General features: G+C 72.9%; 108 protein-coding genes, 1 pseudogene and 1 riboswitch (2 of these 110 running past the window's edge). Of the genes and pseudogenes, 48 read left to right on the top strand and 61 right to left on the bottom strand.

Annotated features, from left to right (window positions below; genetic code table 11):
- The 8 genes from ACF09C_RS04260 to ACF09C_RS04225 form a co-directional block, all read left to right on the top strand.
- Positions 1 to 394: the final stretch of a heavy metal translocating P-type ATPase gene (locus ACF09C_RS04260; protein WP_392088461.1), read on the top strand. Its footprint begins 1,793 nt before the window's first position; 394 of the gene's 2,187 nt are visible here — the last part of the coding sequence; its start codon lies beyond the left edge, outside the window; the stop codon is at positions 392 to 394.
- Between the two features lie 306 nt (positions 395 to 700).
- Positions 701 to 1,543 (top strand): HipA family kinase, encoded by an 843-nt coding sequence (locus ACF09C_RS04255; protein ID WP_392088459.1) that lies wholly within the window; start codon positions 701 to 703, stop codon positions 1,541 to 1,543.
- On the top strand, positions 1,540 to 1,923 hold the full coding sequence (locus ACF09C_RS04250) for a DUF3037 domain-containing protein (RefSeq protein WP_392088458.1): 384 nt from the start codon (positions 1,540 to 1,542) through the stop codon (positions 1,921 to 1,923). Before ACF09C_RS04255 ends, ACF09C_RS04250 begins: the two co-directional genes overlap by 4 nt.
- Before the next feature lie 148 nt (positions 1,924 to 2,071).
- Complete coding sequence (gene fabG / locus ACF09C_RS04245; RefSeq protein ID WP_392088456.1) at positions 2,072 to 2,833, top strand: 3-oxoacyl-ACP reductase FabG; 762 nt, start codon at positions 2,072 to 2,074, stop codon at positions 2,831 to 2,833.
- 26 nt (positions 2,834 to 2,859) lie between these two features.
- A complete protein-coding gene (locus tag ACF09C_RS04240; protein WP_392088454.1) occupies positions 2,860 to 3,627 on the top strand; it encodes an SDR family oxidoreductase in 768 nt (255 codons plus the stop codon).
- A gap of 150 nt (positions 3,628 to 3,777) precedes the next feature.
- A complete protein-coding gene (locus ACF09C_RS04235) occupies positions 3,778 to 5,355 on the top strand; it encodes an ABC transporter substrate-binding protein (protein ID WP_392088452.1) in 1,578 nt (525 codons plus the stop codon).
- A gap of 69 nt (positions 5,356 to 5,424) precedes the next feature.
- Complete coding sequence (ung, locus tag ACF09C_RS04230) at positions 5,425 to 6,108, top strand: uracil-DNA glycosylase (RefSeq protein ID WP_392088449.1); 684 nt, start codon at positions 5,425 to 5,427, stop codon at positions 6,106 to 6,108.
- Between the two features lie 95 nt (positions 6,109 to 6,203).
- Positions 6,204 to 6,677: a hypothetical protein gene (locus ACF09C_RS04225; RefSeq protein ID WP_392088447.1), complete on the top strand. Its 474-nt coding sequence runs from the start codon at positions 6,204 to 6,206 to the stop codon at positions 6,675 to 6,677.
- Between the two features lie 62 nt (positions 6,678 to 6,739).
- Here the strand turns inward: ACF09C_RS04225 and ACF09C_RS04220 are convergent, their stop codons facing one another.
- A complete protein-coding gene (locus tag ACF09C_RS04220; protein ID WP_392088445.1) occupies positions 6,740 to 7,261 on the bottom strand; it encodes a DinB family protein in 522 nt (173 codons plus the stop codon).
- Positions 7,262 to 7,314: 53 nt separating this feature from the next.
- Positions 7,315 to 7,953: a TetR/AcrR family transcriptional regulator gene (locus ACF09C_RS04215; protein ID WP_392088443.1), complete on the bottom strand. Its 639-nt coding sequence runs from the start codon at positions 7,951 to 7,953 to the stop codon at positions 7,315 to 7,317.
- Between the two features lie 111 nt (positions 7,954 to 8,064).
- Here ACF09C_RS04215 and ACF09C_RS04210 point away from each other — a divergent pair, with 111 nt between their 5' ends.
- Both ACF09C_RS04210 and ACF09C_RS04205 read left to right on the top strand, forming a co-directional pair.
- On the top strand, positions 8,065 to 9,252 hold the full coding sequence (locus tag ACF09C_RS04210) for an FAD-dependent monooxygenase (protein ID WP_392088441.1): 1,188 nt from the start codon (positions 8,065 to 8,067) through the stop codon (positions 9,250 to 9,252).
- A 41-nt stretch (positions 9,253 to 9,293) separates the two neighbouring features.
- Positions 9,294 to 10,199, top strand: coding sequence for a Gfo/Idh/MocA family protein (locus tag ACF09C_RS04205; protein WP_392088438.1), 906 nt, complete (start codon positions 9,294 to 9,296; stop codon positions 10,197 to 10,199).
- On the opposite strand, the gene lnt is transcribed toward ACF09C_RS04205, so the two are convergent.
- The 5 genes from lnt to ACF09C_RS04180 all read right to left on the bottom strand — a co-directional run bounded on the left by lnt (position 10,123) and on the right by ACF09C_RS04180 (position 14,186).
- A complete protein-coding gene (lnt, locus tag ACF09C_RS04200; RefSeq protein ID WP_392088436.1) occupies positions 10,123 to 11,784 on the bottom strand; it encodes an apolipoprotein N-acyltransferase in 1,662 nt (553 codons plus the stop codon). The genes ACF09C_RS04205 and lnt overlap by 77 nt on opposite strands.
- A 79-nt stretch (positions 11,785 to 11,863) precedes the next feature.
- Positions 11,864 to 12,301, bottom strand: coding sequence for a nuclear transport factor 2 family protein (locus tag ACF09C_RS04195; protein ID WP_392088433.1), 438 nt, complete (start codon positions 12,299 to 12,301; stop codon positions 11,864 to 11,866).
- 85 nt (positions 12,302 to 12,386) lie between these two features.
- Positions 12,387 to 12,602, bottom strand: a complete 216-nt coding sequence (locus ACF09C_RS04190; RefSeq protein WP_137990668.1) for a hypothetical protein — start codon at positions 12,600 to 12,602, stop codon at positions 12,387 to 12,389.
- Between the two features lie 77 nt (positions 12,603 to 12,679).
- Entirely contained in the window at positions 12,680 to 13,555 is an 876-nt protein-coding gene (locus ACF09C_RS04185) for an undecaprenyl-diphosphate phosphatase (RefSeq protein ID WP_392088430.1), read from the bottom strand.
- Positions 13,556 to 13,685: 130 nt separating this feature from the next.
- On the bottom strand, positions 13,686 to 14,186 hold the full coding sequence (locus tag ACF09C_RS04180) for a winged helix-turn-helix transcriptional regulator (protein WP_392088428.1): 501 nt from the start codon (positions 14,184 to 14,186) through the stop codon (positions 13,686 to 13,688).
- Between the two features lie 118 nt (positions 14,187 to 14,304).
- On the opposite strand from ACF09C_RS04180, the gene ACF09C_RS04175 reads away from it, so the two are divergent.
- Entirely contained in the window at positions 14,305 to 15,474 is a 1,170-nt protein-coding gene (locus ACF09C_RS04175; RefSeq protein ID WP_392088426.1) for a thiolase family protein, read from the top strand.
- Positions 15,475 to 15,495: 21 nt separating this feature from the next.
- On the opposite strand, the gene ACF09C_RS04170 is transcribed toward ACF09C_RS04175, so the two are convergent.
- Positions 15,496 to 16,281 carry a TVP38/TMEM64 family protein gene (locus ACF09C_RS04170; RefSeq protein ID WP_392088423.1) on the bottom strand — a complete coding sequence of 262 codons (786 nt, stop codon included), beginning with the start codon at positions 16,279 to 16,281 and terminating at the stop codon, positions 15,496 to 15,498.
- Positions 16,282 to 16,349: 68 nt separating this feature from the next.
- Between ACF09C_RS04170 and ACF09C_RS04165 the strand changes: the two genes are divergently transcribed.
- From ACF09C_RS04165 to ACF09C_RS04155, 3 genes are all read left to right on the top strand, one after another.
- On the top strand, positions 16,350 to 17,057 hold the full coding sequence (locus ACF09C_RS04165; RefSeq protein WP_392088420.1) for a DNA alkylation repair protein: 708 nt from the start codon (positions 16,350 to 16,352) through the stop codon (positions 17,055 to 17,057).
- Positions 17,058 to 17,362: 305 nt separating this feature from the next.
- Entirely contained in the window at positions 17,363 to 18,532 is a 1,170-nt protein-coding gene (gene tuf / locus ACF09C_RS04160; protein WP_392088418.1) for an elongation factor Tu, read from the top strand.
- 148 nt (positions 18,533 to 18,680) lie between these two features.
- Positions 18,681 to 19,475, top strand: a complete 795-nt coding sequence (locus tag ACF09C_RS04155; RefSeq protein WP_392088698.1) for a spermidine synthase — start codon at positions 18,681 to 18,683, stop codon at positions 19,473 to 19,475.
- On the opposite strand, the gene ACF09C_RS04150 is transcribed toward ACF09C_RS04155, so the two are convergent.
- Complete coding sequence (locus ACF09C_RS04150; protein ID WP_392088416.1) at positions 19,462 to 20,793, bottom strand: MFS transporter; 1,332 nt, start codon at positions 20,791 to 20,793, stop codon at positions 19,462 to 19,464. The genes ACF09C_RS04155 and ACF09C_RS04150 overlap by 14 nt on opposite strands.
- 47 nt (positions 20,794 to 20,840) lie before the next feature.
- A complete protein-coding gene (locus ACF09C_RS04145; RefSeq protein ID WP_392088414.1) occupies positions 20,841 to 21,935 on the bottom strand; it encodes a hypothetical protein in 1,095 nt (364 codons plus the stop codon).
- Positions 21,936 to 22,041: 106 nt separating this feature from the next.
- On the opposite strand from ACF09C_RS04145, the gene ACF09C_RS04140 reads away from it, so the two are divergent.
- A complete protein-coding gene (locus ACF09C_RS04140; protein ID WP_362417516.1) occupies positions 22,042 to 22,503 on the top strand; it encodes a DUF4442 domain-containing protein in 462 nt (153 codons plus the stop codon).
- 49 nt (positions 22,504 to 22,552) lie between these two features.
- Here ACF09C_RS04140 and ACF09C_RS04135 read toward each other — a convergent pair whose 3' ends face one another.
- The 3 genes from ACF09C_RS04135 to ACF09C_RS04125 all read right to left on the bottom strand — a co-directional run bounded on the left by ACF09C_RS04135 (position 22,553) and on the right by ACF09C_RS04125 (position 26,572).
- Positions 22,553 to 23,821, bottom strand: coding sequence for a VWA-like domain-containing protein (locus tag ACF09C_RS04135; protein ID WP_392088412.1), 1,269 nt, complete (start codon positions 23,819 to 23,821; stop codon positions 22,553 to 22,555).
- A complete protein-coding gene (locus tag ACF09C_RS04130) occupies positions 23,818 to 25,083 on the bottom strand; it encodes an AAA family ATPase (protein ID WP_392088410.1) in 1,266 nt (421 codons plus the stop codon). Before ACF09C_RS04130 ends, ACF09C_RS04135 begins: the two co-directional genes overlap by 4 nt.
- A gap of 106 nt (positions 25,084 to 25,189) precedes the next feature.
- The gene (locus ACF09C_RS04125; protein ID WP_392088407.1) at positions 25,190 to 26,572 is read right to left on the bottom strand and encodes a hypothetical protein; all 1,383 of its coding nucleotides are present in this window, start codon (positions 26,570 to 26,572) and stop codon (positions 25,190 to 25,192) included.
- A gap of 196 nt (positions 26,573 to 26,768) precedes the next feature.
- Between ACF09C_RS04125 and ACF09C_RS04120 the strand changes: the two genes are divergently transcribed.
- Complete coding sequence (locus ACF09C_RS04120; RefSeq protein ID WP_392088405.1) at positions 26,769 to 27,434, top strand: DedA family protein; 666 nt, start codon at positions 26,769 to 26,771, stop codon at positions 27,432 to 27,434.
- An 84-nt stretch (positions 27,435 to 27,518) separates the two neighbouring features.
- Here ACF09C_RS04120 and ACF09C_RS04115 read toward each other — a convergent pair whose 3' ends face one another.
- Positions 27,519 to 28,046, bottom strand: a complete 528-nt coding sequence (locus tag ACF09C_RS04115; protein WP_392088402.1) for a gamma carbonic anhydrase family protein — start codon at positions 28,044 to 28,046, stop codon at positions 27,519 to 27,521.
- Positions 28,047 to 28,166: 120 nt separating this feature from the next.
- On the opposite strand from ACF09C_RS04115, the gene ACF09C_RS04110 reads away from it, so the two are divergent.
- Positions 28,167 to 28,910, top strand: a complete 744-nt coding sequence (locus tag ACF09C_RS04110) for an acyltransferase (protein WP_392088399.1) — start codon at positions 28,167 to 28,169, stop codon at positions 28,908 to 28,910.
- Between the two features lie 222 nt (positions 28,911 to 29,132).
- Here ACF09C_RS04110 and ACF09C_RS04105 read toward each other — a convergent pair whose 3' ends face one another.
- Positions 29,133 to 30,002: an EamA family transporter gene (locus ACF09C_RS04105; RefSeq protein WP_392088397.1), complete on the bottom strand. Its 870-nt coding sequence runs from the start codon at positions 30,000 to 30,002 to the stop codon at positions 29,133 to 29,135.
- A gap of 115 nt (positions 30,003 to 30,117) precedes the next feature.
- Between ACF09C_RS04105 and ACF09C_RS04100 the strand changes: the two genes are divergently transcribed.
- Positions 30,118 to 30,690, top strand: coding sequence for a helix-turn-helix domain-containing protein (locus ACF09C_RS04100; RefSeq protein ID WP_392088395.1), 573 nt, complete (start codon positions 30,118 to 30,120; stop codon positions 30,688 to 30,690).
- Between the two features lie 44 nt (positions 30,691 to 30,734).
- Positions 30,735 to 31,292, top strand: coding sequence for a YbaK/EbsC family protein (locus tag ACF09C_RS04095; RefSeq protein ID WP_392088392.1), 558 nt, complete (start codon positions 30,735 to 30,737; stop codon positions 31,290 to 31,292).
- 55 nt (positions 31,293 to 31,347) lie between these two features.
- Here ACF09C_RS04095 and ACF09C_RS04090 read toward each other — a convergent pair whose 3' ends face one another.
- Together ACF09C_RS04090 and ACF09C_RS04085 are read right to left on the bottom strand one after the other, a co-directional pair.
- Positions 31,348 to 31,755, bottom strand: coding sequence for a CoA-binding protein (locus ACF09C_RS04090; protein ID WP_392088390.1), 408 nt, complete (start codon positions 31,753 to 31,755; stop codon positions 31,348 to 31,350).
- Positions 31,756 to 31,947: 192 nt separating this feature from the next.
- The gene (locus ACF09C_RS04085) at positions 31,948 to 32,205 is read right to left on the bottom strand and encodes a hypothetical protein (protein ID WP_392088388.1); all 258 of its coding nucleotides are present in this window, start codon (positions 32,203 to 32,205) and stop codon (positions 31,948 to 31,950) included.
- A 127-nt stretch (positions 32,206 to 32,332) separates the two neighbouring features.
- Here ACF09C_RS04085 and ACF09C_RS04080 point away from each other — a divergent pair, with 127 nt between their 5' ends.
- Complete coding sequence (locus ACF09C_RS04080) at positions 32,333 to 33,514, top strand: AI-2E family transporter (protein ID WP_392088386.1); 1,182 nt, start codon at positions 32,333 to 32,335, stop codon at positions 33,512 to 33,514.
- Between the two features lie 23 nt (positions 33,515 to 33,537).
- On the opposite strand, the gene ACF09C_RS04075 is transcribed toward ACF09C_RS04080, so the two are convergent.
- Positions 33,538 to 35,058: a carboxylesterase/lipase family protein gene (locus ACF09C_RS04075; protein WP_392088383.1), complete on the bottom strand. Its 1,521-nt coding sequence runs from the start codon at positions 35,056 to 35,058 to the stop codon at positions 33,538 to 33,540.
- Positions 35,055 to 36,578, bottom strand: coding sequence for a long-chain fatty acid--CoA ligase (locus ACF09C_RS04070; protein WP_392088380.1), 1,524 nt, complete (start codon positions 36,576 to 36,578; stop codon positions 35,055 to 35,057). Before ACF09C_RS04070 ends, ACF09C_RS04075 begins: the two co-directional genes overlap by 4 nt.
- Positions 36,579 to 36,751: 173 nt before the next feature.
- Here ACF09C_RS04070 and ACF09C_RS04065 point away from each other — a divergent pair, with 173 nt between their 5' ends.
- The 5 genes from ACF09C_RS04065 (at position 36,752) to ACF09C_RS04045 (ending at position 43,809) form a co-directional block, all read left to right on the top strand.
- The gene (locus ACF09C_RS04065) at positions 36,752 to 38,107 is read left to right on the top strand and encodes a PucR family transcriptional regulator (RefSeq protein ID WP_392088378.1); all 1,356 of its coding nucleotides are present in this window, start codon (positions 36,752 to 36,754) and stop codon (positions 38,105 to 38,107) included.
- Between the two features lie 9 nt (positions 38,108 to 38,116).
- The gene (locus ACF09C_RS04060; RefSeq protein WP_392088375.1) at positions 38,117 to 38,743 is read left to right on the top strand and encodes a YigZ family protein; all 627 of its coding nucleotides are present in this window, start codon (positions 38,117 to 38,119) and stop codon (positions 38,741 to 38,743) included.
- A 102-nt stretch (positions 38,744 to 38,845) separates the two neighbouring features.
- On the top strand, positions 38,846 to 40,024 hold the full coding sequence (locus ACF09C_RS04055; RefSeq protein ID WP_392088373.1) for an exonuclease SbcCD subunit D: 1,179 nt from the start codon (positions 38,846 to 38,848) through the stop codon (positions 40,022 to 40,024).
- A complete protein-coding gene (locus ACF09C_RS04050; RefSeq protein ID WP_392088370.1) occupies positions 40,021 to 43,029 on the top strand; it encodes an AAA family ATPase in 3,009 nt (1,002 codons plus the stop codon). Before ACF09C_RS04055 ends, ACF09C_RS04050 begins: the two co-directional genes overlap by 4 nt.
- A gap of 42 nt (positions 43,030 to 43,071) precedes the next feature.
- Entirely contained in the window at positions 43,072 to 43,809 is a 738-nt protein-coding gene (locus ACF09C_RS04045; protein ID WP_392088368.1) for a hypothetical protein, read from the top strand.
- Positions 43,810 to 43,840: 31 nt separating this feature from the next.
- Here the strand turns inward: ACF09C_RS04045 and ACF09C_RS04040 are convergent, their stop codons facing one another.
- From ACF09C_RS04040 to ACF09C_RS04010, 7 genes are all read right to left on the bottom strand, one after another.
- On the bottom strand, positions 43,841 to 44,287 hold the full coding sequence (locus ACF09C_RS04040; protein WP_392088696.1) for an Lrp/AsnC family transcriptional regulator: 447 nt from the start codon (positions 44,285 to 44,287) through the stop codon (positions 43,841 to 43,843).
- Positions 44,288 to 44,391: 104 nt separating this feature from the next.
- Positions 44,392 to 46,098 (bottom strand): DUF885 domain-containing protein, encoded by a 1,707-nt coding sequence (locus ACF09C_RS04035; protein ID WP_392088366.1) that lies wholly within the window; start codon positions 46,096 to 46,098, stop codon positions 44,392 to 44,394.
- Between the two features lie 339 nt (positions 46,099 to 46,437).
- Positions 46,438 to 47,847, bottom strand: a complete 1,410-nt coding sequence (locus ACF09C_RS04030; RefSeq protein WP_392088363.1) for a GNAT family N-acetyltransferase — start codon at positions 47,845 to 47,847, stop codon at positions 46,438 to 46,440.
- Positions 47,848 to 47,923: 76 nt separating this feature from the next.
- Complete coding sequence (locus tag ACF09C_RS04025) at positions 47,924 to 50,668, bottom strand: DUF6493 family protein (protein WP_392088360.1); 2,745 nt, start codon at positions 50,666 to 50,668, stop codon at positions 47,924 to 47,926.
- Complete coding sequence (locus tag ACF09C_RS04020; RefSeq protein WP_392088357.1) at positions 50,665 to 52,086, bottom strand: SWIM zinc finger family protein; 1,422 nt, start codon at positions 52,084 to 52,086, stop codon at positions 50,665 to 50,667. Before ACF09C_RS04020 ends, ACF09C_RS04025 begins: the two co-directional genes overlap by 4 nt.
- A 71-nt stretch (positions 52,087 to 52,157) precedes the next feature.
- Positions 52,158 to 53,771 (bottom strand): alkaline phosphatase D family protein, encoded by a 1,614-nt coding sequence (locus tag ACF09C_RS04015; protein ID WP_392088355.1) that lies wholly within the window; start codon positions 53,769 to 53,771, stop codon positions 52,158 to 52,160.
- 111 nt (positions 53,772 to 53,882) lie between these two features.
- Positions 53,883 to 55,430: a PLP-dependent aminotransferase family protein gene (locus ACF09C_RS04010; RefSeq protein WP_392088353.1), complete on the bottom strand. Its 1,548-nt coding sequence runs from the start codon at positions 55,428 to 55,430 to the stop codon at positions 53,883 to 53,885.
- Between the two features lie 47 nt (positions 55,431 to 55,477).
- Between ACF09C_RS04010 and ACF09C_RS04005 the strand changes: the two are divergent.
- Positions 55,478 to 56,314, top strand: a pseudogene (locus ACF09C_RS04005) (EamA family transporter); the annotation flags it as partial.
- A 45-nt stretch (positions 56,315 to 56,359) separates the two neighbouring features.
- Here ACF09C_RS04005 and ACF09C_RS04000 read toward each other — a convergent pair.
- Positions 56,360 to 57,190, bottom strand: coding sequence for an alpha/beta fold hydrolase (locus ACF09C_RS04000; protein WP_392088351.1), 831 nt, complete (start codon positions 57,188 to 57,190; stop codon positions 56,360 to 56,362).
- A gap of 115 nt (positions 57,191 to 57,305) precedes the next feature.
- Here ACF09C_RS04000 and ACF09C_RS03995 point away from each other — a divergent pair, with 115 nt between their 5' ends.
- Both ACF09C_RS03995 and ACF09C_RS03990 read left to right on the top strand, forming a co-directional pair.
- The gene (locus ACF09C_RS03995; RefSeq protein ID WP_392088349.1) at positions 57,306 to 58,190 is read left to right on the top strand and encodes an RNA polymerase sigma-70 factor; all 885 of its coding nucleotides are present in this window, start codon (positions 57,306 to 57,308) and stop codon (positions 58,188 to 58,190) included.
- Between the two features lie 258 nt (positions 58,191 to 58,448).
- Positions 58,449 to 59,189 (top strand): GntR family transcriptional regulator, encoded by a 741-nt coding sequence (locus ACF09C_RS03990; RefSeq protein ID WP_392088346.1) that lies wholly within the window; start codon positions 58,449 to 58,451, stop codon positions 59,187 to 59,189.
- Positions 59,190 to 59,304: 115 nt separating this feature from the next.
- Here the strand turns inward: ACF09C_RS03990 and ACF09C_RS03985 are convergent, their stop codons facing one another.
- The 8 genes from ACF09C_RS03985 to katG all read right to left on the bottom strand — a co-directional run bounded on the left by ACF09C_RS03985 (position 59,305) and on the right by katG (position 68,890).
- On the bottom strand, positions 59,305 to 60,462 hold the full coding sequence (locus ACF09C_RS03985) for an ROK family transcriptional regulator (RefSeq protein ID WP_392088344.1): 1,158 nt from the start codon (positions 60,460 to 60,462) through the stop codon (positions 59,305 to 59,307).
- 86 nt (positions 60,463 to 60,548) lie between these two features.
- Positions 60,549 to 61,115, bottom strand: a complete 567-nt coding sequence (gene mug / locus ACF09C_RS03980) for a G/U mismatch-specific DNA glycosylase (RefSeq protein WP_392088694.1) — start codon at positions 61,113 to 61,115, stop codon at positions 60,549 to 60,551.
- Positions 61,112 to 62,554 (bottom strand): adenylosuccinate lyase, encoded by a 1,443-nt coding sequence (gene purB, locus ACF09C_RS03975; protein WP_392088342.1) that lies wholly within the window; start codon positions 62,552 to 62,554, stop codon positions 61,112 to 61,114. The genes mug and purB overlap by 4 nt, the downstream gene beginning before the upstream one ends.
- Before the next feature lie 109 nt (positions 62,555 to 62,663).
- Complete coding sequence (locus ACF09C_RS03970; protein WP_392088340.1) at positions 62,664 to 63,443, bottom strand: SGNH/GDSL hydrolase family protein; 780 nt, start codon at positions 63,441 to 63,443, stop codon at positions 62,664 to 62,666.
- A gap of 142 nt (positions 63,444 to 63,585) precedes the next feature.
- The gene (locus tag ACF09C_RS03965; protein ID WP_392088338.1) at positions 63,586 to 64,602 is read right to left on the bottom strand and encodes a hemolysin family protein; all 1,017 of its coding nucleotides are present in this window, start codon (positions 64,600 to 64,602) and stop codon (positions 63,586 to 63,588) included.
- Positions 64,599 to 65,948, bottom strand: a complete 1,350-nt coding sequence (locus tag ACF09C_RS03960; protein ID WP_392088335.1) for a hemolysin family protein — start codon at positions 65,946 to 65,948, stop codon at positions 64,599 to 64,601. Before ACF09C_RS03960 ends, ACF09C_RS03965 begins: the two co-directional genes overlap by 4 nt.
- A 146-nt stretch (positions 65,949 to 66,094) precedes the next feature.
- On the bottom strand, positions 66,095 to 66,532 hold the full coding sequence (locus ACF09C_RS03955) for a GNAT family N-acetyltransferase (protein WP_392088333.1): 438 nt from the start codon (positions 66,530 to 66,532) through the stop codon (positions 66,095 to 66,097).
- 138 nt (positions 66,533 to 66,670) lie between these two features.
- Positions 66,671 to 68,890 carry a catalase/peroxidase HPI gene (gene katG, locus ACF09C_RS03950; RefSeq protein ID WP_392088331.1) on the bottom strand — a complete coding sequence of 740 codons (2,220 nt, stop codon included), beginning with the start codon at positions 68,888 to 68,890 and terminating at the stop codon, positions 66,671 to 66,673.
- A 236-nt stretch (positions 68,891 to 69,126) separates the two neighbouring features.
- On the opposite strand from katG, the gene ACF09C_RS03945 reads away from it, so the two are divergent.
- The 3 genes from ACF09C_RS03945 (at position 69,127) to ACF09C_RS03935 (ending at position 70,227) form a co-directional block, all read left to right on the top strand.
- Positions 69,127 to 69,537 (top strand): Fur family transcriptional regulator, encoded by a 411-nt coding sequence (locus tag ACF09C_RS03945; protein WP_362417411.1) that lies wholly within the window; start codon positions 69,127 to 69,129, stop codon positions 69,535 to 69,537.
- Between the two features lie 94 nt (positions 69,538 to 69,631).
- Complete coding sequence (locus ACF09C_RS03940; RefSeq protein WP_392088328.1) at positions 69,632 to 69,859, top strand: antitoxin; 228 nt, start codon at positions 69,632 to 69,634, stop codon at positions 69,857 to 69,859.
- Positions 69,856 to 70,227: a fic family toxin-antitoxin system, toxin component gene (locus ACF09C_RS03935; protein ID WP_392088325.1), complete on the top strand. Its 372-nt coding sequence runs from the start codon at positions 69,856 to 69,858 to the stop codon at positions 70,225 to 70,227. Before ACF09C_RS03940 ends, ACF09C_RS03935 begins: the two co-directional genes overlap by 4 nt.
- 33 nt (positions 70,228 to 70,260) lie before the next feature.
- On the opposite strand, the gene ACF09C_RS03930 is transcribed toward ACF09C_RS03935, so the two are convergent.
- The 5 genes from ACF09C_RS03930 to bioB form a co-directional block, all read right to left on the bottom strand.
- Entirely contained in the window at positions 70,261 to 70,929 is a 669-nt protein-coding gene (locus ACF09C_RS03930; protein WP_392088323.1) for a class I SAM-dependent methyltransferase, read from the bottom strand.
- A 53-nt stretch (positions 70,930 to 70,982) separates the two neighbouring features.
- Positions 70,983 to 71,327, bottom strand: a complete 345-nt coding sequence (locus tag ACF09C_RS03925; RefSeq protein ID WP_392088321.1) for a VOC family protein — start codon at positions 71,325 to 71,327, stop codon at positions 70,983 to 70,985.
- A gap of 74 nt (positions 71,328 to 71,401) precedes the next feature.
- On the bottom strand, positions 71,402 to 72,100 hold the full coding sequence (bioD, locus tag ACF09C_RS03920) for a dethiobiotin synthase (RefSeq protein WP_392088318.1): 699 nt from the start codon (positions 72,098 to 72,100) through the stop codon (positions 71,402 to 71,404).
- A gap of 53 nt (positions 72,101 to 72,153) precedes the next feature.
- Entirely contained in the window at positions 72,154 to 73,434 is a 1,281-nt protein-coding gene (locus ACF09C_RS03915; RefSeq protein WP_392088316.1) for an adenosylmethionine--8-amino-7-oxononanoate transaminase, read from the bottom strand.
- Complete coding sequence (gene bioB, locus ACF09C_RS03910) at positions 73,427 to 74,737, bottom strand: biotin synthase BioB (protein ID WP_392088313.1); 1,311 nt, start codon at positions 74,735 to 74,737, stop codon at positions 73,427 to 73,429. Before bioB ends, ACF09C_RS03915 begins: the two co-directional genes overlap by 8 nt.
- Before the next feature lie 144 nt (positions 74,738 to 74,881).
- Between bioB and ACF09C_RS03905 the strand changes: the two genes are divergently transcribed.
- Both ACF09C_RS03905 and ACF09C_RS03900 read left to right on the top strand, forming a co-directional pair.
- On the top strand, positions 74,882 to 76,051 hold the full coding sequence (locus ACF09C_RS03905) for an 8-amino-7-oxononanoate synthase (RefSeq protein ID WP_392088310.1): 1,170 nt from the start codon (positions 74,882 to 74,884) through the stop codon (positions 76,049 to 76,051).
- A 157-nt stretch (positions 76,052 to 76,208) separates the two neighbouring features.
- Complete coding sequence (locus ACF09C_RS03900; protein ID WP_392088308.1) at positions 76,209 to 76,649, top strand: ATP-binding protein; 441 nt, start codon at positions 76,209 to 76,211, stop codon at positions 76,647 to 76,649.
- A gap of 178 nt (positions 76,650 to 76,827) precedes the next feature.
- Here ACF09C_RS03900 and ACF09C_RS03895 read toward each other — a convergent pair whose 3' ends face one another.
- The 3 genes from ACF09C_RS03895 to ACF09C_RS03885 all read right to left on the bottom strand — a co-directional run bounded on the left by ACF09C_RS03895 (position 76,828) and on the right by ACF09C_RS03885 (position 78,757).
- On the bottom strand, positions 76,828 to 77,304 hold the full coding sequence (locus ACF09C_RS03895) for a C40 family peptidase (protein WP_392088306.1): 477 nt from the start codon (positions 77,302 to 77,304) through the stop codon (positions 76,828 to 76,830).
- Between the two features lie 3 nt (positions 77,305 to 77,307).
- A riboswitch (cyclic di-AMP (ydaO/yuaA leader) is annotated at positions 77,308 to 77,506 on the bottom strand.
- Positions 77,507 to 77,821: 315 nt separating this feature from the next.
- Complete coding sequence (locus tag ACF09C_RS03890; protein ID WP_392088304.1) at positions 77,822 to 78,127, bottom strand: hypothetical protein; 306 nt, start codon at positions 78,125 to 78,127, stop codon at positions 77,822 to 77,824.
- Positions 78,128 to 78,133: 6 nt separating this feature from the next.
- Positions 78,134 to 78,757, bottom strand: a complete 624-nt coding sequence (locus ACF09C_RS03885) for an ATP-dependent Clp protease proteolytic subunit (RefSeq protein WP_392088302.1) — start codon at positions 78,755 to 78,757, stop codon at positions 78,134 to 78,136.
- A 55-nt stretch (positions 78,758 to 78,812) separates the two neighbouring features.
- Here ACF09C_RS03885 and ACF09C_RS03880 point away from each other — a divergent pair, with 55 nt between their 5' ends.
- Entirely contained in the window at positions 78,813 to 79,088 is a 276-nt protein-coding gene (locus ACF09C_RS03880) for a type II toxin-antitoxin system Phd/YefM family antitoxin (RefSeq protein ID WP_392088300.1), read from the top strand.
- An 83-nt stretch (positions 79,089 to 79,171) separates the two neighbouring features.
- Here the strand turns inward: ACF09C_RS03880 and ACF09C_RS03875 are convergent, their stop codons facing one another.
- A complete protein-coding gene (locus ACF09C_RS03875) occupies positions 79,172 to 80,161 on the bottom strand; it encodes an ABC transporter permease (protein WP_392088298.1) in 990 nt (329 codons plus the stop codon).
- Between the two features lie 105 nt (positions 80,162 to 80,266).
- Between ACF09C_RS03875 and ACF09C_RS03870 the strand changes: the two genes are divergently transcribed.
- From ACF09C_RS03870 to ACF09C_RS03835, 8 genes are all read left to right on the top strand, one after another.
- The gene (locus tag ACF09C_RS03870; protein WP_392088296.1) at positions 80,267 to 80,887 is read left to right on the top strand and encodes a TetR/AcrR family transcriptional regulator; all 621 of its coding nucleotides are present in this window, start codon (positions 80,267 to 80,269) and stop codon (positions 80,885 to 80,887) included.
- 137 nt (positions 80,888 to 81,024) lie between these two features.
- Positions 81,025 to 81,327: an urease subunit gamma gene (locus tag ACF09C_RS03865; protein ID WP_362357112.1), complete on the top strand. Its 303-nt coding sequence runs from the start codon at positions 81,025 to 81,027 to the stop codon at positions 81,325 to 81,327.
- Positions 81,328 to 81,343: 16 nt separating this feature from the next.
- On the top strand, positions 81,344 to 81,709 hold the full coding sequence (locus ACF09C_RS03860) for an urease subunit beta (RefSeq protein WP_392088294.1): 366 nt from the start codon (positions 81,344 to 81,346) through the stop codon (positions 81,707 to 81,709).
- Positions 81,702 to 83,423, top strand: a complete 1,722-nt coding sequence (locus ACF09C_RS03855; protein ID WP_392088292.1) for an urease subunit alpha — start codon at positions 81,702 to 81,704, stop codon at positions 83,421 to 83,423. Before ACF09C_RS03860 ends, ACF09C_RS03855 begins: the two co-directional genes overlap by 8 nt.
- A complete protein-coding gene (locus ACF09C_RS03850; protein WP_392088289.1) occupies positions 83,423 to 84,121 on the top strand; it encodes an urease accessory protein UreF in 699 nt (232 codons plus the stop codon). Before ACF09C_RS03855 ends, ACF09C_RS03850 begins: the two co-directional genes overlap by 1 nt.
- Positions 84,122 to 84,188: 67 nt before the next feature.
- On the top strand, positions 84,189 to 84,866 hold the full coding sequence (gene ureG, locus ACF09C_RS03845; protein ID WP_392088287.1) for an urease accessory protein UreG: 678 nt from the start codon (positions 84,189 to 84,191) through the stop codon (positions 84,864 to 84,866).
- Complete coding sequence (locus ACF09C_RS03840) at positions 84,863 to 85,606, top strand: urease accessory protein UreD (protein ID WP_392088284.1); 744 nt, start codon at positions 84,863 to 84,865, stop codon at positions 85,604 to 85,606. The genes ureG and ACF09C_RS03840 overlap by 4 nt, the downstream gene beginning before the upstream one ends.
- A 131-nt stretch (positions 85,607 to 85,737) precedes the next feature.
- Entirely contained in the window at positions 85,738 to 87,315 is a 1,578-nt protein-coding gene (locus tag ACF09C_RS03835; RefSeq protein WP_392088282.1) for an alpha/beta hydrolase, read from the top strand.
- Between the two features lie 53 nt (positions 87,316 to 87,368).
- On the opposite strand, the gene ACF09C_RS03830 is transcribed toward ACF09C_RS03835, so the two are convergent.
- Both ACF09C_RS03830 and ACF09C_RS03825 read right to left on the bottom strand, forming a co-directional pair.
- The gene (locus tag ACF09C_RS03830) at positions 87,369 to 88,400 is read right to left on the bottom strand and encodes an NAD-dependent epimerase/dehydratase family protein (RefSeq protein ID WP_392088280.1); all 1,032 of its coding nucleotides are present in this window, start codon (positions 88,398 to 88,400) and stop codon (positions 87,369 to 87,371) included.
- A gap of 64 nt (positions 88,401 to 88,464) precedes the next feature.
- Positions 88,465 to 89,196, bottom strand: a complete 732-nt coding sequence (locus ACF09C_RS03825) for a lysophospholipid acyltransferase family protein (RefSeq protein ID WP_392088277.1) — start codon at positions 89,194 to 89,196, stop codon at positions 88,465 to 88,467.
- An 86-nt stretch (positions 89,197 to 89,282) separates the two neighbouring features.
- Here ACF09C_RS03825 and ACF09C_RS03820 point away from each other — a divergent pair, with 86 nt between their 5' ends.
- A complete protein-coding gene (locus ACF09C_RS03820; RefSeq protein ID WP_392088274.1) occupies positions 89,283 to 90,314 on the top strand; it encodes a DUF3048 domain-containing protein in 1,032 nt (343 codons plus the stop codon).
- Between the two features lie 6 nt (positions 90,315 to 90,320).
- Here the strand turns inward: ACF09C_RS03820 and ACF09C_RS03815 are convergent, their stop codons facing one another.
- The 5 genes from ACF09C_RS03815 to ACF09C_RS03795 form a co-directional block, all read right to left on the bottom strand.
- Positions 90,321 to 90,530: a hypothetical protein gene (locus ACF09C_RS03815; protein WP_392088709.1), complete on the bottom strand. Its 210-nt coding sequence runs from the start codon at positions 90,528 to 90,530 to the stop codon at positions 90,321 to 90,323.
- An 81-nt stretch (positions 90,531 to 90,611) separates the two neighbouring features.
- Positions 90,612 to 91,562: a cytochrome c oxidase assembly protein gene (locus ACF09C_RS03810; protein WP_392088271.1), complete on the bottom strand. Its 951-nt coding sequence runs from the start codon at positions 91,560 to 91,562 to the stop codon at positions 90,612 to 90,614.
- Between the two features lie 114 nt (positions 91,563 to 91,676).
- Positions 91,677 to 92,702, bottom strand: a complete 1,026-nt coding sequence (locus ACF09C_RS03805) for a 6-phosphofructokinase (RefSeq protein ID WP_362425660.1) — start codon at positions 92,700 to 92,702, stop codon at positions 91,677 to 91,679.
- A gap of 167 nt (positions 92,703 to 92,869) precedes the next feature.
- Positions 92,870 to 93,598 (bottom strand): type 1 glutamine amidotransferase, encoded by a 729-nt coding sequence (locus ACF09C_RS03800; protein WP_392088268.1) that lies wholly within the window; start codon positions 93,596 to 93,598, stop codon positions 92,870 to 92,872.
- A 19-nt stretch (positions 93,599 to 93,617) separates the two neighbouring features.
- Entirely contained in the window at positions 93,618 to 94,865 is a 1,248-nt protein-coding gene (locus ACF09C_RS03795) for a MurT ligase domain-containing protein (protein ID WP_362425653.1), read from the bottom strand.
- Between the two features lie 126 nt (positions 94,866 to 94,991).
- On the opposite strand from ACF09C_RS03795, the gene def reads away from it, so the two are divergent.
- Positions 94,992 to 95,555, top strand: coding sequence for a peptide deformylase (def, locus tag ACF09C_RS03790; protein ID WP_392088265.1), 564 nt, complete (start codon positions 94,992 to 94,994; stop codon positions 95,553 to 95,555).
- 151 nt (positions 95,556 to 95,706) lie between these two features.
- On the opposite strand, the gene ACF09C_RS03785 is transcribed toward def, so the two are convergent.
- A complete protein-coding gene (locus ACF09C_RS03785; RefSeq protein ID WP_392088262.1) occupies positions 95,707 to 96,354 on the bottom strand; it encodes a TetR family transcriptional regulator in 648 nt (215 codons plus the stop codon).
- A 163-nt stretch (positions 96,355 to 96,517) separates the two neighbouring features.
- On the opposite strand from ACF09C_RS03785, the gene ACF09C_RS03780 reads away from it, so the two are divergent.
- A complete protein-coding gene (locus ACF09C_RS03780; protein WP_392088260.1) occupies positions 96,518 to 97,774 on the top strand; it encodes an acyl-CoA dehydrogenase family protein in 1,257 nt (418 codons plus the stop codon).
- 70 nt (positions 97,775 to 97,844) lie between these two features.
- Here the strand turns inward: ACF09C_RS03780 and ACF09C_RS03775 are convergent, their stop codons facing one another.
- From ACF09C_RS03775 to ACF09C_RS03765, 3 genes are all read right to left on the bottom strand, one after another.
- Entirely contained in the window at positions 97,845 to 98,138 is a 294-nt protein-coding gene (locus ACF09C_RS03775) for an SHOCT domain-containing protein (RefSeq protein WP_392088257.1), read from the bottom strand.
- A gap of 66 nt (positions 98,139 to 98,204) precedes the next feature.
- Positions 98,205 to 98,657, bottom strand: a complete 453-nt coding sequence (locus ACF09C_RS03770; RefSeq protein ID WP_392088255.1) for a DUF6325 family protein — start codon at positions 98,655 to 98,657, stop codon at positions 98,205 to 98,207.
- Positions 98,658 to 98,808: 151 nt separating this feature from the next.
- Entirely contained in the window at positions 98,809 to 99,276 is a 468-nt protein-coding gene (locus tag ACF09C_RS03765) for a VOC family protein (protein ID WP_392088252.1), read from the bottom strand.
- 133 nt (positions 99,277 to 99,409) lie between these two features.
- On the opposite strand from ACF09C_RS03765, the gene ACF09C_RS03760 reads away from it, so the two are divergent.
- Positions 99,410 to 100,789 (top strand): cytochrome P450, encoded by a 1,380-nt coding sequence (locus ACF09C_RS03760; RefSeq protein ID WP_392088250.1) that lies wholly within the window; start codon positions 99,410 to 99,412, stop codon positions 100,787 to 100,789.
- 18 nt (positions 100,790 to 100,807) lie between these two features.
- Here ACF09C_RS03760 and ACF09C_RS03755 read toward each other — a convergent pair whose 3' ends face one another.
- From ACF09C_RS03755 to ACF09C_RS03740, 4 genes are all read right to left on the bottom strand, one after another.
- The gene (locus tag ACF09C_RS03755; protein WP_392088247.1) at positions 100,808 to 101,596 is read right to left on the bottom strand and encodes a putative protein N(5)-glutamine methyltransferase; all 789 of its coding nucleotides are present in this window, start codon (positions 101,594 to 101,596) and stop codon (positions 100,808 to 100,810) included.
- 187 nt (positions 101,597 to 101,783) lie between these two features.
- Positions 101,784 to 102,269 carry a glutathione peroxidase gene (locus tag ACF09C_RS03750; RefSeq protein WP_392088245.1) on the bottom strand — a complete coding sequence of 162 codons (486 nt, stop codon included), beginning with the start codon at positions 102,267 to 102,269 and terminating at the stop codon, positions 101,784 to 101,786.
- Positions 102,270 to 102,339: 70 nt separating this feature from the next.
- On the bottom strand, positions 102,340 to 103,203 hold the full coding sequence (locus ACF09C_RS03745; protein WP_392088242.1) for an acyl-CoA thioesterase: 864 nt from the start codon (positions 103,201 to 103,203) through the stop codon (positions 102,340 to 102,342).
- 16 nt (positions 103,204 to 103,219) lie between these two features.
- Positions 103,220 to 105,793, bottom strand: coding sequence for a DEAD/DEAH box helicase (locus tag ACF09C_RS03740; protein WP_392088240.1), 2,574 nt, complete (start codon positions 105,791 to 105,793; stop codon positions 103,220 to 103,222).
- Between the two features lie 71 nt (positions 105,794 to 105,864).
- Here ACF09C_RS03740 and ACF09C_RS03735 point away from each other — a divergent pair, with 71 nt between their 5' ends.
- On the top strand, positions 105,865 to 106,656 hold the full coding sequence (locus tag ACF09C_RS03735) for a metal-dependent hydrolase (protein WP_392088238.1): 792 nt from the start codon (positions 105,865 to 105,867) through the stop codon (positions 106,654 to 106,656).
- A 57-nt stretch (positions 106,657 to 106,713) separates the two neighbouring features.
- Here the strand turns inward: ACF09C_RS03735 and ACF09C_RS03730 are convergent, their stop codons facing one another.
- A complete protein-coding gene (locus tag ACF09C_RS03730) occupies positions 106,714 to 108,495 on the bottom strand; it encodes an ABC transporter ATP-binding protein (RefSeq protein ID WP_392088235.1) in 1,782 nt (593 codons plus the stop codon).
- A complete protein-coding gene (locus ACF09C_RS03725; protein WP_392088233.1) occupies positions 108,492 to 110,306 on the bottom strand; it encodes an ABC transporter transmembrane domain-containing protein in 1,815 nt (604 codons plus the stop codon). The genes ACF09C_RS03730 and ACF09C_RS03725 overlap by 4 nt, the downstream gene beginning before the upstream one ends.
- Before the next feature lie 302 nt (positions 110,307 to 110,608).
- On the opposite strand from ACF09C_RS03725, the gene ACF09C_RS03720 reads away from it, so the two are divergent.
- Positions 110,609 to 111,250, top strand: partial view of a S1 family peptidase gene (locus ACF09C_RS03720; protein ID WP_392088230.1) — the 5' portion only. Its footprint extends 525 nt past the window's final position; the window shows 642 of its 1,167 coding nt (coding positions 1-642); the start codon lies at positions 110,609 to 110,611; the stop codon falls past the right edge of the window.

The following is a 111,250-nucleotide window of genomic DNA, read 5'->3' as shown; positions in this document are numbered from 1 at the left end:
GGTCGGCGACGGCACCAACGACGCCCCGGCCCTCGCCCTCGCCGACGTCGGCATCACGATGGGCGAACACTCCTCCCATGTGGCCCTGGAGACCGCCGACATCGCCCTCGCGGGCAACGACCTGCGCCAGGTCCCCGCGGTTGTCGAACTCAGCCGCCACACCTTGCGCGTCGTACGGCAGAACTACGGCCTCGCCATCGGCGTCAACCTGCTCGGCCTCGTCGCCGGCGCCGGCGGCTCCATGAACCCCGTGCTGGCCGCCCTCCTCCACAACACCAGCAGCATCGCGGTCGTCGGGAACTCCGCCCGCCTGGTCAACCACACCCCGCACCTCCCGCACGTGAGCGAAGAGGTCCTGCACGCGGCACCCCTGGAGGAGCGCCGAGTCCGCTGACTACCACTCCACAGGGGGTCCGCCAGTGCGAGTCCGCGATGCCATCAACGAACGGAACGGGCCCCTGGCTCGGTGGCTCGAACACTCCTCGCCGGCGATCACCCTCGTTCCTGTGCTCTCTTCATGCCGGAAGCCGGCAGCAAGGGGCGCGGCACCATTGAGGGTCTGCTTGGGAGCGGGGAGACCGGCTCGCCGGCCGAAACTCCCCAGATTCTCCCCAGGGCTCACCACGTATGGTCCGCCCGGTCGTAGACCGCAGAGTCCTTCCGTTGATTTCCAGGGGACTGAGGCGTATAGCCTGAGGAAATGCTTACAGAGGTGACAGCGACCCGCTACGTCACGCCCCTGCGCGAGGGCGGCTCGCTCCCCGGGATCGTCGAGGCCGACGATTACGGAACGTACGTCATGAAGTTCACCGGTGCCGGGCAGGGGCGGAAGACGCTGGTCGCCGAGGTCGTCTGCGGGCAGCTCGCGCGGCGGCTCGGGCTGCGGGTGCCCGAGTTGGTCGGGATCCAGCTCGATCCCGTGATCGGGCTCTCCGAGCCCGATCAGGAGGTGCAGGAGCTGCTCAAGGCGAGCGGGGGGCTCAACCTCGGGATGGACTACCTGCCCGGGTCCCTCGGGTTCGATCCGCTCGCCTACGAGGTGGATCCGAAGGAGGCCGGCAAGGTCGTCTGGTTCGACGCCGTCATCAACAACGTCGATCGGTCCTGGCGCAATCCGAACATGCTCGTCTGGCACGGCGACCTCTGGCTCATCGACCACGGCGCCACCATGATCTGGCACCACAACTGGCCCGGCGCCCAGGCCTCCGCCGCGAAGCCGTACGACGCCTCCGACCATGCCCTCGCGCCGTTCTCGCCGGACATCGCCGCCGCCGCTGCCGAGCTGGCGCCGCTGGTCACCCGGGAGCTCCTGGAGGAGGTCGCCGCCGACGTGCCCGACGAGTGGCTCGTCGACGAGCCCGGCTTCGACACGACCGACGCGCTCCGGCAGGCCTACGTCGAGGCGCTGCTGCCGCGCGCCGCGACCATCCACGAGCGCATCACCCTCGGCCCGCGCGTCGAGCGTGGGCCCGCGCAGCCGCCCGGCTGGCTCGCCGAGCGTCTCGCCCCCCGGCACTCCACCCAGAAGGACCGCACCACGTGACCGACCGCGATGTCTTCGAGTACGCGCTGCTGCGCGTCGTGCCACGCGTCGAGCGCGGTGAGTGTTTCAACGCCGGTGTGGTGGTCTACTGCCGCGCCAAGTCCTTCGTCGCCGCCCGGACCCACCTCGACGAGGGCAAGCTTCGCGCACTCGACCCCGGTGCCGACGTCGTCGGCGTACGGGCCGCCCTGCACGCCGTCGAGGGGGTCTGCCTCGGCGGCGAGGACGCGGGGCAGGCGTCAGGTGACGACGCGGGACGGCGCTTCCGGTGGCTCATCGCGCCCCGGTCCACGGTCGTCCAGCCGGGCCCGGTGCACACCGGTCTCACGGCCGATCCCGAGGGTGAGGTCGACCGGCTGCTCGACCTGCTGGTGCGCTGAGTGAGCCGGTGCACCCGGTGGGCCGTTGACACCGGGTGCCAGGGCTTCTAGCGTCTCGTCTGCGAAGGTACTAAGCGGTCGCTCATGTGCATGAGGGACGCACCGTGCGGCCGCCACCAGGGATGATCCAAGGGCGAGGAGAATCAGCATGTCGACCACCGAGCAGCGCGTAGCCGTCGTCACCGGCGCGGCGCGGGGCATTGGAGCGGCGACCGCCGTACGGCTGGCCGCCGAGGGCCGTGCCGTCGCCGTACTCGACCTCGACGAGGCGGCCTGCAAGGACACCGTCGAGAAGATCACCGCCGCCGGTGGCACCGCCATCGCCGTCGGCTGCGACGTCTCCGACAGCGCGCAGGTCGAGGCCGCCGTCGCCCGCGTGGCCACCGAGCTCGGCGCGCCGACGATCCTCGTCAACAACGCGGGCGTGCTCCGCGACAACCTGCTCTTCAAGATGTCCGAGTCCGACTGGGACCTGGTCATGAACGTCCACCTCAAGGGCGCCTTCCTGATGGCCAAGGCCTGCCAGAAGCACATGGTGGACGCGGGCTTCGGCCGGATCGTCTCGCTCTCCTCGTCCTCCGCGCTCGGCAACCGCGGCCAGGCGAACTACGCGGCGGTCAAGGCCGGTCTCCAGGGCTTCACCAAGACCCTCGCCAAGGAGCTGGGCAAGTTCGGCATCACGGCCAACGCCGTCGCCCCGGGCTTCATCGTCACCGAGATGACCGCGCAGACCGCCGAGCGCGTCGGCATGGGCTTCGAGGACTTCCAGGCCGCGGCCGCCTCCATGATCCCGGTGCAGCGCGTCGGCCGGCCCGAGGACGTCGCCAACGCCATCGCCTTCTTCGCGGGCGACGACGCCGGCTTCGTCTCCGGCCAGGTCATGTACGTGGCCGGCGGCCCGCTCAACTGACGCCCGCGCGAGAAGAGGAGACGTACATGAGCAGCAAGGAACTGCCCGAGCTGTCCGGCAAGGTCGCCCTCGTCACCGGCGCGAGCCGGGGCATCGGCTACGGCGTCGCCGAGGCCCTCGTCGCCCGCGGCGACCGGGTCTGCATCACCGGCCGCGGCGAGGAGGCCCTCAAGGAGGCCGTCGAGCAGCTCGGCTCCGACCGGGTGATCGCCGTACCCGGAAAGGCCCACGACGAGGCGCACCAGGCCGCCGCCGTAGCGGCGACCATGGAGGCCTTCGGGCGGGTCGACTTCCTGGTGAACAACGCCGGGACGAACCCGGTGTTCGGGCCGATGGCCGATCTCGACCTGAATGTGGCCCGCAAGGTCTACGAGACGAATGTGATCTCCGCGCTCGGATTCGCCCAGAAAACCTGGCACGCCTGGCAGAAGGAGCACGGCGGCGCGATCGTGAACATCGCGTCGGTCGCCGGAGTCTCCCCCTCGCCGTTCATCGGCGCGTACGGCATGAGCAAGGCCGCGATGATCAATCTGACCCTTCAGCTGGCGCACGAATTCGCGCCAGTCGTCCGCGTCAACGCGATCGCCCCGGCCGTGGTGAAGACCAAGTTCGCGCAGGCTCTCTACGAAGGCCGCGAGGCGGAGGCGGCCGCGGCCTACCCGCTCGGCCGTCTCGGCGTCCCGGAGGACATCGGCGGCGCCGCGGCGTTCCTCACCTCCGACCAGTCGGACTGGATCACGGGCCAGACTCTCGTGGTCGACGGCGGGATTTTCCTCAACGCCGGTGTCGGGTGACCGATATCCGGACACTCGCTTGAATTTCTGACCGGTTTGACCCCGGTTAATCGTTGAATGCCTCAAGTGCCCCGTCAGGGTCGAACATTGATCTGGCGGGGCACTGCGGTATGGTCGGCCGACCCAAGGCTGAACGAGGAGCGTGCGCACGTGTTCAACCGGACCAGTCTGCAGGTCGCTGCAGCCCTTGCGTCCATATCCCTGGTGTCCGGATGCGGCATGTTTTCGGACAGTGAGTCCGCGGCGGACCAGAGAATCGTGGTCGGCACGACGAGTTCTCCCACCACGCTCGATCCGGCGGCCTCTTGGGACAATTCCTGGGAGCTGTTCCGTAATGTCTTCCAGACGCTGGTGAGTTTCCCGACGGGCAGCACGTCCCCGCAGTCCGACGCGGCCGACTGCAAATTCACCGACACCTCCAGCCGGATCTTCGAGTGCACGCTCGAGGACGGGCTGAAGTTCTCGAACGGCAACCCGCTCGACGCCGAGGCCGTACAGCATTCGATCGAGCGCATCCGGAAGATCAACGCCGACGGCGGCCCGAACGGGATGCTGGCCTCGCTCGACAAGATCGAGACGGTCAACGACCGCACGATCGTCTTCAAGCTGAACAAGCCCGACGCGACCTTCCCCTTCATCCTGGCGACCCCCGCCATGTCGCTGGTGGACCCGGCCGAGTACCCGGCGGACAAGCTCCGCGAGGACGGCAAGCTCACCGGCTCCGGCCCGTACGTCCTCGACGAGTACACCGAGGGCGAGTCGGCCGAGCTGACCAAGAACCCCACCTACAAGGGGTTCGCGGACCGGAAGAACGCCGGCGTGACCATCCGGTACTTCAAGGAGTCCGAGCCGATGGTCCAGGCGCTGAAGAAGAAGGAGATCGACGCCACCTACCGCGGTCTCACCGCCGAGGAGGTCGTCGACCTCCAGGACGCCAGCGACGCCAACGAGCACCTCCAGCTGATCGAGTCGACCGGCGCGGACATCCGCTACCTCGTCTTCAACGCCCAGGACACCACCGTCGCCAAGGAGCCCGTCCGCCGGGCGATCGCCCAGCTCGTCGACCGCGAGGAGCTCGTCAACAAGGCGTACAAGGGCACGGCCGAGCCGCTGTACTCCATGGTCCCGAAGGGCATCGTCGGCCACACGACCGAGTTCTTCGACCGCTTCGGCGAGCCGAGCGTCTCCAAGGCGCGGGACATCCTGCGCGACGCCGGGATCAAGAAGCCCGTCGACCTGACGTTCTGGTTCACCACCGACCGGTACGGTTCCGGCACCGCGCTGGAGTTCGCCGAGCTCAAGCGGCAGCTGGACTCCTCGGGGCTCTTCCAGGTGACCCTGAAGAGCAAGCCGTGGAAGGAGTTCGCCGCCGACTACCAGAAGGGGCAGTACCCGATCTTCGGCCGAGGCTGGTTCCCCGACTTCCCGGACGCCGACAACTTCATCTCCCCGTTCGTCGGCAAGCAGAACGCCCTCGGGACGCCGTACGTGAGCCCCGAGATCACCGACGAGATCCTGCCGAAGTCGCGGCGCGAGACCGACCGCGGGGCGGCCGTGACCCAGTTCCGCAAGGCGCAGGAGATCATGGTCGAGGACGTCCGGTTGCTCCCGCTGTGGCAGGGCAAGCTCTACATCGCGGCGAGCGAGGACATCGGCGGCGCCGAGCGCGCGCTCGACCCGCAGACCGTCATGCAGATGTGGGAGCTCAGCCGCCGGGCCAGCTGGTAGTCGGTCGTTGTCAGTGGCCCCCGGTAGGTTCTGAGGCGTAGAAGAGATCGCCTACCGGAGGTTGTTGACGTGACCGACACCGACATTGTGCCCGCGTCCTGGCGCGGCGTCCTCGGGGACGAGCTGCAGAAGCCGTACTTCAAGCAGCTGACCGAGTTCGTCGAGGAGGAACGGGCCAACGGGCCGGTCTACCCGCCGCGCGAGGAGGTCTTCGCCGCGCTCGAGGCGACGCCGTACGACAAGGTGAAGGTCCTGATCCTCGGTCAGGACCCGTATCACGGGGAGGGGCAGGGGCACGGCCTCTGCTTCTCCGTCCGGCCGGGCGTCAAGACCCCGCCCTCCCTGCGGAACATCTACAAGGAGATGCAGGAGGAGCTGGGCCACCCCGTGCCGGACAACGGCTATCTGATGCCGTGGGCCGAGCAGGGCGTGCTGCTGCTCAACGCGGTCCTCACCGTCCGGGCCGGCGAGGCGAACTCGCACAAGGGCCAGGGCTGGGAGAAGTTCACCGACGCCGTGATCCGCGCCGTGGCCTCGCGGCCGGACCCGGCGGTCTTCGTGCTCTGGGGGAACTACGCGCAGAAGAAGCTCCCGCTGATCGATGAGGAGCGGCACGTCGTCGTCAAGGGCGCCCACCCCTCCCCGCTGTCGGCGAAGAAGTTCTTCGGGTCCCGTCCCTTCACGCAGATCGACGCGGCGATCGCCGCCCAGGGCCACGAGCCGATCGACTGGCGCGTCCCCAACCTCGGCTGAGCCGTCCGGCGGGCCGCCACCCGAGCCTGTGCCGGATCGGGGGCCTCGGCGGTTAGCGTCGGAGCCCCCGGACGGTGAGCGCGTGGAGGCCCGCAGTGACCGAGCAGCAGCAGGTGGCGGACGACGGCGTCCTGACCCGGATCGGGCAGGCGACGATGCTGCTCCACGGCGGGGACCGGGAGGAGGCGCGCAACCGGTTCGGCGAGCTGTGGGCGCAGATCGGCCCGGACGGCGACCGCCTGCACCGCTGCACGCTGGCGCACTACATGGCCGACGCCCAGGACGACCCCGACGCCGAGCTGGCCTGGGACCTGCGGGCCCTCCTCGCGGCCGAGGAGTCGGCCGAGGAGCGGCCGGCCGCCCATGAGGCGGCCGTCGCGCTCAGGGCTCTGTACCCCTCGCTCCACCTCAACCTGGCCGCCGACTATCTGAAGCTTCAGCGCCGCGACGCGGCCCGGATCCATCTCGACCGGGCCCGTGCCGCCTCGGACGCCCTGGACGACGACGGTTACGGCGACGGGGTCAGGGCCGCGATCGAGCGCCTGGAGGCGCGGCTGCGGGAGCGGTAGCGGCCCTCGCCCCCGCCCGCCCCAGGTCGATCACCCGACAGGGTTGCCGACCGCGTCGCCCGTCACTCGCCCGTCGCCCCGTCGATGCGTTCGCGCAGCAGGTCCGCGTGGCCGTTGTGGCGGGCGTACTCCTCGATCATGTGGACGTAGATCCAGCGTAGGTTGAACACCTCGCCGCTCGGGTGCTTGCCCGCGCCCACGTCGTCGAGCCCATGGGCCGCCGCGGCGGCGCGCGCCGCCTCGATCTCCCGCTGCCAGGTGGCGTGGGCCTCCTCCCAGCCGTCCGCCTCGCCGACCCGGAACGAGCGGTCCCGGTCCTGGTCCGTGTTGTAGATCCGCTCGGCGCTCTCCCCGGCCAGGATCCGCCGGAACCAGCCGCGCTCCACGTCGGCCATGTGGCGGACCAGGCCGAGCAGGGTGAGGTCGGACGGGGGAGCGGAGGCCGTGCGCAGCTGGGCCTCGTCGAGGCCGCGGCACTTCAGGGCGAGGGTCTGCCGGTGGTAGTCGAGCCGGCCTTCGAGCATCTCGCGCTCGCCGGCGAGGGTGGACGGTTCGGTACGCGCGCTGTCGTCGACGGAGGTCATCCGGGCATCCTGGCCCACAGCCGGGGCCGGCGCCAGTGGAAACGAGGGGGCGTTCACCCGCCGAGCATGCCCCGCAGCAACTCCTGGAATCCGGTGCGCAGTTCCGCGCGGCTGGGTACGGCCTCGTGGAACGAACCCGCCGCGCAGGAGAACATCAGCCCCTCGGACCAGGCGATCAGGGAGAGGGCGTGCCGCTCCGGGGCGGTCGAGCCCGCGGCCGCCATCATCGCGATCAGCGGTCCGTGGAACGCCGCCGAACCCGCCGCGTCGAAGAAGGCACGGAGTTCGGGACGCCGGGTGGCCTCCAGGGCGAGCTCGTACCGCGAGACGAGCAGGGCGCGGTGGTCGGTGAGGTACCGGTGCAGGGCCAGGGAGAGGGCGTCCACGAGGGCGTCGGGACCGTCCCCGGGTCCGGGCATCTCGTCCAGGGTGAGGACGCGCGCCTCCCGCTCGACCTGCCTGCGGACCGCCGTTTCGAGCAGCGCCTGCCGGGTCCGGGCGTGGTTGGACGTCGACCCCTGCGGCAGTCCGGCGCGCTCGTCGACGGCGCGGTGGGTCAGCCCGCGCATCCCGCGCTCGACGAGCAGGTCGAGCGCTGCGTCGCCGATCAGGGTGGGGCGGGAGGGGGCCGGGGCGGGGGAGTCCGGATCGGAGGGTTCCGGATGGGTGGGTTCCGGGGTGCGGGCGGTCATGGGGACAACCTATCGACCATCGTATCGCCTGCGTGACTACAGCTGTAGTACCGTCTTCTCGTAGCGGCACTACAGCTGTAGTTGCCGAGAGTGTCCGTCGAAGGAGAAGCCATGGAACAGCACCGTGCCGTCGTGATCGGAGCCGGCATCGGCGGGCTCACGGCCGCCGTCGCTCTCCACCGGCGCGGCTGGGACGTCACCGTCCTGGAGCGGGCGACAGCGCTGACCCCGGTCGGGGCGGGCATCGGCCTCGCCCCCAACGCCCAGCGCGCCCTGGACGTCATCGCCCTCGGCGACCGGGTCCGCGCGCTCTCCGCCTGGCAGGGCGACGGCGGCATGCGCGCGCCCGACGGCCGCTGGCTCGCCCGGACCAGCGCCCGCGCCGCCGCCGACCGCTTCGGCGGACCGCTCGTCCTGCTGCACCGCGCGACCCTCGTCGAGATCCTCACCGCCGCCCTTCCCGAGGGCGTCGTGCGGACAGATGCGCCCGCCTCCGTCACCGACCCCGGCGACGACGAACGGCCCGCCGTCGTCCGCACCCCGCACGGCGACCTCCACGCCGAACTGGTCGTCGCCGCCGACGGCATCCACTCGGCGGTCCGCAGCCGCCTGTTCCCCGACCACCCAGGACTCCGCTACTCCGGATTCACCACGTGGCGCGTCGTCATCCCCGCCCCCGACCGCCCCTTCGCCCCGCACGAGACCTGGGGCCGCGGCCGCCTCTGGGGCACCCAGCCCCTCAAGGACGGCCGTGTGTACGCCTACGCCATGGCCGCCGCCCCCGAAGGTGCCCACGCCCCCGACGACGAACGGGCCGCGCTCCAGCGGCTCTTCGGCGACTGGCACCACCCGGTCCCCGAGATCCTGGCCGCCGTCGCCCCCGACGCCGTCCTGCGCCACGACGTCCACCACCTGCCGGACCCCCTGCCCGCCTTCCACCACGGCCGCGTGGCCCTGCTCGGTGATGCCGCCCACGCCATGCAGCCCACCCTCGGCCAGGGCGGCAACCAGGCCATCGAGGACGCCGTCGTCCTGGCCCACCACGCGGGCCCCGGCCTCCCGCCGAGCCGCGCGCTCGCCGCGTACACGGCCGACCGGCTCCCGCGCACCACCGCCATCGTGCGCAAGGCCGCCCGCACCGGCCGGCTCACCCTGCTCTCCGCCCGGCCCGCCGTCGCCGCCCGCGACGCGCTCATCACGGCCGTCTCGCGCTTCGGCCCCGGCCTCGTCCTGCGCGGCTTCGACGGCATCGCCGACTGGCGGCCGCCGCTCCGCGACGATCTGCCCCGCGTAAGCTGACCGGCGCGAACAGCACCTCGAACAAGCGCTAGGGAGAACCCGTGAAGGTCGGCTGCATCGGACTCGGCGACATCGCGCAGAAGGCATATCTCCCCGTCCTGGCCGCCCTTCCCGGGGTCGAACTCCACCTGCAGACACGGACGAAGGCGACCCTGGACCGGGTCGCCGAGGCCCACCACGTGCCGGCCGACCGGCGCCACCAGGATCTCGACTCACTGCTCTCCGCCGGACTCGACGCCGCCTTCGTGCACGCGCCGACCGCCGTGCACCCCGAGATCACCACCCGGCTCCTCCAGGCCGGCGTCCCGACGTACGTCGACAAGCCGCTGGCGTACGAGTACGCCGACTCCGAGCGGCTCGTCGAGCTCGCCGAGGCTCGCGGGGTGAGTCTGGCCGTCGGCTTCAACCGCAGGCTCGCCCCCGGGTACGCCCAGTGTCTCGACCACCCGCGCGAGCTGATCCTCATGCAGAAGAACCGGGTCGGGCTGCCCGAGGACCCGCGCACCCTGGTCCTCGACGACTTCATCCACGTCGTCGACACCCTGCGCTTCCTGCTGCCCGGCGAGATCGAGCACACCGACGTACGGGCCCGGATCCGCGACGGGCTCATGCACCACGTCGTGCTCCAGCTCTCCGGCGACGGCTTCACCGCCATCGGCATGATGAACCGGAGGAACGGTTCCACCGAGGAGATCCTCGAGGTCTCGGGCCAGGACACGAAGCGTCAGATCCTCAACCTGGCGGACATCGTCGACCACAAGGGCCAGCCGACGGTCCGCCGGCGTGGCGACTGGGTGCCCGTGGCCCGCCAGCGCGGCATCGAACAGGCCGTCCTCGCCTTCCTCGACGCGGTGAAGGACGGCCGCACGCTCAGCGCCCGCGACGCTCTCCGGACCCACGAGCTGTGCGAGCGCGTGGTGCGCGAAGCGTCGACGCAGGCGTCCTGAGCGCGCCCATGCCCTCGGCGGCGCAGAGCGCGGCCAGGGCGGTCAGGGCGAGGTACAACGGCCAGTCCCCGTACCGGACGTAACCCGTGGTCGTCCGCGAGAGCGGTACGTCGTAGACGGCCGCCGCGCTCCGGTCGGTGCCCAACGGCGTGCCGATCCGGCGCCCGTCGGGGCCGTACGCGGCGCTGATGCCGGTCAGCGTCGCGTGCACCATCGGGCGGCCGGTCTCCGCCGCGCGCAGGGCGGCGAGCGAGGCGTGCTGCGCGGGCGCCCAGCTGTCCTGGAAGGTGGAGGTCGCCGACTGGGCGATCAGCACGGCGGCGCCGTCGCGGGTGAGCCGGCGGCTCATGTCGGGGAACGCGGACTCGAAGCAGACCAGCGGACCGATACGGAGCTGCGGACGGCCGCCCTCGGCGGGCACCGTCATCACCACCGGCTCCGTGCCGCGCCGCCGGTCCTCGTCGGCCGCCTTGCCCATGGAGGTCACCCAGCCGAGGACCGGGCGCGCCGGGATGTACTCGCCGAACGGCACGAGCCGCATCTTGTCGTACCGGTCGCCCGTCGGCCCCTCGGGCCCGATCAGGACGCTGCTCTTGAAGATGCCCGGCCGGTCGGAGCGCCGGGCGTCCACGTTGACGAGGATCGGCGCGTCCACGGTCCGGGAGAGGGCGGTCAGCCGCTTCGCGTAGTCGGGGCGGGCGCTGAGATCGGAGCCGACGCTGCTCTCGCCCCACACGACCAGGTCGAGGTCCTGGCCCGCGAGTTCCCGGGTGAGCTCCTCGCCACGGGCGAACCTCCGCTCGGCGCCGCCCGGACCGTCGTACAGCCCGGGCTGGACGACGGCGATCCGCGCCGTGCCCTGCTCGCGCGGTGGGCCGACACCCCACCAGACCGTGCCCACGACCAGGGCGCACACCACGAGGCCGACGAGCGCCGTCATCCGCACGGCGGCCGTCGACACCACGAGGAGGGCGACTGCGGTGTTCACCGCGACCACCAGGAGGGACACCAGCCAGACGCCGCCGACGGAGGCGAGCCGCAACGCCGGGGCCACCTGCCACTGACTGGCGCCGAGCAGACCCCACGGGCCGCCCAGGCCCTCCCAGGAGCGGACGAGTTCGATGAGCAGCCAGCCCGAGGGGACGACGACCAGCGCGGCCGCCGCGCGCGTTCCTGACGCCCCGTCGCTCAGCATCGCCCGCACCAGCCAGCCCCACGGCAGCCACAACAGACCGAGCAGGGCGGCGACGACGAGGATGAACACGTGCAGGCTCGGCATGAGCCAATGGTGCACGGCCAGCATGAAGCCGACCCCGCCCAGCCAGCCCTCGAGGCCCGCGCGGCGCGCGGTCGGCGCGGTGCGGAGCAGCAGCAGCCAGGGGACGAGCGCGACGTACGCGAACCACCAGAGGGCGGGCGCGGGGAAGGCGAGCGCGGGCAGCGCGCCGGACACGACCGCGGCCACGGCGCGTGCGCCCCGGTGGGGCGTCTGCGCGGGGGCGTGCGGGGCCCGGTGGGGCGTCGTCGCGGCGGGGGGCGCGGCGTCGGTACCGCGACCACCGCGACGGCCGAACGGATTCCGCATGCCGCGTCGCCTCCAGGTGTCGCCTCCAGTGTGCGCCGTACGACGGCCCCCGGCTGTGCCCGCCACGAGTGCGACAGGGCTACAAGCGGCGCCACTTCTCCTCGACGACCACCGAGCGCAGCCGCCAGCCGGCGTCCGTCCGCGCCAGGGCGAAGGCGTAGCGGCCGCCGCAGACGAAGTCCTCGCCCGACTCGAACCGCATCGGGTTCACGTAGTCGGCGCGCACGTCCGCGCTGTCGCCGGGATAGCCGCCGAGGTCCTGGATCCGGACGCGCCGGTTCACGATGAGGTGCTGGCGCACCGGGAACAGCCGCATCGTCTCGGCGAGCCAGTCGGCGACCTCGGCGACGGGCCCCTCGACCCCACCGGAGCCGCGGTAGTCGGCGCGGCCGTCGCGGGTGAACAGCGCCCGGTAGCCCGCCCAGTCGGAGTCGTCCACGGCCACCGCGTATCCGGTGACGAGGTCGTCGATGGCCATCCGGTCCATCACGGTCGCGAGATCCACGCGCTGCGTCATCGCTTCAGTGTCGGGCAGCGGGACGCGCGGGCCAAGAGCCGTGCGTGCGCCGCGGGATCTTTTGCCGCCCGGCTCCAGCGGGTGTCTATGCCGCCTCCCAGCGGTGGGGGCGGCCGCCGCGCCATTCCACCAGGTGGGGGTCGTCGAGGATCATGTCGGCGTCTTCGAGGCCCGCTCTGCGCAGGAACTCGACGAGGTCGGTGTCGTTGTGCGCCAGGCCCACGATCTGTCCGCGGACGGTGACGCGCCGCCCGCCGCCGGGGGACGGGCGGTGCACGACGATGGGTGCTTGCCAGGCCATGGTTCCAGGGTGCGGTGCGCACCCGAAGATCGCCCGGCGGTGGGCGGCGCGGAGAGTGGTGCGGGGAGCGGTGCGGGTCAGCTGCCGGACTCGCCCGCGTGGGGGCTCAGGACGTCCGTGCCGACCAGGACGAAGAGCAGGATGCCGAGCAGGATCCGGTAGATCACGAAGGGCATGAAGCTCTTGGTGGTGATGAACTTCATGAACCACGCGATGACGGCGTAGCCGACGCCGAACGCGATGATCGTGGCGAAGACCGTGGGGCCCCACGACACATGGCCGCCCTCGGCCGCGTCCTTCAGCTCGAAGAGCCCCGAGGCCAGAACGGCCGGGATGGCGAGCAGGAAGGAGTAGCGGGCCGCCGCCTCGCGGGTGTACCCCATCAGCAGACCGCCGGAGATCGTCGCGCCCGACCGGGAGACGCCGGGGACCAGAGCCATCGCCTGGCACAGGCCGAAGATCAGGCCGTCCTTCACACTGAGTTCCTTGAGCGTCTTGCGCTCGCGGATGGCGCGGTGTCTGCCGCCGACCTCGTCCCGTGCGGCCAGCCGGTCCGCGACACCGAGGACGATGCCCATGACGATCAGGGTGGTGGCCGTGAGCCGCAGGTCGCGGAAGGGGCCCTCGATCTGGTCCTTCAGCGTCACGCCGAGGACACCGATCGGGATCGAGCCGACGATGACGAGCCAGCCCATCTGGGCGTCGTGGTCGCTCCGCATCGACTTGTCCCGCAGCGAGCGGAACCAGGCCGAGACGATCCGCGCGATGTCCTTGCGGAAGTAGATGAGGACGGCCGCCTCCGTACCGATCTGGGTGATCGCGGTGAAGGCCGCGCCCGGGTCCTCCCAGCCGGCGAAGGCGGCGGTGAGGCGGAGGTGCGCGCTGGAGGAGATGGGAAGGAACTCCGTCAGCCCCTGGACGAGTCCGAGGATGAATGATTCGAACCAACTCATGGGGCTAGGGCCGTCCCGAATGTGCTCGTGCCGTCAGAAAAGGCGGTCGCGTCTCGGATCGGAGATCAACCGCCGGTCGTTGCGCAGCGTACCGTCCTCGGATGAAGGCCCAGCCCCAGGGGCCGGGGTCTCAGCGGTCCGCGGGAGCCGTCGGCTCCACCGGGCCCGCTGCCGGTCCCACGGGGCCCGCTGTGGTCCAGCCGGCCGAGCGCACATGGTGCGTGAGGCTCTCGCCGTCCGCCTCGCCGCCGCAGCAGGCGCAGACCACGCGCGGGCTGAGCACCTCCCCGCACGCGTGTTCCAGGACCACGGGGCGGTCCTCGGCGTTCAGATGGCGGTCGCCCCAGGCCATCAGCGTCAGGAGGACGGGCTGCAGCTCCCGCCCGGCGGCCGTGGCCCGGTACTCGTAGCGCATCGGACGCTCGCTGTACGGCACCTTCTCCAGGATCCCGGCCTCCACCAGGCGCTTCAGGCGCGCGGTGAGGATGTCGCGCGGGGCTCCGGTGTTCCGGGCGATCCGGTCGAAGCGGCGCACGCCGAGGGAGATCTCGCGCAGCACCAGCAGGGAGTACTTCTCGCCGACGAGGGCGAGGGTGTCGGCGATCGAGCAGGGGCGGGGAGCGGCCTTCATGAGCCCCAGCCTAAGGCAGCGGACAGGTATGGGTTTGAAAGTCCAACTCGCTGGGCTATGTTACTGGCAGGTGTTAGTCCAGAAATCCAACTCACCAGGTGATCGAGGAGCCGTCATCATGCGCGACGCCGTCATCGTCGAAGCGGTCCGCACACCCATCGGCAGGGGGAAGACGGGCGGCGCCCTGTCCGACGTGCACCCCGTCGCCCTGCTCTCCCACACCCTGCGCGCCCTCGTCGAGCGCAGCGGCATCGACCCGGCGCTCGTCGACGACGTCATCGGCGGCACCGTCGACCAGGTCGGCGAGCAGGCCATGAACACCACGCGGTACGCCTGGCTCGGCGCCGGCTTCCCCGAGTCGGTGCCCGCCACCACCGTCGACCGGCAGTGCGGCTCGTCCCAGCAGGCCGTGCACTTCGCGGCGCAGGGGGTGCTCTCGGGGGCGTACGACATCGCGATCGCCTGCGGGGTCGAGTCGATGAGCCGGGTCCCGATGTGGTCGAACGTGCCGCCCGGCGCGGACCCCTTCGGACCCGGCGTCGCCGAGCGGTACCCGGAGGGCCTCGTCCCGCAGGGGATCAGCGCGGAGCTCATCGCCGCGAAGTGGTCGATCGGGCGCGAGACCATGGACGCCTTCGCCGCCTCCTCGCACGCCAGGGCCGCGCGGAGCTGGGAGGCCGGGCTCTTCGACGCCGAGGTCGTCCCGTACGGAGACGTCCGGCGCGACGAGTCCGTACGGCCCACGACCACGCCGGAGATCCTCGCCGGGCTGCGGCCCGCCTTCGAGGACCCCGGCTTCGCCGAGCGCTTCCCGCAGATCGAGTGGTCGGTGACGGCGGGCAACAGCAGCCCGACCAACGACGGCGCCTCGGCCGTCCTCGTCATGGCCGCCGAGACCGCGGAACGGCTCGGGCTGCGCCCGCTCGCCCGGCTGCACAGCTTCGCGGTGACCGGCTCCGATCCGCTGCTCATGCTGACCGGCGTGATCCCGGCGACGGAGAAGGTGCTGCGGCGGGCCGGGCTCGGCCTCGCCGACGTCGATCTCTTCGAGATCAACGAGGCGTTCGCCAGTGTGGTGCTCGCCTGGCAGCAGGAGACCGGCGCGGACCCGGCCAAGGTCAACGTCCACGGCGGCGCGATCGCGCTCGGCCACCCGCTCGGCGCGAGCGGCACCCGTCTCACCACCACCCTGGTCCACGCCCTGCGCGCCCGGGGCGCCCGCTACGGCCTCCAGGCGATGTGCGAGGCGGGCGGCCTGGCCAACGCGATGATCGTCGAGGCGCTCTGAGGCCTCCGCGTCTCGCTGCGGCTAGCGCGGCTCCCCGGCCCCCGTCGTCTCCAGGGGGCGGGCCCGGAACGGTTCCGGCGCCGACGTGGGGGCCGCGGCCGTCGCCCGGGCGCGCAGGCCGTGCCGCTTGCGCCAGGCCACGACCGCCGCGGCGAGGCCGGAGAGAACGATGAAGCCCGTCGAGATCAGGAACGCGGGCGAGGTCGGCGACGCGGCCTCGCTCCCCGCCACCACGTACGCCGCCGTGTTCGGGATCGAGCCGAGCCCGGTCGCGAGCAGGAACGGCGCGTACCCCATGCGGGAGACGGCGGCGCAGTAGTTGGCCGCCGCGAACGGGACCCCGGGGAAGAGCCGGATCGCCAGCATGGAGCGGAAGCCGTGCCGGCTCAACTGCCCGTCCGCCGCCGTCAGCCAGCGGCCCCGGAGGAGCGGCCGCAGCGCGTCCTGCCCGAGCAGCCGCCCCAGGGTGAACGAGATGCCCGCGCCCAGGACCGTCCCCGACACCGCTGCCACGAGGCCCACCTGCGTACCGAAGAGCGCGCCCGCGGCCAGGTTCAGGATCGGCCGCGGCACGAAGGCCGCCGTGCACACCCCGTACGCGAGACCGAACAGGACCACCGCGCCCGCACCGCTCGACTGGGCCGGCCAGCCCTCGGCGAGCAGTCGCTGTGGCTCGTAGAGCAGGACGGTCGTCGCCGCGGTGACGAGGAGCGCGGCGAGCAGGGAGAGGCGCGACCAGGGCGACAGCAGGGCCCGGGAGCAGCGGAGCGCGGGGGAGCCCGGCGGCCGGGTGACGGGGTCGAGCATCCGGGGAGAGTAACCGACGCACCCGTGTGATCGCCGTAATGTCCGTCATCCGCCGTACTGTGACGCGTATGACGTCCGCGCCGCCCGCCGTCCCCGCCAGCGCCCTCGCCGACACCCTGCTCGGGCGGCTCACCGAGGTCTACCCGGCCGCGGGGGACCCGTTCCGGGCCCAGGAGATGGTCGCGTACATGAAGGGCGTCGCGCCCTTCCTCGGCATCCGCACCCCCGAGCGGCGCGCCCTGTCCCGTACGGTCCTGGACGGCACCCCGCGCCCCGACGAGGCCGACTGCGCGGCCGTCGCCCTGCGCTGCTTCGCTCTGCCCGAGCGCGAGTACCACTACTTCGCCGTCGACTACCTCCGGCGCCACGTCCGGCGCTGCTCCTCCGACTTCCTGCCCGTCGCCCGCAGGCTGATCACCACCGACTCCTGGTGGGACACCGTCGACCACCTCGCCGCCCATGTGGTCGGCGGGCTCGTCGCCGCCGATCCGGCGCTCGCCGCGCGCATGGACGAGTGGATCGAGGACGACGACCTCTGGATCGCGCGGACCGCGCTCCTGCACCAACTGCGCTTCAAGGACGCCACCGAGGCGGACCGTCTCTTCGCCTACTGCCTGCGCCGCGCGGCGGACACCGACTTCTTCCTCCGCAAGGCCATCGGCTGGGCCCTGCGCGAGTACGCCAAGACCGCCCCCGGCGAGGTCCGCGCCTTCGTCGAGGCGCACCGGACCCGGCTGGCCCCGCTCTCGGTGCGCGAGGCGCTCAAGCACCTCTGAGGGCCGAGGGGGTGTCTTGGACGCCCTCAACGCCCCCTCCGCGGAAAATCGTTCGACGCCGGGCGCTCGCCCCGCGATGATCGGGGGCATGTTCCGGTACGCCTTCCTCGCAGCACGGCCCGCAGTCGCGGCCGCGCCGAAGGCTGCCGTCGTGGATTCCACGTTCCTCGCCGCTGTCGCAGTCGTCGCATTCGACGGCGTCCGAAGCTGACCCTCCCCGGATCGTCCGGCGGACCCCGTAGGGGGAGGGTCGGTTCGGTCCCGGGGTCCCCTCTCACGCTTCGAGCTCAAGGAACGAGCGAACCATGCCCAAGACGGCATACGTGCGCACCAAGCCGCACCTGAACATCGGCACCATGGGGCACGTCGACCACGGCAAGACCACCCTCACCGCCGCCATCACCAAGGTCCTCAGCGAGCGCGGGACCGGCACGTTCGTGCCGTTCGACCGCATCGACCGCGCGCCCGAGGAGGCCCAGCGCGGCATCACCATCAACATCGCGCACGTCGAGTACGAGACCGACACCCGGCACTACGCCCATGTCGACATGCCCGGCCACGCCGACTACGTCAAGAACATGGTCACCGGCGCCGCCCAGCTCGACGGCGCGATCCTCGTCGTCTCGGCCCTCGACGGGATCATGCCGCAGACCGCCGAGCACGTGCTCCTGGCCCGGCAGGTCGGCGTCGACCACGTCGTCGTCGCGCTCAACAAGGCCGACGCGGGGGACGACGAGCTGACCGACCTGGTCGAGCTGGAGGTGCGGGAGCTGCTGACCTCGCACGGCTACCCCGGTGAGAGCGTGCCGGTCGTCCGCGTCTCCGGTCTCAAGGCCCTGGAGGGGGACGCGCGGTGGTCCGGCGCGATCGAGGCGCTCCTCGACGCCGTGGACACCTACGTGCCGATGCCGGTGCGCTATGTGGACGCGCCGTTCCTGATGTCCGTCGAGAACGTGCTCACCATCACCGGCCGCGGCACGGTCGTCACGGGCGCGATCGAGCGGGGCTCGGTCCGGGTCGGCGACCGGGTCGAGGTCCTGGGCGCGGAGACGGAGACGGTCGTGACCGGCGTCGAGACCTTCGGCAAGCCGATGGAGTCCGCCGAGGCGGGCGACAACGTGGCGCTGCTGCTGCGCGGTGTCCCACGCGACGCGGTCCGCCGCGGGCACGTCGTCGCCGCGCCGGGGAGCGTCGTGCCGCGACGGCGGTTCACGGCGCGGGTGTACGTCCTGTCGGGTGCGGAGGGCGGTCGTACGACCCCGGTCTCCACCGGCTACCGGCCGCAGTTCTACATCAGGACCGCGGACGTCGTCGGCGACGTCGACCTCGGCGGGACGGCGGTCGCGCGGCCCGGCGACACGGTCACCATGACCGTCGAACTGGGCCGTGACGTGCCGTTGGAGCCGGGTCTCGGCTTCGCGATCCGCGAGGGCGGCCGCACGGTCGGCGCCGGCACGGTCACGACCGTGGACTGAGCCGCGCGCTCGGGGTGAGGCCCGCATTCCGTACCCCACGGAATGCGGGCCGACCGCCGGCCGGGGCCACGGGCACAATGAGGGTGTGAACGAGGTCAACGAGCAGATTCCCGTCGTGCGCGATGTCGACGGGGGCACCGCCCGGCTCATGCCGGACATCGACAGGGACCGGGCCTGGCTGCTGACGGTCGACGGTGCACCGCAGTCGTACGTCGACCTGGACGAGCCCACGTACCTCGAGTTCGAGTACGCGCGCCGGCTTGCCCACGTCCTCGACAGCGCCGCCGACGACGGCGCCGCGCCGCTCTCCGTCCTCCACCTCGGCGGCGGCGCGCTCACCCTGCCCCGCTATGTCGCCGCCACCCGCCCCGGCTCCCGCCAGGACGTGGTCGAGGCCGACCTGCCCCTGCTCGATCTCGTCGCCGAGCACCTTCCGCTGCCGGAGGGCTCCGGGGTGACCGTGCACGGGGCGGACGCCCGGGCCTGGCTGGCGCAGGCCCCCTCGGCGTCGGTGGACGTCCTCGTCGCCGACGTCTTCGGCGGCTCACGGGTCCCGGCGCACCTGACCTCGGTCGAGTACGCGCGCGAGGCCCGGCGCGTGCTGCGACCGGGCGGGATCTATGCCGCCAACCTGGCCGACGGGGCCCCGTTCGCCTTCCTCCGCTCCCAACTGGCCACCTTCGCGGCCGTCTTCACCGAGCTCGCCCTGATCGCCGAACCGGCCGTGCTGCGCGGCCGCCGCTTCGGCAACGCCGTCCTCGTCGCCTCCGACGGGGACATCGACACCGCCTTCCTGGCCCGCCGTACGGCCGCCGACGCCTTCCCCGCGCGCGTGGAGCACGGGGAGAGCCTCACCCGGTTCACCGGCGACGCCCGCCCGGTCGGCGACACGGACGCGGTGCCCTCGCCCGTACCGCCGGACGGGGCCTTCAGCGTGGGCTGACCACCTCCTCCGCCGAGGAGGCCGGGGCGGCCGGGGAGGCCGTGGCGGGGGTGCCGCGTGTGAGCTCCTTCGTGTGCGTACGGCGCGTCAGGTTCCGCACGTCCGGGACGAGCAGCACCAGCGCCGTGACGACCACGATCAGCGCCGCCGAACCCCACAGCGCCTGACTCCGGCCGAAGAGGCTCTCCGCCGGACCCGCGAGCGCCGTGGAGAGCGGAAGCATCGCCGTCGAGCCGAACCAGTCGTACGCGGCGACCCGGGACAGTTTCTCCTCCGGGATCTCCTGGTGCAGCGTGGTCATCCAGGCCACGCCGAACACCTCGATGGCCACTCCGCTGACGAACATGGCCACCGAGAGCCCGACGACGTCCAGCGGCACCGCGAGCGCCGCCGAGGGCAGCGCGATGGGGAAGACCCCCAAGGTGCCGACGAGCAGCATCCGGCGGGGCTTCCAGCGCATCATCAGGAGCGCGCCGGAGAGCGTGCCGACGCCGAACGCGGCGAGCGCGAGCCCCCACGGCCGGGCACCGCCGAGCTCGTCGCGGGCGACCAGCGGTCCGTACACCGACTCGGCCGCGCCGACCAGGGCGACGACGATGGAGAACTGGGCCACGATGGACCAGAGCCACGGGCGTCCGACGACCTCCTGCCAGCCCTCGCGCAGATCGGCGAGCAGCCCGCCGCCCGGCTTGCGCTCGGCGATGTGGCTGACGTCGAGGAAGGCGCGGAACGCGCCGGCGACGGCGAAGGCGGCGGCATCGATGGCGAGGACCCAGCCGGGGCCGACGGCGGCGATCATCGCGCCGCCGAGCGCGGCCCCGCCGATGCCGGCGCCGTGCATCGCCATCCGGAAGAGGGCGAAGGCGCGGCCGGCCTGCTCCCCGCTGACACTGGACATCAGCATGCCCTCGGCGGCCGGGCTGAAGAAGGCCTGGCCCGTTCCGCAGAGAGCGGTGAGCACCATCATCTGCCAGAGCTGCGGGTCGCCCGCCAGGACGAGGACGGCGAAGGCGGCCTGCGAGACGCAGTTCAGCGCGTTGGCGGCCACCATGACCCGGTGCCGGGGTATCCGGTCGGCCACGGCGCCGCCGATGAGCAGGAAGAGGACGAGCGGGAGGGTGCGGGCCGCCGCGACAAGGCCCACGTCGCCGCCGTCTCCGCCGGACTGGATGACCGCGAACGCCGCCGCGATCAGGGCGCCGTGCGTGCCGAGGTTGGTGACGATCGCGGCGGCGGTCAGCAGGACGTAGTTGCGGCCGGCCCACTCGGGGCGGCGGGAGGAGAGCGGCGTGCGCGGGGAGGCGGCGGGTTTTCTCACCCCGGGACTATCCCCGTCGCCGCCGCCTCCTGCCAAACCGGTTTACGTCAGGACGACGCCGGAGCCAGTCGCACGGTCGCGAGGATCTTCTGGATCGTGTCGTCCGCCAGCTCGTCCTTGACCCCGTCGGCCGCGTAGATCACGAACGACGAGAAGTCGCCCTTGGAGTTCTTGAAGGAGAACGCGAGGGACTTGCCGTCCGACTCGCACGGGTTCCGCTTCTTGATCCCCGGGGCGGTGGCCGTCGCCACGCTGCCGGTGAGACCCGACGTGGTGGTGTACGGAACGGCCTTGGTGATCTTGATCGTGCCCTTGGGCATGTGCTGCGCGTAGCCCGCCCACACCCAGTTGCCGGCCTCGTTGAACGCGGCCTCGTCGGTGTTCTTGGCGCCCTGGCCACCCTTGGTGCCGGCGCTGCTCAGGCCCCAGCTCTCCTTCGAGCCGTCCTTGTTCGTGTCGAACGTGCACCACTTGCTCTTGTAGCGCACCGGAGCCGACATCGTGACGACCGGGGTGCCGTCACCCTTCTTCTCGTCCTCGAAGAACGTGACGCTGCCAGGCTTCAGGAGCTCCCACTCCGGCGGGACGTCGAAGAGCGTGCCGTACTTCGGGTTGTGGACGACCTTCCAGCCGGGGATGGTCGGCTGCAGATCGGCGTCGTCACGCGGGTTGTCGATGCCGGGGGAGGTGGCGGCGGGCCCGGACGGGGTGGCAGGGGCGGACGAGGAGGCCTTCGGGTCGCCACCCGCCTCCGTCTTCTTCTCGTCGTCCTTGCCGAGGACGAGGAAGCCCGTGACGCCCGCCGCGACGACGACGGCGGTCGCGGCGACGATGGCGACCAGGGTCGTCTGCTTCTTCTTCCCGTCACCCGGCCCGCCCGGTCCGCCCTGCGGAGCGCCCGGCACCGCGTACTGCGGCACGGTCGGCTGCTGGTACGGGTTGGGCTGCGGGTAGCCGGACTGCGCGGGCTGCTGCGGGTAGCCCGGCTGCGTGGGCGGCTGCTGCGGGTACCCCGGCTGTTGCTGCTGATAGCCGGGCTGTTGGTACGGGTTCGGCTGCTGGTACCCCGACTGCTGGTAGGGGTTCTGACTCTGGTCCTGCGGGTTCTGCTCGCCCCCGGGCGGCTGCTGTCCTGGCCACATGGCCAGTAACCATAGAGGTGTGGCGCGAACCCTGCTACGTCCGCCCCCCGCGGGCACGTGACGGCAGGGATGGCGATCTGTGCTACTCGTGGGTAACATCGCGCTCATGAGCGCAGACCAGATGTCCGTCGGCGAGATGCTCGCCGCCACCGTCCCCATGGCCAGGACCCTCAACCTCGAGTTCCTGGAGACCACTTCCGAGCGTGCCGTCGTCCGTCTGCCGGACCAGGCCGACTACCACAACCACGTCGGCGGCCCGCACGCCGGAGCGATGTTCACCCTGGCCGAGTCGGCCAGCGGCGCGATCGTCCTGGCCGCCTTCGGCGACCAGCTGAACCGCGCGGTGCCGCTCGCCGTGACCGCCGAGATCGGCTACAAGAAGCTGGCCATGGGCGTCGTCACCGCCACGGCCACGCTGGGCCGCCCGGCCGGCGAGGTCGTCGCCGCACTGGACGCCGGCGAGCGCCCGGAGTTCCCGGTCCACATCGCGATCACCCGCGAGGACGGCGCGGTGACCGGCGAGATGACCGTCGTCTGGACCCTCCGGCCGAACGGCCAGGGGAAGTAGCGGCGGAGGGAAGGGCGGCCGGGGCGGCGAGCTGCCGGCCGCCCTTCCCTCACCCGTCGATGACGACCACGCGCGCCCAGCCGGGCGGTTCGTCCGGGACGTAGTCGGGGTTGTCCTCGTTGTACCGGGGCCTCTTCGCACGGGGGAAGAGGCCCACCACCGTCCGGCACGGTGGCGGTGCGCTGGGCCACGGGGTCTGGCCGTCGGTCAGCGCCACGATCACATCGGGGCGCGGCCGCCCGCCCAGGGCCTTGGCGAAGCCGGCCCGCAGATCCGTCCCCCCGCCGCCGATCAGCGGGATCCCCTCCGCGCGGCAGAGCGGGTGCGCGATCCGGGCCGCCGCGTCGCACGACACCACGCTGACCAGGTCACGCCGGCCGCCCACGGTACGGGAGATCGCGGCGACCTCCAGGAGCGCGCTGCCCAGTTCGGCGTCGCTCACCGAGCCCGAGGTGTCGATGACCACGGTGACGCGCGGCGGCCTGCGCCGCAGGCTCGGCAGTACGACACCGGGCAGCCCGGTCGAGCGCCGGGACGGACGGCCGTAGCTGTAGTCGTCGCCCGCGCCGGGGCCCGAGGTCGCCGAGCGGACCGCCGCGCCGAGCAACTCCCGCCATGGCTGCGGCGGATGGAAGGCCTCCTCCGCCCATCGACGCCAGCCCTGCGGGGCGCTGCCCGGCCGCCCGGAGATGGCCTGCGCCACCCGGAACCGCACCGCGTCCCGCTGCTGCTCGGTCAGACCGTCCGCGCCGTCCGGCCCGAGGTCCCACTCCCGTTCGCTGCCGTCCGCGCCGCTGCCGCAGTCCAGCCAGACGAGGTGCGCCGTCCGCGGACCGAGCCCGAACCGGGGCAGGTAGTCCTCCATCAACTCGCCTTCGGGGAGGTGCAGGTGGCGCGGCAGGACGGCGCCCTCCGGACGCACCAGACCGTCGCCGAACACGTCGTCGTTGATCTCCATGTCCGCCGCGATGTTCATCCGCAGCCGCTCGGCGGCGCCGGTCAGACCCCGCGTCCTGGCGAGCCGCTCGCCGCGCCCGTGATGGTCGCGCAGCAGGTGCGACACCTCGTGCACCCACACTCCGGCCAGCTCCTCCACCGGGGTGCGCTCCACGAACCCGGGGGAGACGTAGCAGCGCCAGTACGCGTCGACCGCCATCGTCGGCACCTGCCGCGACTCCACGGTGTGCAGCGCGAACAGCGCCGTCGCCAGGTACGGCCTGGCCCGGGCGGCCTGCAGCCGCGCGGTGTAGAGCTTGTCGAGGTCCAGTGCGAGGGGCACCCCGTTCGCGGCGGGAGTTCCGCGCGTGCCCGGCGTCATCGGCGTCCCTGCGGCTTCAGGGCCGCCTGGGCGGCGCGGGCCGCCGCGTCGTCGGCGCGCCGGGAGAGGGAGACCACGCCGGCGAGCTTCTCGATCGTGTCCGGGACCGTCCAGTCCGCCTGCCGCAACGAGGCGAGCGTCGTCGCAGGGACGACCACCAGGTCCGGGGCCCCGGTCTCCAGCGCCCGTACCAGGACCGCCCAGGCCGCGTCCCAGCGTGCCTCGTCCGGGCGGGCGCGCACGGCGGCGACCACTCCGTCCAGCGCGGCCTGGCGCAGGTCCCCGCGCTCGGGCAGCTCGGCGGCCCCGGGATCGGCGAGCAGCGTCTCGGGGTCCGGCAGGTCCATCCGGTCGACGCTCGCCATCAGTTCGAGGCCCGGCCCGTCACCCACGGTGCCCCGCACCAGCTGGGCCAGGACATCGCGCGAGGAGCCGGCCGCCGTCGCGAAGGCGATCAGACGGAGGGTCATGTCCCAGCTCCGGGGTGAGGGCCACGGTCCGCCCCGCCGTGTCTCGCTGCTGGGCAGCCGGTGCACCAGCTCGGGGCGGACGGTCAGGAACCCGCAGACCGCGCGCCGGGCGAACGCCACGGCCTCGGGCAGCTTCCCGGGGCCGAGTCGGGGCAGGGTGGCCCGGGGCCAGGTTCCGCCGAGGCCGCGGACGACGACCTCCGCGTCGTGGACCCACTGCAGGTGGACGAACCGGTTGGCCAGGGGCGGGCTCAGCTCCCAGCCGTCGGCGGCCGACGACCTCGGGTTGGCGGCGGCCACGATCCGCACCCCGGGCGGCAGCCGGAGGGCGCCGATCCGCCGCTCGAGCACGAGCCGGAGCAGCGCGGCCTGGACGGACGGCGGCGCCGTGGAGAGCTCGTCCAGGAACAGCAGCCCCCGGCCCGCCCTGACCAGCCGCACGGCCCAGTCCGGCGGCGCCATCGGGACGCCCTGCTCGGCGGGGTCGTCGCCGACGACGGGCAGGCCCGAGAAGTCCGAGGGCTCGTGCACGCTGGCGATCACCGTGGTCAGGGGAAGGTCGAGCTCCTCGGCCAGCCGCGTCAGGGCCGCCGTCTTACCGATGCCCGGCTCACCCCAGAGGATCACGGGCAGGTCGGCGGCCACGGCCAGCGTCAGGGCCTCCAACTGGGTGTCGGGCCGGGGTTCGGTGGTGGTGTCGTCGAGGAGCGTCAACAAGGCGCCGGCGACGTCGAGCGGGGAATCGGGGGTGGGCGTGGGGGCGTACGCGGGCATGGTGGACAGAACAGTCATGAGTGATCACCTGTGGAGGTCGGTGGGACCGTGAGAAGTGAGGTGGTACGGGGACGGAACCCCGGGTGAGGGGGCTGCCCCCGTACCACGGCGCGGGTGATGTGCCTCAGTGCGCGAGGCGGGGCCGGGTTCGTACGTCGCGAGGCCGACGCGGAGGAGGCGGGACGCGGTGGGGCGGGGGTGCGTCGAGGCCCGAGCGGAACATCCCGTACGCGATCCGCCGCCGGGCCGCCTCCTCAAGCGCGTCCCGCAACGGCCCGCCGCGGAGGGTCGCCCCGGGGCCGAGGAGGCCCTCGACGACGGCGAGCGCGCCCGCGAGGTCACCGTGCTGCAGACGTTCGCGCACACCGGCGAGGCAGTCCGGGCGCCGGTGCGCCTCGTCGATCGCCCCCAGACACGGCAGCGGGGGCCCGCCGAGTGCGACGAGCAGTTCCTCCCGGCCCAGCTCGTCCGGGCCGTGGTCCAGCGGAGCCAGTACGCCGTCGACCAGAGCGATCCGGTGCAGGTCGCCCCGGCACTCCACGACCCGAGGCCTCGACGACGCCCGCTCGTCGCAGCGGTCGGCCGGCACATGGTCCGGTACGAGCGCGGAGGCGACCAGCGGGTGCAGGCGCCCGGCCTCGATCGCGCCCGCCCGCAGCAGCTCCAGGTCGGGCAGCACCCAGGTCGCCGCGTCCGGCAGGAGGGTCGGCGCGCCATGGCTCCCGGCATCCCGGGGAGCCCCGGGGGCCGGGGCCACCGCGAGTGTGAGGCGGCGGCGCGCGTCGAGGCGTACGGCCACCGGGCCCTCGGACCTGCCCTCCGCGTGGAGGACGAGCCTCGCCTCCGCCGGCCAGCGGTCGACGGCGCAGAGGTACCCCTCCGGTACAGGCGCCTCCGCCCCGCTGGCCGGGGGCGCGTCCGTGGCCGGCGGTTCCGCCCCCGAGCGCAGCCGCAGTTCGTCGGCCCTGCGCGCGTCCCACAGGTGGCGGTGCAGATCGAGACGGAACCGCCGATCGGGACGCGGGTGCGGGTGGCGCCCGGCGGGGCCCTGGCCGACGGACCTGCCGGAGGAGCCGTCCCAGAGGGCGAGGCTGATGCGCTGGCCGCCCTCCGCCCACGCGGGCGGGGTCCTGGCCACGAGATGCACCGGGCTCGCTCGCGCCGTCGGATCCGCGGGGGCGTAACGGGCCAGCGAGATGGTCAGGCCGGGGCGCAGCAGCCCGTGCGGAGCGACCCTCGGCATGTGCCAGCGCAGCAGGTCGGGAGCGAGATGGCGGAGATCGCGGCGGATCCGGTCGGTGAGGTCCCGGCCGTGCGCCCGGGTCACCGACCGCAGGTCGAGGTCGACGTCGACGCGCGCCGCGGCGCACGCCCCGGCCCAGTCACCGGAGAGGCGGCGGGCGGTCGCTGTCGCGATCATGGACGGCGGCACGGCGAACTCGCGGACGCGCAGCCAGAAGGAAAGGAAGGAAGCGTGGGCATCCTCGTACGCGGTGTGAGTGGTCATCAGCACTCACCTTGCGCGGACGGGACCCCCCAACACTGAACGGTATGAGTCGTCATCGCCGCGGAGCGTAGCGCGCCTCGTCCGGGGGCGACCACTCATTTACGGGATCGGACGCGGCCGGAGGGCAGGCCGTGACCAGGTAGGCTGCCCCGGCGCGCGCGACGCGGCGCGCGCCACGACCCGGGAGGGAACCGCGTTGCACGTCCAGGAGTGGCTGGAGACGATCCCCGCGGTGGCGATCTACGCGCTGGTGGGAGTGGTGATCGGGCTCGAAAGCCTGGGAATCCCGCTCCCCGGCGAGATCGTCCTCGTCAGCTCGGCCCTGCTCGCCTCCCAGCACGGTGACATCAACCCGTACGTCCTCGGCGCCTGTGCCATTGCCGGGGCCATCATCGGCGACTCGATCGGCTACGCGATCGGACGCAGGGGCGGGCGCCCGCTGCTCGCCTGGCTGGCCAAGAAGTTCCCCAAGCACTGCGGCGAGGCCAATGTGGCGCTCGCGGAGCGGTCCTTCGAGAAGTGGGGCATGTGGGCGGTCTTCTTCGGCCGCTTCGTCGCCCTGCTGCGGATCTTCGCGGGACCGCTGGCGGGCGTGCTGCGCATGCCGTACTGGAAGTTCCTCATCGCCAACGTCCTCGGCGGCATCCTCTGGGCGGGCGGCACGACGGCCGTCATCTACTCGGTGGGCATCGTCGCCGAGGCATGGCTCAAGCGCTTCTCGTGGCTGGGCCTGGTGCTCGCGGTCCTGGTCGGCGTCACGTCGATGCTGATCCTGAAGAACCGCGCGAAGAAGGCGGCCGCGAAGGCCGAGACGCAGCCGGCGGCGGAGGCGGCGCCGACGCCGGTGCCGGTGGCGGACTGAGCGCTTCGCGGGAAGCTCGACGTACGCGCGAGGGCGCGGTGGCCGCACGGCCGCCGCGCCCTCGCGCTGTGCAGAAGCGGGATCTCAGTCCTGGAACGCCTCGGCGTGGCCCTTGGCCAGGTGGAGGTACATCTCCGCGTTGAGGCGGATGCCCGCCTGCTCCTCCTCGGTCAGCGGCCGTCGCACCTTCGCCGGCACGCCCGCCACCAGCGAACCCGGCGGGATCTCCATCCCCTGCGGGACGAGCGCCTGCGCCGCGATCAGCGAACCGGCGCCGATCCTGGCCCCGTTGAGGACCGTGGCGCCCATGCCGACCAGGACGTCGTCCTCGATGACGCAGCCGTGCACGGTCGCGTTGTGGCCGACCGTCACCCGGTCGCCGATCGAGACCGGGAAGCCCGGGTCGACGTGGACGGTGCAGTTGTCCTGGATGTTCGAGTCCTCACCGACGGTGATGGGACCGCAGTCCGCCCGGAGCACCGCGTGGTACCAGACGCTCGCGCGGGCGCCCAGCGTGACGTCGCCGAGCACCACGGAGGTCGGCGCCGTGAAGGCGGTCGGATCGACCTGCGGATCCTTGCCGCCCACGCCCTTGATCAACGCCTCGGTCATCGTTCGCTCCTGCTCCCTCGTACGTGCGTCACGCCTCCCCGGCACCCTAACCGTGGCTCATGACGGACATCACAGGGCACCCGACTGATCAGGTACGACCGTGCCGACTACCGTGTGCGGGTGCCCAGGAACAGAAACACGTTCTCTTCTTTCACCGCCTGGCGGCGCCGCGTTCTCGCCCGCGCCGTCCAAGGCGGGTGGCGCTGGGTGCAGGAGGCCGGTGCCGTGACCGCCGACAGTCCCGGGCGGCTGCGCTTCAAGCGCCTCGGCGCGGGCACCCGGCTGGCCTTCCCGCAGGGCACGGTCTTCGGCGAGCGGTGGATCGAGATCGGCGAGTGCTGCATCATCGCCGAGCAGGTCACCCTGACCGCGGGGATGCTGCCCGGCCTCGACCTCGGTCCCGACACGGTCCTGACCCTCGGCAACGGCGTCGTCCTGGGGCGCGGCAGCCACGTCATCGCCGACACCTCGGTGACGATCGGCTCGGACACGTACTGCGGGCCGTACGTCTACATCACCTCGACCAACCACAGTTACGACGACCCCGACGAGCCGGTCGGCAGGCAGTGGCCGCGCTCCGAGCCCGTCGAGATCGGGCCGGGCTGCTGGCTGGGCACGGGGGCCGTGATCCTGCCCGGCGCGAAGCTCGGCCGGAACGTGGTGGTCGCGGCGGGCGCGGTCGTACGGGGAGAGGTCCCGGACCATGCGGTGGTCGCCGGGGCTCCGGCGAAGGTCGTCCGCAGCTGGGACCCGGAGCGGGGCTGGCAGCCGCCGCTGCGGACCCCGGCGCCGACCCCGATTCCGGACGGGGTCACCCACGAGCAGCTCGCCGCGCTCGCGGCCTGGGACCTCGCCGAGGGCTGACCAGGCTCTAGGGAGTGTCCGGAAAGTCTGGCCTGGCCGGCGACGCCCCGGCACGCACGCTCGCCGCGTTGCCGAAATGCCCGAGTAGCTCCGCTACTAGGACATCCCGGCGCCTTGCGATCGCACGCACCGGACGCCGCCGGCCCCGCCCTTCGGGCGGACGCCCATACTTTCCGGACACTCCCTAGGAGGCGGCGCCGGAGCCGGCCCGTGGGCGTCGCCTCAGCCCGTGGCCAGCAGGACCGTGCCGACCAGGGCCAGGCCCGCGCCCGCCGCCTGGACCGCGCGCAGCCGTTCCTTCAGCACCCCGCGCGCCGCGAGGGCCGTGACGACCGGGTAGAGGTTGGCGAGGACGGCGGCCACGGTCACCGGGCCGGTCTGCGCCGCGATGGAGTACGTACCGTTGGCGGCGACGTCCGCGAGGCCGACGAAGGCGAGCGCCGGGAGGGCCGCCCACACGACCTTCATCCCGCCACCGCCCTCGGGCAGCGCGCGCCCGCCCCGCTTCACCGAGACGTAGAGCGCGCCGCCGCCGACCGCCACGTTCGTCACCCGCTGCACGAAGAGGGCGAGGAACAGGCCGGTCAGCGTCGAGGAGGCCTCGGCGATGAGCGCCATGACCGAGCCGAAGCCGAAGGCCGCGACCAGGGTGAGGAGCACGGCCTGGCGCTGCACGGGCGCCCCGCGCAGCTCCGGACCGCCGGCCAGGACGATGCCGACGATCGCGACGCCGATCCCGGCGAACTGGAGGAGCCCCGGCCGGTCGCCGATGAGCAGGCCCACCGAGACGGGCACGACGACCCCGATCGAGCCGAGCGGGGAGACCACGCCCATCGGGCCGAGGGCGAGGGCCTTGTAGAAGGAGAGCATCGCGACCGGGCCGACCACGCCCGCGGCGACGGCGTACCAGAGCTGGGGGCCTGCCTCGGACCAGCCGCCGGTGGCGACCACGATGGCCCCCAGGACGACGACCGCGACGGTCTGCGAGGCCACGACCACCGTGAGGGCGGGCATGCGCCGGGTGAGCAGCCCGCCGCCGAAGTCGGCCAGACCCCACAGGAGGGCGGTGGCCAGGGCGAACAGCGCGGTCATGGATCCTCACAGGGGGCGGTCTCGCAGTACAGTGCGGTGGACAGCTGGTACACCGCGGTAGACCCCACCGTAGTTCAGTCTGTTGGACTCTGTCATCCAAAATATTGGACGGAATGTGTCGGACCTCGATCAGCTCACGCAGTCGCTCGCGCGGAATCTGAAGCGGTGGCGCAATGAACGCGGATTCACGCTGGACGCGCTCGCCGCCCGGGCCGGCGTCAGTCGCGGCATGATCATCCAGATCGAGCAGGCCCGGACGAACCCCAGCGTCGGCACCACCGTGAAGCTCGCGGACGCGCTCGGGGTCTCGATCACCACCCTCCTCGACTACGAGCAGGGCCCGCACGTCCGCCTCGTCCCGCCGGACCAGGCCGTCCGCATGTGGTCCACCACGACCGGCAGCCACACCACCCTGCTCGCCGGCACCGAGGCGCGCGGCCCGCTCGAGCTCTGGGCGTGGACGCTGATGCCGGGCGACGGCAGTTCGTCGGACCCGCACCCCGACGGCACGACCGAGCTGCTGCACGTCTCGGCCGGGGAGCTCACCCTCGTGGTCGAGGGTGAGGACCACCGCATCCCGGCGGGCACCTCCGCCGTCTTCGAGGCCAACGTGCCGCACGCGTACCGCAACGACGGCGCCGAGAAGGTCGAGATGACCATGGCCGTCTCCATCCCGCCCGTACGCTGAGACGCCGAACGCCGTTACCGGCGGCCGCTGTTAGCTTGGTCGCCATGCGCGCACCCATCGGAGACTTCGACAACGCCGTTCCCGCCCCCGACTGCCTGGACCTGCTCACGGAACCGGTGGCGGCGGCCGTACGCGGCTGGCAGGGCAGCGTGCCGACGGATCAGCTGCTGTACGTCGACACGGACCCGGAGATCGCCGACACCGCGGTCTTCGTCGAGAACCACGGCCGCGAGCTCCTCGAACAGTCCGCGAACTGCGTGATCGTCGCAGGGAAGCGCGGCGAGGAGACGACCCTGGCGGCCTGCGTGGTGCGGTCGGCCACCAGGATCGACGTCAACGGGGTGGCCCGCCGCCAACTGGGCTCCCGCAAGGTGCGGTTCGCGCCGATGGAGACCGCGACGGGCGAGAGCGGCATGGAGTACGGCGGCATCACCCCGATCGGGCTCCCGGCCGACTGGCCCGTCCTCGTGGACGAGACCGTGGTCGACATCCCCTGGGTCCTCATCGGCAGCGGGCGGCGGCGCGGCAAGCTGATCGTCCCGGGCAAGGCCTTCGCGGAGCTGCCCGGGGCGGTCGTCCTGGAGGGCCTCGGCGTCGAGTGAGCCCGGGCCCCGCAGAGCCCATGGCCCTGCGGCCGGGGCCCCGCGGGGCGGGCCCTCAGCCCAGCCGCGGGATCTCGATCGCCGGGCAGCGGTCCATCACCATGTCGAGGCCCGCGGCCCGGGTGCGTTCGTACGCGGCCTCGTCCACGACACCGAGCTGGAACCAGACGGCCTTGGCACCCTTGGCGACCGCCTCGTCGGCGACCGCGCCGGCCAGCGCGCTGTTGACGAACACGTCCACGACGTCGACGTCGAAGGGGATGGCGTCGAGGGAGGCGTAGCCCTGTTCGCCGTGGACGGTCTCGGCCTTCGGGTGCACGGGGACGATCCGCTTGCCGTGCCGCTGCAGGAAGGCCGCGACGCCGAAGGCGGCGCGCTCCTCGTTGGCGGAGAGCCCGACGACGGCCCACGTGTCGCCGTGCTGGTCGAGGATCCTGCGGATGGTTTCGGTGTCGCTGTGCACGCTCTGTCTCCGGTCGCCGAGTTCCAACACTCCCAGTGTCGGAACGTGCCGCGGCCGCCGGGGATTCCCGCCGGAGGGTCCGGCGCCCCGCGAGGGCGGTCCCCGGGTCGCGCGGGCCCGGGCCGCGGGGTCACGCCGTGTGGCGGTCCGTTGCCTCTCCGGACGGCCCCGAGCGACGTTCATGACGTCCGGTCAGAGGTCCTCGGGATCCAGCTCGAAGGTGAAGTAGACGCTCAGCTGATAGGGCTCGTCCTCGTCGTCGAAGTGGTCCCACGACACGTCCACCAGACGGATGTCGTGGTCCCGCACCCACTCGTGGGCCTTCTTGAAGGCCCCCGCGGCGGTCGTGGCGGGAAAGAGTTTCCTGGCCATGGCGTGCACCTGGGTCTCGGCGTCCGAGTCGTCGAAACCCGCGGGAACGTCAAGGCAGAGGTCGGGATCGAAAGTCATGGGGTGCGTGTGCCTTTCCCGGTCGTGCTGAGTGCGACACCTGAGGAGACCGCCGGTCGCGCTGATGGGTTGCTCGCAGCGCCGACCGGCATCCATGGGGTGCGACCGGCCCCCATAGGGTGACCCCATGCCTGCCACCACCCTGAGTTCCACGAAGGCCGCCGCCGCACTCCGGCGATCCGCCCGCGTCTCCGCCGAGTTGCTCGTCGTCCTCGTCATGGCCGGGGTCGCGCTGTGGCTGCTGGGCAAGATGTGGTCGGTCGTCTGGCCCCTCATAGTGGCCCTCCTCCTCACCACCCTGACCTGGCCCCTCGCGCGCCTCCTGCGCCGGTGGGGCTGGCCGCCCGCGCTCGCGGCGTCGGCCGTGACCGTGCTCTTCCTCCTTGTCGCCGCGGGCATCGTCGCGCTGATCGCGGTGCCCGTCTCGTCCCAGTCGGGGGAGCTGGCCGACGGCGTGGTGCAAGGCATCCAGACGTTGCGCGAGTGGGCGGCGGGACCGCCCCTGAACATCGGCGACGAACAGATCTCCGGCGCCTTCGACACGGCAGTCGACCGCGTCCAGAACAGTGTCGGCAGCCTGGTCAGCGCCGTCGGCACGGGGGTGGGCACCGTGTTCAACGGCGTGGTCACCGCCGTCCTCGCGCTCTTCCTCATGTTCTTCTTCCTCAAGGACGGCCCGCGGTTCCTGCCCTGGCTGACGCGCCAGCTCCCCGGCCGACTGGCCACCGACATCCCCGTCGTGGCCGCGCGCGGCTGGGAGACGCTGGGCGCGTTCGTGCGCTCGCAGGCGTTCGTCGGTCTGCTCGACGCCGTCTTCATCGGCATCGGGCTGTGGATCCTCGGCGTACCTCTGGTGCTCCCGCTGGCCGTGCTGACCTTCGTGTCGGCCTTCGTGCCGATCGTGGGAGCCCTGTTCGCCGGCCTGGTCGCGGTCCTCATCGCGCTGGTGTCCAACGGCCCGACGGACGCGCTCATCGTGCTCGCCATCATCGTGGTCGTGCAGCAGCTGGAGGGGAACGTCTTCCAGCCCATGATCCAGAGCCGCGGGCTCGGCCTCCACGCCGCGGTGATCCTGCTGGCCGTGACGCTGGGCGGCAGCCTCGCCGGCATCGTCGGCAGCCTGCTCGCCGTACCCGTCGCCGCGCTGATCGCGGTCGTCTGGAACTACCTGCGCGAACAGCTCGGCGAACCGACGGCGGAGCAGGAGGAGTCGGAGGAGTCGCAGGAGTCGGTGGCCGGGAACGCCGAGCGCACAGGGGAGTCCGGCGACGCCGGGGACGCGCCCCTGGACACCCCCGTCCCCGCGTAGCCCGCGCGCCCGAACCGGCGGCCTCAGACGCCCCAGGCCCGCAGCTCCTCCTCGCGCGGCGACTCGACCACGGTCGGACCGTCGTCGTCGGGGCGGCCGAAGGTCATCACCGGCCGTGCTCCGTCCCACGGCCGCCAGCCCGGATCGCCCGTCGTCGCGAATCGCACCCAGGCGGAGTGCATCGCGTCGGCGAGCGGGCGCGGTGCGTCAGGACCTGTCAGGGCCACCGCCCCCGGCCGGTCGAGGGTGTCGAAGACGAAAGCGATCTCCAGTGCGTGGCAGGCGCCCAGGCCGAGGACGGGGGAACGCCAGCCGAACTCGTAGACGTACGTGGCGCCCGGCCCTGCCGTCCGGGCGTCCGCCAGTCGGTTCTGCGGCACCCGCAAGAGCTTGTCCGTGGCGAGCGCGCCCAGTACCTCGCCCGGCGTCTCCCCGGGCCGCCGCGACCGGTACGTCCGTACGGTCCGTGCCGGCACCCCGGCCTTCCACGCCGCCGCGCGCAGCGCGAGACGGCCGATGCGCTCGGTGAGCCCGCTCGGCACGAACCACAGCCGGTACTCCTCGGTGTTCGTGCCCATCAGCAGGTCCACGTCCGCCGCCGCGCCCGCGCGCAGCGCCTCGAACGGATCGCGCGGCAGGACCTCGCCGTCCACGACGATCTGGAAGGAGTGTCCGCCGGTCAGCGGCGACCCCTTCCCCGTCACCTCGGTCTGTGCGTCGAGGAGCCGCTCCGCCGGTACGGCGGACAGCGCCCGCGCCGTCGCCGCCACGCCCAGCCGCCGGGCGATCGCCTCCGTCGTCCGACGGGCCCGGTCCTGCGGCAGCGCCGTCGGCGCCCCGCTCTGGAGCACAGCCCGCCGGAACAGGCCCCGCGCGAGCGGGGAGGCGAGCAGCGCCGCGAGGGAGATCGCGCCGGCCGACTCACCGAAGACGGTGACCCGGTCCGGGTCGCCGCCGAAGGCCGCGATGTTCTCCCGTACCCACGTCAGCGCGGCCAGCTGATCACGCAGCCCCAGGTTGGCCGGGGCGTCCGGGAAGACCCCGAACCCCTCGATGCCGAGCCGGTAGTTGAGGGAGACGAGCACGACACCGTCGCGGGCGAACGCCTCCCCGTCGTAGACGGGGACCGCGGACGACCCGTGGACCAGGGAACCGCCGTGGATCCACACCATGACGGGCCGGGCCGCGGCACTCCGCCCGTCCGGCGGCGGCCAGGGGGCCCACACGTTCAGGTTGAGGCAGTTCTCCCCGGCCACGTCCGGGTCAGGGAGGAGCGTGTCGAGCGGAGCCTTGTACGGGCGCTTGGGCGCCGTCGCCCCGAAGGCGAGAGCGTCCCGCACGCCGTCCCACGGCTCGACGGGCTCGGGCGCCCGGAAGCGCAGCGGCCCCACCGGCGCCTGGGCGTACGGCACCCCGAGGAAGGCCGCGACACCTCGCGACGTAGGAGCCGACGACCCGGTCGGCGCCGTCCCCGACCGCTCCACCCGGAACCCGCGCAGGGTCCCGCCCCGCGTGAACACCACCGGTTCACGAAGCCCGGTCATCGGTCACGACTTCCTTCCGACGTACTCGTACCCGCCCCCGCCGCGACCAGCGCCCGCTTGAGGACCTTGCCGGTCGGGCCGAGCGGCATCGCGTCCACGAACCGTACGAGCCGCGGGTACTTGTGGCGGCCCAGGCGCTCCTTCGACCACTCCACCAGCTCCGCCGCCCCGACGTCCTCCGCCCCCGGACGCAGGACGACCACGGCGCAGACCTCCTCGCCCCTCGCCTCGTCGGGGACGCCGATCACCGCGACCTCCGAGACCGCCGGGTGCCGGACGAGGACCTCCTCGACCTCGCGCGGGTAGATGTTGAAGCCGCCCCGGATCACCAGGTCCTTCTTCCGGTCCACGATGCTCAGGAAGCCGTCCTCGTCGCGGACCCCCAGGTCCCCGGTGCGGAACCAGCCGTCCACGACCGCCGCGGCCGTCGCCTCCGGATCGTCCAGGTACCCCGCGAAGACGTTGTGACCGCGCACCACGACCTCGCCGATCCCGCCGTCCGCGAGGAGCTCGATCCGGTCGTCGACGGCCGCGTCGGCGACCTCGACCTCGACGCCCCACACCGGGTGCCCCACGGTGCCGGGGCGCGTCCCGAGGTGCGGCTGGTTGAAGGTGGCGACCGGTGAGGTCTCGGTCAGGCCGTACCCCTCCAGGACCTGGGTGGAGAAGGTCTCCTCGAATCGTTCGAGCACGGCGACGGGAAGCGCGGCGCCGCCCGACACGGCCGCCCGCAGCGCCACCGGCCGCCGCTCGTCGGAGGCCGCCGCCTCCACCAGCGCGTGGTACATCGTCGGTACGCCCATGAAGACGGTGACGCCCTCCTCGACCAGCGCCGCGAGCGCCGCGGGGCCGCTGAACCGGGGCATCAGGACGAGCGTCGCGCCGACCCGCAGCGTCCCGTTCATCGCGCAGGTCTGCCCGTAGCTGTGGAAGAGCGGCAGACAGCCGAGGACGACGTCCTGCGCACCCATGCCCAGCAGGTCCTGGGAGGTCACGGACGCGTTGAGGACGATGTTGAGGTGGGTGAGGAGGGCGCCCTTCGGGCGGCCCGTCGTCCCGCTCGTGTAGAGGATCACCGCCGTGTCGCCGGGCCCGGCCGGCTCGGCTGCCCGCAGCGGCACCTTCGCCGTCGGGGCGCCCTGGAGCGCGCGCACCCCGGCGCTCCGCGCCGCCTCCTCGGCCACCGCCCACAGGGGCCCGCCGCTCACGACCGCGACCGCGCCGCTGTGCTCCAGGACGTACCGCACCTCCTCGGCGACCAGCAGGCCGTGGACCGGGACGACCGTGGCCCCGGCGGCCAGCGCGCCGTAGTACACGCGCAGGAACTCCGTGGTGTTCGGCAGCAGCACGGCCACCCGGTCGCCCGGCCGCACCCCCGCGGCCCGCAGACCGGCCGCGCAGCGCAGCGCGTCGTGCCACAGCTCCCGGTAGGTCAGCCGGACCGCCCCCTCGACGACCGCGATCCGGTCCGGGTACCGGCGGGCGGACTCGCCCAGGACGTTGGCGACGCTCAGTGACATGGCACGCTCCAGGAAACGCTGCGTTGACAGGCCGGACACGGCACAGAATCGTTCCTGGTACGGGTCGGGCACCATGTGCATCTGCCCAGCATGTGACCTCGGGCGGTGGGCAGTGGCCCCTCCGGGATGTCCGGGGCGTGGCATCCGCCAAACGACGGCGTTACGGTGCGCCCATGAACCCCACTCCGGCGGCGACCTCCGGCCCGGGCCCCCGGACCGGCCCCGCGTCCGGCGCCGGATCCGCGTCCGGTCCCGGCCCCGTCGTTCCCGTGGCGGTGCCCGGTGGCGTCGCCGGTGCGGCCCTGCGCCGTACCCTCGCCACCTCCCTCATCGGCGACCTGGCCCGGCTCACCGACCGCGCCGTGGACGACATCCGCGCCCACAGCGGTACGTACGCCTCCGGGACCCCCGTCACCCGCGCGGACCTGTGGGAGATCTGCCGGGACAACCTGCTGCGGGCCCTCCAGGACTTCGGCGGTCTCGCCCCCACCGGGGTGGACTTCGAGCAGGCCGCCCGCGAGACCGGCCGGCGACGGGCCGAGCAGGACGTACCGCTCGACACCGTCCTGCGCGCCTACCGCCGAGGCGGCCGGGTCCTCTGGCAGGTCATGGCGGAACACCTGCGCGCCCGGCCCGGCCGGGACAGCGACACCAGGGACACCGAACTCGACGTCGCCGGCGCCCTGTGGGAGACGATCGACCGCTACTCGGTCGCCATGGCCGACGCCTACCGGCTCACGCAGCTGGAGATGCAGAGCCGCCAGGACACCCGCCGCGTCGCCCTCTTCGAGGCCCTGCTCGACGGCCGCGCCGACGATCCCGCCGTCGCCACGGCCGCCTCCGCCGCCCTCGGGGTCCCCGTGAGCGACCGGTACGTCGTTGTGGTCGCCGCCCAGAACCCGGCCGCCCCGCCCCACCCGGCGCCGGTCCTGGAGGCCGCGGGACTCTGGTCCTTCTGGCGCCCCCGCGCCGGTCGCTATGCCGGCATCGTGCGGCTGCCGCGCGGCGCCGACGCCGCGCGCGGCCTGCTCGACCTGCTCCGCCGGCAGACCGGCACCACCGCCGGGGTCTCCCCCGAGTTCGACCGGCTCGCCCAGGCGGGCCGGGCCCTCCGGCTCGCCGAACAGACCCTCCGTACCCTCCCCGTCGGCAGCGGCGAGGCCGCGGCGTTCGACGACCGGCTCACCGAGGTGCTGCTCAGCGGCCGGCGCGACATCATGGACCGGATCGTCGCCGTCCACCTCGGGCCGGTCCTCGCCACCGCCGGAGAGCGCGCCGCCCTCCTGGAGACCCTCCGGGTCTGGCTGGACTGCGGCTGCTCCGCCGCCCGGGCCGCCGAGCGGCTCTACTGCCACCGCAACACGGTCCTCAACCGCATCAGCCGTATCGCGGAGCTCACCGGCCGCTCCAGCGAGTCCGGCGAGACCCGCCTCGGCTGGGCCCTGGCCCTGCGGGCCCTGCCGCTCGCTGACCTCGGCGACGAGCAGGAGCGGACGGCGGGGGACAGGGGCGCGTTCCCGGGCGCATAGGGTGGCGGGATGCAGGAGCAGTACCGCACGATCGCCCGCGAGGGTGTGCACGAGACCGAGATCAACCGCTCGCGCTTCCTCTGCGCGCTCGCGCCGGTGGCGACCGAGCAGGAGGCGCAGGAGTTCGTCGCGCGCGTCCGCAGGGAGCACCCGACCGCGAGCCACAACTGCTTCGCGTACGTCATCGGCGCCGACGCCGCCGTCCAGAAGGCGAGCGACGACGGCGAGCCGGGCGGCACCGCCGGCGTCCCCATGCTCCAGATGCTCCTGCGACGCGAGGTGCGGTACGTCGCCGCCGTCGTCACCCGCTACTACGGCGGCGTGAAGCTCGGCGCGGGCGGTCTGATCCGGGCGTACGGCGGCGTGGTCGGCGAGGCCCTGGACGCGCTCGGCACCCTCACCCGGCAGCGCTACCGCCTCGCCACCGTGACCGTCGACCACCAGCGCGCGGGCAAGCTGGAGAACGACCTGCGGGCGACCGGGCGGAACGTGCGTGACGTGCGCTACGGCGAGGCCGTCACCCTGGAGATCGGGCTCCCGGACGCCGACGTCGACGCCTTCCGCGGCTGGCTCGCCGACGTGACGGCCGGCGCCGCGAGGCTGGAGCTGGGCGGAGAGGCGTACGGCGATGCGTGAGCGTCGCGATCCCATGGCCGCCACCGGGACCGGGACGGCCGCGGTCACCGGAATCCCCGAAGCCACCGCCGTTGTCCGACCCCACCGATACGCTCCTGGATCATGAGATTCCTGCACACGTCGGACTGGCACCTGGGGCGGTCGTTCCACCGGGTGAGCCTGCTCGACGCCCAGTCCGCGTTCCTGGACCACCTCGTGGCGACGGTGCGCGAGCGTGACGTGGACGCGGTCCTGGTCGCAGGGGATGTCTACGACCGGGCTGTGCCGCCGCTCTCCGCCGTGGAGCTCTTCGACACCGCCCTGCACCGGCTGGCCGAGGCCGGGGTGCCGACGGTCATGATCTCCGGCAACCACGACTCGGCCCGCCGCCTCGGCGTCGGCGCCGGGCTCATCGAGCGGGCCGGCGTCCACCTCCGCACGGACCCGGCCGGCGTCGGCACCCCCGTCGTCCTCGCCGACGCCCACGGCGACGTCGCGCTCTACGGCCTGCCGTACCTGGAACCGGCCCTGGTGCGCGAGCGACTCGGGGCCGCCAGGGCAGGGCACGAGGCGGTGCTCTCCGCCGCCATGGACCGGGTCAGGGCCGACCTCGCCGCCCGGCCCGCCGGCACCCGCTCCGTCGTCCTCGCGCACGCCTTCGTCGCCGGCGGCGAACCGAGCGACAGCGAGCGGGACATCACCGTCGGCGGCGTCTCCGCCGTACCCGCCGGAGTGTTCGACGGCGTCGACTACATGGCCCTCGGCCATCTGCACGGCAGCCAGACCGTCACCCCGCGCGTCCGCTACTCCGGCTCCCCCCTCGCGTACTCCTTCTCCGAGGTCCACCACCGCAAGACCATGTGGCTGATCGACCTCGGTCCCGACGGCGCGATCGAGGCGGCGGAGCGCGTGGACTGCCCCGCCCCCCGCGCCCTCGCCCGCATCCGCGGCCGCCTCGACGAGCTGCTCGCCGACCCCGCGCTCGTAGGGCACGAGGAGGCCTGGGTCGAGGCGACGCTCACCGACCCGGTGCGGCCCGCCGAGCCCATGGCCCGGCTCACCGAGCGCTTCCCGCACACCCTGCACCTGGTCTTCGAGCCCGAGCGCGCCGAGGACGACCCGTCCGCCTCGTACGCCCAGCGGCTGCGCGACCGCAGCGACCAGCAGATCGCGGAGGACTTCGTGGCCCATGTGCGCGGCGGCGCCGGACCCGACGACACCGAACGGACCGTGCTGTACGGCGCCTTCGACGACGTCCGCGTCGACGCGGCGGCCGCGGAGCGCGAGGTGGGCGCCCGGTGAGACTCCACCGCCTCTCCGTCACCGCCTTCGGCCCCTTCGGCGCCACCCAGGAGGTCGACTTCGACGCGCTCTCCGACGCGGGCCTCTTCCTCCTGCACGGCCCCACGGGCGCGGGCAAGACCTCCGTCCTCGACGCCGTCTGCTACGCCCTGTACGGAGCCGTGCCCGGCGCCCGGCAGTCTCCCGGCACCTCGCTGCGCAGCGACCACGCCCCGGCCGGCACCTACACCGAGGTGCAGCTCGAACTGACCGTCGGAGAGCGGCGGTTGGAGATCACCCGACGGCCCGCGCAGCCCCGCCCGAAGAAGCGGGGCGGCGGCTTCACCACGGAGAAGGCCCAGAGCTGGCTGCGCGCGTACGACTCCGGCACGGGCGAGTGGACCGCCCTCAGCCGCTCGCACCAGGAGATCGGCGAGGAGATCACCCAGCTCCTCGGCATGAGCCGCGAGCAGTTCTGCCAGGTCGTGCTCCTGCCCCAGGGCGACTTCGCGCGCTTCCTGCGCGCGGACGCGGAGGCCCGCGGCAAGCTGCTCGGACGGCTCTTCGACACCCGCCGGTTCGCGGCCGTCGAGGAGCGCCTCGCGGATCTGCGCCGCGTCGCGGAGCAGCAGGTAAGGGAGGGCGACGAGCGGCTGCTCGCGCTGGCCCACCGCACGGCGCAGGTCACCGGCGGTTCGGTCGTCGACGAGCGGCCGGGCGAGCCCGGCCTCGCCCAGGCCGTCCTGACCCAGGCCGCCGTCGCCCGGTCCGAGGCGCGCGAAGCCCTCGACATCGCCGACGCGGCGGTCTCGGCCGCCGAGTCACGGCAGGCCACCGCCCGCAGGACCCTCGACCGGGAACGGGACCTGGCGGTCCGTCAGGCGCGGCACGCGGAGACCCTGCGCCGCCAGGAGGCGCTGGAGTCGGGCAGGCCCGAGCGGGACCGCGTCCAGGCGATGCTCGACCGCTCCCGCAAGGCCGATCTCGTGGCCCCGGCCCTCTCCCTGCGCGCCGACGCGGAGCGCGACCACGGCTCGGCGCGGTCGGCCCGCGAGCAGAGCCTCGGCCGGCTGCCCGCCGAACTGGCCGACGAGGGCGCGGAGCAGCTGTCCGCCCGGGAGCGACGGCTGACCGAGGAACTGGGCGGCCTCGAGTCCGCCCGGCGTGCGGAGCGACGCGCCGCCGAGATCACGCGGGAGCGCGCCGACCTCGACCGGCAGGCCCGCGCGGACGAGGACATCCTCCAGGACGCGGGCGGCTGGCTCTCGGGCTGGGAGCCCCGCCGGGCCGACCTCGCGACCCGGATCGAAGCCGCCCAGGAGGCCGCCGCCCGTGCCGAGCACCTCGCCGGCCGGCTCGAACCGGCCCGCCGGCGGCTGGCCGCCGCCCGGCGCAGGGACGAGCTCGCCGAGCGGACGGCCACCGCCGAGTCCCGCCTGACGGCCGCCCGCGAGCGCCGCAACGAAGCCCACGAGCGCTGGCTCGACGTCAAGTCCCGCCGTCTCCAGGGCATCGCCGCCGAACTGGCCGCCGCGCTCACGCCCGGCGACCCCTGCCAGGTCTGCGGCTCCGCCGACCACCCGGCCCCCGCCCGCACGAGCGCCGACCACGTCGACCGGGTCACCGAGGACACCGCGTACGCCGCCTTCACGCGCGCCGAGGAGGACCGTACGACGGCCGAGGTCGATGCCGCCGCCACCGCGGAGGCGTGGGCGGCGGCCCGCGAGGAGGTCCGCGAAGGTGCCGGTGCCGAGGCCGGGCCTTCCGTCGACGAACTCGCCGCGGAGGTCGAGGAGCTGACGCTCCGGCATGCCGAGGCGCACGCGCTCGCCGCCCAGACGCACGGCGCGCGCGAGGCCCTCGCGCGGGCCGAGCGCGAGTACGAGAACCGCGTGGCGGCACAGCGGGACGCCGAGCGGCGCGTCGCCGCGCGGACCTCGCAGCGCGAGGCGCTCGACCGGGAGCAGACCGCCCTGGACGCCGAAGTGGCCCGGGGGCGCGGCGCGTCCGCGAGCGTCGCCGAGCAGGCCTCCCTGCTGGAGCGGAAGATCGCCGTCCTGATCGAGGCCGCCGAGACGGTACGCCATGTGGAACTCACCGCCCGGCGCCTCAAGGAGGCCGACGGCAAGCTCGCCGACACCGCGTTCCGGGCCGGGTTCGACACCCCCGACGAGGCCGCCGCCGCCCTCCTCCAGGACGGTGAGCACCGCACACTCCAGCACCGCCTCGACGCCTGGCAGGCGGAGGCCGCCGCCGTCGCCGACCGGCTCGCCGAGCCGGAGACCCGGGCCGCCGCCGAGCACCCGCCCGCCGACCCGGAGGCCGCGGAGGCGGCGCACACCTCCGCCGAGCGCGCCCTGCGCGAGGCCGGCTCCACCCTCGCCGCCGTGCGTGAGCGCGGCGCCGAACTGGCCCGCCTCTCCCGGCAGACCGACACCGAGGTCCGCCGCCTCGGACCGCTGCGCGCGGAGTACGAACGGGTCGCCCGGCTCGCCGGACTGACCGCGGGCACCTCGGCGGAGAACGAACGGAAGATGCGCCTGGAGTCCTACGTCCTCGCCGCCCGGCTCGAACAGGTCGCGGCCGCGGCGACGGCCCGGCTCCAGCGGATGTCCTCCGGCCGCTACACCCTGGTCCACTCCGACGCCCGCTCCGGCGGCAAGCGGGCCGGCCTCGGCCTGCACGTCGTCGACGCCTGGACGGGCAACGAGCGGGACACCGCCACCCTCTCCGGAGGCGAGACCTTCTTCGCCTCCCTGTCCCTCGCCCTGGGCCTCGCCGACGTCGTCACCGACGAGGCCGGCGGCGTCCGCCTCGACACCCTCTTCATCGACGAGGGCTTCGGCAGCCTCGACGACCAGACCCTGGACGAAGTCCTGGACGTCCTCGACTCGCTGCGGGAACGGGACCGCAGCGTCGGCATCGTCAGCCACGTCGCCGACCTGCGACGACGTATCCCCGCGCAGCTGGAGGTCGTCAAGGAACGGACGGGGTCGGCGGTACGGCAGCAGGGAACCGGCGCCTGACACGCCGGCTTCCGCGACAACTCGGAACAGGGGGGGCGTCCGATGGACGCGAGTATCACGTCGGCGGTGATCGGATCGGTCGCCGTCGGCGGCACGGCCCTGGGCACGGTGCTCGGCGGCTGGGTCCAGGCACGGGGCGGCCAGGCCCAGGCCAAGGCCGCCCAGGAGGCCGCGCGGATAGCGGCCGAGGCCGCGCACCACCAGGCGCTGTTCGACCGCCGCTGGTCGCTCCTCGCGGCCTACCTGAGAGCCGCGAGCGAGTGCATGGAGGCCGCGGACCAGCTCTACACCACGGACTCCGTGCCGGAGGTACGGCGGCGCTGGCACGCGTTCACGCTCACCCACGCCGAGGCCGAACTGGCGGCGCCGGCGGCGCTCCTCGTCCCCGTCGACGAACTCCGCAAGGCCGTCGGCAGCATGTACTGGACGGCCCAGCGGGCCGCCCCCGCCCACCGGGCCAAGAAGGAGCTGTACCGGCGCTCGACACAGGGGGACCCGGCGGCGGTCAGGGCGCGGGAGGCGACCGAGAGGCTCTGGCAGGCGGTCGACGGCGTACCCCTCGTCCAGCGGGAATCGTCCCCCGAGTACGCGGACGCGCGGCGGGCTCTCGACGACCTGCCCGGCTTCGGCGCCGAGCAGGCGGCCATGTTGCTGCGCAGGACCCGGGACCAGTGGGACGACGCCGCCCAGGACCGGGAGGCGCGCAAGGAGAACCACCATCTGGCGCGCCGGGAGCTGGTGTCGGCTGCGCGGAGCGCATTCGGCACGGACCGCTTCTGAGCGGGGCGGGACCGGATGCGTCGCTCCGGGATCAGCGGCCGATCGCGCGCCGGGGGAGGGGCGAGGAGTACACCACGCTCGTCGTCACCGAACCCAGCGCGCCCACCTTGCCGGAGATCTCCTCCAGGTGCTTCATGGACCGGGCGGCCACCTTCAGGACGAAGCAGTCGTCGCCGGTCACGTGGTGCGCCTCCAGGACCTCGGGGGTGGACGCGATCAGGTCGTGGAACGGCTTGTAGTTGCCGTTGGGGTAGCGCAGCCGGACGAAGGCGAGGATCGGCAGACCGAGCCGCTCCGGGGCGACGACGGCCGCGTACCCCGTGATCACCCCGGCCTCCTCCAGTCGGCGCACCCGCTCGGTCACGGCGGAGGCCGACATGGACACGGCGCGGGCCAGTTCGGTGAAGCTGGCCCGGCCCTGGCTCTGCAGGGCGTCGAGGATGCGCCAGTCGGTGGCGTCCGGGGTGTATCCGGTCAAGACGGTCATGACCGTGATGGTGCAGCGGAATCCCCGGGCGATCAAGCGATCGCCGGGGAGTTCTCACCGTCCGGAACACCCGACGGGCGGGAGATCCCACCTGGTCAGAGCCGCGAGATCTCCTCGACGAGGTCGTCGAGGCCCAGCGGCCCCTGCGAGAGCGCCGCCATGTGCCAGGCCTTCGCGTCGAACGCGTCGCCGTGCGCGGCCCGCGCGTTCTCGCGGCCGAGCAGCCAGGCACGCTCGCCCAGCTTGTAGCCGATCGCCTGCCCCGGCATCGAGAGATAGCGGGTCATCTCGCTCTCGACGAAGGCCGGCGGCCGGCTGCTGTGCCGCTGGAAGAACTCCTGCGCCAGCTCGGGCGTCCACTGCTCGCCCGGATGGAACGGCGAGTCCGCCGGGATCTCCAGACGCAGGTGCATGCCGATGTCGACGATCACCCGGCAGGCCCGCATCATTTGCGCGTCCAGGTAGCCGAGGCGCCGCTCGGCGTCGGGCAGGAAACCCAGCTCGTCCATCAGCCGCTCCGCGTAGAGGGCCCAACCCTCCGCGTTGGCGCTGACCCCGCCGATGGTCGCCTGGTAGCGGGAGAGCTGGTCGGCGACGTGCACCCACTGCGCGATCTGCAGGTGGTGTCCGGGCACGCCCTCGTGGTACCAGGTCGACACCAGGTCGTACACCGGGAACCGGGTCTGGCCGTCGACCGGCAGCCAGGTGCGGCCCGGCCGGGAGAAGTCCTCCGACGGGCCCGTGTAGTACGGCGCGGCGGCGCCGCCCGGCGGGGCGATGTGCGACTCCACCTTCCGGACCCGCTCGGCGAGTTCGAAGTGGGTGCCGTCCAGCGCCTCGATCGCCTCGTCCATCAGGCCCTGGAGCCAGACCCGTACCTCCTCGACGCCCTCGATGTGCGTGCCGTGGACGTCGAGATGGGCGAGCGCCTCCCACGGGCCGGAGCCGGGCAGGATGCGGTCCGCCTCGGTCCGCATCTCGCCCAGGAGCCGGTGGTACTCGGACCAGCCGTACGCGTACGCCTGGTCGAGGTCCAGGTCGGTGCCGTTGAAGTACCGCGACCAGCGGCGGTACCGCTCGCGGCCCACCGTGTCGGGCGCGCCCGCGACGGCCGGGGCGTAGACGTCGCGCATCCAGTCCCGCAGCGCGACGACCGCCTCCGTGGCGCCCCGGGCCGCCGAGCCCAGCTCCGTACCCAGCTCGGCGCGGAGCGACTCCGGCGCCGTGGCCGCGAACTCCTCGAACCAGCCCCGTGCCCCGGCGTCGTCCCCGCCCGCCCACTCCGTCAGCTGCCCGATGAAGGTGGTGGTCGCCCGGGGCCCGCCCAGGAGCTTGCGCTCAAGGCCCAGTGCCAGGGACTCGCGGTAGCCGTCGAGCGCCGCCGGAACCCCGCGCAGCCGCTGCGCGACGGCCTCCCAGTCCGCCTCGGTCTCCGTCGGCGCCACCGTGAACACCATCCGCACGCTGTGCGCGGGGGAGCGCATGTTGCCGACCGCGCACAGGCCCTCGTCGGCGTCGTGGACGGCGAGTTCGGCCGTCAGCCGCTCCCGCAGCAGCCGGGCGCAGCGCCGTTCGGCGTCGGTGTCCGCGCCCGGGAGCCGCTCGGCCTCGTCGAGCCGGGCGAGGGTGCGGCGGGCGAGTTCCGCCACCGCCTCCTGGCCGGCGGGCGAGAAGTCGGGAAGGAGGCCTGCGCTGGCTTCGACTCCCAGGTAGGTACCGGTGATCGGGTCGAGTGCGATGAGTGCGTCGACGTAGCTGTCGGCGACCTGGCGGGGCAGCGGGCTGCTGGAAGTCTCTGGCATGGGGGTCATCCTCCTGCCTCCACGGTCCTCGCGTCATCCTCAATCGATCTCATGAGGCTGACAAATGAGCGCTCGGAGCGAGGGCTCGCGCGCCCCCCGGGCGGGGTCCCGCCGACGGTCTACGCGGGTCACCGCGCGCATGCGCTCGACGGACGGGCCGAACAGTTCGCGCCGGTGCGGCCGCCGCATGACCGGCGGCCATGCAGCAAGCACCAAGTCGACTTTGGCCGGATCCCGTCGGCGACGGTACCCCGGTCGTCCCGGGTGCCATGCGAAGGATCCGGCCACGTTCCGGCCGTGGGCCGGCCGGTTGCCGGCCGGCCGTCGTGCGTCCGGTGGTCAGCGCTCGCCGAGCTGCAGCCGGCGGACGGCGGCGGGCGCCGGCTTCGTGGCCAGGCGGGCGGTGATGACCAGGGTGCCCTCCTCGATCTGGTAGTCGAGGGGGAGGTTCAGGGCCCGCATCGCCGCCACCATGCCGGTGTTGGACGACTGCGTCACGGCGTAGACGCTCGCGCAGCCGGCCTCGACGGCCATCGCGACCAGTCGGCCGAGGAGTTCGGCGCCGATGCCCCGGCGCTGCCAGTCGTCCTCGACCATCAGGGCCACCTCGGTCTCGTCGCCGTCCCAGAGCAGATGGCCGAGGGCGACGAGCCGACCGGAGGTCGTCTGCACGGCCAGCGTGCGGCCGAAGCGGGGGCTCAGGAGGTGGTCGAGGTAGCGGTCGGCGTCTCCGACCGGGCCGTGGTAGCGCAGGGCGAGCGTCCGGGCGGAGCAGCGGTCGTGCATGGCGCGCGCGGCCGCGAGGTCACGCTGGTCGGCGCGGCGGACGGTGATCTCGTTGCCCTCGGGCAGGGTCAGGACGTCGTGGCTGCGGGGGATGCGCGGGCCGAGGCGGGCGTCCAGCTCGACGAGTGCCCGGGCGCGGGCGAACTCGGTCGGGGTGAACGGAAGGTGGGCCCGCTCGATGGTGAGCACGCCGCCGTTCGGGTCGCGCAGCCGCATCACCGTCTCCTCCAGGACGCCCTCGACGGGGGCGGTCTCGCCGGTGGGCCGGCCGCTCAGCGAGACGGCGGGCAGGGAGTGGATCCTGCAACGGCCGAGGAGCTGGCGGAGGGCGAGCGGAAGTTCGGCAGCGTCGAGTGCGGTCCGGGTGGCGAGGCCGAGCAGCCGGGTCGGGGTGTCCACCAGGTCGTGGGCGTCGGCGCGCTCGATCCAGGTGTCCCGGCCACCGGCCGCGCCGATCTCCGCCGTCAGCTCGCCCGCCTGGAGGGCGGCGGGAGCGCGCAGCAGGAACTCGTCGACAGTGCCCTCGGCGAGCGGGTGGGTCTGGAGGGTCAGGATGTCGACCCCGTGGCGGGCCAGTGCCGTGCACAGCGCGGCGAGGCTGCCCGGGGTGTCGCGGACCGTGGTCCGCATCCGCCAGAGGGCGGTCTCGACGGGCTCGCCGGAACCACTGTCCTCCGGGTGGGTGTCGGCGCCCGGCGGCAGCGGGGCGGATCCGGTGCCGCCGGGATCGCCGACGGGCGGTGCATGGCTGTGGCGCCTGGCCCACCAGGTGTGGAAGGTCGCCGTGGCGATCAGCGCGATCGCGGAGAAGACGAGCATGTACGGGCCGTCGGCGCCGCGGACCACGGTCTTGGCGATGGTGTCGGCCACCACCACGGCCGTGAAGAGGGCGGCGAGCTCGATCAGGTCCCGCCGCCAGTGGTGGGGGCGGCGGGCGGTCTTCGCGGACGTCACATCGGTCATGACCTCACTGTGGCCCAACGGTGTTGCGTGATCACGAACGCTTTGTGACTGACGGGTTAAGCGCCGATCTGCGGGTTTACTGGTCGATTTCGACCGGTTGTGTCGCGTCCTGATCGGCCCCGCCGGCGAGTTCGTCCGCGCCGGTCCGCAGCGCCCTCCGCAGCCGCCCGGCCTGGACGACGATCTGGGAGGAACCGCGCCGGTCCGCCACCGCGTCAAGACCCGGTATCTCCCCGGCCGCCCCGAACCGCTCCACACAGTCCGCCGCGACGGCCAGCAGCTCACCCAGCCCGCGGACCGGCTTCTCGGCCGCGAGCAGCGCGGGCAGCAGTGGCGCGAGGACCGCCCAGGCCGTGCCGTACGCCCCCGTGGCCGCCGCCGTACGGGCCGCGTCCGCGATCCGGTTGGGCTTCACCGTGCCCTCGCCGACCAGCCGGGCCAGCGCGGCGCCCAGCAGGCCGGGATCCAGATCGCCCCGCGCGGCGAGCACGAGCAGGGTGTCCACGGCGGTCAGCCGGTCCTCGGTGTGCCGGCAGCCGAGCGCGACGGCCAGCGCGAGGTGGGTCGTCTCGCCGACGGGACCGTCCGACTCGGCCAGCGCCGTCAGCCCCCACGTGACTCCCCGCTCGCCCCAGTCCACCCCGGCGGCGAGGACGGGCAGCAGGAACGCCGCCAGCGTCTCCCGGTCGTCCGGCAGGACGCCCGGCCAGTGCGGCCGGTGAGGGAACCAGCGGTGACAGGGGTGAGCCGCCTCGGTCTCGGCGCCGCCCAGCCAACGGAACGCGGGCGGGAACTCGTCCCGTACGCCCCGCCGCTCCCGGAGCTTCAGGACGAACCGGTCGACCAGAGCGACGCGGCCCTGCGTGCCGTCCTCCCGGGCGAGGAAGCGGGCGCCCGGGGCGAGGGCGGCCTGCTCCGTCAGCCACTGCGCGAGCCGCTCCCCGGCCCTCGTGCCCAGCGCCGCGGCTTCCGCGGCCGCCCCGGGCGCGGAAGGGTCCCCCTTGCGGAGCCGCAGCAGCGCCTGCGCGAAGTCGACGGGCGCCGGATCGACACCGGCGTCCCGGTAGGCGCGCAACCGCTCGACGAGCACGGACGGCTCGATCGCTCCGGTGTGCCAGGTGGGCGCCGCGAGCAGGAACGGCAGCCGGTCCGTGGAGACCAGGGCCGCCACCTCCCACAGCCGGGCGTCGACGACCGCGTCCAACGCCTTGTGCACGCACGCCGAGGGGGCGTGCCCGCGCACCCGCGCGGCCTGGACGCGCGACGCCCGGACCTGGCCCATGAGGGCGGCCGTCACCACGTCCACGCCGTACGTCCCCTGGGCGAACGGGTCGCGACCGTGAACCTGGCCGCCCGCCCACCAGGCGTCGGCGAAGGCCTCCGTCACCGCGGCCGTCAGCTCCTCGCGGTGCAGGTGGGCGTGGCGGACCAGCCCGTCCAGCACGCGCTCGAACGCCTCCGGCGAGGCTTCGACGCGGCCCTTGGAGACCGTCACCAGATCCGCCACCAGCTCCGCGACCGTGGCCGCAGGACCCGCCACCCGCCGCGGCTCCGGCACGGGCGGCAGCGTCTCGTCGTACGGAAGGTCCTCGGCGAACTCCGAGGCGCCGAAGAGCTCCTCGGCGGCCTGCCGGTGCATGGGGCTCAACACGGCGGCGGCGCCCGCCAGTTCCTCCAGCACCTGCTCGTCCACCGTCGCCAGGTACCGCCCGACGAGCTTCAGGGCCCGCTCCTGGACCCCGGTGTCCTCATGACCGAAGGCCTCCGCGACCACCGGCAGCAGCGCGGCCGCCGCACCCGGGTCGCCCCGCAACTGCTTCGTCAGAAGCGTCAGCTGGGCCCGTACGAGCTTCTTCTCCGTACGGAAGAGCACCTGCGCGGACATCTCCGCCAGCTCCGGCGTCGACAGCTCGCCCCCGGCGGCGAGGCCCGCCAGGACCTCCTGCGCGTACGCCGCGACCGGCGACGGCGCGTCGGCGGCCATCCCGATCCAGTCCGCCATCCGGCCGCGTCGCTCCTCGGGCGTCGGATCGAGCAGTTGGAGCAGCGCCAGCGGGAACCGCAGGTCCCGCAGCCTGCCCCCGCGCAGCAGCCGCGCCACACAGCCGTCCACGAGGGACGCCCGGTCGAGCACGCCCTCCGTGGTGAGCCTCGCCAGCGCGGTCGGCCAGTGGCCGCGCGTCCCGGGCGACACGGACCAGGTGAGCCGGGCCGGGGTCTCGATCATGTCCAGGATCCGGGGCACCAGGAGGGGCGTCTGCGGGTCGGTGCGCAGGTCCTCCACCAGGCGCTGCCCGTCCTTCGCGGTCGTCCAGCCGAGGACGTAGCCGTCGGTCGTCGGCACGGCGCAGCCCGAGCGCGTGACCAGCTCGCGCACCAGGGCGTAGTCGCTCTCGGCCACCGCGGGCCGCTCCGCGAGCCGCTGCGCGACGTCGCCCAGCCAGGCCGGGTCCCGGTCGGCCAGGACCTCCAGAACCTTCCCGCTCGTGGACCGGCTCCAGTCCGCGAGGTCACGCCCGGCGATCCAGGCGGCTGCCGCCGCCGCGCCCGTGTGACAGCCGGCCCCGGCGACCCGCAGCGCCTTCTGGATCGGCACCTGTTCGTTCCAGCGGCTCCAGCTCCAGCCGCGCACCTCGGTCCGCAGGGCCTTGAGCTCGGCCAGGGCCTTCTTCCGGTCGCCCGGGTCCAGCTCCTTCAGGAGCCCGGGGACGGCGTCGACCCGTCCCGCGCGGACCGCCGTCAGCAGCCCGTTCACGGCTCGCCCGTCCCGTGCCGCCGTCAGCCGCGCCTTGAGGGCGGCCTCGTCGAATCCGTCGCTCATCGCGCACCTCCGAAGGCCTCGACCCCGGCCGTCCCACCGGTCACGCCGGCCGCTGCCGCCGTGCGCACGGCACTCCGCCGGCTCATCCGCACGGCCAGCGCGTGCTTGCACGGGCCCCGCCGGCCCCGGTAGTCCGCCCACCACTGGCACGTGCAGCTCAGTACGCCGCCCGACTCCCGCACCTGGTAGCGGCGTTCGCCCGAGGCCACCGTCGCGAGCTCCCCGTCCAGGACCACGGCCCCCTCGGTGACCAGCGCCCGCGCCGCCACCAGCCGGGGATTGTGCCGCTCCGCGCGATCCGCGTCGTACGGCAACTCCCGGTGGAAGTAGGCCGCGTCGGCCACGTCGTACCCCACCCGCCCGGCGGTGCCGAGCCTGGTCAGCGCCGCCCGCACCCGGTCCACCGGAAGACCCGACCGCTCACCCAGCTCCGCCGGGTCGATCCTCGGCTCCCAGGCCAGCAGCACCGAGATCAGCTCGGCGTCCTGCGCCGCCTCCTCCGTCGCCAGCGCCTCGAGGACCCCGCCCTCCCCGGAGAAACCGCGCGCCGAGTCGGGCGAGAGGGTGAGGGTCAGCCGCATCCCGGGCAGCGTCACCTCCCAGGCGCTCGCCGCGGCGACGCCGTCCGGCACCGGCCCGTACACGCGCAGCGCCGTCGCGTGGCGCAGCACCCGCTCCAGGGCCACCAGCCGGTCGGGCCCCGGAAGACAGACCGCCCCCGGCACCGGCCGGGTCGTCGGCCGCAGCGTCCGCCCCGCCTGGACCACCCAGAGCGGCGCACGTCGCCCCGCCCCCTGCGAGCGTGGCAGCGAGCGCAGGAACCGCACCGCCTCCGTACCCGTCAGTTCCGCGCGCAGATCGAAGCCCGCGGAGGCCACCTGGGCCTCCGCGAAGCCGCGCAGCCAGCGGTCCGGCAGCGGGACCTTCTTCTCCACGACCGCGCCCGCGAGCGTCGTCACGGCCAACTCCTCCGGGCCGACCCGCAGATGCAGGGGATCGCTCCCCGTCATCCGGGACAGCGCCTCCCGCAGCGGGTTGTTGACGTCGACGTTCGTCGTGCCGTGCCCGGTCTCGGCGCCGTCGAGGCCCTCGCTCAGTACGTCGAGCCGGGCGTACACCCCGCCGCAGCCGGAGAAGGACTCGAACCGCAGCCGGTCACCGTTCCCCGTCACGACCGGGTCCAGCGAGCCCGGCCGTATCCGCTGGTAGTAGCGGGCCGCCGCGACGTCCGCCACCGCGAGCAGACCTCGCGCCGCGATCTGCGGGGACGTCAGGAACCCGCTGAAGAAGCGAGGATGGGCCTCGGCCCCGGTGGGGGTGAGCCCACCGGAGGTCTCCAGGCCGAGGAGCCGCCCGCCCCCTGAGGAACTCAGGGCGGACGGGCGTGAGTAGGCGAGCGCCTGTACGGATCGCGTCATGGAAGAACGCTAGGACCCACCACTGACAATCGACTCCGGATCCCTCCGGACCTGCGGGAACGGGCGCCCCGCTACTGCCCGACCCGCCCCGGCCGGAGCACCTTGCTGAACAGGACCGTCCCGCCCTCCGCCCGCAGCCGGACCGTCAACTCCCCGCTCCCGCCGTCGATGTCGACCTCGCCGAAGTACTGCGGCGACTCCATCGGCGACACGTTCGCCCGCTGCGGCGCCCGGACGAAGACCCGCTCGGGGCCGAACGTGGCGTCCAGCGCGTTCGCCGGGAAGCCACCGGCGGCCAGCGGCCCCGAGACGAACTCCCAGAACGGCGCGAAGTCCTGGAACGCGGCGCGCTCCGGGGCGTAGTGCTGCGCCGAGGTGTAGTGCACGTCGGCGGTCAGCCACAGCGTGCCGGTGATCCGGCGGTGCTTGACGAACCGCAGCAGCTCCGCGATCTGCAGCTCGCGGCCGAGCGGCGCGCCCGGATCGCCCTGGGCGATCGCCTCGATGTTCGCCGCGCCGTCCGGGACGACGAGCCCCAGCGGCATGTCCGCCGCGAGCACCTTCCACACCGCCCGCGAACGGCTCAGCTCCCGCTTGAGCCAGGCCAGCTGCTCCGCGCCGAGGATGCCCTCGGTGTCGTCGGCCTGCCGGCCGGGGGAGTTGGCGTTGCGGTACGAGCGCATGTCGAGGACGAAGACGTCGAGCAGCGGGCCGTAGCGCACGACGCGGTGCATCCGGCCCCGCGTGGCGAGGCCGTCACCGCGCGCGTGGAGGGTGGACACGGGGAAGTACTCGGCGAAGGCGCGGGAGGCGCGGGCCGCGAGGACGTCCACGTTCTTCTCGGTGTAGCGGGCGTCCTCCAGGATCTGGCCGGGGTACCAGTTGTTGCGCACCTCGTGGTCGTCCCACTGCACGATCGAGGGGACCTGCGCGTTGAACGCGCGGACGTTGTGGTCGAGCAGGTTGTAGCGGAACTGGCCCCGGTACTCGTCCAGGGTCTCCGCGACCTTCGCCTTCTCGGGGGTCATCAGGTTCCGCCAGACCCGGCCGTCCGGCAGCGTGACGCTCGGCTGGAGCGGGCCGTCCGCGTAGACCGTGTCTCCGCTGCTCAGGAAGAAGTCCGGGTTCAGCCCGCGCATCTCCTCGAAGGCGCGGAAGCCGCCGACGTCGGGGTTGATGCCCCAGCCCTGCCCGGCGATGTCGCCCGACCACAGGAATCGCACCCCGTCCCGCCGCCGCTCCGGGGCGGTCCGGAAGGTGCCGACGACCGGTTCGCCCGTGCGGCGCGGGTCGTCGGGGTCCGCGAGCGTGACCCGGTAGTGAATCTGCTCGCCCGCGGGCAGGCCGCGCAGCGCCGTGGTCCCCGTGAAGTCGCTGCCCGGTCCGAGCAGCGGCCCGTGGTGGCGGTGCGCACGGCGGAACGATTCACTCGCCGAGGTCTCCACGATCATCCGGGCGGGCCGGTCCGAGCGGATCCACACCAGGCCGGAGGAGGCCGTGACGTCGCCCGTCTGCACACCCCAGGCGGCCCGGGGCCGGCCCGACAGCGCGAGCGCGGGCGCGGCGGAGCCGAGGACTCCGCCGGCGGCGGCCCCACCGCCGACGGCCAGCGCCGCGGAGGCGGCCAGGGAGCCGCGGAGCACGCTGCGGCGGGCGGGGGTCGGTCCGGGGACGGAGTGGGACATCGAAGCGCCTCCAAGTGCGGTGCCGGATGGGGTCGTTGTGACCTCCATCCCTAACGGCCGGGGGCGGCGCGCACACGAACCCGGGGTGAACACCCCGGACCTGCCCCCCGTTCAGCCCTCCCCGCGCCTCCCGCAGGCGTCGGCCAGGAGCCGCACCCCGCGCGCGATGGCCGACGGGGTCAGATGGGCGTGGCCGAGGACCAGCCGGACCGCGCCGTCGGCAGGCCGGGACGTGCCGAACTCCTCAAGCGGGCGCAACGCCACCCCCGCGGACGCCGCCCGCTCCACGAAGCGTGCGGTGGGACCGTAACGGGGCTCCACGCGCGCGATGATGTGCAGCCCGGCCGCGATCCCGCTCACCGTCGTGCCGGGGAAGGCCCCCGCCAGCGCGGCCACCAGCGCGTCCCGCCGCTCCCGGTACGCGCGCCGGCAGCGGCGCAGATGCCGGTCGTAGGCGCCGCGCGTGACGAACTCGGCCAGCAGCGCCTGGTCAAGGGCCGGGTTGCCGAGGTCCATCGTCCGCTTGCGCTCCACGACCTCCGCGTGCAGCGCGCGGGGTACGAGCATCCAGCCGAGCCGCAGCCCGGGGGCGAGCGACTTGCTCACCGAGCCGGTGTAGACGACCCGCTCGGGGTCGAGGCCCTGAAGGGCGCCCACCGGGGCACGGTCGTAGCGGAAGTCGCCGTCGTAGTCGTCCTCCAGGACGTAGCCGTCGACCGTCCTCGCCCAGTCCAGGAGCGCTGCCCTGCGCCCCGCCGAGTACGCGATGCCCGTCGGGAACTGGTGCGAGGGCGTCGTCACCACCACCCGGACCCCGGACGCGGCGAGCGGACCGGGCAGCAGCCCCTCCTCGTCGACCGGCAGCCAGCGGACGTCCATGTCGGTCGAGGCGAACAGCCGGCCGTGCTCCGGGCTGCCCGGATCCTCGATCCCGACCGTGCGCATCCCGCGCGCCCGCAGGACGAAACCGAGCAGTGTCGACGCCTGCGCGACCCCCGAGCAGACCACCAGGCGCTCCGGATCCGCCACCACACCGCGCCGCCGCGCGAGCATCGCGGCGAGCGCGCTCCGCAGCTCCGGGAGCCCCCGCGGATCCGGGTAGCCGAGCGCCCGGTGGGGCAGCGCGGACAGCACCGACCGCTGGGCCGCCGCCCACGCCGCGCGCGGGAAGAGCGCGAGGTCGGGCGTCCCGGGCCGGAAGTCCACCTGGACACCCGCCACGCCTGACGCACCCGTCACACCCGCCATGCCTGTCACACCCGTCACACCTGACGCACCCGCCATACCTGACGCACCCGCCACACCCGGTGCGCGCGGTGCCGGATCCCGCACGGTCCGCCCGGTCGCGGCCCGCGCCGTCTCCCCGACCCACGTGCCCGAACCCCGGTCGCTGCGCAGATACCCCTCGGCGGTCAGCTGCTCGTACGCCTCCGTCACGAGCCCCCGCGAGACCCCCAGATCGGCCGCGAGCTCCCGGCTCGAGGGCAACCGTGTCCCGGCCGTCAGCCGCCCCGACCGCACCGCGTCCCGCAACGCCTCCTGCAGAGCCCGCCCCCGCCCTCTGCCCGGCGTCCCGGCCGCGGTCACCAGCAACTCCCAGGCCGCCGAAGGCTCCGGGCGCCCGCCCGCCGGGTGCGAAGTGGTCCCCGAACTCGTCATGGAAGTGGACCTTAAACCGATCCGGCGGACTTCCTAGCGTCGGGACCATGAACCGGAACTCCCTGCGCGGGGCCCTCCTCGTGACCGTCGCCTACGCCCTCGTGGGCGCCTCCTTCACCGCCAACAGCCTGCTGGGCGCCTACCCGTACGCGGGCGGCCAGGCCCTGCGCTACGGCGCCGCCTGCCTCCTCCTGCTGCCCCTGCTCGGGCCCGGCGGGCTCGCCCCGCTGAAGGCGCTCGGCGCCCGGGGGTGGGTGCGTCTCGCCGTGCTCGCCGCCGTCGGCATGGTGGGCTTCAACCTGGCCGTGCTCGCCGCGGAGCGCACCGCCGAGCCCGCCGTCCCCGGTGTCCTCGTCGGCTGCGCCCCGGTGGTCGTGGCCGTGCTCGTACCGCTTCTGGAGGGGCGCAGGCCGAGCCGGCCCGTCCTGTACGGCGCCCTGCTGGTCGCCGCCGGAGCCTTCACCGTCCAGGGGTGGGGGCGGACCGACCTGGCCGGCCTCTCCTACTCCGTAGGAGCACTGGCGGGCGAGGTCGGGTTCACCGTGCTCGCCGTACCGGTGCTGCGGCCGCTCGGGCCGAAGCTGCTGACCGCCGCCGTGTGCGGGATCGCGGCCGTCGAGTCGGCGGTGCTCGGCCTGCTCGTGGACGGCGGCGGGTTCCTGCGGACGCCGACGGCCGTGGAGACGGGCGCGCTGGTGTGGCAGGCGGTCCTCGCCACGGTCGTCGGGTTCGTGCTCTTCTACATGGGCGTCCAGCGGATCGGCATGGAGCGGGCCACCCTGTTCACCGGCGCCATCCCGGTCGCCGCCGCCCTGACCGCCGCGCTGGTGGCGACTGGCGGCTTCGGCCTGCCGCAGGCCGTCGGCGGCCTTCTCGTCGGCGCGGGTGCGGCCCTCGGGACAGGGCTGTTCACCCGCCGCCGCGAACCGTCAGCGGCTGCCGTCGAGGATCACCCGCGCCACGAGAGCCGGATCGTCGCTCATGGGGACGTGCCCGCAGCCGGGCAGCCGCACCAGCCGGGCGCCCGGGACGGTGTGCTTGGCGCGGACGCCCTGACGGCGCAGCAGCAGCCGGTCCCGCGTCCCCCACGCGACGGTCACGGGCACGGCGGTGATGTCGTCGCCGAACAGCACGGTCCGGCCGGCCTCCAGGGTCTGGTGGAAGCCGGTGGCCTCCCTGAGGGCGAGCGTCTCGGCGACCACCGCCTCGGGTGAACGGCGGCCGGGGCGCGCGTAGATGGTGCTCGTGAGCGCCGTCCGCCCGGCGGCGCTGCGGGACAGCCGCTCGATCAGCGGCACCGGCATCGACAGCGCGGCGGCTCGCATCGCCCGCAAGGTCCCGAAGGCGTACCGCCGTTCGCCCTCCGACCAGAAACCGGCCGGGGAGAGCGCGGTGACCGAGCGGACCAGCTTCTCGCGGCCGAGCTCCAGGGCGAGCAGCCCGCCCAGCGAGTTGCCCGCCACGTGCGGCCGTTCGATGCCGAGGGCCGCGCAGAAGGCGCCGAGCACCGGGACGACCGAGGCCAGGTCGTAGGCGCAGCCCTCCGGCAGCGGGGCGGAGGCGCCGAACCCCGGCAGATCGACGGCGACGACGTCGCGTTCGGCGGCCAGGATGTCGAGCACGGGCTCCCAGGCCTGCCAGTGGTGGCCGATGCCGTGCAGCAGGAGGAGCGGTTCGCCCGCGCCCCTGCGCTCGTACGTCACGGAGGACGTGCGCGGACCCCCGGGGGTCTCGATCGAGAACGAGATCTGTGCGGACATACGCGTGCTCCTTGACTTAGACACCCTGTCAGCAAGAATTACCGCTCGGTAGATACGAGTTCAAGGGCCCGGACGGAACTGGACAGCGGGCCGATCCATCGGCTGGGATGGGGGAGTGGTGACCGACACGCTGACCGACGTCTTCCAAGAACACCGCCCCATGCTCCACGGTGTGGCCTACCGCATGCTCGGCCGCGCCGCCGACGCCGAGGACGTGGTCCAGGACGCGTGGCTCCGCTGGACCGCGACCGACCGCGAGGACGTCCGCGAGCCCCGTGCCTACCTCGTACGGATCACGACCCGGCTCGCCCTCGACCGGCTGCGCCAGGCCCAGGCCCGCCGCGAGTCCTACATCGGACCCTGGCTGCCCGAGCCCGTCCTCACCGACTACGGACCGGCCGTCCCCGACACCGCCGAGCAGGCCATGCTCGCCGACTCCGTCTCGCTCGCCGTCCTCGTCGTCCTCGAATCGCTCTCCCCGCTGGAGCGCGCGGTCTTCGTCCTCCGCGAGGCCTTCGGCTTCCCCTTCGCGGAGATCGCCACCACCCTCGACCGCTCCGAGGCCGCCGTCCGCCAGCTCGCCGGCCGCGCCCGCCGCCACGTCGACGAGGGCAGGCCGCGCTACGACGTCGACCCGGCCGAACGCCGCGACCTCACCGAGCGTTTCCTCGCCGCCTCGGCCGGCGGCGACCTGGCCGAGCTGCTCGCCCTGCTCGCCCCGGACGTCAGGCTCGTCGGCGACAGCGGCGGCAAGTCCAAGGCGCCGCTGCGGATCATCGACAGCGCCGACAAGGTCGGCCGCTTCCTGCTGGCCGTCGCCGAGGGCGCCGAGTCGCTCTTCGAGTTCCGCTTCGCGGAGGTGAACGGCGCGCCGGCACTGCTCGCCCTCGTCGACGGGAAGCCGGACACGGTCTTCCAGATCGAGGTGCGCGACGGACGCATCCAGTGCGTCTACATCGTGCGCAACCCCGACAAGCTGCACGCGGTCGCACCCTCCTGACCCGGTTCCGCTTGCCCCGCTCCACCCGCTGCCCCGCCTCCGCCCGGAGGCGGGGCACTTTGCTGCGCAGGGCACACAACGGTGCGAACGTCCTGTGAACGATCTACGTCAGAGGGCCGCATTCGGGGGCATCCAGGTCAGGATTGGTCTTGACCAAGTGGGTGCGCCGCCCTATGGTCGCAGAGTTAGTGCAGGAACCTTTAATAAACAAGGGCGCGGAAAACCGCCGCGGGACACGGCGAATTGCGGAGGATCAGGGTGGGGACCACGCAGCTGGAATCGGTGCCGGAGCCTAAGTACTGGCACCTCAAGACCGTGATCGGCGAGGCGCTCGACTCCGACTTCGCGGTCGGCGAGATCCTGCCCAACGAGCGGGAACTGGCCGCGCGCTTCGGCGTCGCCCGCGCCACGCTCCGGCAGGCCCTGGAGCAGCTGGAGCTGGAGGGCCGCCTGCAGCGCCGCCGCGGGGTCGGCACGACCGTCGCCCCGCCGCGCGTGGGCGTCGACGTCTCCACGACCCAGCACGTCTGGCCCGGCGTCTCCGAAGAGACCTGGCAGTCCGTGGACTCCACCCTCGACACCACCCCGGCGGCCGTCGCACGGCTCCTGGACCTCGCCCCCGACGAGCAGGTGCACGTGGTGCGCCGCCTGCGCGTCACGCAGGGCCAGCCCGTCGCCGCCGAGCTGCTGTACGTGCCGTCCGGCTCGGTCCCCGAGCTGACCGCGATCGACACCCCGAACGGCCCGGCCCGCGCCCGCAGCGTCCTGCGCGAACTCCAGCGCCTCGCCCTCGACGGCCAGGACCGCTCCGTGGAGCTCGGCTCGGCCCGCGCGGACGACGCCAAGGAACTGGACCGCCTCCCCGGCGCCCCGGTCCTCGTCGTCACGACCCGCTACCTCTCCGAGGGCCGCACGGCCGCGGTCTCCGTCGCCACGTACCGCGCCGATACCTGCCGCCTCACCTTCGGGGACTCCGGCGACCTGGTCATGGCGTCCTGACGGACCCGCCGACGTCAGGCCAGCAGCACGCCGCACGAGCCCGTACGGAGCCGCCAACAGCGGCCCCGTACGGGCTCGTCGGTTCTCTCCGAGCTCGTCGGTTCTCCCGAGCCCGTCAGCGGCGGGCCGTCACCGTGCCCTCCACCGCGAAGAGCTGCTCCTCCACGTGGTCCAGGGCCAGGCGCAGCGCCCCCGTCCCCACCGCCGCCTCGCCGAGCAGCGACAGGACCACGCGCGGCGGGCGCAGGCAGAAGCGGGCCAGCTCGTCGCGGAGCGGCTGAAGGACGCCGTCCAGGCCCGCCGCCCAGCCGCCGATCACCACCAGCTCCGGATCGAGCGCGAGGACCAGCGCCGCCACGTCGTGGACCAGACGCTGCGTGAACCGCTCCACCGCGGCCTCGGCGCGCGCGTCGCCCCGGCGCGCCAGCGCGAAGACCTCCGCCACCGCCTGCTCGTCCAGCGGGTGGAGCGGCTCGTCGGTGGTCGACAGCAGGTGCTCGGGGGTGACCCCGCGCCCCAGCAGGTGCAGCGCGCCGATCTCGCCGGCCGCCCCGCCGTACCCGCGGTGCAGCCGCCCCCCGATCAGGGACCCCGCGCCCGGGCTCAGCCCGGCCAGGACGAACACGATGTCGTCGGAGTCGGTCGCCGCGCCCTTCCAGTGCTCGGCGACCGCCGCCGCGTTGGCGTCGTTCTCCACGATCACCGGGCACTTGAACGAGCGCCGCAGCCGCTCCCCGAGCGCCAGGCCCGTCCAGCCGGGCAGCGCCGTGCCGAGCCGTACCGTGCCGTCCGCCTCGACGATCCCGGGCGTGCCGACGCCGACCGCCCGCAGGTTCGACCGGGGCACCCCGGTCCTGCGCAGCACGTCTGCGACGACCGTGCGGACCCGCTCCAGGCGCTCGTCCTCGGGGGCCGTCTCCGAGACCTCGCGGGAGCCCGCGCCGATGATCCGGCCGTCGAGGCCCGAGAGCAGCGCGGCGACCCGGTGCGGGCCGATCTCGATGCCGAGCAGATGCCCGGCCTCCGCGCGGAAGCGGAACCTCCGGGCCGGGCGGCCCTGCCGCCTCGCCTCGCCCTCCTCGGGCGCGACCTCGACGACGAGCCCGCCGACGATGAGCCCCTCGACGACGCCCTCGACAGTCGGCCGGGACAGACCCGTGACCCGGGTCAGGTCCGTGAGCGTGAGCGCGTCGGCGCCCCGCAGAGCATGGAGTACCACCGCGGAATTGATCCGCCGCAGCAGCGACGGATCTCCGCCGGTCAGCCGCCCCACCGTGTGTCCTCCCAGCTCGTGCGCATGTGTGCCGGATGTTACTCAATGGACAGGAGTGCGGCGAGGCCCGACCGGGCACGGTCCGACTACGGTTGCGCGCCCCGGTCCGGCACCCCCGCTGCCTCGCGCAGCCGGGAGAACTCCTCCGCCATCGTCTGCAGGGTCCAATGCGCGTTCAGGCCACTGGGGTTGGGCAGCACCCAGATCCGGGTCGTGCCGATCGTACGCTCCTGCGGCCCGACGACCGCGCGCCGCTCACCGAACGCCGTGCGGTACGCGGTGATCCCGACCACGGCCAGCCAGCGCGGCCGCAGCCGCTCCACGCGCCGGGTCAGCAGCCGGCCGCCCTCCCGGAACTCCTCGTCGCTCAGCTCGTCGGCCCGTGCCGTCGCCCGCGCGACCACGTTCGTGATGCCGAGGCCGTAACCGAGCAGCTCCTCCTGCTCCGCGGGCTTCAGGAGCCGGGGCGTGAAGCCGGACCGTTCGAGCACCGGCCAGAAGCGGTTCCCGGGACGTGCGAAGTGGTGGCCCGTCGCGGCCGACATCAGACCGGGGTTGATCCCGCAGAAGAGGACCGAAAGGCCGCCCGAGGCCACGTCGGGAATGACGCGGTCGCGGGCGGCCTCCAGCTGCTGCGGGGTGAACCGGGTCAGAGGATCGACCCGGGGGTGTACGCGGCGGCCTCCGGGTGCTGCTTGACGATCTCCTCGACACGGGAGACCACGGCGGCGACCTGGTCGGAGGCGGCGCCGGTGAACGACAGCTTGTCCGCCATCAGCGCGTCGAGCTGGGCGCGGTCCAGCGGGATCCGCTCGTCGGCGGCCAGCTTGTCGAGCAGCTCGTTGCGCTCGGCGCCCTGCTCGCGCATGGCGAGCGCGGAGGCGACGGCGTTCTCCTTGATCGCCTCGTGGGCGATCTCCCGGCCCACACCGGCGCGGACGGCGCCCATCAGGACCTTCGTGGTGGCCAGGAACGGCAGGTACCGGTCCAGCTCGCGGGCGACGACCGCCGGGAACGCGCCGAACTCGTCGAGCACGGTCAGGAAGGTCTCGAGGAGGCCGTCCAGGGCGAAGAAGGCGTCCGGCAGCGCGACCCGGCGGACGACCGAGCACGACACGTCGCCCTCGTTCCACTGGTCGCCCGCCAGCTCGCCGGTCATCGACGCGTAGCCGCGCAGGATGACCATGAGGCCGTTGACGCGCTCGCAGGAGCGGGTGTTCATCTTGTGCGGCATCGCGGACGAGCCGACCTGGCCCGGCTTGAAGCCCTCGGTCACCAGCTCGTGACCGGCCATCAGACGGATGGTCTTGGCGACCGAGGACGGCGCCGCGGCGAGCTGCACGAGCGCGGTGACCACGTCGTAGTCGAGCGAGCGCGGGTAGACCTGGCCGACCGAGGTGAAGGCGTGCGCGAAGCCGAGGTGACCGGCGATCCGGTTCTCCAGCTCGGCGAGCTTGCCCGCGTCGCCGCCGAGCAGGTCGAGCATGTCCTGGGCGGTGCCGACCGGGCCCTTGATGCCGCGCAGCGGGTAGCGGGCGAGCAGCTCCTCGACGCGGCCGTGGGCGACGAGCAGCTCGTCGGCGGCGGTCGCGAAGCGCTTGCCGAGGGTGGTGGCCTGGGCGGCGACGTTGTGCGAGCGGCCGGCCATGACCAGCTCGGCGTACTCGCCGGACAGCTTGCCGAGGCGGGCCAGGACGGCGACGGTGCGGTCGCGCATCAGCTCCAGGGAGAGCCGGATCTGGAGCTGCTCGACGTTCTCGGTGAGGTCGCGCGAGGTCATGCCCTTGTGGACGTGCTCGTGACCGGCGAGGGCGTTGAACTCCTCGATCCGTGCCTTCACGTCGTGCCGGGTGACCTTCTCGCGCTCGGCGATCGAGCCGAGGTCGACCTGGTCGAGCACGCGCTCGTAGTCGGCGAGGGCGGCGTCGGGAACCTCGATCCCGAGGTCCTTCTGGGCGCGCAGCACGGCGAGCCACAGCCGGCGCTCCAGCTTCACCTTCTGCTCGGGGGACCAGAGGACGGCGAGCTCCGCGGAGGCGTAGCGGCCGGCCAGGACGTTGGGGATACGGGGCTTCGCAGTCACAGCAGTCACGTGACCGAATTCTACTGGCGATTTCTGCAGGCCAGCGCCAGGGTCGGATTCGTCTCTTACTACGAGACCGCCGGGAGACGCCCGTCACGCGCGCGTGACGGGCGGCGGCTCAGGCCGTCGGCGGCTCGTACGGGAGCAGCTCCGGGCGCTTGGCCGGGCGGCCGTCGCCCGAGGAACGGCCGGTCAGCCTGCGGCCGATCCACGGACCGAGGTGCTCCTTGGCGAAGCGGGCGTCCCCGAGGCGGCGGGCCGGCCAGGACGGCGGCGCGGTCGGCGGCAGCGGCGTCCGCCAGTCCTGCTCCGGGGCCAGGCCGAGTGACTGCCACACCGCTTCGGCGACCCGCCGGTGGCCCTCGGGGGTCAGGTGGAGCCGGTCGACGTCCCACATGCGCGGGTCGCCGAGCGCGGGCGCCCCGTACAGGTCGACCACCACGGCGCCGTGGCGGGCGGCGAGCGCCCCGACGTGGTCGAAGAGCTCCTCCATGCGCGGCCGGAAACGCTCCATGACGGGGCCGTTGCGGCCCGGGCTGCGCATCAGGACCAGCTGCCCGCAGGAGGGCGCCAGCGTCTCGACGGCCTCCGTGAGCAGGCCCCGTACCCGCCCCATGTCGCACTTCGGCCGCAGGGTGTCGTTCAGGCCGCCGACGAGGGTCACCACGTCCGCCTTCATCGAGGCCGCCTGCGGCACCTGGTCCTCGACGATCTGGCCGATGAGCTTGCCGCGCACGGCGAGGTTCGCGTACCGGAAATCGGGGGTGCGGGCGGCCAGCCTGGCCGCGAGGAGGTCCGCCCAGCCCCGGTACGTGCCGTCGGGCAGCCGGTCCGACATTCCCTCGGTGAAGCTGTCGCCGACGGCGACAAGACTGGTGTACGTGGCATTCATCTCCATGGCGGAAGCGATCATACCGTGCGGTATGCGGATGCCCGTCCGAGCCCTCGTGCCGCACGGCCGGAACGGCCTCGCGCCGCACGGCGGAACGAAAGGGCCCCGGGGCACAGCTCGCGCCCCGGGGCCCTCGTCTCCTGCTCCGCTACCCGGCCGGCCTGCCGACCAGCTCCCGCAGCACGTCCTCCATCGTGACGAGCCCGGCCAGCTTGCCGTCCTCGTCGAGGACCGCCGCCAGGTGCGTACGGCCCCGGCGCATCGCGGTCAGGACGTCGTCCATGGGCGTGGCCGCCCGGACCCGGGCGATCGGCCGCATCGCCGAGACCGGGAAGGGCAGGTCCCGCGGCGTCACGTCCAGGGCGTCCTTCACATGGAGGTAGCCCAGGATGCGGCGGCCCGTGTCGACGACCGGGAAGCGTGAGAATCCCGACTCGGCGGCGAGCGCCTCCAGCTGTTCCGGGGTCGTCCCCACAGCCGCGTAGACGACCTTCTCGACCGGCATGACGACGTCGACCACCGGCCGGCGCCCCAGCTCCAGGGCGTCGTGCAGACGCTCCGTCGCGCGGTCGTCGAGCAGTCCGGCGACGCCCGCGTCGGTCACCATCCGGGCCAGCTCGTCGTCCGAGAACGTGGCCGAGACCTCGTCCTTCACCTCCACCTTCAACAGCTTCAGGAGGGTGTTGGCGAAGGCGTTGATCGTGAAGATCACGGGGCGCAGCGCCCGGGCGACGGCGACCAGCGGCGGGCCGAGGGCCAGCGCCGTGCGGGTCGGCTCGGCGAGCGCGATGTTCTTCGGGACCATCTCGCCCAGCAGCATGTGCAGATAGGTCGCCACCGCCAGCGCGATGACGAACGAGATCGGGTGCACCAGACCGTGCGGCACGCCGACCGCGTCGAAGACCGGCTCGAGCAGGTGCGCGATGGCGGGCTCGGCGACGATGCCGAGCACCAGGGTGCACAGCGTGATGCCGAGCTGGGCCGCGGCGAGCAGCGCCGAGACGTGCTCCAGGCCCCAGATGACGCTGCGGGCCCGCCGGTCGCCGGCCTCGGCCTCCGGCTCGATCTGGCTGCGGCGCACGGAGATCAGGGCGAACTCGGCGCCGACGAAGAAGGCGTTCACGACCAGCGTCAGCGCGCCGATCAGCAACTGGATCGCGATCATCGGCCGGCCTCCGTGGTCGTGCCGGACTCACCGGTCTCCTGGACGGGCGGCATGTGCATGAGCACCCGGGCGGCCCTGCGTCCGGAGGCGTCCACGACGTCGAGCTGCCAGTCGGCGAGCTCCACGCGGTCGCCGACCGCCGGGATCCGCCCCAGCTCGGCGGCGATGACGCCGGCCAGCGTCTCGTACGGTCCGTCCGGGACGCGCAGGCCGATCGCCTCCAGCTGGTCGGTGCGGGCGGCGCCGTCGGCGGACCAGAGCTCGCGCCCGTCCGCGTCCACGCCCGCGCGCGCGAGGTCGGGGGTCTCGTGCGGATCGTGCTCGTCGCGCACCTCGCCGACGACCTCCTCGACGATGTCCTCCAGCGTGGCGACACCGGCGGTGCCGCCGTACTCGTCGATGACGACGGCCATCGTCTGCTTGCCGGACAGCCGGTCCAGGAGCCGGTCCACGGTCAGCGTCTCCGGGACGAGCAGCGGCTCGCGGAGCATGTCCCCGATCCGCCGCAGGCGCCGCTCGTCGGCCGGTATCGCCAGCACGTCCTTGATGTGCGCGATGCCGACGACGGTGTCGAGGTTGCCGTGGTAGACGGGGAAGCGGGACAGACCGGTCGCCCGGGTCGCGTTGGCGACGTCCTCGGCCGTGGCCTGCACCTCCAGGGCGGTGACCTGGACGCGCGGGGTCATCACGTTCTCCGCGGTCAGCTCGGCCAGATTGAGGGTCCGTACGAACAGCTCGGCGGTGTCCGCCTCCAGGGCGCCCTCCTTGGCGGAGTGGCGGGCCAGGGCGACCAGCTCCTGCGGGGAGCGGGCGGAGGCCAGCTCCTCGGTCGGCTCCATACCGAGCCGGCGCAGGATCCGGTTGGCCGTGTTATTGAGATGGCTGATCAGCGGCTTGAACGCGGCGGTGAAGACCCGCTGCGGGGTCGCGACCCGCTTGGCGACCGCCAGCGGCGAGGAGATCGCCCAGTTCTTGGGCACCAGCTCACCGACGACCATCAGGACGACGGTCGACAGCGCGGTGCCCAGGACCAGGGCGACCGAGGAGGCCACCGACGCGGACAGGCCGAGCGCCTCGAACGGACCGCGCAGCAGCGCGGCGATCGACGGCTCGGCGAGCATGCCGACGATCAGGTTGGTCACCGTGATGCCGAGCTGGGCGCCGGAGAGCTGGAAGGTGAGCGACTTGACGGCCTTGAGCGCGCTCGCCGCGCCCCGCTCGCCGCGCTCCGCGGCCCGTTCGAGATCGGACCGCTCGACGGTGGTCAGCGAGAACTCGGCCGCGACGAAGGCACCGCAGGCGAGCGAGAGCAACAGCGCCACCACGAGCAGAAGCACTTCGATCATCGGGTCACCTCCGTTCCATGATCAGTCAGGGACGGAGAGATCGCTCGCTTGGTACTGGTACTGGGAGGCTCGCCCATGGGCGGACGCTCACACCTTTCGGTCGTGCTGGGTGGGATCACCCATCGTAAAGGACGTGCAAAGAGGGGTTACGGGCGCGGGGCCGCGGGCAGCGGCTTCACCCAGCGGGTCCACTGCTCCTCGGGGCCGTACGCGGCGGCTCGCCAGGCGTGCTGCCCGAGCGTGTTGCGGTCGAGCACCATCGCGTCCGCGCGCCGCCCGCCCAGGCGTACGAAACGTTCCTCCGCCGCCGCGAGCAGGGCGGCGCCGATGCCCTGGCGGCGGTGGTCCGGGTGCACCGCGAGGCGGTAGAGATGGCAGCGCCACCCGTCGAAGCCGGCGATCACCGTGCCGACCAGCTCGCCGTCCCGCTCGGCCAGGATCAGGGCCTCGGGGTCACGGGCGACGAGCCGCTCGATCCCGTCGCGGTCGTCGCTGATGCTCGTGCCCTCGGCGGCGGTCTTCCAGAAGGCGAGGACGGCGTCGAGGTCGGCCGGTGCGGCGGCCCGTGTCTGCGGTGCGGTCATGTCCGGAATCCCACCACCGGTTCCGGCCGCCCGTAAACCGTGTTTCGGCATGCGGAACGCGGGATCCGCCGAACGACGGACGTCCGGGCCCGCCCCCGAGGGCGCGCCCGGACGTCACGACTGACGGCTGCCGGGTGGTCAGACCAGGTCGAAGCGGTCCAGCTCCATGACCTTGACCCACGCGGCGACGAAGTCCTTCACGAACTTCTCCTTCGCGTCGTCGCTCGCGTAGACCTCGGCGAGCGCGCGCAGCTCGGAGTTCGAGCCGAAGACCAGGTCGGCACGGGTGCCGGTCCACTTGACCGCGCCCGTGGCGGCGTCACGGGCCTCGAACTCGTCCTGCGCCGAGGACGTCGCCTTCCACGCGGTGCCCAGGTCGAGCAGGTTCACGAAGAAGTCGTTCGAGAGCGTGCCCGGCTTGGTGGTGAGGACACCGTGCTTCGACCCGCCCTGGTTGGCGCCCAGGACGCGCAGACCGCCGACGAGGACGGTCAGCTCGGGTGCGCTCAGGGTCAGCAGGTTCGCCTTGTCGACCAGCAGGTACTCGGCCGGCAGACGGTTGCCCTTGCCCACGTAGTTGCGGAAGCCGTCGGCGGCCGGCTCGAGCGCGGCGAACGACTCGACGTCCGTCTGCTCCTGCGCGGCGTCGACACGGCCCGGCGTGAACGGCACCTCGACGGCGAAGCCGCCGTCCTTGGCCGCCTGCTCGACGGCCGCGGAGCCCGCGAGCACCACGAGGTCGGCCAGCGAGACCTTCTTGGCGCCGGCGGCGTTGAAGGACTCCTGGACGCCTTCGAGCGTACGGAGGACCTGGGCCAGCTCGTCCGGGTTGTTGACCTCCCAGTTGCGCTGCGGCTCCAGGCGGATGCGACCGCCGTTGGCGCCACCGCGCTTGTCGCTGCCGCGGAAGGACGAGGCGGCGGCCCAGGCGGCGGAGACCAGCTGCGAGACCGTGAGGTCCGAGCCGAGGATCCGCTCCTTGAGGGAGGCGATGTCGGCCGCGTCGAGCTGCTCGCCCTCGCGCGCCGGCAGCGGGTCCTGCCAGAGCAGCTCCTCCGAGGGGACCTCCGCGCCGAGGTAGCGCACGACCGGGCCCATGTCACGGTGCGTGAGCTTGTACCAGGCGCGAGCGAAGGCGTCCGCGAACTGCTCGGGGTTCTCGTAGAAGCGCCGCGAGATCTGCTCGTAGACCGGGTCGAAGCGGAGCGACAGGTCGGTGGTGAGCATCGTCGGGAGGTGCTTCTTCGACGCGTCGTACGCGTCCGGGATGATCGCCTCGGCGTTCTTCGCCACCCACTGGTGCGCACCGGCCGGGCTCTGGGTGAGCTCGTACTCGTACTCGAAGAGGTGCTTGAAGAAGTCGTGGCTCCACTGGGCCGGCGTCGTGGTCCAGGTGACCTCGAGGCCACTGGTGATCGCGTCGGCGCCCTTGCCCGTGTTGTACGTGCTGGCCCAGCCCAGTCCCTGCGCGTCCATCGGCGCGGCCTCGGGGTCGGCGCCGACGTTGTCGGCCGGGCCGGCGCCGTGGGTCTTGCCGAAGGTGTGGCCACCGGCGATGAGGGCGACGGTCTCCTCGTCGTTCATCGCCATGCGGCGGAAGGTCTCGCGGATGTCGCGGGCGGCGGCGATCGGGTCCGGGTTGCCGTTGGGGCCTTCCGGGTTCACGTAGATGAGACCCATCTGGACCGCGCCGAGCGGGTTCTCCAGCTCGCGGTCACCGGTGTAGCGCTCGTCGCCGAGCCAGGTGGTCTCCGGGCCCCAGTAGACGTCCTCGTCCGCCTCCCACACGTCGGCGCGGCCGCCGGCGAAGCCGAAGGTCTTGAAGCCCATCGTCTCCAGGGCCACGTTGCCGGTGAGGATCATGAGGTCGGCCCAGGAGATGGACTGGCCGTACTTCTGCTTGACCGGCCACAGCAGACGGCGGGCCTTGTCGAGGTTGCCGTTGTCCGGCCAGCTGTTCAGCGGCGCGAAGCGCTGCTGGCCGGCGCCGGCGCCACCGCGGCCGTCGCTGATGCGGTACGTGCCGGCGGAGTGCCAGGCCATGCGGATCATCAGCGGGCCGTAGTTGCCGAAGTCGGCCGGCCACCAGTCCTGCGAGGTGGTGAGCACCTCGGCGATGTCCCGCTTCACGGCCGGCAGGTCGAGCGCGTTGAACGCCTCGGCGTAGTCGAACTCCTCGCCGAGCGGGTTCGCCACGGCCGGGTTCTTGGCGAGGATCTTCAGATTGAGCCGATCCGGCCACCACTGACGGTTGCCACCACCCTGAGTCGGGTGAGCGGCGCGCGTGTGCGCGACCGGGCAGCCACCCGCGCCCTCCGCTTTCGCGTCGGTGACGACTGCATCGTGGTTCTCGGACATGGGAATCCTTCCGGACGGGGCGGATCGCGTTGCTCAGCCGGGGCGGGCGGTCCGGACGGGCGGTTGTGCCGCCCGACCGGAGCCATGTTGTCCCTTGGCTATTGCCGGAACCGATCCTACGATGGACAGAGTCCAAGTCAAGAAGCACGCCAACCCTCTACCCGATCGGAAAGCCTGCCGTCCCTGGGTGAACGTCGTGTGTCCCGCCGAAAACCAAGCTGAATGGGTGAACCGAAATGAGCGACCTGCTGGAGCGACTGCGTGGGCGTGGCTGGCGGATGACCTCCCAGCGGCGCGTCGTGGCCGAGGTCCTCGACGGCGACCATGTGCACCTGACGGCCGACGAGGTCCATGTCCGCGCCGCCGAGCGGCTGCCGGAGATCTCCAGGGCGACCGTCTACAACACGCTGGGCGAGCTGGTCTCCCTCGGCGAGGTCGTCGAGGTCTCCACCGACGGCCGGGCCAAGCGCTACGACCCGAACGCCCACCACCCGCACCAGCACCTCGTCTGCTCCCGCTGCGGCACCATCCGGGACGTCCACCCGCACGGCGACCCGCTGGCCGACCTGCCGGCGGGGGAGCGCTTCGGCTTCACGGTCTCGACGGCCGAGGTCACGTACCGCGGGCTCTGCCCGTCCTGCGCGTAGCGGAACCGGGGCCTGGCGGAGGGGCGCGGGGACGGACGCGGGTCTTGCGCCGCCGCCCTTGCCGGTGCTAGCACCCCGGCGCTAGCGTGGTCGTGTGGCCAAGACCCAGTTGAACGTCCGGGTGGACGAGACGACCGCCGACACCGCCCGCCGGCGGGCGCAGCAGCGCGGCGTGAGCGTCAACCGGTACATCGAGGAACTCGTCCAGCAGGACGCCGGGGAGTCCGGGCGCGCCTTCGTCGAGGCGGCGGCCGATTTCATGAAGCAGTACGAAACGGTCTTCGCCGAGGAGTTCGGGACGGAGCGCGACCGCACCGCATGAGCCTCACGGTCGACCTCTCTTGGCTGCTCATGGTGGCCGAACACCAGACACCCGGCGACCCCCAGGTCTCCGACTGGGGCGCGCTCGTCGCCGCGGTCGGCCGGCACGACGCCGAGATCTTCGGCGTGCCGGTGTACGGAGACCCGCACGCCCGCGCCGCCGCCCTGCTCCAACTCCTGCTGCACGTCCCGGCCCTGGAGCACTCCAACGCGATGTTCGCCTCGGCCGTCGCCTACGGCTACCTCGTCGCCAGCGGCCTCAAGGTCGTCACCTCGCCGGAGCAGGTCAGGGACCTGGCCCGGCTGGTGAAGAAGGGCGAGGCGGACGTCCGGGCCATCGCCGACGAACTGCGCCAGTGGAGCCGCTGAGGCACCCGATCGCTCAGCTCAGCTCGACTCAGCTCAGCTCTGCTTACGCGCCGTGCCGAGGACGCAGTACGAGCTGGGCAGCTTCGGACCGCCCTCCGGGACGACGAAGCTGCGGTACGTGACGTCCTCGAAGCCCGCCGCCTCGATCGCCGCCACCGGGTCACGGCCCGTGTGGCAGCCGCCGAACAGCAGCGGCCACACCGTGCGGTCAAGCACCCGCTGGGTCCGCGCCATCCCCGCCGACGGCGCCACTCCGTGCTCGAAGAACCGCAGTTCGCCACCCGGCCGCAGCACCCGGCGCACCTCCGCGAGCGCGCGCGGCACGTCCCGGACCGTGCACAGCACCAGCGAGGCGACCGCCGCGTCGAAGGCCTCGCTCTTCACCGGAAGCGCCTCCGCCGCCCCCGGCACGACATCCACCGGCACATCGGCGCCCCGGGCGGCCTCGACGGCCAACTGCCGCAGATGACGCTCCGGTTCGATGGCCACCACCTCGGACACGGCCGCAGGGTAGTACGCGAAGTTCAGCCCGTTCCCCGCGCCGACCTCGATGACCCGGCCGGAAAGACCGGTCAGCAGCTCCGCGCGCAGGGCGCCGACGCCGCCCTTGGTGTCGGCGGAGACGCTGAAGCGGGCGTAGAAGCGGGCGAACAGCGGATGGTGGACGGCGTCCCGGGGGACCCGGGCGGTACGTGATGACATCGGGGCCTCCTCGTGAGACACGAACGGGGTGATTCTGCCCCGTTCCGCCCCGTTCAGCCCGCCACGAAACAGAACTCGTTGCCCTCGGGGTCCAGCATCACCTGGAAGTCGCCCTGCTCGTCGGTGACGAGTCCGCCCGAGCGCGCGGCCCCCAGGAGGACGGCCTCGTCGGCCGCCGCAATCACATCGGGCGCGTGCAGGTCCAGATGGAGCCGGTTCTTCGCGACCTTGCCCTCGGGCACCTGCTGGAAGGCGATCCGGACGAAGCCGGGCGGCTCGACGTACGACCAGTCGGGGCTCCGGTCGACCGGACTGCCGCCGAGCAGTCCGGCCCAGAACCGCACCAGCGAGGCCGGGTCACCGCAGTCGAAGACCAGCTCCGAGACGTGTACGCGCATGGCACAAGCCTACGGAGACCGGGCGGACCGCGGCGACCGAAGGGCCTTGAGAGGGCCTAGCCGCCCTCCGGCCGTCAGAGCGTGTCCGCCGCCCAGGTCCCGCCGAGCGCCGGGGCCAGCCACCGCGCCGCCTCCGCCCGGAACACGTCCGGGTCGAGACCGCCCGCGCCCTCCGGCACCGCACCGAGCAGCGGTGCTCCCGCCGCCTCCGGCAGGTCGGCCAGATTGCAGCGCGAGGCGAGGTCCGGTGCGGACGGCCAGCTGCCGACCACGACGCCGAGCTGCTCGATGCCGCGCGCCGCGAGGGCCTCGGCGGTCAGCGCGGTCGAGTTGAGCGTGCCGAGTCCGGCGGGCGTCACCACCAGGACCGGGGCCCCGAGGAGCCGGGCCGCGTCGGCGAGCGTGCCGCCGTCGTGGTCGAAGCGGACGAGGAGCCCGCCCGCGCCCTCCACGAGGACCAGATCGTGCTCGGCGGCCAGCTTGCCCGCCGCCTCCGCGACCTCACGCGGGCCGACCGGGGTCATCGCGGCCCGCCGGGCGGCGGTCGCGGGAGCCAATGGCTCGGGGAACCGGGCCAGTTCGAGCGAGGTCGCGGCCCCGGAGAGCCGGACGACCTCGTCCGCGTCCCCGCGCTCGCCCGGCGCGAGGCCGGTCTGCGCGGGCTTGAGCACGGCCACGGACCGACCCTCGCGGGTGGCCACGGCGGCCAGGGCGGCGGTGACGATCGTCTTGCCGATCTCCGTACCCGTACCACTGACGACGATGATGCTCATGTGTGTGCAGTCCTCTCCGATCGGCCCGTCGCGGCCGGCTCCGTGCGATGTCCTCAGCCCGCCGCGGCGGCGGCGCGGACCCCCGCGCAGATCCGCGCCAGGTCCTCGTCGCCGGTCACGAACGGCGGCATCGTGTAGATCAGGTCGCGGAACGGCCGCAGCCAGACGCCCGCGCGGACCGCCGCCTCCGTCGCCGCGGCCATGTCGACCTCGTGATCGAGCTGGACGACACCGATGGCGCCGAGGACCCGTACGTCACGGACCCCCGGCAGCGCGGCCGCGGGCGCCAGGCCCGCGCGCAGACCGGACTCGATCCGCTTGACCTCCACCGCCCAGTCCTGGGAAAGGAGCAGATCGATCGAGGCGCAGGCCACCGCGGCGGCCAGCGGATTGCCCATGAACGTCGGCCCGTGGGCGAGGACCGGGACCTCGCCGCGCGAGATCCCCTCGGCGACCCGGGAGGTGCAGAGCGTCGCCGCCATCGACAGATAACCGCCGGTCAAAGCCTTGCCCACACACATCACATCGGGCGAGACGCCCACGTGGTCCGCCGCGAACAGGGCGCCCGTACGGCCGAAGCCGGTCGCGATCTCGTCGAACACCAGCAGGACGTCATGCGCGTCGCACGCCTCCCGCAGCACCCGGAGGTACTCCGGCGCGTGGAACCGCATGCCGCCGGCGCCCTGCACCACCGGCTCCACGACGACGGCCGCCGTCTCGTCCGCGTGCCGGGCGATCTCGGCCCGCAGCAGCTCCGCGTACCGCTCCTCGTACGCGACCGGCGGCGCCTCGACGAAGATCTGCCGCTGCAGCACGCCCGACCACAGCTCGTGCATCCCGCCCTCGGGGTCGCACACCGACATGGGCTGCCAGGTGTCGCCGTGGTAGCCGCCGCGCCAGGTCAGCAACCGCTGCTTCTCCGGGCGCCCGACCGAGCGCCAGTACTGCAGGCACATCTTGGCCGCGACCTCGACGGAGACCGAACCGGAGTCGCTGAGGAAGACGTGCCGCAGCGGCTCGGGGGTGATCTCCACCAGACGCGTCGCGAGCCGGACCGCCGGCTCGTGGGTGAGTCCGCCGAACATGACGTGGCTCATCCGGTCCAGCTGACCGCGTGCGGCCTCGTTGAGCACGGGGTGGTTGTAGCCGTGGATCGCGGACCACCACGAGGACATGCCGTCGATCAACTCGGCCTGTCCGTAAGCCGGTTCGGCGAGACGGAGGCGCACCCCGGACGCGGACGCGACGACCAGCGGATCCACGCGTCCCGGCATGGGGCCGTACGGATGCCAGACGTGCGCCCGGTCAAGGGCGACGAGCTCGTCGTTACGCATTCGGCGCGAGGTCCGTTCCGGCGCCGCGACGGCGCACGGCCACCAGGTCGGTCCGGGCGTTGGACGCGTCGGCGGCGACCTGCGTCGGCACCTCGGCGTCGGACTGAGCGACCGGCTCCGGGGCGGCCGCCGCCGCGTGGCCGCCGCACGGCCCGCAGCCGCCGCCGCCCGCGTGCGAGCCGCAGCCGCCCGCGCCGGCCTCCGCGCCCGCCTCGGCGTGCGAGCCGCAACCCGCCGACGCCGCCGAGCCACAGCCACCGGCCGCACCGGCCGCGGCGCCCGCCGCCGCGAGCGCGTCCGCACGGTGCGCGGGCAGCGTGGTCGTGCCCGCGCCCTCCACCTCGAAGCCCGCGTCCGCGATCATGTCCAGGTCCGCCTTGCCGGCCTGGCCCTCGCTCGTCAGATAGTCGCCGAGGAAGATCGAGTTCGCGATGTTCAGCGCGAGCGGCTGCATCGAGCGCAGGTGCACCTCGCGCCCGCCCGCGATCCGGACCTCGACGTCCGGGCAGACGAACCGGACCATCGCCAGGATCCGCAGGCAGCGCTGCGGGGTGAGGTTCCACTCCTTCGCCAGCGGAGTGCCCTCGAAGGGGATCAGGAAGTTGACCGGCACCGAGTCCGAGTCCAGCTCGCGGAGCGCGTAGACGACGTCGACCAGGTCCTCGTCGCTCTCGCCCATGCCCGCGATCAGCCCCGAGCAGGCCGAAAGACCGGCGGCGTGCGCCTTCTGCACGGTGTCCACCCGGTCCGCGTAGGTGTGGGTGGTCGTGATCTCCCCGTACGTCCCCTCGGACGTGTTCAGGTTGTGGTTGTAGGCGTCGGCGCCCGCCTCGCGCAGCCGCTCGGCCTGACCGTCCGAGAGCAGCCCCAGGCAGGCACAGACCTCGACGCCCTCGTTCTGCTCCTTGATGGCTTCGATCGTCTTCCCGACCCGCTCCACGTCCCGGTCCGTCGGCCCGCGGCCGCTCGCCACCAGGCAGACCCGCTTGGCCCCGCCCGCGACACCGGCGGCCGCCGCCTGGGAGGCCTCGTCCGGCTTCAGCCAGCTGTACTTCAGGATCCCGGCCGTCGAGCCGAGCCGCTGCGAACAGTACGAGCAGTCCTCGGGGCACAGCCCCGACTTCAGATTGACGAGGTAGTTCAGCTTCACGCGACGCCCGAACCACTGGCGGCGCACCTTGCCCGCCGCGGCCACCACATCGAGCAGTTCGTCGTCGGAGGTCGCCAGCACGGCGAGCGCTTCTTCACGGCTCGGCAGCTCGCGCCGCAGCCCCTTGTCCACCAGCGTGTTCAGCAGGTCCATAAGGGCTGATCCTTGCTTACGGCACACCCCGCGGCCAAGGAGGATCTGAACAAACGCGCCAGTTTGACGTGTGTGGATGACCACACCCTGTCCCTGGCCCCGGACGGTTAGGGTCTGTGCGCTGCCTACAAAAGGATCTGGCCCATGCACCGGGACGAGGACACCCGCCGGACCCCGTTCGACTGGACCGACGCGGAGGCGCGCCGCCGTGCGGAGGCGGGACTCGTCCGCACGCTGCGGCCCCGGTCCGCCGAGGCGGAGCCGCTCGATCTGGCGAGCAACGACTACCTCGGACTGACCCGCCGGCCGGAGGTGACCGAGGCCGCCGCCGAGGCCGCCCGGCGCTGGGGCGCGGGGTCCACCGGCTCGCGGCTGGTCACCGGTACCACACGGCTGCACGCCCGGCTCGAAAGCGAACTCGCCGCGTTCTGCGGCTTCGAGGCGGCCCTCGTCTTCTCCTCCGGCTACACCGCCAACCTCGCCGCGCTCACCGCGCTGAGCGGGCGTGACGCGCTGATCGTCTCCGACGCGGGCAACCACGCCTCGATCGTGGACGGCTGCCGGCTCTCGCGCGCCGAGACGGCCGTGGTCCCGCACGCCGAGCCCGAGGCGGTACGCAAGACCCTCCAGGCCCACCCGGACCGCCGGGCGCTCGTGGTCTCCGACTCCGTGTTCTCGGTCGACGGCGACCGGGCCCCGCTGCCCGAGCTGGCCGAGGTCTGCCGGGCGCACGGCGCCGGGCTCGTCGTGGACGACGCCCACGGCCTCGGCGTGCTCGGCGACGGCGGCCGGGGCGCCCTGCACGCGGCCGGCCTCGCGGGCGACCCCGACGTGGTCGCCACCCTCACCCTCTCCAAGTCCCTGGGCAGCCAGGGCGGAGCGGTGCTCGGGCCGGCCCGGGTGATCGAGCACCTGGTCAACGCGGCCCGGACGTTCATCTTCGACACCGGGCTCGCCCCGGCCGCCGTCGGCGCCGCCCTGAGCAGCCTGCGGGTGATCCGGGACGAACCCGGTCTCGCCGAGCGGGCAAGGACCGTCGCCGCCACGCTGCACCGGCTGCTCACCGAGGCCGGTCTGACCGCCGTGCGCCCGGACGCTGCCGTGGTCTCCGTCCGCGCGCCCTCGCCGGAAGCGGCGCTGCGGTGGGCCGCCGACTGCCGCGAGCAGGGGCTCGCCGTCGGCTGCTTCCGGCCGCCGTCCGTCCCGGACGGCATCTCGCGGCTGCGGCTCACGGCCCGCGCGGATCTGACGGACGCCCAGATCGAGCAGGCCGTCACCACGATCCTGCGGACCGCACCGGCGGCCTCCCACTGACGGGACCCAAATACGGTCTCTCGTCGCAGAGTTCACCGCTTCGAGCGACAAATATGCACATATCTTGGTGGATCGCCGGGCGGGGCGGGGCGATCGGTGGCAGTCTGGCGCGCAGTGCAAACCGGGCCGGGCCCGGTGGGAAAGGGACAGCGTCGCCATGGCAGACCACCAGGAAGCAACCGTCACCCTGCCGAGCGATCCCGCCTCGGTGTCCGCCGCCCGGAGATATGTCGCCGACGTCCTGAGCGGATGGGGGCTCGCGGGCGCCGGCGACACCGCCGACACGGTCCGGCTGATCGTCTCGGAGCTGGCAACCAACGCCGTCCAGCACACCTTCGGCCAGTCGCCCACCTTCACGGTCGACGTCCGCCTGGAGCGCGAGGAGCAGCTCCACATCGGCGTCACCGACAGCCACCCCCGCTGGCCGAAGCGGCTCCCGGCGGCGGTGCAGCAGGACAACGGACGCGGGATGGTCATCATCCGCATCCTGACGGCGGAGGCGGGGGGCAGGCTCTCCGTCACCCCGACCGACGAGGGCGGCAAGACGGTCTGGATCAAGCTCCCCTGGACCGTCTCGCCGGCGACGTCCCCGATCTGAGGAGCGACGGGTGCGGCGGCGCCACCGCACCCGTCGTCGCGTCAGGCCGGTCCGGTCGTCACCGGACCCGGCCGTATCGCGTCAGGCTGGTCCGGTCGTCACCGGACCCTGCCGTATCGCGTCAGGCTGGTCCGGTCGTCACCGGACCCTGCCGTATCGCGTCAGGCTGGTCCGGTCGTCACCGGACCCGGCCGTAATACACCTTGGACGTCCAGATCTTGTCGAGCTTCACCCAGGAACCCTTCTTGGGCGAGTGCCAGATCTTTCCGCTACCCGCGTAGATCCCCACGTGGTAGACCCTTCCACCCGAGTGGAAGAAGACCAGGTCCCCCTTCTGCCTGCTGGACGCGGAGATGTGCCGGGTCTTGTTGTACTGCTGCTGCGCGGTACGGGGCAGCGACTTGCCCGCCTTCTTGTACGAGTAGAGCGTGAGCCCCGAGCAGTCGAACCGGGTCGGTCCCGACGCTCCGTACTTGTAGGGCGATCCCTTCTTGGAGGCCGCGATGTTCAGCGCCTTGCCGGCGTACGACGTCGCGGCCTGGGCCTCCGGTGCGGCACCTGGTGCCAGCATCGTGCCGCCGAGGGCGGCGAGGGTGAGAGCCGAGACGGCTCCGGCCCGGGACAGCAGGGACGGGACATGAATCTGCGCAGTCATGCGCAACCCTTCGTCAGCCGCCTGTGAAGGATGACCTGTCGGGTTCGGGCTGGCGAAGTCGCCCGGCCGCGGTCGCGGCTTCACCCCGAGGAACGGCCCGTTCGTGCCGGCCGTCCCGTACTGCTCGGGTCCTCCACTCCTGCCGATCCACTCCTGTCGACCAGACATCCGGGACAGCGGCAGGACTCGGCGTCCGCCCGGACCGCCCCGCCGCGGTGGCGGGGGCTTGTCGTCGTGAGGGATCTTGACCCACAACCTGGGCGAAATCCGAGCCGAAACGGCGTTATGTGAGGCTCCTCACGACTGATCCATTCGGGTGGACAGGCATGTTTCGTGATCGTCGGAGGTTTGGCGGACGAGTCCCGGACCAGGGGTGGAAGGCCCGAATTCCGCCAGATGCGTACACCTGTTGCGCAACTCACCCCGCGCATATGTCGATTCGTCGACTACGCCGAACGGGGGAGCGATTCTGCGGCCGCGCTGCTCCGACCGGCCCTCGACACGACACGGGGGAATGTCAACTCGCGGGTGTCCCCGGAACGGTGACGCGCCCGGACCGGCGCTCCCCGTCCAACACCCGCAGGGCACGCGCCAATGTCTCCGCGTGCACCTCGCTCTCGCCGCGCGTATGCATCGCCGTCAGTGCGTCCCGCAGGGCGTTGGCCCGCCCCACCAGCGCCTGAGCCGCCCGCAGCGCTCCATAGGTATGCGACGCCCTGGATGGATTGATACGGCCCAGCAGATCGACGACTTCGAGATAGGCGTCGATGAACTCGCCCTCGGCGCGCGTCAGGGCGGGCAGCGGCGGCAGTTCGGGAACCATCCCGGCTCACCTCCCGGCGGCGCCGCCGGACGCCCCGCGGTTCTGGACGACATGGTCCACCAGGCCGTACGCGGTCGCGGCGGTGGCGTCGAGGACCGTGGTCCGGTCGATGTCGGCGTCGATCCGCTCCCGGCTCCGGCCGGTGTGCGTGACCAGCATCCCGGCCAGCATGGCGCGCTGCCGGAGCAATTCCCGTGCCTGGATGTCGAGATCGCTCGGCTGCCCCTGCAACGGCTCGTCCATCGAGGGCTGCTGGAGCACGACCCGAGCTCCGGGCAGCGCGAGCCGCTTGCCGGGCGCGCCGGCCGCGAGCAGCACGGCCGCGGTCGAGACGGCCTGCCCGAGGCAGGTGGTCTCCACCTCGCAGGTGACGACCTGCATCGTGTCGTAGATCGCGGACATGGCGCTCATCGAGCCGCCGGGGGAGTTGATGTAGAGCGCGATGTCCCGGTCCGGATCGGCGTACTCCAGGTGCAGGAGCTGTGCGATGACGTCGTTGGCCGAGGTCCCGTCGATGGGGGTGCCCAGGAAGACGATGCGGTTCTCGAGCAGCTTGGAGTACGGGTCGAGGGTCCGGCTCCCGAAGCTATTGCGCTCGGTGAACTCGGGCAGGACGTAGCGAGCGTGCATGGCGGCGCCTCCCTGTAAAAAATGTACAGGACGTACAGGTCGTAAGATGAGGAGCATGGCCTACGAGATTCCGGTGACGCAAGCACGTGCAGAGCTCGCCGACCTGATCAACCGCGTGGTGTACGGCAACGAACGGGTCGTCGTGACCCGCCACGGCAAGCCGCTCGTGGCGCTGGTCTCGGCCGCTGACCTGGAACGACTCGAAGCGCAGCAGGAGACGGCCGAGGATCTGGCGGGCAGCGTGGTCTCCGAGATCCACCCGCTCTCGTCCGCTCCGGGTGAACAGGGCCGCTTCGGCATCGCGGCGCGCCACCGCCCGCAAGGCACCTGAACGCTTCCGGCACGCCCGGCACATGAGAAAGCCGCGTGCCCCCGTCCGCTACAGCGGGGGCACGCGGCCGTACGAGAAGGGCGTCAGCCCACCGGCGCCGGTTCGGGTGCCGGGGCGGGCGTCGACGCGCCGGTCGCCGCCCGGCTGCGCGCGCCGCCCACGAGCACCGCGGCCAGCCCTGCCGCCGCCCAGGCGCCGAGGACGAGCAGCGCCGTGCCCGCGCCCGCCCCGTCGAAGAAGGCGACGGAGCGCAGTGCCGAACCGCCCGCGCCCGGCGGGAGCCACTGGCCGAGCACGCCCACCGGGGCCGGGAGGAGTTCGGGCGCGCTCGCGACGCCCGAGAACGGGTTGCCCAGCAGGATCATCAGCAGGGCCCCGACGCCGATGCCCGCCCTGCCGATGAGCGCCGCGAGCCCCGCGATGGCCGACCCGATCGCGAGCACGGTCAGTCCGAGGACCCCGGCCTCCGCCCACCAGTCACCGGCGAGCACGCCGAGCCAGCTGTGGGCGAGCGCGGCGCCGGTGAGCCCCGCGAGCGCCGCCGCGCCGAGCAGGGTGCCCGCCGCCCGTGCCCCGCGCAGACCGAGGACGGTCACCACGATGCCGGCGGCCGCGCCGGCCAGGACCAGCGGGAAGAGGCCCGCCCCGAACGCGCTGCCGCGCGGGTCGCCGGCGGGGGCCGGGACGACATCGGTCACCGTGAGCGGGGTGCCGGCCGGTACCTGGGCGGTGACGGCCTCGCGCAGCAGCCCGGCGACGACGGGGCTCGCGGCGGAGGCGGTCAGCAGTTCGGGTCCTTGCGGGGTCACGACCACCGCGCCGTATACGACCCGGTCCTGTATCGCCTCGCGGGCGGCGGCCTCGGACTCGTAGCGGTGCACGTCGAAGGCGCCGTCGCGGTCGGCGAGGCGCTGTTCCAGCGGGGCGGTGGCGGTGGCCGGACCCGCGACGCCGATGGGCAGGTCGCGCGGGGCGATCCGGGCGGCGGGCCAGGCGAAGGCCCACAGGGCCAGGGCCACGACGACCGGGATCAGTACCAGCACCGCGAGGGTCTTGCGGGTGGTGGCGGGCATGGCGGACTCGATTCAAAGAGAAGGATCGTTCGTTTTACCGACCCTGTCACTGTCCCGCCGGAGTGGTCGCTTGTCAAGAATGAATGTTCGTTTTAGGTTTTGGTCATGGCCCGTGTCTCTCAGGAACACCTCGACGCCCGCCGCCGTCAGATCCTCGACGGCGCCGCGCGCTGCTTCGCCCGCAACGGCTTCCACGCCACGTCCATGCAGGACGTCCTGACCGAGGTGGGCCTCTCGGCCGGCGCCGTCTACCGCTACTTCAGCGGCAAGGAGGAGCTGATCGCGGCCATCGCCGCCGAGGCTTTCACCGCCATACGGGGTGCTTTCGCGGAGGCCTCGAAGGCGACGCCGCCGCCCACGCCCGACGTCCTCCTCGGCGCGGTCCTGCGGCTCGTACTCGAGGAGCGGATCCCCGGCGCGGACCGCCAGGCCTTCGCGCGGCTCATCCTTCAGGTGTGGTCGGAGACCCTGCGCGACGAGGCACTGTTCCAGACCCTCGCGAGCGGCTTCGACGGCATGCGCGCCCTCTGGGCGGAGCTCGTGGACGTCTACCGCGAGACCGGGCTGATGACGGCCGACGTGGAGCCCGACCGGATGGCCCGCACCCTCATCGCCACCGCCCAGGGGTTCATCGCCCAGCAGGCGCTCTTCGGCGACGTGGACGTCGAGACGATCCAGGACGGCCTGCGCGGTCTCATGTCCATGGAGATGCAAAGCCCGAGTTAACGCGCCGGAAAAACTTCCGCCCTAACGTGCAATGTCTGGCCGGGCGGACCATCACCGCAGCTCAACAGAGTGTTGACGATCGGTAAGGTCCGCTGCTGTCCGGGGACCTGCCCGGTGGACGACTGTGAGGTGGAAGCGTGCAATTGACGCCGCACGAGCAGGAACGCCTGCTCATCCATGTGGCCGCCGACGTGGCCGAGAAGCGCAGGGCCCGCGGCGTGAAGCTCAACCACCCCGAGGCCGTCGCTCTCATCACCACCCACATCCTGGAGGGCGCCCGCGACGGCCGGACCGTCGCGGAGCTCATGGCCTCCGGCCGCAAGGTGCTCACCCGCGACGACGTGATGGCCGGGATCCCGGAGATGATCCACGACGTCCAGGTCGAGGCCACCTTCCCGGACGGCACCAAGCTCGTCACCGTCCATGACCCGATCGTGTGACGGGGGAGCGCCGCCGATGATTCCCGGAGAGATCCTTTTCGGTGAAGGTTCCGTCGCCCTCAACGAGGGCCGACCGGTCACCCGTCTCACCGTCCTCAACGCCGCCGACCGGCCCGTCCAGGTCGGCTCCCACTACCACTTCGCCGAGGCCAACCCCGGTCTCGCCTTCGACCGCGCCGCCGCGCGCGGCCTGCGGCTGCACATCGCCGCCGGCACGGCCGTGCGCTTCGAGCCCGGCATCCCGGTCGAGGTCGAACTCGTCCCGCTGGCGGGCCACCGGATCGTCCCCGGCCTGCGCGGCGAGACCGCGGGCCCCCTCGACACGGACGAGGCGCGGGCCGCCGACGACGTGATCCACGCGAACGGAGGCGACCGTGCCTGAGCTGCACCGCGCCGTCTACGCCGACCTGTTCGGCCCCACCACCGGTGACCGCATCCGGCTCGCCGACACCGACCTCCTCGTCGAGATCGAGGAAGACCGCTCCGGCGGCCCGGGCCGCGCAGGCGACGAAGCCGTCTTCGGCGGCGGCAAGGTCATCCGCGAGTCGATGGGCCAGGCCCGCACGACCCGGGCCGAGGGCGCGCCCGACACCGTGATCACGGGCGCCGTGATCATCGACCACTGGGGCGTGGTCAAGGCCGACATCGGCATCCGCGACGGCCGGATCACCGGCATCGGCAAGGCCGGCAACCCCGACACCATGGACGGGGTCCACCCCGACCTGGTCATCGGTCCGGAGACCGAGGTGATCGTGGGCAACGGCCGGATCGTCACGGCCGGCGGGATCGACACCCACATCCACTTCATCGCGCCGACCATCATCGACGAGGCCCTCGCCTCCGGCATCACGACCCTCGTCGGCGGCGGAACAGGACCCGCCGAAGGCACCAAGGCGACCACCGTCACGCCGGGACCCTGGCACCTCGCCGGGATGTTCGCGGCCCTGGAGAACTCCCCGGTCAACATCGGGCTGCTCGGCAAGGGCAACACGATGTCCCGCGAGGCCATGTACTCCCAACTGCGGGGCGGAGCACTCGGGTTCAAGATCCACGAGGACTGGGGTGCGACCCCTGCCGTCATCGACGCCTGCCTGACCGTCTGCGACGAGAGCGGCGCCCAACTCGCCATCCACACCGACACCCTGAACGAGGCCGGGTTCGTCGGCGACACCCTCGCGGCCATCGCGGGGCGCACCATTCACGCGTACCACACCGAGGGCGCGGGCGGCGGGCACGCGCCGGACATCATCACCGTCGTCTCCGAGCCGTACGTCCTGCCCAGCTCCACCAACCCGACCCGGCCGCACACCGTCAACACGATCGAGGAACACCTCGACATGCTGATGGTCTGTCACCACCTCAACCCGGCCGTCCCGGAGGACCTCGCCTTCGCCGAGTCCCGCATCCGGCCCTCGACCATCGCCGCCGAGGACGTGCTCCACGACCTCGGTGCCATCTCGATCATCTCCTCCGACTCGCAGGCCATGGGGCGCATCGGCGAGGTCGTCATGCGCACCTGGCAGACCGCGCACGTGATGAAGAAGCGCCGGGGCGCGCTGCCGGGCGACGGTCGCGCCGACAACCACCGGGCACGTCGCTATGTCGCCAAGTACACGATCAACCCGGCGGTGGCCCAGGGCCTCGACCACGAGATCGGTTCGGTCGAGACCGGCAAGCTCGCCGACCTCGTGCTGTGGGAGCCCGCCTTCTTCGGGGTGAAGCCGCTGGTCGTGCTGAAGGGCGGCCAGATCGCCTACGCGCAGATGGGCGACGCCAACGCCTCCATCCCCACCCCCCAGCCGATCCTGCCCCGCCCCATGTTCGGGGCCCTCGGCAAGGCGCCGGCGGGCAACTCCCTGAACTTCGTCACCCAGACCGCCATCGAGGACGATCTCCCCGAACGCCTCGGCCTGGACCGGAAGTTCGTCGCGATCAAGAACACCCGGCGGGTCACCAAGGCGGACATGCGGGAGAACGACGCCCTGCCCCGGGTGGAGGTCGACGCCGACACCTTCACCGTCACCATCGACGGCGAAGCCGTCGAGCCCGCCCCCGCCGAGGAACTGCCCCTCGCCCAGCGCTACTTCCTCTTCTGATGGCGTCCCCCGCGATCACCGAGGAGAGGGGCTTCGCCGGCCGGGCGGCGCTGCTCGTGCTCGCCGACGGGCGCTTCCCCGCCGGCGGACACGCCCACTCCGGTGGAGCCGAGGCGGCCGTCCGGGCCGGCCGGATCACGGACCCCGTGAGCCTCGCCGCGTTCTGCCGGGGCCGCCTCCACACCGCCGGGCTCACCGCGGCGGGCCTCTCCGCGGCGGCCGCCCACGGCCACGACCCGGAGGCCCTCGACGCCGCCGCCGACGCCCGCACGCCCTCGCCCGCCCTGCGGGCGGCGGCCCGCAGGCTCGGTCGGCAGATGATGCGGGCGGCCCGGTCCACCTGGCCGTGCGCCGAACTCGACGCGCTCGCCGCCGCGTTCCCCCGCGGCGCGCACCAGCCGGTCGTCCTCGGCTTCGCCGCGCGCGCGGCCGGGCTCGGCCCCCTGGACGCCGCGCACTGCGTCGCCTACGAGACGGTCAGCGCCCCGGCCACCGCGGCCGTACGGCTGCTGAGCCTGGACCCGTTCAAGGCCACCGCCGTCCTCGCCCGCCTCGCCCCGGAGATGGACCGGGTCGCCGAGCGGGCGGCACAGGCCGCCCAGCAGGGCATCGACGCCCTCCCGGCCGCCTCCTCACCCCTCCTCGACATCACCGCCGAACAGCACGCGGCCTGGCCCGTCCGCCTCTTCGCGTCCTGACCCCGCACCCGACGGGGCCTGTCGGCGCCCCCCCCAGGCCACCCCCTCACGATCAGCCGGAGGCACCATGCACCTCGACCACTCCCACGACCACATCGGCGCCGTCTCGGCCGACGCCCACCGCCCCGACGGAACGCGGCGCGCCCTGCGGATCGGGCTCGGCGGGCCCGTCGGCTCCGGCAAGACCGCGACCGTCGCCGCGCTCTGCCGCGCCCTGCGCGACCAGCTCTCGATCGCCGTCGTCACCAACGACATCTACACCCGCGAGGACGCCGACTTCCTGCTGCGCAACGCCGTCCTGCCGCCCGAGCGCATCCAGGCCGTGGAGACCGGCGCCTGCCCACACACCGCGATCCGCGACGACATCTCCGCCAACCTCGAAGCCGTCGAAGAGCTGGAGGACACCGTCGGCCCGCTCGACCTCATCCTGGTCGAGTCCGGCGGCGACAACCTGACCGCCACCTTCTCCAAGGGCCTGGTCGACGCCCAGATCTTCGTCATCGACGTGGCCGGCGGCGACGACATCCCGCGCAAGGGCGGCCCCGGAGTGACCACCGCCGACCTGCTCGTCGTCAACAAGACCGACCTCGCGCCGTACGTCGGCTCCGACCTGGAGCGGATGGCGCGCGACGCCAAGGAGCAGCGCGGCGACCTCCCCGTCGCGTTCACCTCGCTCACCGGCGAGCAGGGCGTCACCCCCATCGCCGACTGGGTCCGCGAGCAACTCGGCGCCTGGTCCGCATGAGCCTGAGCGCCACCGCCCGGATCGTCGCCGAGGCGGACGGGGGACTGCCGGTCCTCCTCAGCGACGGCCCCCTCGCACTCCGCAGGACACGGACCACCGGCCCGTACACGCGGGTCACCGTCGTCGGCGCGATGAGCGCCCCGCTCGGCGGCGACCGGCTCGCGATCGAGACGGAGGTACGCGACGGGGCCCGGCTCCTGGTCGACTCGGCCGCCGCGACCGTGGCCCTGCCCGGCCGCGCCGCCGAGCCGGCCAGGTACGACGTGCGGATCACCGTCGGCGCGGACGCCGAGCTGCGCTGGCTGCCCGAACAGCTCGTCTGCGCCCGCGGATCCGATCTCGTGATGCGCACCACCGTCGAACTCGCCGCCACCGCGCGGCTCGTGCTCAGGGAGGAGCAGATCCTCGGCCGCCACGGCGAGGAGACCGGCACGCTCCTCTCCCGTCTCACGGTCCACCGCGCAGGCCGCCCCCTGCTCGACCAGGAGGTCGCGTTCGGGCCCGGCGCCCCGGCCGGCTGGAACGGCGGGGCGGTCCTCGCCGGGCACCGCTCCGTCGGCCAACTCCTCGTCGTCGACCCGGTGTTCACCGAGAAGCCGGTGGAGCCCCGAGCGCTCGCGGAGAACGCCGTGCTCGCCCCGCTCGCCGGGCCCGGAGCGCTGGTCACCGCCGTCGCGACCGACGCGCTGGAGCTGCGCGGGGCCCTCGACGCGGCGCTCGACCTCCTCGCGCGGACGTGAGTTCACCGCTCAGCGGTACAGCCGTATCCGGTTATTGGTTCGGCAAAGAACGTGTGTACGCCCTTTCCCGCGCACCGGGCCGAACGAAAGGATCCCCCGGACAGACCGACACCCACAGGGGGAGGCATCACGTGAGACGCACGGCAGCGCTCGGTTCGGCAGGCGCTCTGATAGCCGGCACGCTCATGGCGGGCGCGCTGGCCGCTCCGGCCGCGAGCGCCGACCAGCGCCACCGGCCCGACGCGGAGGCCTACGGCACGGCGGTCGCCGCCCAGCGCGCCGCGCAGCGGGGCATCGACTGGCAGGACTGCCCGGCCGACTGGGGCCTGGAGAAGCCCATCCAGTGCGGCTGGGTCACCGTCCCCGTCGACTACGCCCGGCCGAACGGCAAGCAGATCAAGATCGCCGTCGACCGCATCGGCTCCACCGGCACCCCCGCCGAGCGCCAGGGCGCCCTGCTCTACAACCCCGGTGGCCCCGGCGGCTCCGGCCTGCGCTTCCCGCGCCGGGTCACCACCAAGAACGTCATCTGGGCGAACGCCGCCAAGGCCTACGACTTCGTCGGCTTCGACCCGCGCGGCGTCGGCCACTCGGCCCCCATCTCCTGTGTCGACCCCGCCGAGTTCGTCAAGGGCCCCAAGCTCGACCCGGTCCCCGACAGCGAGGCCGACAAGCGCGCCCAGCGCAAGCTCGCCGCCGAGTACGCCGCGGCCTGCGCCGAGAAGAGCGGCGACATCCTGCCGTACATCAACACCCGCAACACCGCCCGCGACCTGGACGTCATCCGGGCCGCGCTCGGCGAGAAGAAGCTCAACTTCGTCGGCGTCTCCTACGGCACCTACCTCGGCGCCGTCTACGGCACGCTCTTCCCGACGCACGTCCGCCGCATGGTGCTCGACAGCGTCGTCAACCCGTCGAAGGACAAGATCTGGTACGAGGCCAACCTCGACCAGGACATCGCCTTCGAGGGCCGGCTCAAGGACTGGATGACCTGGGTCGCCCAGCACGACGCCACCTACCACCTCGGCGACACCTACACCGAGGTCCGCGGCCAGTGGGACACCCTGCGCGCCGCCGCCAAGAAGAACCCCCTCGGCGGCAAGGTCGGCCCGGCCGAGCTCATCGGCTTCTTCCAGAACGCGCCCTACTACGACTCCATGTGGGCCCCGGTCGCCGAGGCCTGGAGCGCGTACGCCGCCGGTGACCCGCAGCCGCTGATCGACGCGGCCGCCTCCGACCCCACCGACACGGCCGGCAACGCGGCCTCGGAGAACGGCAACGCCGTCTACACCGCCGTCGAGTGCGCCGACGCCCCCTGGCCGACCAGCTGGAAGAAGTGGGACCGGGACAACACCCGGCTCCACCAGAAGTACCCGTTCATGACCTGGTCCAACGCCTGGATGAACCTGCCCTGCGCGACCTGGTCCACCCCGCGCCAGCAGCCCACCGAGGTCCGCACCCACAAGGGCCTGCCGCCCGTCCTCATCACCCAGTCCGAGCGTGACGCGGCCACGCCGTACGAGGGTGCGGTCGAACTGCACCAGCGCTTCAAGGGCTCGCGTCTCATCACCGAGCGGGACGCCGGCTCGCACGGCATCACCAACCTGGCCAACCCGTGCCTGAACACCCGGGTGGAGGCCTACCTCCTCACCGGCAAGCTCGACAGCCGCGACGTGACGTGCGCCCCGCACGCCACGCCCCAGCCGTAGCCAGAGGGTGAGGGGTGAGGGGCGGACCGCCCCTCACCCCTCACCGCCCCGCATCAGCGCGCCGCGAGCCAGGCGTCCTCGGCCGCGTAGTCGAAGAAGTCCACCCCGTACTTCACCAGACCGGGGAACGCCTCCCGCCACTCCTGCTCGGCCACCCGCCGGGACAGGTACGCGACCGTCTCCGGCAGCGAATCGGTGTACGACACCACCGGCCGGTACCCCAACTCCCGTTCCGCCGCTCCCATGTCGAAGACGACCGGGTGGGGCACCGCCCACGGGCTGTCGCCCACCACGCCCTCCGGCGCCCCTTCCATCAGCACCGTCTCGCTCTCCACGCCCATGACCGCGTCGATCGCCGCGCCGATCTCCGCGGCCGTCGGGGCCTGCGGATCACCGCCGTTGAAGACCCGGGTGCCGGGCTTCGCCGCGGAGAGGCGCACCAGCTCGCCCAGGTTGTCCACGTGCACCGGGTGGAACCGGGAGCCGCCCTCGTACGCCAGGATCCTTACCGGCCGCCCGTCGAGCGCCCGCTTGACGAACCACAGCTCGCGCGGCCCCGGGCAGTACGGCCCGTGGATCGCGCCCGCCCGCAGCACCGTCGTCGGCAGCGCCGCGCCCGCCGCGAGCAGCTCCTGCTCCAGGGCCACCTTCCGCGTGCCGTAGGACCCCTCGCCCGGCGCGACCGTCCGCCACGACTCCGGGATCGGCACCGGATAGGCGGGGAAGCCGTCCGGCTCGTCCTGGGTGTCGAAGTTGCGGCCCCGGTCGTCCTCGTACACCGCACCGCTGGAGACCACCACCGCCGAACCGATCCGGTCGGCAAGCGCCGTCAACTGCCGTGCGTGGCCCGCGTGGTAGGCGACGATGTCGACCAGCACGTCACAGCCGTCACCGAGCGCGGCGGCGAGCGCGCCCTCCTCGTCCCGGTCGACGGCCACCGACCGGACCTCCTGCGGCCACTCCTCGCCGCGGCCACCGCGCCGCGAGGCCGCCGTCACCTCCCAGCCGTCCGCGACGAGCGCCCGCACGGCCGCCCGCCCCACCTGTCCTGTCGCACCGAGCACGAAAGCGTGTCCTTGTCCCATGGAGGTGACGGTACGACGGCCGTGATCACCGGGCCCGTACCGTTCGCCGTGCGCGGATCCGCCGTCAGCGTCCCCGGCGCGGGAACTTTCCGCGCCCGCCGCTGTTCCGCGCCTTCGCCTCCTGCTCGGCGGCCTTCACCTTGACCGCGTAGTCGTCCACGTACTCCTGCCCGGACAGCGCGAGGATCTCGTACATGATCTCGTCCGTCACCGCGCGGACCGCCGCCTTCTCGCCCTCCATGCCGGCGTACCGGGAGAAGTCGAGCGGGGCGCCGAACCGGACGGTGACCCGCTTGATCCGGGGCACCACCTTGCCGGGCGGCTGGATCTCGAAGGTCCCCACCATCGCGCAGGGGATCACCGGCACCCCGGCCGTGATCGCCATCACCGCCACGCCGACCTTGCCCTTGTAGAGCCGGCCGTCGTGCGAGCGCGTGCCCTCGGGGTAGATGCCGAGCAGCTCGCCCTTGGCCAGCACCCCGAGCCCCTCACGGATCGCCGCCTGCCCGGCCTCCTTGCCGGAACGGTCGACCGGGATCTGCCCGGCGCTGCGGAAGAACGCCGCGGTCAGCCGGCCCTTCAGACCGGGCCCGGTGAAGTACTCCTGTTTGGCGAGAAAGGTGATCCGCCGCTTCAGGACGACCGGCATCAGAAAGTGGTCGGAGAACGACAGATGGTTGCCGGCGACGATCGCCGCGCCCTCCGCCGGAACGTGCTCCAGACCCTCGATACGCGGCCGGAAGACCAGCCTCAGCCACGGGCCGAGGAGGACGTACTTCAGGACGTGATAGAACACCGACGGCCCCCGTCTCGTTCGAGCGTTGCTTATTTGTAACCACTCGCGCGACCCTGGTCCACACTGGAGACGGAGAGTGGGTCCTGATGGCTGCCGAACGCCGTCGCACACCGCGACACATACGGCCCGGCGCAGCCGTCACCGTGCTGATGTGCGCGGTGATGACCGCCGGGTTGTACGGTTGCGCCGACTCGGGCACTCCGGAGCCGACCCCGACACCCACGCCGACGGCTCCTACCCCCACCCCGACAAGACCCGCACCGCAGGGCCTCTCGCCCTTCACGGGACTCCCGGCCCGTCCCGCCCCGGTCCTCGCCGTCAAGATCGACAACGTGCCGCCGGCCCGTCCGCACACCGGCCTCGGCTCGGCCGACCTCGTCTACGTCGAGCAGGTCGAAGGCGGCCAGACCCGCCTGCTCGCCGTCTACTCCACCGAGCTCCCGGACCGGATCGGCCCCGTCCGCAGCGCCCGCGAGTCCGACATCGAGCTTCTGCGCCAGTTCGGCCACCCGGCGCTCGCCTACTCCGGCTCCCAGACCGCCCTGAAACCCCTGCTCCAGGCCGCCCCACTGGACGCCCTGCCGCCCGAGGACGCCCCGGGCGCCTACCTCAGGGACCGGGGGAGGGCCGCGCCCCACAACCTGTACGTGCTGCCCGGGCGCGCCCTGGCCGCGGCATCCGACGTGGAGAACGCCAAGGACATCGGCTTCCGCTTCGGCCCGGCCCCCGCGGGCGGCGAGGCGGTCAACGAACGGACCGTGCGCTTCCCCGCCTCGCGCTACACCTTCACCTGGTCCCCGGCGGAGAAGGGCTGGCGGGTCGCGATGGACGGGCGGGCCGCCCGCACCACCGAGGCGGGTCCGGTCACGGCGGCGACGGTGGTCGTGCAGTACGTGACCATACGGTCGTCCCGCTTCCACGACGTGCTCGGCAGCGTCTCCCCGTACACCGAGACGGTCGGCAGCGGCAGCGCGCTCGTGCTCCGCGACGGGCGCGCCCACGAGGCCCGCTGGAGCCGCCCCACCGCGACGAACGGCACGGCCTTCACCACCCCGGACGGCACACCCCTCAACTTCGCCCCCGGCCCCACCTGGGTGGTCCTCGCCCCGCGCGGCTAGCCGGCGCTAGGGCTGCGGTCCTGGCCTGCCCGGGCCCCGGGGGCGCGCCCCGGCCGGTGCGGAGCTGTCGGCGGCCGCCATGCCGATGGTGACCACACAGAGCACCACCAGGCCGAACCAGAGCCAGCCGCTACTGCCGAGCGCCACCGTGTACGCCGTCGTCAGCACCAGGGCCGCGACGGTGATCACGCTCATCGCCTTCGTGGGACCGGACATCTGTCCGCCCTCCTCCCGACGGGTCCTTCACGCTCATCGTGACCCCTGGGGCGGGCGAATGCTACTCCCGTGCGCGTACCGTCAGCGCCCGCGTGCCTGGAGCGAGGCCAGGTAGGCGTTGTACGCCTCCAGCTCCTTGTCGCCGTCGCGGTCGGCGGCCCGGTCCTTGCGGACGGCCTGCCGCTGCTCGGAGTGGTACCACTGGTACACCAGTGCGATCAGCACCAGGACCGACGGGATCTCGCTGAACGCCCAGGCGATGCCGCCCGCCGCGTGCTGGTCGGCGAGCGCGTCGATCCCCAGGGAGGCCGGCGGGTCCGCGTACGCCTTGACCATCGGCTCGCTCGCCATCATCAGGGCGATGCCGAAGAACGCGTGGAAGGGCATGCCCGCGAAGAGCTCCAGCATCCGCATCACATAGCCCGGGCGGTGCGGGCCCGGGTCGACGCCCATGATCGGCCAGAAGAAGACCAGACCGACGGCGAGGAAGTGCACCATCATCGCGATGTGGCCGATCTTCGAACCCATCAGCGTGTCGAAGATGGGCGTGAAGTAGAAGCCGTAGAGGCTCGCGATGAAGAGCGGGATCGTGAACGCGGGGTGGGTGATGATCCGCAGGTAGCGGCTGTGCAGCAGCATGAGCAGCAGCTCGCGCGGACCCTTGTCGCCCCGGGGCGCGACGGGCAGCGCGCGCAGCGCGAGCGTCACCGGAGCGCCGAGCAGCAGCAGGATCGGCGAGAGCATCGAGATGACCATGTGCTGCACCATGTGCACGCTGAACATGACCATGCCGTAGTCGTTGAGCTTGGTGGACATCATCAGCGCGATGCTCAGCACACCCAGGGTGAAGAACACCGTCCGGCTCACCGGCCAGCCGTCACCACGCCGGCGCAGCCGCGCCACGGCCCAGCCGTACAGCGCGAGCCCCACGACAGAGCCGATGAGGAAGAACGCGTCGGGCGAGAACTCGAGTGCCCGTCCCAGCGTGAACGGCGGCAGATCCATCGTCATGCCGTGCCCGCTGTGATCCATCTGTGTACTCCTGGAGCCCGATTCGCGCTTGTTGTCCGCACCAGACTAGAACCGCCCCCGTTCGCGGCTGCGACCGGGGGCGGTTCGGGGTGTCCGTAGGACGGCGTACGAGGGTCAGAGCACCGTCTCGGCCTCGGCGTAGCGCTCGGACGGGACCGTCTTCAGCGTCTCCACCGCCTGGGCCAGCGGAACCATCTCGATCTCCGTGCCGCGCAGCGCGGTCAGCATGCCGAACTCGCCGCGGTGCGCCGCCTCCACCGCGTGCCAGCCGAAGCGGGTGGCGAGCACCCGGTCGTACGCGGTCGGCGTACCGCCGCGCTGGACGTGACCGAGTATCACCGGCCGGGCCTCCTTGCCGAGCCGCCGCTCCAGCTCCACCGAGAGCTGGTTGGCGACGCCGGTGAAGCGCTCGTGGCCGTACTGGTCCTTGGCGCCGACCTCGAACTCCATCGAGCCCTCGCGCGGCTTCGCACCCTCGGCGACGACCACGATCGCGAACCGCTTGCCCGCCTCGAAGCGCGCGCCGACCCGGGCGGTCAGCTCGTCGATGTCGAAGGGACGCTCGGGCACGACGATCGCGTGCGCGCCGGCGGCCATGCCGGAGTGCAGGGCGATCCAGCCGGTGTGCCGGCCCATGACCTCGACGATGAGCACGCGCTGGTGGGACTCGGCGGTGGTCTTCAGCCGGTCCAGTGCCTCGGTCGCCACACCGACGGCGGTGTCGAAGCCGAAGGTGACGTCCGTGGAGGCGATGTCGTTGTCGATCGTCTTCGGTACGCCGACGATCGGCAGCCCCGCCTGGGAGAGCAGGTTGGCCGCCTTCAGCGTGCCCTCGCCGCCGATCGGGATGATCGCGTCGAGGCCCAGGTCGGCGACGTGGCCGCGGGCGCGCTCGACGCCGTCCACCAGGTGCGCGGGCTGGACCCGGGAGGAGCCGAGGATGGTGCCGCCGCGCGCGAGGATGCCGGCGACCGCGTCGAGGTCGAGCTTGCGGTAGTCACATTCCAGGAGGCCCTTCCAGCCGTCGTGGAATCCGATGACCTCGTCCCCGTGGTCGACGACGGCACGGTGCACGACGGAACGGATGACGGCGTTCAGACCGGGGCAGTCGCCTCCGGAGGTGAGCACACCAATGCGCATAGCCCGAATACCTTTGCAACGTGGGCCGACTCCCGGACCACGTCGTCCGGTTGGATCCCCGCCACCCTATCGGTGCCGGGTGGCGGGGCCGAACCGGTTGTCCACGGATTGGACACTGTATTGACTAACGCATCCCATGTGCGCATGGGCGCTCAGAAGTGCACCCGTCAGGCGGGCTGGGTCGCCGACGCGATGCGCTCCGCGCGCAGCGCCTCGTACCAGCGGTCGTCGGTCGGCGGCAGCGCGTTGACGTCCAGGGCCAGCTTCAGGAGCAGGTCCGCGATCTGCGGGTTGCGGGCCATGACCGGGCCGTGCATGTACGTACCGAAGACGGTGTCGTTGTACGCGCCCTCGGTGCCGTCGCCGGTGCCGTTGCCGCGGCCCAGGACCGTCCGGGCGAACGGGCGGGCCGTCGGGCCGAGATGGGTGATGCCCTGGTGGTTCTCGAACCCGGTGAGCTGGGGCAGGCCGAGGCGCGGGTCGATGTCCGCGAGGACGTCGCCGACACACCGCTCGCCCTCGCCGCGGGTGGAGATCACGTCGATCAGGCCGAGACCGGGCTCGCGCTCGCCGAGGTCGTTGATGAACTCGTGGCCCAGGATCTGGTAGCCGGCGCAGACCGAGAAGATGATCGCGCCGTTGGACGCGGCGCGCTCCAGGCCGCCGTCGCGGCGCAGCCGCTCCGCCGCGAGCCGCTGCGGCCGGTCCTCGCCGCCGCCGATCAGGTAGATGTCGCCGGAGGTGGGCACCGGCTGGTCGCTGCGGACGTCGACGCGCTGGACGTCCAGTCCGCGCTGGCGGGCGCGGCGCTCGACGACGAGGGCGTTGCCCTGGTCGCCGTACGTGCTGAGCAGGTCCGGGTAGACCCAGACCAGGCGCAGGCTGCTGTCACTCATGCTGCAAGTCCTCTACGGGTCAGTTGCCGACGCGGCGGCGGACGTCCTGGAAGGCGGTGTAGTTGGCGATCAGCTCGATCTGGCCGGGCGGGGCCAGCTGGACCGCCTCGTCGAGCGTCTCGCAGACGCGGAAGTCCACGCCCGCGACCTCGAGCCGGACCGCCAGGTCCAGCTTGCGGTCGCCCAGGACCATGATCGGGTGGCCGGCGAGCCGCCCGTAGTCCACGTCCCACAGCCAGGAGGTGTCCGTGCCGTCGGCGCCGCGCGCGTTGACGGAGAGGATCACCGGCGTCGGCGGCTGGTCGATGAGGGAAAACGTTTCGAGCCAGCCCGCCGGGTTCTTCGCCAGCAGCAGCCGCAGCTCCCGGCCCTGGAAGGTGACCACGTCGTAGCGGCCGGCCACGGCCTGCACCTGGTACATGCGCTCCAGGGCGACCTGCGGCGGGACGCCGAAGACCGCGGCGACGGCGGCCGAGGTGGCGGCGTTGGCCTTGTTGGCGCGGCCGGGCAGCTGGAGGTGGATCGGCCAGGCCGAACCGTGCGGGTCGAGCACGTGGTCGCCGTTGAGCGCCCAACTCGGCGCGGGGCGGCGGAATCCGCACTCGCCGCAGAACCAGTCGTCGCCCGGGCGCTGCATCACACCGCCGCAGGAGGGGCACGACCAGGCGTCGTCCTTCCACTCCTGGCCGGCGGCGACCCACACGACGTTGGGGGAGGAGGAGGCGGCCCAGACGATCAGCGGGTCGTCGGCGTTGGCGATGACCACGGCCTTCGTACCGCTCAGACCCTCGCGCCACTTCTCGGCGAGCATCCGGGTCTCGGCGGCCCGGTCCAGCTGGTCGCGGGAGAGGTTGAGCAGCGCGATCGCCTTGGGCGTGGTGTCCCGGGCGACTCCGGCGAGGTACTTCTCGTCGACCTCGATGACGCCGTACTTGGCGTCCGAGCCGCCGGCCAGGGCCGAGGTGATGCCCGCGGGCATGTTGGCGCCGAGCGCGTTGGAGACGACGGGCCCGCTGGCCCGCAGCGCCTCGGCGATCAGCCGGGTCGTGGTCGTCTTGCCGTTGGTCGCCGACACCAGGACGACGTCCAGATGCTGGGCGAGCCGTCCCAGCAGGTCGGGGTCGAGCTTGAGCGCCACCCGGCCGCCGATCACCGATCCGCTGCCGCGTCCGGCTGCCCGCGACACCGCGGCCGCGGCCTTGCCCGCCGTCACGGCCAGTTTGGCGCGCGGCGACAACGGCTCTGGATTACCGGGGTGTCCTGACATCTTCCTTGTTCCTCCTTGCGTCGGTCCGGGCTCAGCCTATCGAGATCAGGCCAGGGACCCGAACTGCGGCACCCCTGCGCCCCGCGCCGAAACGACGAGGTCACAGCGGACCGTACCCTTACGCCCATGCGAAACCGGCCGATCCCCGGCAGTTCCGGCCACGTCCGAGCGATGACCCTGCTCGGCGCACCGGTGCTGCACACCCCCTGCGAACCCGTCGTCGACTTCGGTCCTGAGCTGGAGCGTCTTGTCGAGGACATGTTCGCCACGATGTACGCGGCGAACGGGGTCGGCCTCGCGGCCAACCAGGTGGGCGTGGGCCTGCGGGTCTTCGTGTACGACTGCCCGGACGACGAGGAGGTGCGCCACCTCGGGCACCTGGTCAACCCGCGCCTGGTGGAGGCGGACGGCGAGGTGGTCCGGGGCGCGGAGGGCTGTCTGTCCCTGCCGGGCCTGGAGGCGCCCACGCCGCGCTTCGACCGCGCGGTCGTCGAAGGCGTGCGGGTGGACGGCACCCCGGTGCGCGTCGAGGGCACGGGCTTCTTCGCCCGCTGCCTCCAGCACGAGACGGACCACCTGGAGGGCGGCGTCTACGCGGACCGGGTCACGGGGTGGCGCAAGTCACGCCTGCTGCGGGCGGTCAGGAAGGAGCCGTGGGGCGACCGGGCGGAGGTCCTGCAGGACCGCTGAGGCCTGCCCGGTTGACCGCGATCGGGTCCGACCGGCGGGCCGCAGGCGGCGCCGACCGGGCGCCCCGCGGTCCGAGAGATGCCCGACCCCGGAGCCGCGCGGGTCCGGGAGCCCGTCCGCGCCCCGCGGTCCGAGAGGCTCCTGGAGGGGGCTATAAGCCCGGTGCGCCGGCGCGGTCGCCCGCCTCGGCCAGCCGGCCCCACAGGAGGTCCGCCAGGGCCTGCACCAACTCCTCGCGGGAGCAGGGGCGTTCGCCGAGCCACCAGTCGCCCGCCGCGTGCATCATGCCGACGATGCCGTGGCCCCAGATCCGGGCCTGGGCCTCGCCGACCGGGCCGAGGTCGATGCGCTCCGCGATGACCTGGCCCAGCTCCTCGCCCATCCGCCGCAGCACCGGCGCCGAGTGGCGGCCCACGTCGAAGCCCTGCTCGGCCTGGTGGGTCTCCTCGGCCGGGTGCATCAGGAAGCGGTAGACCTGCGGCAGCGCCTCGATCGAGGCGAGGTAGGTGTCGAGGGTGGACTCGACCCGCTTGCGCCGGTCGGCAGGCGCGTCGAGCGCCGCCCGCAGCGCGGCGAGCAGCGCGTCGGTGTGCCGGGTGGCGAGCGCCCGGTAGAGGCCGCCCTTGTCGCCGAAGTGCCGGTAGAGGATCGGCTTGGTGATGCCGGCCTCCGCCGCGATGGCGTTCATCGAGGCCCCGGGGCCGTCCCGGAGCACCACGCGGTCCGCCGCCTCCAGCAGTTCACGGCGCCGCTGATCGGCCGGCTTCTGCTGTTCGGTGGTCCGGTGTGTGGTCTCCATAGCGCGTCTCCCCGCCCGTGCGAATTCCCTGAGGCTGTCGCAACGTAACACCAGTGCGGGACCCTGTGCCGCGCCGCCCTGAGCGCTCCGCCGCAGGTTGACAGCGCCTACCCGTGAGTAACAGACTGCTGTTACCGCAAGTAACGCACTGCTGGGAGGGAACATGGCCGAGTTCACGCTCGAACTCAACGACGACCAGAAGCAGGTCCGTGACTGGCTGCACGGATTCGCCGAGGACGTGATGCGCCCCGCCGCCGCCGAGTGGGACGAGCGTGAGGAGACTCCCTGGCCGATCATCCAGGAAGCCGCCAAGATCGGCATCTATTCTCTCGATTTCTATGCCCAGCAGTTCTTCGACCCGACCGGGCTCGGCATCCCGATGGCCATGGAGGAGCTCTTCTGGGGCGACGCGGGGATCGCGCTCTCCATCGTCGGCACCGGCCTCGCCGCCGTCGGCGTCCTCGCCAACGGCACCGAGGAGCAGATCGGCACCTGGATCCCGCAGATGTACGGCGACGTCGACGACGTCAAGGTCGCCGCCTTCTGCTCCTCCGAGCCCGACGCCGGCTCGGACGTCGCCTCGATGCGCACCCGGGCCGTCTACGACGAGGCCAAGGACGAGTGGGTGCTCAACGGCACCAAGACCTGGGCGACCAACGGCGGCATCGCCAACGTCCACGTCGTGGTCGCGGCCGTCGACCCCGAGCTCGGCTCCAAGGGCCACGCCTCCTTCATCGTGCCGCCGAACACCCCCGGCCTCTCCCAGGGGCAGAAGTTCCAGAAGCACGGCATCCGCGCCTCGCACACCGCCGAGGTCGTCCTCGAGAACGTCCGCGTCCCCGGCCACTGCCTCCTCGGCGGCAAGGAGAAGCTGGACGAGCGCCTCGCCCGGGCCCGCGAGAAGGCGAAGGCGGGCGGCGGTGTGGGGGTCCCCCCGGCCGGAGGCTGGGGGAGCGTGAAGAACGCCGCCATGGCCACCTTCGAGGCCTCCCGCCCCGCCGTCGGCGCCATGGCCGTCGGCACGGCCCGCGCCGCGTACGAGGTCGCCCTCGACTACGCCAAGACCCGCGAGCAGTTCGGCCGCCCGATCATCGACAACCAGGGCGTCGCCTTCCAGCTCGCCGACATGCGCACGCAGATCGACGCCGCCCGGCTCCTGGTCTGGCGCGCCTCCTGGATGGCGACCACCGGCAAGCCCTTCACCTCGGCCGAGGGCTCGATGTCCAAGCTGTACGCGAGCGAGGTCGCCAAGAAGGTCACCGGCCAGGCGATCCAGATCCTCGGAGGCAACGGCTACACCCGGGAGTACCCGGTGGAGCGCATGCACCGGGACGCGGCGATCTACACCATCTTCGAGGGCACGAGCGAGATCCAGCGCCTGGTGATCGCCCGCACCCTCTCGGGCATGCCGATCCGCTAGGCAGCCGCCCGCGCCCACCGGCCCGCACCCCCACCAGGGGCGCGGGCCGTCGTGTGCGGGCGGGCGGGGGTCACGTCCCGAGGAGGGCGCGCTTCTGGGTCTCGAACTCCGACTCGGTCAGCACGCCCTGCGCCTTCAGCTCCCCCAGCTGCTTGAGCTGCTCGATCTTGGTACTCATGTCGTCACCGGCGGGCGCCGGAGCCTGAGCCGGGGGCTGTTGCTGGTAGGACTGCTGGTACTGCTGCTGTCCTGCCTCCTGCTGGGCCCATCGGCCCGCCTGCCGCCGTGACACGCGGTTGGACACAGCCGTGGCGGTGCCGGCGACGACGGCGGTGCGGGCTACACCGCGGAGAAGTCCGGGCATGGTCAGTCATCTCCCAGGGGGTGCTCGGGTGCTCGGTTGCCGGATGAGGTCGGGCCGTCCCCCTCCTCAGCCGGAGCCCGCCGCGTCGGCGGCGTCCAGCGAGGCCAGCAGCGCCTGGACGGGAATCCGTCCGCCCGCCACGATCTGCGCGCCGCTGCGGCGCATGGCGCGTGCGAAGGGGGCGGCCCACACGTTCTCGTACACGATGACCCCCGCGGAGTTGCCGGGCTCCAGCGCGGATCCGGCGTCGTCGACGTCGCTCTGGTCCAGCAGACCGGAGGAGGCACCCTCGAACACCGTGAGATCGACCTCGCCGCCGAAATCCGTCAGCTCCACCGCGGTGACCGACCCGTCTTCGTCCTTGCGGATGAACTGCAGGTCGAGGATGCGGATGATGCCGCGCTCCACCAGGTCGACGAGGAGGGGGAAACCCTCACCGGTCATCCGGTTGCCCGGGAACTCCAGGATCAGGTAGTCGACGGGGCCCATGTCCTCGAGTTCCGACAGGTCGTCGCTCATGGCCACTCCTCCAAGCGCTCGGGGTTCCCGCCTCGACCGGACCGGTTGCGGACGGCCCCCGCCTCGGCGAGAGGTGGCCGCTCAGACATTCCAGCACCGCCCGGTGCCCTCCGCACGTCGTGAGGCGCCGCGCCCCGGCGTGCCGGGAGCGTCACACCACGCAGAACTCGTTCCCCTCCGGGTCCTGGAGCACCACCGCGTAGTAGTCCACGCCGTCCGGCTCGTCCATCGTGTACAGGATCGTCGCGCCGAGGGCCGTCAGGCGGGTGACCTCCCCGTCCACGCGCTCGCGCCGCAGGGCGAGCGGCACCTCGCGGCCGCCGCCGACCTTCAGGTCCAGGTGCACCCGGTTCTTGGCCGTCTTCGGCTCAGGGACCTGTTGGAACCAGATCCTCGGCCCGACGCCCCTCGGGTCCACGATCGACTCGGGCAGGTCGCCGGCGCCCTCCGGGAGCTCCTCCTCGGGCACCCCCAGCGCCTCCCAGTACGCGCGCCAGCTCGCGTACCCCTCGGGCGGCGGCTGCGGTACATACCGCAGGGCCTCCGCCCAGAAGCGGACGAGCCGCTGGGGCTCGGCGCAGTCGATGGTGATCTGCAGCGTCATCTCGATCGGTTCCATGGGGCGAGTGTCCCGGACGCCACTGACAGTCCTCCCGACCGGACGGATCCGGACGAGCCCCGGCTCATGACTGTCGGCAGGACGGCGGCTGCGGGACAATCGCCACCGGTGACGATCAAGGGGGAACGGATCCATGGCCACGACCAGCACCGTCGTACCGGGACCGGCGGGGCTTCCGCTGCTCGGCTCGATGCTCGACCTCAAGAACGACTCGCTCGGCACCTTCCTGAACGCCCAGCGCGTCCACGGTGACGTCGTCCGGTTCACCGCGGGACCGCCCGGCCTGCGCGGGGTCCTCTACGGCGTCTTCTCCGCCGAGGGGGCCCAGCAGGTCCTCGCCACCCAGTCCGCCAACTTCCGCAAGGACAATCTCTTCTACCAGGAGGTGCGCGAGTCCTTCGGCAACGGGCTGTTGACCAGCCAGGACGAGGACTACCTGCGCCAGCGGCGGCTCATCCAGCCGCTCTTCACCCGCCGCCGCGTCGACAGCTACGCCGGGGCCGTCGCCACCGAGGCCGCGAGCCTCACCGAGGAGTGGCGCACCGCGGAGGACTCCACCGTCGACGTCCTCGACGAGATGACCCGCCTCGCGCTCCGCGCCGTCGCCCGGATCCTCTTCGGCACCGACGTCGAGGCCGCGGTCGCCATCGTCGAGCGCGCCTTCCCGGTGATGGCCGACTACGTCCTGCGCCGCGGGTTCTCGCCGCGCAACATCCCCCGGGACTGGCCCACCCCGGGCAACCGCCGCGCCGCGGCGGCCTCCCGGGAGCTGTACGCCGTCTGCGACCGGATCGTCGCCGAGCGGCGCGCGGCCGCCGGCGCGGGCGCCGTCGACGACGACCGGCAGGACCTCCTGACCCTCCTCGCGGAGGCCGAGAGCGCCGAGGACGGCAGCTTCGGCGCCACCGAACTCCGCGAGCAGGTCCTGGTGTTCCTGCTGGCGGGTCACGAGACGACGGCCACCTCGCTCGGCTTCGCCCTCCACCTCCTGGCCCGCCATCCCGAACAGCGCAAGCGGGCCCACGAGGAGGTCGACCGGGTCCTGGCCGGCCGCACCCCAGGCGCCGCCGACCTCGACGCCCTGCCGTACCTCACGCAGGTCCTCAAGGAGGCCATGCGGCTCTACCCGGCCGCGGCGATCATCGGCCGCCGCGCGGTCGCCGCCACCGAGGTCGACGGGTACACCATCCCGGCCGGCGCCGACGTGATCGTCGCCCCGTGGGTCACCCACCGCCACACCGGGTACTGGGAGGAGCCGGAGCGCTTCGACCCCGACCGGTTCACGCCCGAGGCGGAGGCCGCCCGCCCCCGGTACGCCTGGTTCCCCTTCGGCGGCGGCCCGCGCGCCTGCATCGGCCAGCACTTCTCGATGCTGGAGTCGGTCATCGCCCTTGCGATGATCCTCCAGGCCTACGACCTGGAGGCCATCGACACCGAGGTCCCGGTCAACGCGGCGATCACCCTCACCCCGGCGGGACCGGCCCGCTGCCGGCTCCACCCCCGAGCCGGGTAGAGCCGAAGACCCGCGGCCCTACGGACGCGTCGCGACGACCACCGTCGCGTACAGCTCGTCCGAGCCGATCACCCGGCACGTCAGACCGTGCCCGGTGACCGTCTCGACCGCGCGGGCCGCCTGCTGCTCGGACGTCTCGACCAGCAGGTGCCCGCCCGGGACCAGCCAGTCGGCGGCCTCGGCCGCCACCCTGCGCAGCACGTCGAGCCCGTCCGCGCCGCCGTCGAGCGCGACGAGCGGCTCGTGCTCGCGCGCCTCGGGCGGCAGCAGGCCGATGTCGTTCGTCGGTACGTACGGCACGTTGGCGACGAGGACCTGGACCCGGCCGCGCAGCCCGTCCGGCAGCGGGTCGAAGAGGTCGCCCTCGAAGACCCTGCCGCCGCGCGGCTCGATGTTGCGCCGGGCGCAGCGCACGGCAGCGGGTTCGATGTCCGAGGCGTACACCTCGGCGCCCGGCACGGCCGAGAGCAGGACCGCCCCCGCCGCGCCGGACCCGCAGCACAGGTCGACGCAGAGCGCCCCGGGACCGGCCAGGGACACGGCTCGTCCGACGAGGAACTCCGTGCGCCGGCGAGGCACGAAGACTCCGGGATCGACGGCGACGCGCAGCCCGGCGAAGGCCGCCCAGCCCACGACGTGCTCGATGGGCAGGCCGCCCGCCCGCCGCTCGACCATGGTGTCGAGTTCGTCGGTGTCGTGGGCGGTGGTGAAGAGGAGCTCCGCCTCGTCCTCGGCGAACACGCAGCCGGCGGCGCGCAGACGGGAGACGGTGGTGGAGCGAAGGGAGAAAGAGGGGTCGATCGACATGGAACCTTCCGGGAAGCCGAGGGGCGCTCCCGTGGTCACCGCTGTCGGGCGGACCACACGGTCGTCGAGGGGGAGCTCCCTGCCTGCATGGCGTTGATGGGTCCCACCTCCTCGGTCGTCCTGGCTGGAATCGATCACATTACATGATCGACACGTGGTGGCCCGCCCGGCGGGGGCGGCCCGCCGCTCAGGCCGAGAGCAGCGCCTCGATGGCCGCGACGACCTCGGGGGCCTCCGGCTCGGTGCGCGGACGGAAGCGCGTGACCTGCCCGTCCTTGCCGATCAGGAACTTCTCGAAGTTCCACTGCACGTCCCCGGACTCGCCGTCCGCGTCGGCGACCTTGGTCAGCTCCGCGTAGAGCGCGTGACGGTCCGCGCCGTTCACGTCCGTCTTCTCCAGGAGCGGGAACGTCACCCCGTACGACGTGGAGCAGAAGGTCTGGATCTCCTCCGCGGTGCCCGGCTCCTGGCCCAGGAACTGGTTGCACGGCACGCCGAGCACGGTGAGGCCGCGCTCCCCGTACTCCTTCTGCAGCCGCTCCAGGCCCGCGTACTGCGGCGTCAGACCGCACTTGGAGGCCACGTTCACGACCAGGACGGCCCGGTCGCGGTAGTCGGCGAGCGTGGTCGGGTCACCGGACAGGGTGCGCAGCGGAATGTCGTACAGGCTCATGGTCGGCTCCTCGTCGAGACGCGGCACTCGGTACTGGAATGCGTAACCCGTTCACCCTACGACCCCCGGCTCACAGCTTCCGGAACAGTCCCTCCTGGACCACCGACACGAGCAGCCGGCCCTCGCGGTCGTAGATCCGGCCCCGGGCCAGTCCACGGCCGCCCGTCGCGATCGGGGACTCCTGGTCGTAGAGGAACCACTCGTCGGCGCGGAACGGCCGGTGGAACCACATCGCGTGGTCCAGCGACGCCATGTCGAAGCCGCGCGGCCCCCACAGCGGCTCGACCGGGATGCGGACCGCGTCCAGGAGCGTCATGTCGGAGGCGTACGTCAGCGCGCAGGTGTGCACCAGCGGGTCGTCGCCCAGCGGGCCCACCGCGCGCATCCACACCGCGCTGCGCGGATCCGCGCCCGTGACCTCGTCCTTCGTCCAGCGCAGCCGGTCCACGTAGCGGATGTCGAACGGCTGGCGCCTGGCCATCCGCTCCAGCGCCTCAGGCAGCACGCCCAGGTGGTCGCGGATTTCGTCCGCGAGCTTCGGGAGCGTCTCCGGGTCCGTCATGTGCCGGGGCGGCAGCTGATGCTCAAGACCGGCCTCCTCCGGCAGATGGAAGGAGGCGGTCAGGTTGAAGATCGTCCGGCCCTGCTGGACCGCCGTGACCCGGCGGGTGGTGAACGAACGGCCGTCCCGCACCCGCTCCACCTGGTAGACGATCGGCACGCCAGGACGGCCCGGCCGCAGGAAGTACGAGTGCAGCGAGTGCACCGGCCGGTCGCCCTCCGTGGTGCGCCCGGCGGCCACCAGGGCCTGCCCGGCGACCTGGCCGCCGAAGACCCGCTGCAGCGACTCCTGCGGGCTCTGACCACGGAAGATGTTGTCCTCGATCCGCTCCAGATCGAGCAGGTCGACGAGTCTCTCGGCGGGATTGGTCACCGGTCCACTCCTCCTTCTACAGCTGGCCGACGGACGTCACGCGGACGACCGCGCGGCCCTCCTCGTCGGAGGCGGCGAGATCCACCTCCGCGCTGATGCCCCAGTCATGGTCGCCGTTCGGGTCGGCGAAGGTCTGCCGGACGCGCCACAGGCCGTGCGCCGCGTCCTCCTCGATGTTGAGCAGCTTCGGGCCGCGCGCGTCCGGACCCGTACCGAGGTCGTCGTACTCGTCCCAGTACGCGTCCATCGCCTCGCCCCAGGCGTCCGCGTCCCAGCCCGACTCGGCGTCGAGCTCGCCCAGCGCGTCCACGTTGTCCAGGGCCGCCAGCTCCACCCGGCGGAACAGCGCGTTGCGCACCAGGACCCGGAAGGCGCGCGCGTTCGCCGTGACCGGCTTGACCTGGTCGGCCTTCTCCTGCGCCTCCTCGGCCGTCTGGATCTCCGGGTTCGCCAGCTGCTCCCACTCGTCGAGCAGCGAGGAGTCCACCTGGCGCACCATCTCGCCCAGCCACTCGATCAGGTCCTGGAGGTCCTCGGTCTTGAGGTCGTCCGGGATCGTGTGGTCGAGCGCCTTGTACGCGCTCGCCAGATAGCGCAGCACGATGCCCTCGGTCCGGGCCAGCTCGTACCAGGAGGTGAACTCCGTGAAGGACAGCGCCCGTTCGTACATGTCACGGATGACGGACTTCGGCGACACCGGGTGGTCGCCCACCCACGGGTGCGACTTCCGGTAGACGTTGTACGCGTGCCAGAGCAGCTCCTCCAGCGGCTTCGGGTACGAGATCTCCTGGAGCCGCTCCATGCGCTCCTCGTACTCGACCCCGTCCGCCTTCATCCGGCCGACGGCCTCGCCGCGGGCCTTGTTCTGCATCGCGGCCAGGATCTGCCGCGGGTCGTCGAGCGTCGACTCGACGACCGACACCATGTCCAGGGCGTACGAGGGGGATTCGGGGTCGAGCAGGTCGAACGCGGCGAGCGCGAACGTCGACAGCGGCTGGTTCAGCGCGAAGTCCTGCTGGAGGTCGACCGTGAGCCGGATCGTGCGGCCCTCGGCGTCCGGGGTGTCCAGCTGCTCCACCACACCGCCGTCGAGCAGCGAGCGGTAGATCGCGATGGCCCGGCGGATGTGCCGCAGCTGCGCCTTGCGCGGCTCGTGGTTGTCCTCCAGCAGCTTGCGCATCGCCTCGAAGGCGTTGCCCGGGCGGGCGATCACCGACAGCAGCATGATGTTGGTGACCTTGAAGCGGGAGGTCAGCGGCTCCGGCTCGGCGCCGATCAGCTTCTCGAAGGTGGTGTCGCTCCACGCGACGAAGCCCTCCGGAGCCTTCTTCCGCACCACCTTGCGGCGCTTCTTCGGGTCGTCGCCCGCCTTGGCGAGCGCCTTCTCGTTCTCGATGACGTGCTCGGGCGCCTGCGCCACCACGAAACCGGCCGTGTCGAAGCCGGCCCGGCCGGCCCGGCCCGCGATCTGGTGGAACTCCCGCGCGCGCAGCGTCCGCACCCGGTTGCCGTCGTACTTGGTGAGCGCGGTGAACAGCACCGTACGGATCGGCACGTTGACGCCCACGCCGAGCGTGTCCGTCCCACAGATCACCTTCAGGAGACCTGCCTGCGCCAGCTTCTCCACCAGGCGTCGGTACTTCGGCAGCATGCCCGCGTGGTGCACGCCGATGCCGTGCCGGACGTAGCGCGAGAGGTTCTGGCCGAACTTGGTGGTGAAGCGGAAGTTGCCGATCAGCTCGGCGATCTGGTCCTTCTCCTCGCGCGAGCACATGTTGATGCTCATCAGCGACTGCGCCCGCTCGACGGCCTGCGCCTGCGTGAAGTGGACGATGTAGACCGGGGCCTGCTTGGTCTCCAGGAGCTCGGTCAGCGTGTCCGTGATGGGCGTGAGCTCGTACTCGTACGACAGCGGCACCGGCCGGGTCGCCGAGCGGACCACCGAGGTGGGGCGGCCCGTGCGGCGCGTCAGGTCCTTCTCGAACATCGACACGTCGCCGAGGGTCGCCGACATCAGGACGAACTGGGCCTGCGGCAGTTCCAGGAGCGGGATCTGCCAGGCCCAGCCGCGGTCCGGCTCCGCGTAGAAGTGGAACTCGTCCATGACGACCTGGCCGATGTCGGCGTGCCTGCCGTCCCGCAGCGCGATCGAGGCGAGCACCTCGGCCGTGCAGCAGATGACCGGCGCGTCGGCGTTCACGGACGCGTCGCCGGTCAGCATGCCCACGTTCTCGGTGCCGAAGAGCTTGCAGAGGTCGAAGAACTTCTCCGACACCAGCGCCTTGATGGGCGCGGTGTAGAAGGTCACCTGGTCATTGGCCAGCGCGGTGAAGTGCGCCCCCGCCGCGACCAGCGACTTTCCCGAACCCGTGGGCGTGGACAAGATCACGTTGGCCCCGGAGACCACCTCGATCAGCGCCTCTTCCTGGGCCGGGTAGAGCGTGATGCCCCGGCCCTCCGCCCAGGAGGAGAAAGCCTCGAAGAGGGCGTCGGGGTCGGCGTTCGGCGGCAGCTGATCGATAAGGGTCACGCCCCCATCTTGCCTGGATTCCGCCCGGATGAGGGAACCGGCCACCGGCCGGAAGATCACGGACGATACGCTGACCCGTCGACCGGGCGTCAACTGAAGCCCGGCAACGGAGGAATGGGGCGGGGACAACCATGATGGGACCGGCGCACTCGCTGTCCGGAGCGGCGGCCTGGCTGGGCGTCGGAGCGGCCGCTGCCGCCGCCGGCCACCCGATGCCGTGGCCGGTTGTCGTCGTCGGAGCGCTCATCTGCGCGGGCGCGGCCCTCGCCCCCGACCTCGACCACAAGTCCGCTACCATCTCGCGCGCCTTCGGGCCGGTCTCCAAGGGGCTCTGCGAGATCGTCGACAAGCTCTCGTACGCGGTCTACAAGGCGACCCGTTCCACCGCCGACCCCCGCCGCTCCGGCGGGCACCGCACGCTCACCCACACCTGGCTCTGGGCGGTCCTCATCGGCGCCGGAGCCTCGGTCCTGGCCATCACCGGCGGCCGCTGGGCGGTCCTCGCCATCCTCTTCGTCCACGTCGTGCTCGCCGTGGAGGGCCTGCTGTGGCGGGCCGCGCGGATGTCCAGCGACGTCCTGGTCTGGCTGCTCGGCGCCACCAGCGCCTGGATCCTCGCGGGCGTCCTCGACCAGCCTGGCAACGGCGCCGACTGGCTCTTCACCGCCCCCGGGCAGGAGTACCTCTGGCTGGGCCTGCCGATCGTCCTCGGCGCGCTCGTGCACGACATCGGCGACGCCCTGACCGTCTCCGGCTGCCCGATCCTGTGGCCGATCCCCGTGGGGCGCAAGCGCTGGTACCCGGTCGGCCCGCCGAAGGGGATGCGGTTCCGCGCGGGCAGCTGGGTCGAGCTGAAGGTCCTGATGCCGGCCTTCATGCTGCTCGGCGGAGTGGGCGGGGCCTCGGCGCTCGGGTATCTGTAGGAGCTGTACGACACGTGGGCCCGCCCCTTCCGGGGGCGGGCCCACGCGCGTGTCAGCTCACCCGTGCCACGACCTCCACAGTGCGGCGTACGCGCCGTCCGCCGCCACCAGCTCGTCGTGGCTGCCCAGCTCGCTGATCCGGCCCTCCTCGACCACCGCGATCACATCCGCGTCGTGCGCGGTGTGCAGCCGGTGGGCGATCGCGACGACCGTACGGCCGTCGAGGACACGGGCCAGCGAGCGCTCCAGATGACGGGCCGCCCGCGGGTCGAGGAGCGAGGTCGCCTCGTCCAGGACCAGCGTGTGCGGGTCGGCGAGCACGAGCCGGGCCAGGGCGATCTGCTGGGCCTGCGCCGGGGTGAGCGCCAGCCCGCCCGAGCCGACCTCGGTGTCCAGGCCCTCCTCAAGGGCCCGCGCCCAGCCCTCCGCGTCGACCGCGCCGAGCGCCGCCCACAGCTCGGCGTCCGCCGCGCCCGTCCGGGCGAGCAGCAGGTTGTCGCGGAGCGATCCGACGAAGACGTGGTGCTCCTGGTTGACCAGGGCCACGTGCTCACGGATCCGCTCGGCCGGCATCTTCGCCAGCTCGGCCGCGCCGAGCGTCACCGAACCCGTGCGCGGGGCGTAGATCCCCGCGAGCAGCCGGCCGAGCGTCGACTTGCCCGCGCCGGACGGGCCGACCAGCGCGAGCCTGGTCCCCGGAGGGACGTCCATCGACACCCGGTGCAGCACGTCGACGCCCTCGCGGTAGCCAAAACGCACCTCGTCGGCCCGCACGTCACGGCCCTCGGGGCGCACGGCCCCGTCGCCCGCGTCCGGCTCGATCTCGTGGACGCCCACGAGCCGCGCCAGCGACACCTGCGCCACCTGCAGCTCGTCGTACCAGCGCAGGATGATCCCGACCGGCTCGACCAGCATCTGGGCGAGCAGCGCGCCCGTGGTCAGCTGGCCGACGTCGATCCAGCCCCGGAGCACGAACACCCCGCCGAGCAGGAGGACACCCGACAGGACGAGGGTGTGGGTGAGGTTGACGACCGGGAAGAGCACCGAGCGCAGGAAGAGCGTGTACCGCTCCCACGCCGTCCACTCGGCGATCCGCCGGTTCGACAGACCGACCCGCCGCCCGCCGAGGCGGTGCGCCTCGACCGTGCGGCCCGCGTCGACGGTCTCGGCGAGGACCGCGGCGACCGCCGCGTACCCGGCGGCCTCCGAGCGGTACGCCGACGGCGCCCGCCGGAAGTACCAGCGGCAGCCGACGACGAGCAGCGGGGCCGCGATCACGATCGCCAGGGCCAGCGGCGGCGCGGTGACGAGGAGACCGCCGACCAGCAGCCCCACCCACACGACACCGATCGCCAGCTGCGGAACGGCCTCCCGCATGGCGTTGGCCAGCCGGTCGATGTCCGTGGTGATACGGGACAGCAGGTCGCCGGTCCCGGCCCGCTCCAGGACGCCCGGCGGGAGCCCGACCGACCGCACGAGGAAGTCCTCGCGCAGGTCGGCGAGCATCTCCTCGCCGAGCATCGCGCCGCGCAGCCGCACCAGGCGCACGAAGAGCGTCTGCACGACGAGGGCGAGCGCGAACAGGGCGACGGTCGGCCCCAGGTGCAGCTCGCGCGCACCTTCCGAGAGTCGCTCGACGACCGTGCCGAGAAGGTACGGGCCCACCATCGACGCGGTCACCGCGATCGCGTTGACACCGACGAGCAGGGCGAAGGCCGCGCGGTGCCGGCGCAGCAGCGCGCGGACGTAACCCCGCACGGTCGCCGTCGTGCCCACGGGCAGGGTCGTCGCCTCCGTGGGGGCCGCCGGGTCGTACGCCGGCGGCGCCAGGCCGATCATGCCGACTCTCCTTCCAGCTCGGCTTCGAGCCGCGTCTCCAACACCTGTTTCTCCAGGGCCTGTTCGTCGTCCGTCTCGCGGGTGACGACCGCCCGGTAGCGCGGTTCGGTCCCAAGCAGCTCGCGGTGGGTGCCGACGGCCACCACCTCGTCCTCGTGGACCAGAGCCACCCGGTCCGCGCGGTCGAGCAGCAGCGGCGAGGAGGCGAGGACCACCGTCGTACGGCCCTCGCGCAGCGCCCGCACCCCGGCGGCGACACGCGCCTCGGTGTGCGAGTCGACCGCGGAGGTCGGCTCGTCGAGCACGAGCACCTCCGGGTCCGTCACCAGCGAACGGGCCAGGGCCAGGCGCTGGCGCTGGCCACCGGAGAGGGACCGGCCACGCTCGGTGATCCGGGTCCTCATCGGATCGCCGTCGGTGTCCACGGACGCCTGCGCGAGCGCGTCCAGGACGTCCCCGCACTGCGCCGCCGCCAGCGCCTCGGCGGGCGGGACCTTGCCCGAGGCGGGCACGTCGAGCAGCTCCTGGAGCGTGCCGGAGAGCAGGACCGGGTCCTTGTCCTGGACCAGGACGGCCGTACGGGCGGCGTCCAGGTCCAGTTCGTCGAGGGGCACCCCGCCGAGCAGGACCGAGGTGTGTCCCTCGCCCGGCTCCGTGGGATGACCGCCGAGCCGGTCCGCGAGCCGGCCGGCCGCGTCCGGGTCGCCGCAGACGACGGCGGTGAAGAGGCCCGCGGGGGCGAGCAGTCCGGTGACCGGGTCGTACAGGTCGCCGGCCGCCTCGCGGTGCCCGTCCACCGGCGACGTCGTCGTACGGGTGCGCTCCAGGCCGAGCACCCGGGCCGCCCGCTTCGCGGAGGGCCGGGAGAAGGAGTACGCCATGGCGATCTCCTCGAAGTGCCGGAGCGGATGGAGCATCAGCGCCACCGCGCCGTAGACCGTGACCAGTTCGCCCACCGCGATCCGCCCGTCGAGCGCGAGCCGCGCTCCGTAGGCGAGCACGCCCACCATGAGCAGACCGGGGAGCAGGACCTGCACGGCCGCGATCAGCGCCCACATCCGGGCGCTGCGGACGGCAGCCCGCCGGACCTCCTGGGAGGCGGCCCGGTAGCGGCCGAGGAACAGCTCCTCGCCGCCGATGCCGCGCAGCACCCGCAGTCCGGCCACGGTGTCCGAGGCCAGCTCGGTCGCCCGGCCCGCCTTCTCGCGCTGGATGTCGGCCCTGCGCGTGGCGCGGGGCAGGAGCGGCAGCACGGCCAGCATGAGTACCGGCACCCCCACCGCGACGACCACGCCGAGCGCGGGCTGGTACACCACGAGGCCCACGCAGACCAGGAGCACCGTCAGCGCGGCGGCGGCGAAGCGGGACAGCGCCTCGACGAACCAGCCGATCTTCTCGACGTCGCCGGTGGAGACGGCGACGACCTCACCGGCGGCCACCCGACGGGTGAGGACCGAGCCCAGCTCGGCGGTCTTGCGCGAGAGGAGTTGCTGGACACGGGCGGCGGCCGTGATCCAGTTCGTCACGGCGGTGCGGTGCAGCATCATGTCGCCGACCGCGATGCCCGCGCCGAGCAGCGCGAGCAGCCCGCCGACGAGCGCGAGCCGTCCGCCGTCGCCGTCCACGACCGCCTGCACGGCGAGGCCGACGGCGAGGGAGAGACCGACGATGGACAGCTGCAGGAGCAGACCCCACAGCAGGGCCTTCACCTGCCCGCCCAGTTGATGGCGGCCGAGCCAGAGGAGGAACCGGGTGCCCGAGCGGACATCGGGGACCCCTGGGTCGGCGTACGGTAGATCGCGAATCTGCATGGTGTCCCGGGATTCCGATGTGCGGGGGGATGACGGAAACCGTGCAAGGTTCGCGCCGTGGCAAGGCTCGCGGCAAACGATTTTCCGCAACGAGGTACAGAACAGGCCAAGGTCGAACAGACCGCCCCGGCCCCTCCCGCGCGTGTGCGCGATTTCGACGCGGACCCCTGTGCAGTCACCGGCCGAACCCCTACGCTCTCCCACCAGAGAGCGCTCTCAAGCCCCACCCGGAGCGCTCGGCACCGTCACACGCACCTGATGTTCCCACCCCACACCACGGAACAGCAGAAGGGTTCACGCCTGTGAGACGCCTCAGTGGAACCAGCCGCGCCGGGAAGACCGGCATACGGACCGCCCTCTCCGCCCTCCTTCTCGTCGCCACCTGGGGCGGCGCCGCGCTCGCCCCCTCGACCGCCGCCGCCGCGGCCCCCGACCCCGACGCCTCGCCCGGCCTGATCGCCGCCATGCAGCGCGACCTCGGCCTCACCGAGCAGCAGGCGCGCACCCGACTCGCCCAGGAGAAGGCGGCGTTCGCCGTCCAGCCCGCGGCCGAACGGGCGGCGGGCGCCGACTTCGCCGGCACCTGGTTCGACGCCGACAGCGGCAGGCTCACCGTCGCCGTGACGAACCGCCAGAAGGCCGAGGCCGTACGGAAGACCGGCGCCGACACCCGGGTCGTCACCCACTCCGCCACCCGGCTCGACTCGGTCAAGCAGCGCATCGACCGCCTGGAGGCACCCGCCGCCGTGGGCAGTTGGCATGTCGACGTACGGACCAACCAGGTGGTCGTCCAGGTCGCCGCCGACCGCGCGGGCAAGGCCGACGTCAAGGCCTTCCTCGACCGCGCCCGCGCGGCAGGACCCGTCCGGGTGGAGAAGGTGGACGCGACACCCGCCACCTTCGCCGCCGGGACCGTCGGCGGAGACCCGTACTACACCCACCAG

Source organism: Streptomyces sp. NPDC014870 (assembly GCF_043081505.1).
Taxonomy (GTDB): Bacteria; Actinomycetota; Actinomycetes; order Streptomycetales; family Streptomycetaceae; genus Streptomyces.
Note: the sequence above shows the minus strand (reverse complement) of the source record. Positions and strands in the feature narration are given on the sequence as shown.

Bases quoted from the DNA above. Each gene is read 5' to 3' on its own strand.
- ACF09C_RS04255 (WP_392088459.1), top strand. From the start codon at position 701: ATGCTTACAGAGGTGACAGCGACCCGCTACGTCACGCCCCTGCGCGAG.
- fabG (WP_392088456.1), top strand. From the start codon at position 2,072: ATGTCGACCACCGAGCAGCGCGTAGCCGTCGTCACCGGCGCGGCGCGG.
- ACF09C_RS04240 (WP_392088454.1), top strand. From the start codon at position 2,860: ATGAGCAGCAAGGAACTGCCCGAGCTGTCCGGCAAGGTCGCCCTCGTC.
- ACF09C_RS04220 (WP_392088445.1), bottom strand. From the start codon at position 7,261: ATGACCTCCGTCGACGACAGCGCGCGTACCGAACCGTCCACCCTCGCC.
- ACF09C_RS04215 (WP_392088443.1), bottom strand. From the start codon at position 7,953: ATGACCGCCCGCACCCCGGAACCCACCCATCCGGAACCCTCCGATCCG.
- ACF09C_RS04210 (WP_392088441.1), top strand. From the start codon at position 8,065: ATGGAACAGCACCGTGCCGTCGTGATCGGAGCCGGCATCGGCGGGCTC.
- lnt (WP_392088436.1), bottom strand. From the start codon at position 11,784: ATGCGGAATCCGTTCGGCCGTCGCGGTGGTCGCGGTACCGACGCCGCG.
- ACF09C_RS04195 (WP_392088433.1), bottom strand. From the start codon at position 12,301: ATGACGCAGCGCGTGGATCTCGCGACCGTGATGGACCGGATGGCCATC.
- ACF09C_RS04190 (WP_137990668.1), bottom strand. From the start codon at position 12,602: ATGGCCTGGCAAGCACCCATCGTCGTGCACCGCCCGTCCCCCGGCGGC.
- ACF09C_RS04185 (WP_392088430.1), bottom strand. From the start codon at position 13,555: ATGAGTTGGTTCGAATCATTCATCCTCGGACTCGTCCAGGGGCTGACG.
- ACF09C_RS04180 (WP_392088428.1), bottom strand. From the start codon at position 14,186: ATGAAGGCCGCTCCCCGCCCCTGCTCGATCGCCGACACCCTCGCCCTC.
- ACF09C_RS04175 (WP_392088426.1), top strand. From the start codon at position 14,305: ATGCGCGACGCCGTCATCGTCGAAGCGGTCCGCACACCCATCGGCAGG.
- ACF09C_RS04170 (WP_392088423.1), bottom strand. From the start codon at position 16,281: ATGCTCGACCCCGTCACCCGGCCGCCGGGCTCCCCCGCGCTCCGCTGC.
- ACF09C_RS04165 (WP_392088420.1), top strand. From the start codon at position 16,350: ATGACGTCCGCGCCGCCCGCCGTCCCCGCCAGCGCCCTCGCCGACACC.
- tuf (WP_392088418.1), top strand. From the start codon at position 17,363: ATGCCCAAGACGGCATACGTGCGCACCAAGCCGCACCTGAACATCGGC.
- ACF09C_RS04155 (WP_392088698.1), top strand. From the start codon at position 18,681: ATGCCGGACATCGACAGGGACCGGGCCTGGCTGCTGACGGTCGACGGT.
- ACF09C_RS04145 (WP_392088414.1), bottom strand. From the start codon at position 21,935: ATGTGGCCAGGACAGCAGCCGCCCGGGGGCGAGCAGAACCCGCAGGAC.
- ACF09C_RS04140 (WP_362417516.1), top strand. From the start codon at position 22,042: ATGAGCGCAGACCAGATGTCCGTCGGCGAGATGCTCGCCGCCACCGTC.
- ACF09C_RS04135 (WP_392088412.1), bottom strand. From the start codon at position 23,821: ATGACGCCGGGCACGCGCGGAACTCCCGCCGCGAACGGGGTGCCCCTC.
- ACF09C_RS04130 (WP_392088410.1), bottom strand. From the start codon at position 25,083: ATGACTGTTCTGTCCACCATGCCCGCGTACGCCCCCACGCCCACCCCC.
- ACF09C_RS04125 (WP_392088407.1), bottom strand. From the start codon at position 26,572: ATGACCACTCACACCGCGTACGAGGATGCCCACGCTTCCTTCCTTTCC.
- ACF09C_RS04115 (WP_392088402.1), bottom strand. From the start codon at position 28,046: ATGACCGAGGCGTTGATCAAGGGCGTGGGCGGCAAGGATCCGCAGGTC.
- ACF09C_RS04105 (WP_392088397.1), bottom strand. From the start codon at position 30,002: ATGACCGCGCTGTTCGCCCTGGCCACCGCCCTCCTGTGGGGTCTGGCC.
- ACF09C_RS04095 (WP_392088392.1), top strand. From the start codon at position 30,735: ATGCGCGCACCCATCGGAGACTTCGACAACGCCGTTCCCGCCCCCGAC.
- ACF09C_RS04085 (WP_392088388.1), bottom strand. From the start codon at position 32,205: ATGACTTTCGATCCCGACCTCTGCCTTGACGTTCCCGCGGGTTTCGAC.
- ACF09C_RS04080 (WP_392088386.1), top strand. From the start codon at position 32,333: ATGCCTGCCACCACCCTGAGTTCCACGAAGGCCGCCGCCGCACTCCGG.
- ACF09C_RS04075 (WP_392088383.1), bottom strand. From the start codon at position 35,058: ATGACCGGGCTTCGTGAACCGGTGGTGTTCACGCGGGGCGGGACCCTG.
- ACF09C_RS04070 (WP_392088380.1), bottom strand. From the start codon at position 36,578: ATGTCACTGAGCGTCGCCAACGTCCTGGGCGAGTCCGCCCGCCGGTAC.
- ACF09C_RS04065 (WP_392088378.1), top strand. From the start codon at position 36,752: ATGAACCCCACTCCGGCGGCGACCTCCGGCCCGGGCCCCCGGACCGGC.
- ACF09C_RS04060 (WP_392088375.1), top strand. From the start codon at position 38,117: ATGCAGGAGCAGTACCGCACGATCGCCCGCGAGGGTGTGCACGAGACC.
- ACF09C_RS04055 (WP_392088373.1), top strand. From the start codon at position 38,846: ATGAGATTCCTGCACACGTCGGACTGGCACCTGGGGCGGTCGTTCCAC.
- ACF09C_RS04045 (WP_392088368.1), top strand. From the start codon at position 43,072: ATGGACGCGAGTATCACGTCGGCGGTGATCGGATCGGTCGCCGTCGGC.
- ACF09C_RS04035 (WP_392088366.1), bottom strand. From the start codon at position 46,098: ATGCCAGAGACTTCCAGCAGCCCGCTGCCCCGCCAGGTCGCCGACAGC.
- ACF09C_RS04030 (WP_392088363.1), bottom strand. From the start codon at position 47,847: ATGACCGATGTGACGTCCGCGAAGACCGCCCGCCGCCCCCACCACTGG.
- ACF09C_RS04025 (WP_392088360.1), bottom strand. From the start codon at position 50,668: ATGAGCGACGGATTCGACGAGGCCGCCCTCAAGGCGCGGCTGACGGCG.
- ACF09C_RS04020 (WP_392088357.1), bottom strand. From the start codon at position 52,086: ATGACGCGATCCGTACAGGCGCTCGCCTACTCACGCCCGTCCGCCCTG.
- ACF09C_RS04015 (WP_392088355.1), bottom strand. From the start codon at position 53,771: ATGTCCCACTCCGTCCCCGGACCGACCCCCGCCCGCCGCAGCGTGCTC.
- ACF09C_RS04010 (WP_392088353.1), bottom strand. From the start codon at position 55,430: ATGACGAGTTCGGGGACCACTTCGCACCCGGCGGGCGGGCGCCCGGAG.
- ACF09C_RS04000 (WP_392088351.1), bottom strand. From the start codon at position 57,190: ATGTCCGCACAGATCTCGTTCTCGATCGAGACCCCCGGGGGTCCGCGC.
- ACF09C_RS03970 (WP_392088340.1), bottom strand. From the start codon at position 63,443: ATGGAGATGAATGCCACGTACACCAGTCTTGTCGCCGTCGGCGACAGC.
- ACF09C_RS03965 (WP_392088338.1), bottom strand. From the start codon at position 64,602: ATGATCGCGATCCAGTTGCTGATCGGCGCGCTGACGCTGGTCGTGAAC.
- ACF09C_RS03960 (WP_392088335.1), bottom strand. From the start codon at position 65,948: ATGATCGAAGTGCTTCTGCTCGTGGTGGCGCTGTTGCTCTCGCTCGCC.
- ACF09C_RS03955 (WP_392088333.1), bottom strand. From the start codon at position 66,532: ATGACCGCACCGCAGACACGGGCCGCCGCACCGGCCGACCTCGACGCC.
- katG (WP_392088331.1), bottom strand. From the start codon at position 68,890: ATGTCCGAGAACCACGATGCAGTCGTCACCGACGCGAAAGCGGAGGGC.
- ACF09C_RS03945 (WP_362417411.1), top strand. From the start codon at position 69,127: ATGAGCGACCTGCTGGAGCGACTGCGTGGGCGTGGCTGGCGGATGACC.
- ACF09C_RS03935 (WP_392088325.1), top strand. From the start codon at position 69,856: ATGAGCCTCACGGTCGACCTCTCTTGGCTGCTCATGGTGGCCGAACAC.
- ACF09C_RS03930 (WP_392088323.1), bottom strand. From the start codon at position 70,929: ATGTCATCACGTACCGCCCGGGTCCCCCGGGACGCCGTCCACCATCCG.
- ACF09C_RS03925 (WP_392088321.1), bottom strand. From the start codon at position 71,327: ATGCGCGTACACGTCTCGGAGCTGGTCTTCGACTGCGGTGACCCGGCC.
- bioD (WP_392088318.1), bottom strand. From the start codon at position 72,100: ATGAGCATCATCGTCGTCAGTGGTACGGGTACGGAGATCGGCAAGACG.
- ACF09C_RS03915 (WP_392088316.1), bottom strand. From the start codon at position 73,434: ATGCGTAACGACGAGCTCGTCGCCCTTGACCGGGCGCACGTCTGGCAT.
- bioB (WP_392088313.1), bottom strand. From the start codon at position 74,737: ATGGACCTGCTGAACACGCTGGTGGACAAGGGGCTGCGGCGCGAGCTG.
- ACF09C_RS03905 (WP_392088310.1), top strand. From the start codon at position 74,882: ATGCACCGGGACGAGGACACCCGCCGGACCCCGTTCGACTGGACCGAC.
- ACF09C_RS03900 (WP_392088308.1), top strand. From the start codon at position 76,209: ATGGCAGACCACCAGGAAGCAACCGTCACCCTGCCGAGCGATCCCGCC.
- ACF09C_RS03895 (WP_392088306.1), bottom strand. From the start codon at position 77,304: ATGACTGCGCAGATTCATGTCCCGTCCCTGCTGTCCCGGGCCGGAGCC.
- ACF09C_RS03890 (WP_392088304.1), bottom strand. From the start codon at position 78,127: ATGGTTCCCGAACTGCCGCCGCTGCCCGCCCTGACGCGCGCCGAGGGC.
- ACF09C_RS03885 (WP_392088302.1), bottom strand. From the start codon at position 78,757: ATGCACGCTCGCTACGTCCTGCCCGAGTTCACCGAGCGCAATAGCTTC.
- ACF09C_RS03880 (WP_392088300.1), top strand. From the start codon at position 78,813: ATGGCCTACGAGATTCCGGTGACGCAAGCACGTGCAGAGCTCGCCGAC.
- ACF09C_RS03875 (WP_392088298.1), bottom strand. From the start codon at position 80,161: ATGCCCGCCACCACCCGCAAGACCCTCGCGGTGCTGGTACTGATCCCG.
- ACF09C_RS03870 (WP_392088296.1), top strand. From the start codon at position 80,267: ATGGCCCGTGTCTCTCAGGAACACCTCGACGCCCGCCGCCGTCAGATC.
- ACF09C_RS03860 (WP_392088294.1), top strand. From the start codon at position 81,344: ATGATTCCCGGAGAGATCCTTTTCGGTGAAGGTTCCGTCGCCCTCAAC.
- ACF09C_RS03850 (WP_392088289.1), top strand. From the start codon at position 83,423: ATGGCGTCCCCCGCGATCACCGAGGAGAGGGGCTTCGCCGGCCGGGCG.
- ureG (WP_392088287.1), top strand. From the start codon at position 84,189: ATGCACCTCGACCACTCCCACGACCACATCGGCGCCGTCTCGGCCGAC.
- ACF09C_RS03840 (WP_392088284.1), top strand. From the start codon at position 84,863: ATGAGCCTGAGCGCCACCGCCCGGATCGTCGCCGAGGCGGACGGGGGA.
- ACF09C_RS03830 (WP_392088280.1), bottom strand. From the start codon at position 88,400: ATGGGACAAGGACACGCTTTCGTGCTCGGTGCGACAGGACAGGTGGGG.
- ACF09C_RS03820 (WP_392088274.1), top strand. From the start codon at position 89,283: ATGGCTGCCGAACGCCGTCGCACACCGCGACACATACGGCCCGGCGCA.
- ACF09C_RS03815 (WP_392088709.1), bottom strand. From the start codon at position 90,530: ATGTCCGGTCCCACGAAGGCGATGAGCGTGATCACCGTCGCGGCCCTG.
- ACF09C_RS03810 (WP_392088271.1), bottom strand. From the start codon at position 91,562: ATGGATCACAGCGGGCACGGCATGACGATGGATCTGCCGCCGTTCACG.
- ACF09C_RS03805 (WP_362425660.1), bottom strand. From the start codon at position 92,702: ATGCGCATTGGTGTGCTCACCTCCGGAGGCGACTGCCCCGGTCTGAAC.
- ACF09C_RS03800 (WP_392088268.1), bottom strand. From the start codon at position 93,598: ATGAGTGACAGCAGCCTGCGCCTGGTCTGGGTCTACCCGGACCTGCTC.
- ACF09C_RS03795 (WP_362425653.1), bottom strand. From the start codon at position 94,865: ATGTCAGGACACCCCGGTAATCCAGAGCCGTTGTCGCCGCGCGCCAAA.
- def (WP_392088265.1), top strand. From the start codon at position 94,992: ATGCGAAACCGGCCGATCCCCGGCAGTTCCGGCCACGTCCGAGCGATG.
- ACF09C_RS03785 (WP_392088262.1), bottom strand. From the start codon at position 96,354: ATGGAGACCACACACCGGACCACCGAACAGCAGAAGCCGGCCGATCAG.
- ACF09C_RS03780 (WP_392088260.1), top strand. From the start codon at position 96,518: ATGGCCGAGTTCACGCTCGAACTCAACGACGACCAGAAGCAGGTCCGT.
- ACF09C_RS03775 (WP_392088257.1), bottom strand. From the start codon at position 98,138: ATGCCCGGACTTCTCCGCGGTGTAGCCCGCACCGCCGTCGTCGCCGGC.
- ACF09C_RS03770 (WP_392088255.1), bottom strand. From the start codon at position 98,657: ATGAGCGACGACCTGTCGGAACTCGAGGACATGGGCCCCGTCGACTAC.
- ACF09C_RS03765 (WP_392088252.1), bottom strand. From the start codon at position 99,276: ATGGAACCGATCGAGATGACGCTGCAGATCACCATCGACTGCGCCGAG.
- ACF09C_RS03760 (WP_392088250.1), top strand. From the start codon at position 99,410: ATGGCCACGACCAGCACCGTCGTACCGGGACCGGCGGGGCTTCCGCTG.
- ACF09C_RS03755 (WP_392088247.1), bottom strand. From the start codon at position 101,596: ATGTCGATCGACCCCTCTTTCTCCCTTCGCTCCACCACCGTCTCCCGT.
- ACF09C_RS03750 (WP_392088245.1), bottom strand. From the start codon at position 102,269: ATGAGCCTGTACGACATTCCGCTGCGCACCCTGTCCGGTGACCCGACC.
- ACF09C_RS03735 (WP_392088238.1), top strand. From the start codon at position 105,865: ATGATGGGACCGGCGCACTCGCTGTCCGGAGCGGCGGCCTGGCTGGGC.
- ACF09C_RS03730 (WP_392088235.1), bottom strand. From the start codon at position 108,495: ATGATCGGCCTGGCGCCGCCGGCGTACGACCCGGCGGCCCCCACGGAG.
- ACF09C_RS03725 (WP_392088233.1), bottom strand. From the start codon at position 110,306: ATGCAGATTCGCGATCTACCGTACGCCGACCCAGGGGTCCCCGATGTC.